Here is a 111,509-nt window from a genome sequence, read left to right on the forward strand (position 1 = left end):
GCCCCGAGCGAGCCCATCCCGCGGTAGCTCTTGAACTGCTTGCCGTTGACGAAGATCAGCTCCCCCGGGCTCTCCTCGCACCCCGCCAGCATCGACCCCATCATGACCGCCTCGGCGCCGGCCACCAGGGCCTTGGCGATGTCGCCGGAGTACTTCATGCCACCGTCCGCGACGACCGGGACCCCGGCCTCACGGCATACCTGGGCCGCCTCGTGCACCGCCGAGAGCTGCGGGACACCGACCCCTGTGACCACCCGGGTGGTGCAGATGGCGCCGGGACCCACCCCCACCTTGACCGCGTCCGCCCCGGCCTCGACGAAAGCCCGGGCCCCGCAGCGGTCGCGACGTTGCCGCCGACGACCTGCACGTGCCGGGTCGCGGGATCGCTCTTGAGCCGGGCGACCATGTCCAGGAGCATCCGCACGTGGCCGTGCGCGGTGTCGGCCACCAGCACGTCGGCGCCGGCCTCCACCAGCGTCGTCGCGCGCTCCCAGGCGTCGCCGAAGTAGCCGATCGCCGCGCCCACGAGCAGCCGCCCGTCCGCGTCCTTGGAGGCGTGCGGGTACTGCTCGCTCTTGACGAAGTCCTTGACGGTGATGAGACCGGACAGCCGTCCCTCCTCGTCGACCAGCGGCAGCCGCTCCCGCTTGTGCGCCCGGAGGATCGCGGTCGCCTCCTCGCGGGAGACGTCGGCCGGCGCGGTGACCAGCGGCATGGGCGTCATGACGTCACGCACCAGGGTGCTGTCCCACTCCGCGACCGGCGTGAAGCGCAGGTCGCGGTTGGTGCAGATGCCGAGCAGGTGTCCGCCCCCGTCGACGACGGGGAGCCCCGAGACGCGGTACTGGCCGCAGAGCTGGTCCAGCTCCCCCAGCGTGGCGTCCGGCCCGATGGTGACCGGGTTGGTGATGCGTCCGGTCTGGGTCCGCTTCACCAGGTCCACCTGGAGCGCCTGGTCCTCGATCGCGAGGTTGCGGTGCAGGATCCCGATCCCGCCCTGCCGCGCCATCGCGATGGCCATCCGCGCCTCGGTAACGGTGTCCATCGCCGCAGACACGAGCGGCACCCGCAGGGAGATCTCCCGGGTGAGCCTGCTCGTGGTGTCGATCTGGTCCGGGGCCATGTCCGTCTCCCCCGGCAGCAGGAGCACGTCGTCGTAGGTGAGGCCGAGCCGCGAGAAGGGGTCGGAGGAGCCGGGAAGGTCACCGGAGGTCATGGCCCCAAGTCTAGGGGCCGCCCCCGAGCAGGCCCGGTACCGGTCACCCGGCCCTATGCCCGCCGCGCCGCACCACGTAGAGTGACGTGACGACGAGGCACTCGTCGCGCTCGGAACCTCTGTGCTGACGGCCCCGATGGGGGCGGGCGCCAGGCAGGAGCCGGGTCAGCCCCCGAGAGGAGGATCCCGTGGTCGAGATCGCTCATCAGCCCGGTCCGGTAGCGGACCTGTGGGAGTGGCAGTTCGAGGGAGCCTGCCGCACGACCAGTCCTGAAGTCTTCTTCCACCCGGAGGGTGAGCGGGGTCCCGCGCGCCGTCGCCGGGACGAACGCGCCAAGCAGGTCTGCGCCAGCTGCCCCGTCCTGGAGCAGTGCCGCACCCACGCGCTCGCCGTCAGGGAGCCGTACGGCGTCTGGGGAGGGATGACCGAGGAGGAACGGGCCGAGCACTACGAGCGGGTCGAGGCGGCCCGCCCCCACCAGAAGACCCGCTGACGACGTCCTGCAGCACCGGCACCACCGACACGACGAGGCCCCGCCCGGATGATCCGGGCGGGGCCTCGTCTCGCGTGGCGGCGGTCAGCCGGGTCGTCCGACCGGCCGCACGGCATCAGTGGCCGTGGCCGTGCCCGCCCTCGTCCTCGTCGTCCTCGGGCTTGTCCACCACGAGGGTGTCCGTGGTGAGCACCATCGAGGCGATGGAGGCCGCGTTGCGCAGCGCCGAGCGGGTGACCTTCACCGGGTCGATGACCCCGGCGGAGAACAGGTCGCCGTACTCGCCGGTGGCGGCGTTGAGGCCCTGCCCGGCGGTCATCTCGCCGACCTTCGTCGTGGCGACGTAGCCCTGCAGGCCCGCGTTCTCCGCGATCCAGCGCAGCGGCTCGGCGGCGGACTTGCGGACGATGGCCGCACCGACCGCCTCGTCGGCGGACAGGTCGAGCTCGTCCGCGGCCGGGGCGGCGTGCACCAGGGCCGAGCCGCCACCGGCGACGATGCCCTCCTCGATGGCCGCGCGGGTCGCCGAGACGGCGTCCTCGATGCGGTGCTTCTTCTCCTTCAGCTCCACCTCGGTGTGCGCGCCGACCTTGATGACGCAGACGCCACCTGCCAGCTTGGCGATCCGCTCCTGGAGCTTCTCGCGGTCCCAGTCGGAGTCGGTCGACGCCGCCTCCGCCTGGAGCTGGGCGACGCGGTCGCTGACCGCCTGGGCCTCGCCGCTGCCCTCGACGATGGTGGTGGTGTCCTTGGTGGCCACGACGCGGCGGGCGGTGCCGAGCACCTCCAGGCCGACCGAGTCCAGCGACAGCCCGACCTCCTCGGCGACGACCTGGCCTCCGGTGAGGATGGCCATGTCCTGCAGCATCGCCTTGCGGCGGTCGCCGAAGCCCGGTGCCTTGACGGCGACCGCGTTGAAGGTGCCGCGCACCTTGTTGACGACGAGCGTCGACAGCGCCTCGGCCTCGACGTCTTCGGCGATGATCATCAGCGGCTTGCTCTCGCCGACGACCTTCTCCAGCAGCGGCAGCAGGTCGGAGACCTTGGAGATCTTGCCCTGCACCAGCAGCACGTAGGCGTCCTCGAGGACTGCCTCCATGCGCTCGCTGTCGGTGACGAAGTAGGGCGAGAGGTAGCCCTTGTCGAACTGCATGCCCTCGGTGAACTCCAGCTCCATCGCGGTGGTGGAGGACTCCTCCACCGTGATGACGCCGTCCTTGCCCACCTTGTCGAAGGCGTCGGCGATGAGCTCGCCGATCTGCGGGTCCTGGGCGGACAGCCCGCCACCTGGGCGATCTCGTCACGGCCCTCGAGCTCGCGCGCGGTCTCCAGCAGGCGGTCGTTGATCGCGGTCACCGCAGCGTCGATGCCGCGCTTGAGCGCGGACGGCGCGGCGCCGGCGGCGACGTTGCGCAGGCCCTCCTTGACCATGGCCTGAGCGAGCACGGTCGCGGTGGTCGTGCCGTCACCGGCGATGTCGTTGGTCTTGGTCGCGACCTCCTTGGCGAGCTGGGCCCCGAGGTTCTCGTAGGGGTCCTCCAGCTCGACCTCGCGGGCGATGGTCACGCCGTCGTTGGTGATGGTCGGCGCGCCCCACTTCTTGTCGAGGACGACGTTGCGGCCCTTGGGGCCGAGCGTCACCTTGACGGCGTTGGCGAGGGCGTCGACGCCCCGCTCCAGCGCCTTGCGGGCGTCGTCGTTGAACTGTAGCTGCTTCGCCATGGGCGAGCGCTCCTTTCAGGTATGCGGTCTGCGGCCGGGTGCGCGCCGCCCCGGCTACCCCGAGGGGGCGGCCGGGGCGGCGCGTGGGTGGATCGAGGGATCGATCAACCCACGATCGCGAGGACGTCGCGCGCCGAGAGGATCAGGAACTCCTCGCCGGAGTACTTCACCTCGGTGCCGCCGTACTTGCTGTAGATGACCCGGTCGCCGACGTTGACGTCCATGGGGACGCGGTTGCCGTTGTCGTCGACGCGGCCCGGGCCGACCGCCAGGACCTCGCCCTCCTGGGGCTTCTCCTTGGCGGTGTCCGGGATGACGAGGCCGGAGGCCGTGGTCTGCTCGGCCTCGACGGCCTTGACGACGATGCGGTCCTCGAGCGGCTTGATGGAAACCGACACGGTTACCTTCCTTCTCCTTCGGTGTCCGGCGCTGCGCGCCGGCCAGGTGGTCGCTGCTGGGTGGTGCTCACTCCACCGCGACCGCCCACCGCCGTCGCGGGGGTCGGTCGGCGCTCGCGGCTGGCACTGACGTGCCGAGAGTGCTAGGACGAATCTAGGCACGCTGTTAGCACTCGGTCAAGCCGAGTGCCAACACGCCGAGGCATCCCGCTCGGGGGCCGGCGCCCCCGGGTGGCGGGTCGGGGTCAGATGAGGACCTGCAGCGGCTGCAGCACCCGCTCGACCACGCGGGTCCCCAGGCCACGCCCACCCCACTCCGCCAGCGTCAGCTCGTCGCAGTGCTCCAGGTCGGCCCGGAAGATGTCCTCCATGTGGGCGGCCTGGTCGGCGTCCACGATCTCGAGGTTGATCTCGTAGTTGCCCTGGAGGGAGAGGCGGTCGATGTTGGCGGTGCCGATGGTCGCCCAGCGACCGTCCACCGTCATGGTCTTGGCGTGGACCATGACGTCACGGTAGAGGAACAGCCGCACCCCGCCCTCGAGGAGGGTCTCGTAGTAGGACTGCGCGATGACGTCCGCCAGGACGTGGTTGGACTTCTGCGGCATGACCACCCGCACGTCGACCCCGCGGGAGGCGGCGTTGAGCAGCCCGTGGAGGATCTCCCGGTCCGGGATGAAGTAGCCCTGGGTGATCCAGATGCGGTGGACCGCCCGGTCGATCGCCTCGAGGTACAGCGCCCGCACCGGGTAGATCACCCGGCTGGGCTCGTTGCGCGCGGCCCGGATGCTCGTGTTCCACTCCACCGTCCCGCTGTCGAGGAGCTGCGGGCGGCGCCTCCCCTTGTGCCGGTTCCAGAAGTCGACGAAGGAGTTCTGCAGCTCCCAGACGCTCTTGCCCTCCACCCGCACGTGGGTGTCCCGCCAGCTCGTGGCGTAGAGGGAACCGATGTTGTAGCCGCCGACGAAACCGACACGACCGTCCACGACGAGGATCTTGCGGTGGTCGCGGCCGGAGGCCCGGATGTCGACGAGGGGCAGCGCCGTGCGCATCACCGGGAAGCGCAGCATGTGCACGCCGTCGGGGAAGCGCAGGAAGTCCCTGGGCACCACGAGGTTGGCGAACCCGTCGAACACGAGGCAGACGAGGACCCCGCGGTCGGCGGCCCGGACGACGGCGTCCTTGAAGGCGCGGCCCGTGTCGTCGGCCTTCCAGATGTAGGACGCCAGGTAGACGAAGTCCTCGGCCGCGTCGATGGCCGCGATCATGTCGTCGTAGAGGTACTGGCCGTAGGTGTACGTCGTCAGCCGCGACTCCTCCACCGTGGTGCTGACCGGCTCATGGACCGGGGCGTCCCGGTCGACGTGGTCGCGCCGCTTGCGGACCGCGTCCACCGCGACCACCCCGGCGGCGAGCGTCAGCTGGCCGGCCACGGCGGCACCGGCGGTGGCGAGCGCCACCCGGCGGCCACGGCGCAGCAGACGGCTCACCTTGCGGCTGAAGACACGGGGCATGGCCACAATCTACGTGCAGGCCACAATGGGCGCATGAGCGCCGATCCAGCCGTCGAGCTCATGACGCGGCTGGCCGGCGGCCCCGGGGCCGAGCTGCTGGCCTCCCTCCCTCCCTACGACGAGTCCGACGCGCTGACGCTCATGAGCAGGTTGCGCGCGCAGGGGCACGACGCGGAGCTGGTGTCGGCCGCGCTCACCCAGGCCCGGCTGCGGGCGAGCGGGCGGGCCCGGCTGGGGAGCGGGGTCGACGACCTGCTGCTGACCCAGGACGGCCTGGAGCAGGCCACCCGCCCCCAGGTGGCGGCCCGGCGGGCCGAGCTCATGGTGCGCGCCGGGGTACGCCACGTGCTGGACCTCGGGTGCGGGCTCGGGCTCGACGCCATGGCCTTCGCCCGGGCCGGGCTCGCGGTGACGGCGGTGGAGAGGGACGCCGTCGTGGCGGCCGCCGCCCGGGCCAACCTCGCCCCGTGGCCGGACGCGCGGGTGGTCACCGGTGACGCGCTCGCGCTGCCTGTCGGGCCGGACGACGGCGCGTTCCTCGACCCGGCCCGACGCACCCCCGGGGTCGCCGACGTCCACGGCCGGACCCGCCGGGTGCGGGGGCTCGACCAGCTGTCCCCCTCCTTCGAGCAGGTCCGGGATGTCGCCGCGCGCGCCCGGGCGACCGTCGCCAAGCTCGGCCCGTCCTTCGACCCCGGCGACGTCCCGTCCGGCGCGGGCGCAGAGTGGGTGTCGCTGGACGGGGACCTGCTCGAGTGCGCCCTGTGGTGGGGCGCCGGGCCACGCGGCCGCCACGCGGTCGTGGGCCGCAGCGCGGGTGGGCCGGACGGGAGCGTCACCTGGCACGAGGTCACCGACCTCGGCCCCACCGCGCCCCTCCCCCGGGTGGAGGACCTGGGGTGCCACCTGGCCGCGGTCGACGACGCGGTTGCCGCGGCCGGCCTCACCGGCTCCCTCGCGAGCGTGGTCGACGGTCGCGAGACGGCGCCCGGGACCGGCTACCTCACCGCCAGGGAGCCCGTCCCCCACCCCGCGCTGCGGTGGTATGCCGTGCGCGAGGTCCTCCCGCTGCGCGCCGAGACGGTGCGGTCCTGGCTGCGGCAGCACCGCCAGCCGGCCGGCCCGGTCACCCTGAAGAAGCGGGGGGTGCGGGTCGACCCCGACGCGTTCCGCCGGGAGCTGCGGCTCCCGCGCCGGGCCCACGGCTCCGAGGAGGTCGTCCTCGTGCTGACGACGGTGGCGGACTCCCCACGGGCCCTCGTCGTGGACCGGCTGCAGGTCTGACCCGGCGTCAGCGCTCGGACACCGACCGTCGGTGCGGGGTCCGCGGCAGGGCGATGAAGCGCTCCACGTCGCTGATGCGACCCGAGACGACCAGCTCGTCACCCTCTCGACCACGGTCTCGGGCACGGCATACGTGAACTCCTCGCCCTGCCGTTTGCGCCCGACGACGGTGATCGTGTGACGGGTGCGGACCCCGGAGTCCGCGAGGGTCCGTCCCCACGTCTCCGCCGGGGCGGTGCAGCGGGCGATGGCGAACTGGTCGTCGAACTCGAGGTAGTCCGCCACCCCGTCGGTCACCATGTGGGCCACCCGCTGTCCCATGACGTACTCGGGGTAGATGACGTGGTGCGCACCGATGCTGGCCAGGATCGTGCCGTGCTTGCGGGTGATCGCCTTGGCGTAGATGCGCTCCACCCCCGCCTCGTGCAGGGTGATGACCGACAGCACGCTGGCCTCGATGTCCGACCCGATCGCGACGACCGCGCGGCTGACCGAGCCGATGCCGAGCTGGCGCATGGCCTCCCCGTCGGTGGCGTCGGCGACCACCGTGTGCGTGAGGTCGTCGGCGTACTTCTGCACGCGCCGCTCGTCGGTGTCGATCGCCATGACCTCGACGCCCTGCCGGACCAGCGACTCGCAGACCGCCGTCCCGAACCGGCCGAGGCCGACGACGAGCACCGTGTAGGCGCCGCTGTCCGCGGGCCGCCTTCTCCTAGCCAACAATGGGTCTCTCCTCCGGGAGTCGGTAGTGGCGGTGGCGGGTGTTGAGCGCCAGGGCGGCGGCCACCGTGATCGGCCCGAGCCGGCCGAGGAACATCAGGACCATGAGGACGAGCTGGGCCGAGGGGGGCAGGCTGGCGGTGATGCCGGTGGACAGCCCCACCGTCGCGAAGGCCGAGACGACCTCGAAGCCGAGGTCGAGCGGGGGGAGGTCGGTGAGGATCATCAGGGTGATGGTGCTGGTGATGACGAGGCCCACCGCGAGCAGGGCGACCGACAGCGCCTGCCGCACGACCGGCATCCCGACCCGGCGGCGCCCGATGACGACCTCGGGCTCGCCGCGCACCTCGGACCAGATGACCGCGGCCAGCAGCAGGAAGGTGGTGACCTTGATGCCGCCCGCCGTCCCCGCGCTCCCGCCACCGACGAACATCAGCGCCATGGTGATCGCCTCGGTCTCGTCCGTGATCATCCCGTAGTCGACCGAGTTGAAGCCGGCGGTCCGCGGGAACAGCCCTCCCCCGAGCGCCCCCACCAGCTGCCCGCCCGGCGAGAGGTCCGCGATCGTGCCCCCGGGCTGGGCCTCGAACACCCAGAACGTGGCCACCCCCAGGACCATCAGCGTGAGCGAGCCCCACACGGTGAGCCGCGTGTGGATGGTCCAGGTCCCCGGCCTGCGGCCGCGGAGCAGCTCGCGCAGCACGGGGAAGCCCAGGCCGCCGAGCACCAGCGCCAGGCACACGGGGCCGATGATCCACAGGTCGCCCACGAAACCCATGAGGCTGTCCTGGTACAGCGCGAAGCCGGCGTTGTTGAAGGAGGAGACGGCGTGGAAGAGCCCGTGCCACAGCGCGGTGGGCCAGTCGTAGCCGTACCCCAGGTGGAAGCGCAGCGTGAGCATCAGCCAGGTCACCGCCTCGATGGCCAGCATGAGCTGCAGCATGCGGCGCAGGATCCCGCGGACGTCCCCGAGGGAGCGGCTGCGGGTGTCCACCTGGGCCGCCAGGGACGTGCTCAGCCGCAGCTTGCCACGGACGACCAGGGCGATGAGGGTGGCCAGCGTCATCACCCCGAAGCCGCCGATCTGGATGAGCAGCAGCAGGACGGTCTGGCCGAAGGGCGACCAGTAGCTGGCCGTGTCGACGGTGATGAGGCCGGTCACGCAGGTGGCCGACACGGTGGTGAAGGCGGCGACCACGAGATCGGCCTCGGCTCCCGGTGCACGCGAGACGGGGAGCATGAGCAGCGTCGTCCCGGCGAGCACGACGATGACGAAACCGAGGGTCACCGAGCGGGCCGGGTGCGCCCAGAAAACTCGCACGAGGGTCCATGGTGCGCCTCGCCACCACGAGGAGCAAGTCGCCCGCGCCGGGCCGGGCCGGAGGAGACCCCGGCTCGATCAGGACCGGACCTGCTCGACCGGCTGGGAAGAGTCGGCGGGCAGGTCCAGACCGGACGGCGGACGGCCTCTCATGACCATCTGCGCGCCCAGCGCGGCGACCATGGCCCCGTTGTCGGTGCACAGCCCGGGCCGGGGCACCCGGAGGCGCACCCCCGCAGCGTCGCACCGCTCCTGCGCGAGGGCCCGCAGGCGGCTGTTCGCCGCCACCCCTCCGCCGATGAGCAGGTCCTCGACGCCGTGCTCGGCGCAGGCGAGGACCGCCTTGCGGGTCAGGACGTCGACGACCGCCTCCTGGAAGCTCGCCGCGACGTCCGCGACGGGGACCGGCTCACCGGCGTCCGCGCAGGCCTGGACCCAGCGGGCGACCGCGGTCTTGAGACCCGAGAAGGAGTAGTCGAAACGGTGCCGCTGCATGTCCCGCCCGGACGTCAGACCGCGGGGGAAGTCGATCGCCACCTTGTCGCCCTCGCGGGCGACCCGGTCGATGTGCGGTCCACCGGGGAAGGGCAGGCCGAGCACGCGGGCGACCTTGTCGAAGGCCTCCCCGGCCGCGTCGTCGATGGTCGCCCCCAGCGACCTGATGTCGTGGGTGACGTCCGGCACGAGCAGCAGGTTCGAGTGCCCCCCGCTGACGAGCAGACCCATGGTGGGCTCTGGCAGCGGGCCGTGCTCCACCACGTCGACGGCGACGTGGGCCGCCAGGTGGTTGACGCCGTAGAGCGGCACGCCGAGACCGAGCGCCAGCGCCTTCGCCGCGGCCACCCCGACGAGCAGGGCACCCGCGAGCCCCGGACCGGCGGTCACCGACACGGCATCCACGTCGTCCAGGCTCACCCCGGCCTCGCGGCAGGCACGCTCGACCGTCGGCACCATGGCCTCCAGGTGCGCCCGGCTCGCGACCTCGGGGACGACGCCGCCGAACCTGGCGTGCTGGTCCACGCTGCTGGCGATCGCGTCGAAGAGCAGCGTGCGACCGCGCACGAGGCCCACACCCGTCTCGTCACAGCTGGTCTCGATGCCCAGCACGAGCGGCTCAGACATCGCTCGACAGCTCCTTCCGCAGCACGAGCGCGTCCTCGCCCGAGCGGTAGTACCCGGCCCGGGACCGGACCTCGTCATAACCGCGCGCGGCGTAGAGCCCGCGCGCGGCCTCGTTGCCGCTGCGGACCTCGAGCATCATGCTCCCGGCCCCCGCCGACCGGGCCCGGTCGTGCAGGGACTCCAGCAAGATGCCACCGATCCCCCGTCCCTGCGACCCCGGGGCGACGGCGAGCGTCATGACGTCCGCCACGTCGCCGGCGAGGTCCAGGCCGGCATACCCGAGCAGCCGGCCCGAGCCCTGCTCGCACGCCACGAGATAACACCGTCGCGGGCGACCGGCCAGCTCGGCCCACAGCGCTGCCTCGGACCACGGCTCCTCGGGGAAGAGCTGCCGCTCCAGGTCGACCAGGGCCGGGATGTCGCGCCAGGTGGCCGGGCGCAGCTCAGCCTGGCCGCTCATCGGGCCGACTCGACGGCGTCGGGTCGTCGCAGGTAGAGCGGCTCGGGAGGAAGAAGTCCGCTCCCGGCGTCCGGGTGGTCGCCGGCCCGCAGCCGCACCGCGAGCTCGGCCAGGGCAGCGGGGCGGGCATCGGTGGCCCCCGCGAGCACGCGGCCGGTCAGTGCCTCCGGGTAGAGCGAGGCACCCCGCCCCGCGACCGGCAGCTCGCGCAGCCGACCGGGAAGATCGGCCGCCGCCGCGACGCCGGGGCCCGCGAGGCGCCGGGCGCCGCCGGACCCGATCAGGTAGTGCGCCCAGTAGACCTCTCTGCGCCGCGCATCGGTGGCGACGAGGATCTCACCCTCGTGGGCACCCACGACCTGGTGCGCCACCGCGTCGAGCGAGCAGACGCCCTGCGGCTCCGGGAGACCGAGGCTGTGCGCGAGGGTCAGCGCCGTGACGACACCGACGCGCAGTCCGGTGAACGGCCCCGGGCCGACCCCGCACACCACGGCGGTCACGTCCCTGACAGGTACCCCCGCCTGGTCGAGCGCACCCTCGATCGCCGGGGCGAGCAGCTCACCGTGCCGCCGGGAGTCCTCGTGCACGACCTCCCCCCGCACCTGGCTCCCGTCGTGCAGGGCGGCGCCCACGGTCCCAGTGGCGGTGTCGATCGCGAGCAGCACGCGCTCAGGCTAACGTGAGGGGTGTTGGAGCCCCTCCCGACCACTGCAAAGGATGACTGATGTTCACCAGGTTCTTCGCCCCCACGATCGAGGTCAGCGCGCACTGCGACCTGCCGTGCGGCGTCTACGACCCCGCCCAGGCCCGGATCGAGGCCGAGTCGGTCAAGAAGATCTGCGAGAAGGTCGCGGACAACGACGACGCCGACTTCCGCATGCGCGCCATGATCATCAAGGAGCAGCGCTCGGAGCTGGTCAAGCACCACCTGTGGGTGCTGTGGACCGACTACTTCAAGCCGCCGCACTTCGAGCAGTTCCCGGAGCTGCACGTGCTGGTCAACGAGGCCACCAAGCTGGCCGGGGCCTCCGGCACCAAGGGCAGCTTCGACGTCGCCACGGCCGACGAGCTGCTCGGCAAGATCGACCGCATCGCGGAGATCTACGCCGAGACCAAGAAGGGCTGAGTCCCGCGCACCACGACACGAACCGCCCGCGACGCCACGGCGTCGCGGGCGGTTCGTGCTCTCAGTCCTGGAGCGAGGCCGCCTGCGCCGTCGACAGCACGCCCCGCCGGTCCAGCTGGCGGATGAGCGCGGCGACGACACCCGGGTCGTACTCGTGGGGGGTGGCGCGCAGGATGCGCTCCAACGCCTGCACCGGCCCTGCGCCACCCGCGAGGCGGGTGGCCCTCCCCGTGAGGTCGTCGTAGGCCGAGGCCACCCGCACGATGCTGGACGTCAGGGAGACGTCGCCGCGCTCGACCGCCCGGTGGTGCGGCAGCCCGACATCGGCGACGAGCGTCGCCAACCGGGACAGCTCGGCGGTGCGGGCCAGGATCGAGGAGCCGGTCGCGGCGATGAGCCGCTGGTCCCGCCCCGACACCTCCACGGTCGCGCCGTCGGGGACCGGGCGCGCCAGGCCGACCTGACCGATGTCGTGCAGCAGCGCCGCGGCCTCGACGTCCGGCAGGTCGGCGGGCTCGACGCCGAGGTCCCGGGCGATCGGCACCGCGAGAGCAGCGACCCGGGCTCCGTGGCCCGCCGCCGCGAAGCCCGCCTCCTCGGGGAGCCGGGCGAGGGCGAAGATCGTCTGGCGCTGCGCCTGGCGGATGTGCCGCTGGCGTGCCACGGCCGGCTGCAGCACGAGCAGCGGGACGAGGAAGAGCACCAGGCTGGCCGGACCGAGCTCGGTGAGGGCCAGCGACATGACCACGGCGGTGGAGGCTGCGGCGAGCGAGACCGGTCCCTGCCGCCCCAGCTCGGAGACCAGGGGCTGCCAGTGGGAGACACGACCACGGACCGCGGTCCGGACAGCCCGGACCACGACCGGGGTGCCCACGGCCACCACCGCCGCGACGAGGAGGGTGAGGGCGAAGAGCACCGTGTCGCCCTCCGGGTGCGCGATGCGTTCGAGGAGGGTCGACCCCGTCGGTAGCGGAAGACGCACCAGCACCCCGGCGACCGCCACGGCGGTGCCCAGGTGGAGCAGGTCCTGCGGGAACAGCGCGACCCGGCGGCGCCACAGGGCCACGACGAGGACAGCAGCAGCCGCCAGCAGCAGGGGTCCGAGCAGACCGACGAGCCCTCCGAGACCACCGGTGAGGGGCCAGGCCGTGGACAGGGCCAGGGCCATGGCGCAGGCCTGGGTGAGTGGTCCCTCTCGGACGGGCGTCGGCGACGCCTGTCGCCAGGCCTCGGTCAACACCATCGCGAGGAAGCCGACGAGGGCCAGCGACCACGTGAGCGTCACCAGCGTTCCTCCACCTCGTGCGGGCTCACGGAGCCTGCGCCTTCCGGCTGCCAATCGGCGAAGAGATCGCTGACCAGCGGGTCATCGTGATCGGGAAGGCGTCCCTGACCCCTGGCGAGGTTGGAGCGGCGGTCGCGGCCCAGGCTCGCACCCCCCTGCCGGCCCAGCGCAGCGACCAAGGCCTCCACCACGCGCGGGTCCAGGTGGCTGCCGGCGCGACGCCGCAGCTGCTCGGCGACGACCATCGGTTCGGCTGACCCGTCGTCCGTGGCCGCCAGCCGGGCATCGAAGGCGTCCGCGACGGCGATGATCCGCGCGGCCAGCGGGATCTCCTCCCCCTGCAGGCCCGCAGGGTAACCCTTGCCGTCCCAGCGCTCGTGGTGGTGCGCAATCGCGGGCAGCGAGTCGTCGAGGAAGTCCAGCCCGGCCAGCACGTTGAGCCCGGCGAGCGGGTGCGCGCTGAGCGCGGTGAGGTAGGCGATCTCGTCATCGGGGTCGTGCGGCAGCTCGGCGCGGACCACCATCATCCCGATGTCGTGGAGCAGCGCGGCATAACGCAGCTCCTCGGCGGCCTCCCCGGAGAGCCCGAGCTGGGCCCCGAGTGCATCGGCGACATCTGCCACCCGCGCACTGTGACCGACCGACGCGGGATCGGCCTGCTCGAGCGCCGCGACGAAGGTGGTGACCGTCTGCTGATGCTCGCGCCGCGCGAGGGCGTCACGGCCGATCGTCCAGTGCGCCACCAGCAGCGGCCCGAGGACGAAGAGCGCGGAGGCGGCGCCGAGACCGACCGGACCCCACAGCACGACGAAGAGGAACGCCGTGACGGCATGAGCGAGATACCCCCAGCCCAGACTTCGAAGGACTGCTCGCGCAACGGTCAGGACGCGAGTGCCCCGCACGGCGAACGACATCGCTCCGATGCACAGCGAGTTGACCACGGCCATGGCCGCGTAGGCCATCGCCAGCGGTCCGCCGACCCGGACCAGGAGGCCAAGCGGTCCGAAGTCGACATTCCCGACGAATACGCCCCCTAGCAGGCCGTAGAAGGCACCGCCGATAGCGCCCATGGCGGCGGTCATACTCACGTTGAACAACCGTGTTCGCAGCGTGCGAGCCCCCGGATCGGCCAGATAGGCCAGAGCACCGACAACTGCCGCCCCGAAGGCACCAGCGAGCGGGATGGTCGCCGCGAGTACCACCGTCGCCACGGAGACACCCCAGTGAGGTCCGAGCCCGCGCTCTCGGATGACGACGCCCACCATGGCCAACCCGATGAGGATGATCAGGCTGCCGGTCCCCACCGCACTGTCCGAGCCAGGTTGTCGTTGCGCCAGACCCCCGAGTACCACAGCTGTGAGGGCCAGACCGACGATGAGGAGCCAGACGCGCACGCCAGAGGGGCGCGGATCTTCTCGATCCACGCCCCTCGTCGTCGACTTGCGAGTCGTCAGTCCTCCCAGGACACGACGTCGATGAAGCCGAAGAACGCGTCGAGGGCGCCGGAGCTGAAGACGTCGGCGATGAGGTGCAGCACGATGGTGTCCTTCCGTTGGGTGCTCCTGACAGGGCTGGAGCAGGTAACCGGTTGACCTACCGGTCTAGTGACAAGAGTGCCACAAACGACTGGGAGAGCGCGCTCCTCAACGCCAAGATCTGTCAAACCTTGAACAAGTCTTTACCCAGAGCGTGACCATGGTCACAACACAGGGTGCCGCTGCACGCTGTGGGAGGATGGTGACGACCCACCGACGTCAGGAGGACCCATGAGCAAGCGCGCCAGGAAGCGTCGCGACCGCAAGAAGAAGGCGGCCAACCACGGCCGCAAGCCCAACGCCTGAGCGCCGGGCACGAGAAGGGCCGACCAGGACGTCCTGGTCGGCCCTTCTTTGCGTCCGGTGCGGACGCTGGTCGACGCCCTAGCCCTCGGACCGGCGCACCACGGTCACGCTGGTGCTGGTGATCCTGGTGAGGATCTGCGCCCGCAGCGCCTCCGGGGCCGACTGGCGCACGCAGGCACGCCGGACCAGCGCCTTCAGCAGCAGCTCCCGGTCGTACTCCGCCAGGCAGGAGCCGCACTCGTCCAGGTGCTCGCGGATGCGCTCGCGGTCGACGGGGCCGGTCTCGTTGTCCACGAACTCGAACAGCCGCAGGAGCACGCCGGCGCAGTCGGTCGCCGTCGGGAAGTCCTCGTGCCGCTCCGCCATCACGATCCCTCCTCGGTCCGGACGATGCCGCGCTCGACGGCGTAGTCGGTCAGCAGGTCCCGCAGCTGCTTGCGTCCGCGATGCAACCGGGACATGACCGTGCCGATGGGCGTGTCCATGATCTCCGCGATCTCCTTGTAGGCGAAGCCTCGACGTCCGCGAGGTAGACCGCCATCCGGAAGTCCTCGCCGATGCTCGCCAGTGCGCGCGTCACGTCGCTGTCCGGCAGGTGGTCCAGCGCCTCGGCCTCGGCGGACCGGAGGCCGGTCGAGCTGTGCGAGGCGGCCCGCGCCAGCTGGTAGTCCTCCACGTCCGCGGCGTCCGACTCCAGCGGCTGCCGCTGCTTCTTGCGGTAGCTGTTGATGTAGGAGTTGGTGAGGATGCGGTACATCCAGGCCCGCAGGTTCGTGCCGGGGCGGTACTGGTGGAAGGCCGCGAAAGCCTTCGCGTAGGTCTCCTGCACCAGGTCCTCGGCGTCCGTCGGGTTGCGGGTGGTCCGCAGCGCGGCGCTGTACATCTGGTCGAGCAGCGGCATCGCCTCCCGCTCGAAACGTGCGGCCCGCTCGGCCGGGGTCTCGGTGGCGACATCGACGGTGGCGTCCGCCTCCGCCTGCTCCTCGGCGTCGACCTGGTCGAGCGCCGGCTGATCGGTAGTCATCACCGTCCAGCCTAGCCCGTGGGCGCGGTCGACGGCGAAGGCCCCGGCCACCTCCCCGGGTGCGGCGACTGACGTGAGCACGGTATGCCCTCCTTCGACGTTGCTGGTCGGTGCGGTCAACACGCGGGGCGACGGTCGGCATTCCCACCCCGTGGTCCGGATGGGAGCATGAGGCGGTGACCTCGACCTCGCGCGCGCACCGGCTCCGTCCGCTGACCCAGCCGGCCAAGCTCCAGAACGTCCTCTACGAGATCCGGGGACCGGTGGCCGCCCGGGCCGCCGCGCTGGAGGCCGAGGGCCACCGCATCCTCAAGCTCAACATCGGCAACCCGGCACCCTTCGGCTTCGAGGCGCCCGACATCATCCTGCAGGACATGATCGCGGCGCTGCCCACGGCGCAGGGGTACTCAGAGTCCAAGGGCATCCTGTCAGCCCGTCGCGCCGTCGTCTCGCGCTACCAGGACGAGCCCGGCTTCCCCGACCTGGACGTGGACCGGGTCTACCTCGGCAACGGGGTGTCCGAGCTCATCATGATGACTCTCAACGCCTTGCTCGACACCGGAGACGAGGTGCTGGTCCCGGCGCCCGACTACCCCCTGTGGACCGCCGCGACCAGCCTGGCGGGGGGCATACCCCGGCACTACCTGTGCGACGAGGACGACGGATGGAACCCGCAGGTGGAGGACATCCGGGCCAAGATCACGCCACGGACCAAGGCCATCGTGGTCATCAACCCCAACAACCCCACCGGGGCCGTCTACTCGCGCGAGGTGCTGGAGCAGATCGTCGAGCTGGCGCGGGAGCACTCGCTGCTGCTCCTCGCGGACGAGATCTACGACCGCATCGTCTACGACGACGCGCAGCACGTGTCCGTGGCCTCGCTCGCCCCCGACCTGCTCTGCCTGACCTTCAACGGGCTGTCCAAGACCTACCGGGTGGCCGGCTACCGGGCGGGCTGGGTGGCCATCACCGGCCCGACCTCCCACGCCCGGGGCTTCCTCGAGGGCATCGAGCTGCTCGCTTCGACGCGCCTGTGCCCCAACGTGCCGGCTCAGCACGCCATCCAGGTGGCGGTCTCCGGGCACCAGAGCATCGAGGACCTGATCCGCCCGGGGGGCCGGCTCGCCGAGCAGCGGGACATCGCGGTCTCGATGCTCCGCGCGATGGACGGCGTGAGCTGCGTCGAGCCCCGCGGGGCCCTCTACGTCTTCCCACGGTTGGACCCCGAGATGCACGAGATCCACGACGACGTGCAGCTCTGCCTCGACCTGCTCGAGCGCGAGAAGATCCTCGTCGTCCACGGGACCGGCTTCAACTGGCCCACCCCGGACCACCTGCGCGTGGTCACGCTGCCCTGGGGCGCCGACCTGCGGTCCGCGCTGGAGCGGATGGGCAACTTCCTCGCGGGCTACCGGCAGTGAGCGGGTCCGCCTGATGTGCGGCCGGTATGCCGCAAGCGCGCACCCGGGCGAGCTCATCGAGGCCTACGACGTCGAGCTCGACGCCACGGCGGAGCGGAGTGCCAGTGTGCTGAAGAGCGCGCAGCAACCACCGCCCGGAGAGCCCGACTACAACATGGCGCCGAGCAAGCAGGCCCCCGTCGTGCTGACCCGCAGGCCGCGGGGCGGCTCCGGTGAGGACGAGCAGGTCGAGAACTCCGGCCAGGGAGCGGCGACGGCTCCCGTCCGGCAGCTGCGACTGCTCACCTGGGGGCTGGTCCCCTCCTGGGCCAAGGACCCCTCGATCGGCTCGCGCATGATCACGCCCGGCAGGAGACGCTGCTGGACAAGCCCGCCTTCTCCCGGTCGGCACTGCGGCGTCGATGCCTCGTGCCGATCAGCGGGTGGTACGAGTGGCAGGTCAGCCCGGTCGCCACCGACGCCAGGGGCAAGCCGCGCAAGCAACCCTTCTACGTCACCCGGGCCGACGACGTGCCGCTGGCCCTCGCCGGTGTCTACGAGTTCTGGCGGGACCCCACCACGAGCGAGGACGACCCGCTCGGGTGGGTCGTGTCGTATGCCGTCGTGACCACCAGCGCGGAGCCCGGCCTGGACCGCATCCACGACCGACAGCCGCTCGCGCTGGAGCCGGCGCAGTGGGAGGACTGGTTGGACCCCGGACTGACCGAGGCGGGCGAGGTGAGATCCATCATCGACGCGGCGCACGTGCCCGGCCGGTTCCAGGCGTGGCCCGTGGACCGGGCCGTCGGCAGCGCCGCCGCCAACGGCCCGGGCCTGGTCGAGCCGGTGCCGGCCGAGGCGCTCGTGGGGGTCGTCGACCCCGTCACCGGCGAGGTGCTCGGCGGGTGAGCCCGCGGTGAAGGTCGTGGTGGCTGCCATCGGCAGCCGGGGTGACGTGCTGCCCTTCACCCACCTCGCGGGGCGCTTCGCCGACGCCGGTCACGAGGTCACCCTCGTCACGCACGCGACGCTGGTCGGCGCCGGGCACCCCGGGCTGAGGGTGGCGGACGTGTCGAGCGACCCCGAGGAGCTGCTCGCCGGGCCGGCCGCCCGAGCCGTACGTCGTGGGAGCCCGCGCAGCTCAGCCGCACCCGGCAGCTGTTCGCCGACTTCATCGACTCCGCCCGCCAGCCCTCGCTCGAGGCCCTGGACCGGGCGGACGTCCTGGTGGCGTCCACCTTCGCCATCGCCGCGGTCCACGAGGCCCTGGACCGGTCCGTGCCGGTGGTGCGGGCCCACATGTGGCCGGAGCACGCGGACCTGCGGGGGGTCATGCCCCTGCTGCCGTACTCGTGGTGGTTGCCGGCACCGGTCCGGGTCCTCGCCCGACGTGCCCTGCGTAGGGTGGAGCCCTACCTGGGCGGTGTCGACGGGGGGTGGCGGCGCGGGCGGCTGCACCTCGTCGCGCGACACCCGGTGAGCCTGACGACCTCCACGCTCGGCTCGCTCTACGCCTACAGCCCCGAGCTCGTCGCCGACGAGCCGACGGACGGCACGGTGACCGGGTGGTGGACGGGGAGCGGGCCCGACCGTCCGCTGACCCCGCGGGTGGCTCAGGCGCTGGACCACGGCGGGGACTGGATCTACGTCGGCTTTGGGTCGATGCACCAGCGCGACCCGGGCGCTGCTGCGCCGGGTGGACGCGGTGTGCGCCCGGCTCGGCGTGCGGGCGGTCGTGCAGGTGCCGGGTGCCCCGGCGGTGGACCTGCCGCACCTTCTGGCCGTCACGGACGAGCCGCACGACGAGCTGTTCCGCCGGGTGCACGCGGTCGTGCACCACGGCGGGGCGGGGACGACCGGGGCGGCGGTCCGGGCGGGTGCCCCGTCGTCGTCGTCCCACACTTCGCCGACCAGTTCTACTGGGGCAGCCGTCTGCACCTGCTGGGGGTGGCACCCCGCCCGGTCCCCCGGGCCCTGGCGACGACCGGGGCGCTGGCGCGGGCGGTCGAGGCCGCCCTGGACGCACCCGTCCGCCGGCAGGCCCGCGAGCTGGCGGCGCGTGTACGCGGCCAGGACGGGTGCGGGGTCGCCGTCCGGCAGGTCGAGGAGTGGCTGGCCCACGCGGAGAGCAGGTGAGGCCCGCCCTCCCCGCGGCCTCCGACCCCGGCCCGCTGCGGGTCGCCGCGCCCCCGATGGCCCTCGTCGCGCTGGTGCTGCTCCTCGTTGCCCCGCGCTACGGGCCGCACTGGGACGAGCTCTACTTCGGCATGCTGCCTCCCCGGTGGTGGTACGTCGACCAGCCGCCGCTGACGGTGTGGCTCACCTGGCTGCTGGGCCGGGTGAGCGACGACCTGTGGGTGCAGCGCCTGCCGGGGGTCGTGGCGGCCGTCGCCGGCGCTTTCGTGGCGACCCTGTTCCCGCGAGCCCTCGGTGCCCCGACGTCGGTGCAGCGGCTGGCCGGGTGGGCGCACGCGTTCACCGTCTACCCGCTCATCATGGGCCACCTGTTCACCACCGCGACGCTGGACCTGCTGGCCTGGCAGGTGGTGGTCCTCCTCGTCCTCCGGGCCTGCCTGGGTCACCCGCACGCTCTCCTGTGGGCCGGCACGGTCGCGGGTCTGGCTTGCTGGAACAAGCTGCTGGTCGTCGTCCTCGCGGCGGCCCTGCTCGTCGGCCTGCTGCTGACCCGGCCTTCCCTGCTGCGGACCCGGGACGCCCTGCTGGGCTCGTCGGTCTTCGTCCTCCTCGGCGCGCCCCAGGTGCTCCTGCAACTCGTCCACGGGCTGCCGATGGCCGAGGTCTCCGGCGGCCTCGTGGACGAGCAGGGCGACCTCGTGCGGCTCGTGCTGCTGCCGGCGCTGGCGCTGTTCGCCGGGCCACCGCTGCTACGCGTCTGGCTGAGCGGGTTCCTCACGCCCTGGAGACGCCCCGACCACCCCGCCCGCTTCCTGCTGCCGACCTTCGTGCTCGTCCTCCTGTGGACCTTCGCCAACCCCTCGCAGCCGTACTACCCGGTGGGCGTCTTGCTGCCGGCCCTCGCGGTGGGGTGGGCCACCCCGGCGGTGGCGGACCGGTGGAGCCGCGCGAGGAGCCGGACGGTCGTCACCGCGAACGGCGTGGTGGCGTGCCTGCTCTGCCTGCCGGTCCTGCCGCCCACCGAGACGTGGGTGTCCGCCGTGTCCCGGCTCAACCCGACCATCCGCGACCAGGTCGGCTGGCCCGGCTACGCTCAGCAGATCAGCGACCTGCGCCGACCCGACGAGGCCGTCGTCACCGACACCTACGCCCTGGCCGGCGCCGTGCACCGCTACGGGAGCTCGGCCGACCGGGCCGCGGTGCACTCGGGGCACAACGCGCTCTGGGACCTGGGGCCGCCCGAGGGGGACGAGGTCCTGCTGGTCGGCGAGGACGCCGTCGCCCGACGGGGGGACTTCGGCCGCTGCGGGGCGGCGACGGAGCTCGACACCGGCCCGGTGGTGCATCCCCGGCTCGAGCACGTGCCCGTCCTGCACTGCGTGGACCCGGTCGCCGACTGGGCGACGCTGTGGCCACGGTTCCGCCGCCTGGGCGGATGACCGGGTCCCCCCGCGTCAGGGGGACCGGACGGCCAGCACACGCACGGACTCGACCACCAGGGTCAGCACCAGGCTGCCCACGATGATGATCTGCCCGGTGCCCTCCTGGACCAGGGCGGGCGGCACCTGGTTCTCCGCGCAGAACACGAGCGCCACCACGGCCAGCGTGCCCCGGACCGCTCGACCGCTCTCGAGCCACCGTGTCTCCGGGCGCACCGCCGAGAGCAGGAGACCGGCTGCCGGGACCACGAAGGCCATGACGACCCCGGCCAGGTGGACGGCACCGGTGTCACCGGCGGGGAAGACAGCGGCGACCACGAGGCCCAGCCCCATGACCACGACGCTGCCCGCGAGCAGGCGGCCCCAGCGCGGGGTCAGCGCCAGCGCGGCGCCCGCGAGCAGCACCCCGGTCGACGCCAGGCCGACGTTGAAGGCGGCCGACCCCGGCGAGCAGATCCACCGTCCACCCCGAGGACGGCACGCACCGTCCCCCAGGTCGCTGAACATGTTCACCGTCCACACGAAGGTCGTCCCGGTGGTCCGCAGGGCGACGACCACGGTGACGACGAAGAGGACGATGGCGACCAGCACACCCGCCGCACCCAGGACGGGCCATCGGGGCGAGACCGGGGGGCGGGTCATGTCGGGAGGTCCTCCGGCCTCGGCGGCCAGCGTCTGCAACGGTCGTGGCGGCCGGTCGGGGACGGGCCGCGCCCCTCCGCTGCGACCAGGGGCAGCCGGGCCGCCACCGACCGGTCGAAGTGGGAACGGTAGCACCGCGGGCCGTCGGGACCGCGGGGAGGCGCTAGGTTGGGCCCGGACCGAGACCGAGACGAGGAGGCGACCGCGATGAGCGCTGTGCCGACCTGGGCCGCCCCCCACGTCCAGGGCGCCCTCGACGCCCGGGTCCGCGTGCCCGGCAGCAAGTCCCTCACCAACCGGTGGCTGGTGCTGGCGCTGCTGGCCGACGGCCCCAGCACGCTGCGGCACCCGTTGCACTCCGACGACAGCCGGCGGATGGTCGACGCCTTGCGCGCCCTCGGGGCGGGGGTGGACGACGACGACCCGGCCGCCTGGGTGGTCCGACCGCCGTGGGGCGGACCGCGCGGCGACGTGGACATCGACTGCGGTCAGGCCGGCACCGTGATGCGCTTCGTGCCACCGGTCGCCGCGCTGGCGGACGGGCCGGTGCGCTTCGACGGGCACCACTCGGCGCGTGCCCGCCCGGTGGGGCCGGTCCTCGACGGGTTGCGGGCGCTCGGTGCCGAGATCAAGGAGGAGGGCCACGGCACCCTGCCCTTCGTCGTCAGGGGCGGCCCGTCCGACGAGTCGGGGTCCTCCGAGGGCGGCGGTGCGGCCGCGCCCCCCGTCGTGCGCATCGACGCCTCGGCCAGCTCACAGTTCGTCTCGGCGCTGCTCCTGGCAGGGGCGGCGTACCCGCGTGGTCTGCGGCTGGAGCACACCGGGACGACGCTGCCCAGCCTCCCCCACGTCGAGATGACGCTCGACGCCCTGGCCACGGTCGGGGTCGAGGTGGAGCGCACCAGCCCGACCAGCTGGCTGGTCCACCCGGGGCAGGTCCGGGCGGTCGACATCACCGTGGAGCCCGACCTCTCCTCCGCGGCCCCTTTCCTCGCCCTCGCGGCCGTCACCGGTGGCCGGGTCGTCGTGGCCGACTGGCCGGAGCGCACCACCCAGCCCGGCGCCCGGATGAGGGACGTGCTGGCGGCCATGGGCGCCAGCACCGAGCTCACCCCGCAGGGACTGGCCGTCCGGGGCGCACCCGCGGGACGGCTCGAGGGGGTGGACCTCGACCTGTCCGAGGTCGGCGAGCTCACCCCCGTCGTCGCCGCCCTGTGCGCCCTGGCCCGGACCCCGAGCCGGCTGCGCGGGATCGCCCACCTGCGGGGGCACGAGACCGACCGAATCGCGGCGCTGGTCACCGAGCTGGCCCGGCTGGGCGCCGGCGCCGGGAGACGGCCGACGGCCTGGAGATCGAGCCCGCCCCCCTCACCGGGACGCGGCTGCGGACCTATCACGACCACCGCATGGCGATGTTCGCCGCCGTGCTCGGAGCGGTCGTCCCCGGGGTCGAGGTCGAGGACGTCGCCACCGCGGGCAAGACCTTCCCGGGCTTCGACCGGGTCTGGTCGGAGGCGGTCGCCACCGGTATACCGTCAGGGCCGCGGGCACCCGCGTCACCCGAGGACAGGGACGGCCGGGAGTCCCCGTGAGCGGGCGCTACGACCATCTCGACGAGTCCTCCGTCCGGGTGCGCCCCTCCCGCAAGGGTCGCGCCCGCGGACCAAGGACCGCCCGGCCCACGAGGACGCCGTCGTGGGGGTCGTCACCACCGTCGACCGGGGGCGCTACACCACCCGCGTCCAGGACCGCACCGTCGTCGCCATGCGCGCTCGCGAGCTCGGCCGCAGCCGCATCGTCGTCGGCGACCGGGTGGGCATGGTCGGGGACACCACCGGCCGACCGGACACGCTGGCCCGGATCGTGCGGGTCGAGGACCGGCGCACCGTGCTCCGCCGGAGCGCGGACGACACGGACGCGGTGGAGCGGGTCATCGTCGCCAACGCCGACCAGCTCGTCATCGTCACCGCCCTGGCCGATCCGGCGCCCCGCGAGCGCATGGTCGACCGCTGCCTGGTCGCGGCCTACGACGCCGGGCTCGAGCCGCTGCTGCTCCTCACCAAGGCCGACCTGGCGGACCCGGCCGACTTCCTGCGCCACTACACCGCGCTCGACGTGCCCTCGGTGGTGACCGGCAGCTCGGGCACGGGCGAGGTTCGTGCCCTCGAGCCGGATGCCGTGGGCCGCGTCCGGTCACTCCTCCAGGACCGCACGAGCGTCCTCGTGGGTCATTCGGGCGTGGGCAAGTCCACGCTCGTCAACGCGCTGGTGCCGGACGCCCTGCGCGCGACGGGCGAGGTCAACGCTGTCACCGGCCGCGGTCGGCATACCTCGACCTCGGCGATCGCCCTGGAGCTGCCGGGGGGCGGCTGGGTCGTGGACACCCCCGGGGTCCGGTCCTTCGGGCTGGGACACGTCGACCCCGGCACCTTCGTCGAGCACTTCGACGACCTCGCCGGAGGGACCGCCGGGTGCCCGCGCGGGTGCAGCCACGACGAACCGGACTGCGCTCTCGACGCGTGGGTGGACGAGGGCCACGCCGGCCCGGCGGGGGCCGCGCGCCTGGAGTCGCTGCGACGGCTGCTGCGCAGCCGCGGCGGCGATGAGCACGGCTGAGCGCTGACCAGCGGCTACGGTGAGCGGGTGCCTGGATACGACGACGACCTGAGACTCGCCCACGTCCTCGCCGACGCGGTGGAGCGCACCTCGCTCGACCTCTTCGGCTCGTGGGAGGACGAGGTCGAGGTCGGCCCGGACGGATCGCTGCGCACACCGGCCGCGGCTCGCCTGGAGGAGCTGCTGCGGCACCAGCTGCAGCGCACGCGGCCGCGGGACCGGGTGGAGGGCCGCATGCTCGAGGCGACCGGTCACGGTGCGCGCCGTTGGGTGATCGACCCGATCGACGGCGCCGCCAACTACGTCCGGGGCGTGCCGGTGTGGGCCACGCTCATCAGCCTGGTGGTGGAGGACCAGCCGGTGCTCGGCCTGGTGGCCGCACCGATGCTCTCCCGACGGTGGTGGGCCGGCGTCGGGTCCGGCGCCTGGACCGGCCGCACGCTGGCGCGGGCCCGGCGCATCGCCGTCTCCGACACCCGCGTGCTGGGTCACGCCTCGCTGTCCGCGGACGACGTCGCGGGCTGGTCCACGGGCCGCACGGACCTGGCTTCGCGGCCCTGACCGACCGAGTGTGGCGCACCCGCGCCTTCGGGGACTTCTGGAGCTACGCCCTGGTCGCCGAGGGCGCGGCGGACGTCGCGCTCGCGGCCTGGGCCGACCCGGTGCAGCTCGCGACGCTCGCCCCGCTGCTGCGCGAGGCCGGCGGGACGGTGACCGACCCGGAGGGCGCCCCCGCAGCCCTCCCGCTCGGGCCAGGCAGCACCGGTCACCCCGTCGTCGCCTCGAACGGGCACCTCCACGAGGAGGTCCTCACCACGCTGTCCGTCGGCGCAGAGCCGGCTCAGGGATGAGGGGGCGGGCCGCCGGCCACCTGGACGTCGGCGAGCCCTGAGCGGGCGACGCCCTCGAGGGCGACCGGGTCACCCACCACGACGACGGTCCAGCCCGGGCCGGTGCGCACCGCGTCCCAGGCGCCCGCCGCCCGCTCGACGGTGAGCGCCGCGAGGTCGGTCAGGGTCTGCGTCACGACAGCGGGCTCGAGGCCGTCGTGCAGCAACGGGACCAGCTCGTCGGCGACCGTGTCCGCGGTGAGGTAGCGGGAGGGCGCGGTCATCGCCAGGTAGTCGGCCGCCTCCCGCACCTCGCGCCCGGTCAGCTCGGCGCCCGGCACCGCCAGGATGCGCAGGGTCTCCTCCAGGGCCGGCAGCGTGGCATCGGCTCGCACCGACCCGCCCACCATGCACTGACCGCCCTGCCGACGGGGACGGAACCCCAGCCGCATGCCGTAGGTGTAGCCGCGCTCCTCCCGCAGCACCCGGTCCAGGCGGGCGTGCGGTGCCCCGCCGAAGAGCATCCCGAGGGCCTGGTAGGTGCCCCAGCCGTGCTCCGTGCGACGGTCCGGCCCGGGGCGGCCGAGCATCAGCTCGGTCTGCGCCGCGCCGGGGCGGGGCACCAGCACCAGCCGCTCGCGTCCGGGGCGCGACGTGACGCCCCGCCGATGGCGGCCGGCACGGCGGTGCTGCGCCAGGAGCCGAAGGTGCTCGAGAGCAGGCCGGCGGCGTCCGGGACGTCCGACAGGTCCCCGGCCAGCACGAGGGTGCCTCCCACCGGGGACAGACCCGCGTGGCGGTCTGCGAGCACGTCTGACGTCAGGGTGCCGACGGTGCTCGCCGAGCCACCCAGCGGCAGGTGCGCCCGGTCCTGAGGGTCGAAGTAGGCCGTGCGGAACTCGTGGCCGGCGCACCCGGTGGGGTCCGCCAGCTCGTGGGCGAGGTCGGTGAGTCGGTGCCGGACCAGTCGGGACACCTCGGGAGCGGGGAAGGTCGGCTCGGTCAGGCACTCCAGCAGCAGCTCGACCGCGGCGGGCAGGTGCCGGGCCGTGACCTCCAGCCCCAGGTGCACGCCCTGCTCCCCCGCGCCCGCTCCCAGGGCGATGCCGTGCCGCTCGGCGACCTCCGCGAGCTCGGTGGCGCTGTGCGTGGTCGTCCCCTCGTCCAGGCAGCGCGCCATGAGCAGCGTCGAGCCCTCGGTGCCCGGCGTCTCGTCGGCGACCGGGGCCGGCAGGGCGAGCCGCAGCGAGAGGACGTGCTGGCCGGGGAGGTCGACCAGCAGGATCCGCAGCCCGTTCGGGGCCACGGTGCTCTCCGCCTCGGGGAAGGCCCACGGGCGAGGTGGTCCCACCGGCGGACGTCGCCGGACGCGCGCGACCGTCATACCTCGGGCTCCCACCGGTAGACCAGGGTCGCGAGGGCCGACGGGACGAGATGGCGCGCGGCCGCGTCGCGGATCTCGTCGCCCCGACCGCCAGGACCTCGTCCAGATGACGGGTGACCTGGGCCGGGTCCGCGAAGAGCAGGGTGGCACGGCTGAGCAGGTCGGCGCGTTCGTCGTAGCCCGCGAGAGCCTCTGACCAGGACCGCTCGCTGTCCGCCCGCGACGCCTCCAGCTCCACCGGCCGAGGCCCGTCCGCGGCGAACTCCTCGAGGATCTGTGCGATCTCCTGCTCGACCTCGCGGGGATCCGTCTCCTCCGTCACGTCGGCGACGATCAGACCCACCGACGTGCCGTCGCGCAGGCCGAGCACGGACGCCGAGGCACCGCTGGCGCTCTCCGCGCCGCGCAGCAGCCGCTCGTGCACCCGCGAGATGCCGAGCGAGGCGATCGCGTCCAGCGCGAGCGCGCACGGGAGGAAGCCCGGGTCGGTCGCAGCGGGCAGTCGGGCGGCGATGTAGAGGCGCTCGGACGGTGCCTGCGGGTCGGTCACGACGCGGCGCACCGGCTGCTCCAGCGGGGGCAGCGCCGCGGTGGGCGCAGGACGGGCCGTCGTGCCGTCGGTCAGGTGGCCGAAGTAGCGCTCGACGAGCTCGAAGCCCTCCTCCGGCCCGATATCGCCGACCAGGGTGAGGACGCTGGTCCGCGGCCCGTAGTGCGAGCGGTAGAAGTCGTGGGCGTCCTGCAGGGTCGCGGCGGCGAGGTCGTCCATCGACCCGATCGTGGGATGGGCGTAGGGGTGGTCCGGCGGGAACAGCATGTCGCACAGGGTGGCCAGGGCGGTGCCGTAGGGCACGGTGTCATAGCGCTGACGCTTCTCCTCCACGACCACGTCCCGCTGGTTGTCGAGGTTCTCCTGGGTCAGCGCCGGCAGGAGGTGACCGTGCCGGTCCGCCTCGAGCCAGAGGGCCAGCTCCAGGCAGGAGCTCGGGACGGACTGCACGTAGGCGGTCCGGTCGAAGCTCGTGGAGGCGTTGGCCCGGCCGCCGTGCGCCATGAGCGTGGCCATGTGCTCCCCCTCGGCCACGAGCTCGCTCCCCTGGAACATCAGGTGCTCGAAGAGGTGCGCCAGGCCGGTGCGGCCCGGCTCCTCGTGCCGTGAGCCCACGTCGACCCACAGGCTCATGCTCACGCTCGGCACGGCGTGGTCCTCACTCACGACGACCTGCAGACCGTTGGGCAGGGTCCGGTGGGCCACGGGAAGGTCGAGGGGCATAGGAGCGACACCCTATGCGGTCGGGCACGGAGGGTCGGGGCCGACACGACGAAAGCCCGGACCGAGTGGTCCGGGCCTTCGCGCGCGTCCGACGCGATGCGTAGCGGGGGCAGGATTTGAACCTGCGACCTCCGGGTTATGAGCCCGGCGAGCTACCGAACTGCTCCACCCCGCGTCGTGGTGAGCCCCACTTTACGTGATGGTGAAGTGCACACCAAATCCGTGACAGGTCAGGGCTCCTCGGTCTGGGTGGCGGCGTCCTCGTCACCACCGTCGACGCTGACCGACCCACCGGAGGGGTCGGCCTCGACGGCCCGGTCGATCGCCTCGCGCAACCGCTCCTGGGCCTGGCCGTAGGCTCCCAGTCGCCGTCGGCGAGAGCGGCCTGACCGTCCTCGTAGGCCGACTCGATGTCGGCGAGCGCCTGGGCCAGGGCGTCCTGGTCGACCTCGCCCGAGCCCTGCCCGGAGCCGTCGTCCTCGCCGCCGGAGCCCTCGCCCGACCCTTCCTCGCCCGACCCGTCCTCGGTCGGTCCCGAGTCGTCGGCGTCGCCGGCGGTCGCTCCGGAGTCGCCGCCGAAGAGCTCGTCCAGGGCGCCGTCGAGGGTGTCCGACCAGGCGAGGTCGTTGCCGAAGGCCACCACGACGATGCGCTGCAGCGGGTAGGCGTTGTTGCCCTGCGCCTGCACGTAGACCGGCTCGACGTAGAGCAGACCACCGCCCACCGGCAGCGTGAGCAGGTTGCCCAGCCGCACCGTCGAGTCGCTGCTGCGGTTGAGGTTGAGGAACTGGGACAGCGTCTGGCTGAAGGCGTCGGAGTTGGCGTCCGAGGAGTTGATGTCGTTCTGGAACTGCCCCGGCCCGCGGACGGTGGTGTCACGGGGCAGGACCAGCATGCGCATCTGCCCGTAGCCCTCGCGCCGCTCCCCCGCCGTCGCCCCGGCGTCGGCGTCCACGGCCAGGTAGCCGGTGAGGTTCTGGCGCTGGTTGCCGCGCGGGATGTAGGTCGTCGTCAGGCTGAAGGTCGGCTCCTCCTGCCCGGGCATCGCCACCGACAGGTAGTGCGGCGGGATGTCCGGGGGGCTCTCGCCGCCCACGCTCGGGTCCTCGGAGACCGCCCAGAAGTCCTGCCCGGTGAAGAAGGACCCGGCGTCCTGGACGTGGTAGCGGGAGAGGATCTCGCGCTGCACCTTGAACATGTCCTCGGGGTAGCGCAGGTGGTCCATGAGCTGGCCGTCGATCTCGGACAGCGGCTGGACGGTGTTGTCGAAGGCGGCGGACCAGGCCAGGAGCAGCGGGTCCTCCTCGTCCCAGGCATACAGCTCGATCGAGCCGTCATAGGCGTCGACGGTCGCCTTGACCGAGTTGCGGATGTAGTTGACCTCGCCACCGCCGATGGAGGTGACGTTGCTCGCCCCGCTCTGCAGCGAGTCGAGGGTGACCTCGCCCAGCTCCTCCATCTGGCTGTAGGGGTAGCGGTCGCTCACGGTGTAACCGTCGACGATCCACTTCACCCGACCGTCGACCACGGCCGGGTAGGGGTTGCCGTCGAGCCGCAGCCATGGGGCGACCCGCTCGACCCGGTCCCGGGGCTCGCGGACCTCCAGCATCCGGGACTCGGAATTGACCGAGTCCGAGAGCATGATCTCGACCTGGCGGTACTTCACCGCGTAGGCCGCCCGACGCAGCACGTTGCCGATGGCGACGCCCCCGTCACCGTCGTAGGTGTTGCGGACCTCACCGGTGTCCTGGCCGCTGGCCGGGTAGTCGAGCTCCCGCGGAGCCTGGTCCTCGGGCGCCCCCACGATGGAGTACTCCGGGGAGGACTCGCCGAAGTAGATCCGCGGCTCGTAGTCCCCGAGCCCGCCCACCGGCGGGATGTTGCGCTCGTAGAAGATCGGCTCGCCCTCCGGCGAGCGCCGGTTGCCGTAGCCGGCGACGACGCCGAAGCCGTGGGTGTAGACCGTGTGGTCGTTGACCCAGTTGCGCTGGCCCTCGGAGATGCCCTCGAGGTTGAGCTCGCGCACGGCGATGACCGTGTCGACGGTCTCGCCGTCCACCTCGTAGCTGTCGACGTCGAGCGCCTCGGGGAACTGGTAGTAGTTGCGGACGCCCTGGAGCTGCCGGAAGGTCGGGGACACCACCGACGGGTCGACGATGCGGATCCCGGGGATCGTGTCGGCGTCGCTGCGCAGCTGCCCGGACTCGGCCTCGGTCTCGGCGTCGTAGTCGATCATCTCCGCGTCGTCCAGGTCGTAGGCGGTGAGCGTGGAGTCGATCGCCCGCTGGATGTAGGGGGCCTCCAGCTGCGCCTCCGAGGGCCGGACCCGGAACTGCTGGACCAGCGAGGGGTAGGCGCCGCCCAGGACCAGGGCCACGACGAGCAGCCCCACCAGGCTGATGATCGGCAGCCGCCACGACCGGCTCCAGATCGTGGCGATGAAGAAGGCCGCGCACAGCAGCGCCGCCACCGCGAGGATGCTGCGCGTGGGCAGCAGCGCGTTGACGTCGGTGTACGTCATACCAGTGATGCGTTCGTGCTGCGTCATCGACAGCGTGTAGCGCTCGACCCAGTAGCCGGCGGCCCGGACGACGAGCAGGAGACCCAGCAGGACCGCGAGGTGGATGCGGGCGGCCGTGGTCGTGCGCTGCCCCCGGGACCCGGTCTGCAGCTGGATGCCGCCGTAGATGTAGTGGGTCAGCAGGGCCCCGATGAGACTGAGGCCCAGCACCAGGGTCCCGAAGGAGATGAGCATCTGCCAGAACGGCAGGCTGAAGACGAAGAAGCCCACGTCCATGTTGTGATGCGGGTCGACCTCGCCGAAGGGTCGACGGTTCAGGAAGAGCAGGACCGTCTGCCACTGCGCGGCCGCCGCGGTCCCGGCGAAGAGCCCGAGCACCACGGGCCCGGCGATGAAGACCAGCCTGCGGATCGGGTCGAGCGCGCTGCGGTAACGGTCCAGCGCCGCCTGCTCCGGCGTGGAGGGTGCGTAGATCGGCCGGTGCCGCCAGGCAAGCCACAGGCCGGACCAGACGACAGCGGTCGTCAGGGCCGCGGCGAGCACGAACAACCCGACCTGGGTGAGCAGGCGGGTCACCAGGACACCGCGGAACCCGACCGACTCGTACCAGAGGAACTGCGTCCACAGCGTGGCGCCCCATCCCGCGAGCGCCAGCAGGGCCACGACGATGAGGACGGTCGGCAGCAGTCGGCCGCGGGGCAGCCGACCCCCGGGACCCCCACGCTGCGGGCGCGGACGCGGCCCCTGTCCGCCACCCCCGCCGGAACCACCGGACCCTCCGGGGCCTCCGGCGGTGCCACCGGCACCACCCGCGGGCGTGGGGCCCGTACCGGTTGCGGAGGACCCGCTCCCCTGGGTCTCGTCCGGCTCCGGGCCCTGCTCTGGCTCGCGCTCACTCACCGGGCAAGCCTAACTGCCGTCCCTGAGGACCTGGCCCCGGTCCCCGGCCCGGATGCGACGATGGAGGCGTGCCGACCACCGAGACCTCCTCCCCCGACCAGGCCCACCCCGGTCCGCTGCTGCGTGCGGCCGTCGACGTCGAGAAGCACGTGGCGCAGGCCGGGTGGGACCAGCCGCCCCGGCTCTTCGCCCTGGTGCGCACAGCCTGCTCAGGGACCGCGAACCCGCCCTCGCCACCCAGCTGCGCACCCCGGACGACGAGGGCTACACCGCCGTCGAGCAGGAACGGCTCCCCCCGACGCCGGACCTGGAGTCGCTGCTCGGGCGGATGGCCTGGCCCCCCGACGTCGAGGGGGTCGCCCTCGCCATCGAGCGGATCGTGGTGCCGCCCGAGGCAGAACGTGATCTGCCCGAGGACCGTCGGGAGGCGACCGACGCCTGATGGCGCATCCCGCCCGCAAGGACGTCCGGTTGCTCGCCGCGTGCCTGCGGGACGGTGAGCGCACCTGCCTGCTGCGCCAGCGCGACTTCGACGAGGACGACGCGGTCGCGGTCGGCCAGGACCTCGCGCCCGGACTGACGCACGCCCTGGCCGCCACCCTGGTCGAGGAGGACTAACCGGTCTGCTCGGCCTCGTCCTCGAGCTCCTGCTCGCACGTGGGCAGACCCAGCTCGCCGAGCTCCGAGGGCTCGGCGGCCGACACCTCGTCGAGGACCGACAGGGCGTCGTCGAAGGTGGTCACGGGGACGACGGTCAGCCCCCGGGGGTCGGCCTCGGCCACCTCGCCGCAGTTGTCGCTCGGCGCGAGGAAGACCTCGGCGCCCGCCTCGCGGGCGGCATACATCTTCTGGGTGATCCCGCCGATCCCCCCGACACCCCCCGCGCCGGTGATGGTGCCGGTCCCGGCGATCGACCGCCCGCCGGTCAACGGGCCCGGGGTGATCTCGTCGTAGACGGCCAGCGAGAACATCAGCCCGGCGCTCGGACCGCCGACGTTGCCCGCGTCGATCGTGACGTCGTAGGGGTTGTCGTAGACCGGCGCGAGGTAGACGCCCACGATGGTGCGGCCACTCTCCTCGTCCAGCCGGGTCGGCACCTGGAGCTCGAGCTCCTCGCCCGCGCGACGCACGGTCACCGGCACCTCCTCCCCGGGGTCAAAGGCCTGGATCTGGTCCCGCACCGCGGTGGTGTCACCCACCTGCGTACCGGCCACGTCGAGGATCTCGTCCTCCACCTCGAGGACCCCGTCGGCGGGCGCGTCGGCGATCACCTGGGCCACGACGACGCTCTCGGCGATCTCCACTCCCTGGGCCCGGAGGGCGACCACGGCGGCGTCGTCCTGGGAGTGCTGCATGAGCTCGGTGTTCTGCTCCCGCACCTGCTCCGCGGTGACGTCCTCGGGGAAGACCTCCTCGCGGGGGACCACGGACCTGGACGGGTCCAGCGCGCCCCGCAGCGCCTCCCACGCGGTGACGGTGTCCCCCGGGCCCCCTTGCAGCCGGATCGTGGTGAAGTAGAGGTGACCTGTGGCGTCGTCGTAGCTCTCGAGCTCCTGGTCGACGCTGACGACATCCGCGCCGTCGACCTCCCCCAGCGTGTCGTAGACCGGGCCGGGCACGTAGATGACCCGTTGGACCGGGACGAGGTTGAGGAGCGAGCCGATCACCACCCCCACGGCGACGACCACGAGGAGGAGTGCCGAGCGGCGACCGACCCGCGTGTGCGGCGGCTGCTCCAGGGGTGTCGTGCCGGCCTCCGGTCGGTCCGCGGCACCGCCGGTCACAGTCCCACCCACTCGTGCGCCTGGTCGCCGAACTGCTGCCGCTTCCAGACCGGTATGCCCTGCTTCAGCTCCTCGATCAACCGGCGGCCGGCCTCGAAGGCCCGGCCCCGGTGGTCGGCCGAGACCGCGCAGACGACCGCGAGATCACCCACCTCGAGCTGTCCCACGCGGTGCACGGCATACACCCCGCGCACCTCCGCCGGCGCGGCCACGGCGGACGCCAGGTCGCGCAGCCTCGCCTCGGCGTCGGGATGGGCCGAGTAGTCCAGCCGGGTCACCCCTTCGCGACCCCCGTCGTGCTCCCGGACCGTGCCCACGAAGAGCGTCACCGCCCCCGCGCGTGGATGGCGCACCGCGGCGAAGGCCTCGTCCAGCGACAGCGGCTCCCCGCTGACGCCCGCGACGATCGTCTGGTCCTCGGTCACCGCGTCATCATGCCCCATCCGCCACCGGCCCGCGTCGCCCGGCCCGCACCTGGCCGCGGAGGGAACTCTGAGCGGTCCGCAGGTGTTGTCCCGGTGCCGACCGTCACGGCGGTTCGCGACCACGCAGGCCACCCGGTCACGGGTAGTGGCAGGCTGGGCGTCGAGATCGGACGAGAGAAGGACGAGGACGTGGCAGACCAGGAGAACCCCGAACGGCGGGACGAGCCCGACCCCCTGGAGGCGTTGTTCGGCGGCCCGGTGCCGCCCGAGCTGCGCGAGACCCTGAACTCGATGGGCCTGTCCGACCTGGGCCCGGACCAGGTGGCGCAGATGCGCTCACAGATGGAGATGCTGATGGGGTCCGGCGGGGACGACGGGCCGGTCAACTCCGAGCTGGCGCACGACGTCGCACGGCAGGTCGTGGCCGAGCACGGCGACTCCACGATCGGCGGGGCCACCCGTCGTGACGTCGACCAGGTCGTGCAGGTGGCCACGCTGTGGCTGGACCAGGTGACGGACATGCCCCGACCGGAGGGGAGCGCCGTGGCGCTGAGCCGGGCCGAGTGGGTCGAGCGCACGCTCCCGGTGTGGGAGCGGCTGACCACACCGGTCGCCGAGGGGCTCCAGGCGGCCATGACCTCCGCGATGGAGCAGCAGCTCGGCCAGCTGGGTGAGGACGGTGCGCCGTCGATCCCCGGGCTCCCGCCGGGCATGAACCCCGCCGCGATGATGGGCCAGATGACGCCGATGGTGCGGCGCATGGCGTCCAGCATGTTCGGCGGGCAGGTCGGCCAGGCGGTCGGCACCCTGGCCGGGGACGTCCTGTCCGGGACCGAGGTCGGCCTTCCGGTGCTCGGTGACGAGGACGTCGCCATGCTGCCGGCCAACGTCGCCGCCTTCGCCGAGGGGCTCGAGGTCGACAGCGGCGAGGTGCACCTCTACCTCGCGCTGCGGGAGGCCGCCCGGGTGCGGCTCTTCGCCGGCGTCCCGTGGCTCGGTCCGCAGCTCCTGACGGCGGTCGAGGACTACGCCCGGGACATCAAGATCAACACCGAGGGCATCGAGGAGGCCGTGCGGCAGGTGGACCCGCAGGACCCCGAGGCCTTGCATGGCGCACTCGGGGACAGCCTCTTCTCCCCCGAGCCCAGCCCGGCGCAGCAGGCTGCCCTGACCCGCCTGGAGACGCTGCTCGCCCTCGTCGAGGGCTGGGTCGACGTCGTCGCGGACCAGGCCGCGGAGGGGCACCTCCCGCACGCCGAGGCGATGGCGGAGGCGGTCCGTCGCCGGCGGGCCACAGGCGGGCCGGCGGAGAAGACCTTCGCCTCGCTCGTGGGGCTGGAGCTCCGGCCCCGCCGGCTCCGCGACGCCGCCAACCTCTGGGCGGCCCTGGAGTCGAAGCACGGGCGGGACGCCCGAGACGAGGCGTGGGGTCACCCCGACGTCGCGCCGACCGGCGCCGACCTCGACGACCCGCTGGGCTTCGTCGACCGGCACGGTGCGCTCGCGTCCGACCTGACCGTCACCGACGAGGACATCGAGAAGCTCCTCGGTGGCGCGGCAGCGCCCGAGGAGGAGTCCGACGAGGGCCGCGGCGACGAGGGCCCACGACACCCCTGACCTGTGGACAGCGGACCAGGCCCCCGGCCTGGACGTGGCAAGGTCGGCCCATGGGCGAGGGAGGGACCACGCAGCACGGGGTCGCCTGGTGGCCGACCGGGACCGACGGCCGACTCCAGGTGGGTGTCGGTGCCGGCGCCTGGAGGGTGGACGGCTGGGTGCGTCCGGACCATCCGGAGGATCCCGGATGGCAGTTCCTGCGCCGCCTCGGCAGCGCCTCGGCCGCCCCTCCCCGCGACGACCGGGTGCCCGTCGTCCGGGGCGAGGGGCCGGTGGCGGACGCGCTCCGGCTCGCCCTGTGGGCCACCACGTCAGGGAGGGTGTCCGGGCCCGGCGCGGCGGGACGGCGCCGGACGGAGCCCTCGCCGCGGGTGGTGCTCGTCCACGACCACGCCGTGCCGGTGGGCACGGCTCGCGCCCCGGGGGTGGTCGGCCGAGCCGTGCTGCCCGTGGTCGCGCAGACCGCCCGGATCGTCATCGGTCCGTGGACCGGGCTCCCCGGGTCGCCCTGCCTGCACTGCCTGGACCTCCACCGCCGGGATCGCGACCCTGGGTGGCCCGGTGCCGCAGCAGCGCTCGACGACCCGCTCACCGCCCCGCTGCCGCCGGACCATCCGCCGGAGGTGCTCGACGCCGTGACCGCGCTGGTCGTGCTGCTGACGCGGTCAGCCATCCCGCCGGTCTCGCACCGCTCACGAGATCGGCGCCTCCCCGCCGCACCTGGTGGCGCGACGGTGGCCACCGCACCCCGCTGCCCCTGGCACGAGCCGGGGCAGCCGGGGTGGGTCGCCGGCAGGGGTGATGTCTAGGCCGCCACCTCGTCCTTGCGCGGGCGTCCGCGCGGGCGCTTGCGCGGCACCACCCGTCCCTGGAGCAGCAGCTGCCCGCCCCAGACACCCCAGGGCTCACGACGCTCCAGAGCGCCGGCGAGACACATCTCGCGCAGGGGGCACGGGCCGCACAGCTCCTTGGCGTGCTCGACCTCCGCCGGAAGCTCGGCGAACCACAGGTCCGCGGGGTGCTCCCGGCACGGCAGGTCGCCGTCCCCGCGGGCGACGAGGTGCGGGCCTGAGCCCCTGTCGGTCATCTGCTGCTGCCGGCGCGCTGGGCGGTACACGGCGGTTCCTTCCTGATGTCGGTGCTGGTGCTCGTGCGAGGTGCTGGTCGTCACTGCGATCTCGATTTCGTGGAGGTGGGGTCCGAGGAGACCGGTCGTGACGCCGATGCCGGCGGGCAACGAGAACGGCCGCGGATCCTCGGGGAGGACTCGCGGCCGGAGAGCGGAAGGAAGGATGCCTTCTACGGTGTCCGGGAGGAGCCCAGGCCCAGGGCGGGGTCGACAGCGTGCGGGGACGTCGTCTCGACGGCGGGGCCGAAGGACCCCGGGACGAACGCACCGGACACGCGGAGGGCGTCGCGGTGGCGACGGCTCCGGAGGGTGGGCGTGGCGTCGGTCGAGCAGACGGCGAGTCCGCCGGTGACGATCATGTTCTCCATCGTGGTCCACCCTCCTCTCGTCTGTGCGCGACCCCAGCACCGCACGGGCGTGGGCTTGACTCCGTCACTGTATTCCGGTGCCGCGCCCGACCGCAACGGTATTTACCGGCGGGTCGGTCCCGACCGGTGCAGCCCGGGCTACGGGACCTCGTGACTGGTGCCCTCGGCCAGGATGCTGAGCACCGCCTCGCCGTAGAGATCGAGCTTGCGCTCCCCCACGCCGGAGATCTGCGCCAGCGCCTGCTGGTCCCGCGGTGCACGCTCGGCGATCGCGATCAGGGTCGCGTCGGTGAAGACGACATAGGCCGGCACAGAGCCCTCCTGCGCGACCTGGCGCCGCCACTCACGCAGTGCCTCGAAGACCTGCTCGTCGTAGGTCGGCGGACAGTCCGAGCACCGGCCGATCTTTCGCTCGGCGGCGGCCGACAGGATCGCCGAGCAGGTCCGGCAGGTCCGCGGCGGGGCCGGCGTGCGGCGCCTCTCCCGACGGCGCGTCGGCCCGGTCGACGCCGGGACGCCCAGCACACCCGCAGCGGGGCCGAGGAAACGGGACAGCGACCGGGTGCTGCGTGCGCCAGGGGTGCGCGCGCCGGCCCAGCTGAGCTCGAGGCGCGCTCGCGCCCGGGTCAGCCCGACGTAGAGCAGCCGGCGTTCCTCCTCCACGCGCTCCGCGGTGTCGGCGAGCGTGATGGGCAGCAGGCCCTCGCTGCAGCCGACGAGGAAGACCGCATCCCACTCCAGACCCTTCGCCGCGTGCAGGGATGCCAGCGTGATGCCCTGCACCGTGGGCGCGTGCTGCTCGGCAGCCCGCCGGTCGAGCTCGACGACCAGGTCACCGAGCCGGGCCTGCGGGGACTGGCCGGCCAGCGAGTCGGCCAGGAGGGCGAGCGCCTGCAGGCTCTCCCAGCGCTCCCGGACAGATCCCGATCCCTGCGGAGGTCGGGGGGCCCAGCCGGCCCCGGCCAGCACGTGACGCACCAGATCGCCGAGCGCGCTGCTGCCGTCGTCCGACCGCACGGCCCCGCGCAGCAGCAGGATCGCGTTGCGCACCTCGGAGCGGGAGAAGAAGCGCTCGCCGCCGCGGACCAGGTAGGGGATGCCGCCCCGGGCCAGCGCGTTCTCGATCACCTCCGACTGACTGTTGGTGCGGAACAGCACGGCGATCTCGCTCGGCGGGACACCCTCCTCGAGCAGCCGCGACACGGCGTCGGCGGTGCCCTGCGCCTCCGCCTCGTCGTCCGCGTAGGAGATGAGCGTCGGCGCCGGACCGTCCGCGGACTGCGCGACCAGCGTCCCGGGGCGTTGTCCGCCGCCCGGGGCGGGTCGCGCGCCGAGCACGAGGTTGGCCAGGTGCACCACCTGCGGGGTGCTCCGGTAGTTGCGCACGAGCGCCACCCGGCGCGCCTCCGGGTACTGACGGGTGAAGCCCAGGAGATGGTCGGCGCTGGCCCCGGTGAAGGAGTAGATCGACTGGGCCGGGTCCCCGACCACGCAGACGTCCTGGCGCCGTCCGCGCCAGAGCTCGAGGAGCCGTTGCTGCAGCGGGTTCACGTCCTGGTACTCGTCGACGACGAAGTGGCGGTACTGCTGGTGGATCGCGGCGGCGATCTGGGGGTGCTCGTCCAGCATGCCCACGGTCAGCAGCAGGACGTCCTCGAAGTCGATGACGTGCCGCTCGGCGCAGACCTCGTGGTAGCTGTCCATCAGCCGGGCCATCGCCGTCGCGTCCAGGTCGGCGACCTGCCTGCCCTGCCGCTGCGCGCGGGCCGGGTAGGTCTGCGCGGTGAGCATCGACACCTTGGCCCACTCGATCTCGGCGGACGCGTCCCGCAGCGCCGCCCGGTCGAGGCGCAGGTGGAGCCGCCCGGCCGCCTCCGCGACGGCCGGCGCCTTGTGCGCGACGACCGTGGGCGGTGGTCCGCCGACCGCCTGCGGCCAGAAGTACTGCAGCTGGCGCAGCGCAGCGGCATGAAAGGTCCTGGCCTGGACCCCGGCGACACCCAGCCCCCGCAGCCGGGTCCGCATCTCCCCCGCGGCCCGGGCGGTGAACGTCACCGCGAGCACCCGGTCGGGCGGGTAGGCGCCGCTGGCCACGCCGTAGGCGATGCGATGGGTGATGGCGCGCGTCTTGCCCGTCCCTGCCCCGGCGAGGACGACCATCGGACCGAGGGGCGCGCTTGCCACCTCACGCTGCTCCGGGTCGAGGCCGTCCAGCAACCGGTCGGGGTCGGGCGGGGCCGACCCGCTCACCGGGGGACCGCCGGGCCGTCGCCCGGGAGCGCCGCGCCGTACCACTCCTGGATCAGCCGGTGCGCGATGGAGACCCGGGAGGGCAGCGTCAGCCGGCCCGACCGTATGCCCTCGTCCAGCTCGGCGCGGGAGTACCACCCCGCGGAGCGCAGCTCGCTCTCCTGGACGCGCAGGTCGGTGTCCAGCGCGCGGGCGCGGTAGCCCACCATCAGCGACGCCGGGAACGGCCACGGCTGGTTGCCGCGGTAGCGCAGGTCGGTCACGGTGACGCCGACCTCCTCGGCAACCTCGCGGGTCACGGCTGCCTCCAGCGACTCTCCCGCCTCGACGAAACCGGCGAGCACCGACACGCGCCCCTCCGGCCAGGGCAGCCCGGTCGCGAGGAGCAAGCGGTCGTCCTCGTCGGTGACCGCCATGATCACCGCGGGGTCGGTGCGTGGGTGGTGCTGGGAACCGTCGCGCGGGCACCGGCGCACCCAGCCGCCCTGCACGACCTCGGTGGCCGAGCCGCAGCGCGGGCAGTGACCGTGCCGCGCGTGCCAGCCCTGCAGCGCCGTGGCCGCCGTCAGCAACCCCGCATCGGCGTCGTCGAGGTCTGCACCCACCTCCCGCAGACCGGCCCAGGAGCCTCCTGCGGCACCCGAGCCCCGCTCGTCGCCGTCTGCCTCTCGGGCGGTTGTCACCGCGACGTAGTCGACCCCCGCGTGCCTCCCGAGGAACCAGGCTCCCGCCCGGGGTCCTCGGGCTCCGGCGCACGCAGCCGCAGCCGCGCAGGATCGCGCTCGACCGGGGCCGTCGCGCCGCGCAGCTCCAGCACTCTCGTCGCCGGACGTCCCAGCATCGCCGCCAGCTCGGGGTCGTCGGTGCGGACGCTCGCCCACCGATCGACCCGTGACCGGGAGAGGGCGAGGTCGAGATAGGTCTCGTCGGCTGCCGTCACCCGTCCACTGTAGGCGTCCCCACCGACGAGCTTGGGGGCGTGCCGGGGGGATTGCCGCGCGTCGGCGTCGGCACGGCATACCGTGGGAGCCGTGATGCGTACAGACCTGGCCCTGGCAGCCCTCGCGAGCGCCGCTGTCCCGGGGATGAAGCCGGTGGCCGTGGCGGGGATGGGTGTCGAGCCGGGCGAGGAGACCGAGCTCCAGCAAGCGGTCGTGGAGGACGCCACCGGTCGGCGCTGGCTGGTCCGGTCACCGTTGTCCGCCGTGACCGGCGCGAGGTTGCGCCGCAACGACGAGCTGGTGCGACAGCTCTCGCGCCACGTGCCTTCAAGGTGCCCGCACCCGTGGGCTACGCGGCCGTCGGTCAGGAGGGCCACGCCGCGGTCTATCCGCACGTCGAGGGGTCGACGCTGGACTTCGCCCAGCTCCCGCCGGGGACCGGGCTCGCCCACGCGGTGGGTCGTGCCCTCGCGGCCGTCCACAACATCCCCGTCGCTGTCTTCGAGCAGCAGGACGTGCCGTACTTCGACGCCTCCGGCTGCCGTCAGCGGCTCATCTCCGAGGTCGACCGGGCCGCCGAGTCCGGACGGGTGCCGACCCGGCTGCTGGCGCGGTGGGAGGAGGCCTTCGACGCGGCCCCGCTGTGGCAGTTCGCCAGCACCCCCGTCCACGGCGCGTTCCGCGGTGGGACGGTCGTGGTGGCCTTCGCCGACGACACGGCCGACAGCGGCAGGGTCGTCGCCGTCACCGACTGGGACGAGGCGATGGTCGGCGACCCGGCCGCGGACCTGGCCGACCTCTACAGCCGTGCCTCGCCCGAGGCCTGGGACGCCGTGCTGGACAGCTACGCACTGGCCCGCGCCCAGCGCCCGGACCCCTACCTGCACGCCCGGGCCCGCCTCCTCGCCGAGACCCGGAGGTTGCGCGGCCTCGCGCATCACGTCTCAGTGGGCGACGAGGATGCCGCCCGGCGGGTCGTCGAGGCGCTGCGCCGGATGGACCGGCTCACCGAGGACGAGGACTCCCTGGTGCCGGTGACGGCGCGCGGCGCGGGGACGGCCGCCGTGACGACGGGCGGGCACGCCTCGTCGGCGGCGTCCGATCCGGAGGACGCCGGCCCGAGCGCGGACGACCCTGGGATGGACGGGCCGAAGCCGCAGCACCTCGACGGCTCCGTGGGCGATGACAGTGTCGAGACCCAGACCGCAGCCGAGGTCGAGAGCGAGGTCGAGGCCGAGCCCGAGGTCGTCGAAAGCACGGGCGACGACGACGTCGACAGCACCGACGACGAGGACGACGCGCTCGACGACCCCGGTCTCGACGACACGGCGCAGCCCGATCCCTTCCTGGACGACGGCGACCCGCACCCGCACCCGGACGACCGGTCCTCCGAGCCCGACACGGACATCACCGCGGAGGTCCCGGTGCCGGAGCCGCAGCGGATCCAGCAGGAGCCCCAGGACGACTCGTCGCCGGGAGCCGAGGACGGGCCCAGGCCGGATGCCGACGAGGACGACTCCACGCCGGGAGCCGAGGATGGCTCCGCGCCGAAGGCCGACAGGCGCTCATCCGGCGCGGAGCTGCTCGACGACGACACCCGACTGCACGACCTCTACGGCATGCCGCCGGAGGAGGACCCCCGCAGCTGATGGGGGTCGTCGACCAGGAGCTCCTCGAGCACGTCCTCGGTCGGCAGCTCCGGACGGACCGTGGTCCCCGTCGCCGCGTAGAAGAAGGCTGCGCCGACCTCCTCGACCTCCCTCCCGGTCAGTCGTGCGAAGGCCAGCCGGTAGACGGCCAGCTGGAGCGCACGCACCCGCTGCTGGTCGGGGCTCCCTGGTGAGCCCGTCTTCCAGTCGACGAGGGTGACCCGACCGTCGCCGTCGTCGAAGACGGCGTCGATCCGACCGGCGACGGTGCGCCCGGCCACCGTGGTCTGGACCGGGACCTCCACCGCGACCGGGGTGCGGTCGGCCCACTCGCTCGCGAGGAAGTGTTGTCGCAGCCCGCGCAGGTCCGGCGCCTGCGTCGATCTCGCCCCGGCGTCCAGGTCGTCGAGGTCGACGAGGGTCGCCGAGGCGTAGTGCTGCTCGACCCAGGCGTGGAACTCCGTCCCCACCCGCGCGTGCGGCGCAGGTGGGGTCGGTAGCGGACGACGCAGCGCCTCGACGAAGGCCGCGCGGTCGGCGGCGAGCTCCACGACAGCAGAGGTGGACAGGTGGGCCGGGAGGGACACCTCGGACTCCGGTTGGTGCCTCCGGGCCCGTTCGGCCAGGAGCAGACGGACCGTCGACTCCCACGACTCCTCGTCGGGCTCGACGGTGCGCGTCGACTCTCGGGTGGCGTGCTCCGCCACCAGCGCTGCCGCCACGTCCTGGACCGCCGCCCGTCGCTCGTCGCGGACCATCGGCCGGGGCCAGTCTGCACTGAGCTGCTCGTCCAGACGCGGGTTGCGCATCTGCGCCGGCTCGTCCGGGTCGGGCAGGTCTGCCCACGGACCGACCCGGACGTCGGGCCGGGCACGCAGCTCCTCCAGGAAGCGGGAGGTCACCCGTGGGCGCAGCCCGGTCGACCAGACCGGTGCGGTGAGGAGCAGTCGGTGCCGCGCCCGGGTGAGGGCGACGTAGGCCAGGCGGCGTTCCTCCTCGACGGCGTAGCGCCCCTGGGCGAGGTAGAGCTCCTCCAGCCGGGATCGCAGGTCGCGGGTGTGCACCACCGAGGACCAGGCGATGTCGGGGCGGCCGGCCCGGTCACCGCGCAGCGGCGTGGGAAGCTTGCCGATCCCGACGAGCCAGCCCTTCTCCGCGCGTGGCTTGACCCGCCAGGTGCCCTCGCGGTGCTCCGGCGTGGTCCGACCCGCCGGAAAGGTGCCCTCGACCATGCCCGGCACCGCCACGACGTCCCACTCCAGACCCTTGGCCGCATGCACGGTCAGCACCTGCACCGCCGCCGTGTCGACGGACACCTCGGCCAGCTCGGGCACCTCGGCGTCCTCCAACCCGCGCTCGTGCTCGCGAGCCGCGTCCAACCAGTCCAGGAACCCGCCCAGGCTCACCCGCTGGGCGCTGTGCGCATAGCCGGCCGCGACCTCCGCGAGGGCGTCGATCGGCGCCCTCCCCCAGGTGGGGTGCAGGTCGGGATCTGCCGCCACCTCGATGTCCAGCCCCAACAGGCGCTCGCTCTCGACGACGAGGTCGGCCAGCGGCAGGCTCGTCAACGAGCGCACCCGCCGCACCACCTCCGCCAACCACGACACCCGGCGTGCGCCGGTCTCCGACATCCGCTCGCCGCCGGGCCCGGTCCAGCCCTCGCCGGGCGGTCGCTCCACCGCCTCGGCCAGCACGGGGGCATGGTCACGCTCCCCCGGCACCGCGCCACCGCTCCGGGCGAGCTCGCCGGCCCTCGCCCACAGGGCGTCCACGTCCGCGGCACCGAGCCGGCACACCGGCCCGGCCAGCAACCGGATCAGCTGGTCGCCGCGCGTCGGCTCCTGCGCCACCCACAGCAGGGCGACGAGGTCGAGCACCTCGGGGGTGTCGAGCAGTCCCCCGAGGCCCACCACCTCCACCGGGAGGCCGCGGCGGCGCAACGCATCGACGACCGGGGCGAACTGCGAGCGGGCCCGGCACAGCACCGCGGCGGTGACACGGGACGAGTTCTCCCACCGCTGCCGCACCCAGTCGGCCACGTGCTCGGCCTCGACGACGTGGTCGGTCAGGCGGGCGACCTCGAGGAGCCCGGGCCCGGCGCCGAGACGGGCGCGCAGGGTCTCGACCGGGACCGCGGCCTCCTCCCGCAGCGGCGCGGCGACGACGTTGGCCGCGTCGAGCACGGCGGCGTCGTTGCGCCAGGACGTGCTCAGCTGGAGCACCGGGGCAGGCACCCCCTCGAGGGCGAAGTCGCGCGGGAAGCGTGTGAGGGTCGTGGCGCTGGCCCCGCGCCAACCGTAGATGGACTGGTGCGGGTCGCCGACCGCGGTGATCGGCAGCTCCCGGCCCGCGAAGAGGGACGTGAGCAGCACCATCTGCGCCTCCGAGGTGTCCTGGAACTCGTCCAGCAGCACTGCCCCGTAGCGTGCGCCCTCCATCTCCGCGACCGCCGGCACGTCCCGCGCCAGTCGGGCCGCGAGCGCCATCTGGTCCCCGAAGTCGAGCGCTCCACGCGCCGTCTTGGCCTGCCGGTAGGCCTGGACCACGGGATAGAGCAGGGCCTGCCGGCGCAGGTCGGCCGCGAGGTCCCGCCCGGTCTTGAGCGGTCGTCCCTCGTGCGGGAGGTCCTCCACCCGGCGGACCAGGTCGTGCAGGAAGGCGTGGGCGTCGTCAGCCTCGACAAGGTGCTCGCCGAGCTCGGCGGACAGGGAGATGACCGCACGGACGACGGTGCTCGCTGCGCTGGTCATGCCGCTCATGTCGCCCGTGTAGCGGGTCACCACGTCGTGGGCGAGCTGCCAGCAGGCGGCCTCCGACAGGAGCACCGCGTCCGGCTCGACGCCGAGCCGGAGGCCGTGCTCGGTCACGAGCCGACCCGCGTAGGCGTGGTAGGTCGAGATGGTCGGGAGGTCGAAGCCGTCCGTGCCGGACGCCTCGGTGCCCCCGGGGGACCACACCCCCGCCTCCCGCAGCTGCCGCAGCCGGGACGTGAGCCGCGACGCCAGCTCCAGCGCGGCCTTGCGGGTGAAGGTCAGGCCCAGCACGTCCTGCGGACGGACCAGGTCGTTGGCCACGAGCCACAACACCCTGGAGGCCATCGTCTCCGTCTTGCCGGAGCCGGCCCCGGCGACCACCACGCCGGGACGCAACGGCGCGGTGATGACCGCCGACTGCTCGGGGGTCGGCTCCGGGGCTCCCAGCGCCGAGGCCAGGTCCTGCGGGGACCACCGCGGCTGCGCCGTCGTCATCGTGAGGCTCCTTCGGGCTGGAGCGGGCAGGCGAAGCGCGCCGGGCAGCGCCGACAGCGACGCTCCAGGTCGCGCGCGGTGAACCCGGCGCCGGCCATTCCTGCGGCAGCCTCCCTGATCGTGCGTCTCGCGTGGGCCGGGTCGTCCGCCTCGCCCAGGGGTGGCTGCGCCTGCTCCACCGCACCTGAGGCGCCGAGCTGCACCAACCGGGCACCGCCGCTGCGGGAGCCGAGCTCACCGAAGGCGCCCTCGGTCACCGCCACCTGATAGGCCGCGAGCTGGGCGTGCTGCTCCACGTCGCCTTCGGCACCGGGGTGCTCCCGGTCTTGAGGTCCGCGACGACCAGGGCGCCCTCGCTGGTGCGCTCCAACCGGTCGACGGCCCCGACGAGACGTGCGTCCCGGCCGCGCTCGCGATCCTGGTCGTCCGCAGCACCGAGCAGCACCGACAGGTCGAGCTCGCTGCCGACGAGCTCCCGGCCGGCGGCCCGCGCCCGGGCGACGTAGTCGGCATACCTCTCCAGCATCCGTCGGGCATCCTGCTGGGCGCGCTCCGAGACCCACCCCTCCACCAGCCCCAGGTCGTCCCAGCGCCGGTCCAGCTCGGCGGTGAGCTCAGGCACGGAGCGTCCGGGGTATGGGCCACGATGTCGTGGACGAGGGTGCCGAGCTCGGCGCGGAAGGCCTCACCGGTCTCCGCCCCGCGCGAGGTGAGGAACCATCGCAGCTCGCAGTCCCGGAAGGTCTGCAACCGCGAGGGTGACACCCGCACCGGCCCTTCCGGGCGCACCGGTGCCGTGCTCGAGGTCTCCCGCAGCGTCCACCACGCCGCCGGGTCCGCACCCGGCACGTCCTCGACGGCGAGCCGCCCCAGCAGGCCCACGGCGGCGTCCCGGGTGCTGCGTTCCCCCTCGCGGTGCGACCGCACAGCGGCCCGCCGCAGCTCGGCGACCAGCCCGCGCAGCGTCATCGGCGGCGGCACCTCCGCGGGCGGGCGCTCCCGGAAACCCGGCTCGACCAGGTCGAGCAGTCCCGAGGGCTGGTCGTCGGTGGAGGCGACAGCGGTGACCAGCAACCCCTCGGTCGGCCGGCTCACCGCGACGTGGAACTGTCGCAGCTCGTCCGCGCGCACCGCCGCCTGGGCGGCACGCCAGGCCTCCGGACCGGCGACAGGCCGCCCGTGGACCGCCGACACCAGCGCCTCGGCACCCAGCAACGTGTCGCGCAGCCGCAGGTCGGGCCAGATGCCGTCCTGCACCCCGACGACGGCCACCCGCCGCCACCGACGCCCTGCCGCGGCATGGGGGGTCAGCACCTCGACGGCCTCGGTGCGACGCGCCCCCTGGACCAGGGTGTCGGCAGCCAGCTCGGCGCTGCGCACGGAGTCCAGGAAGGACCGTGGCCGGGCGCCGGGCAGCCGCTCCGCGTAGGACTCGGCGGCCTCGAAGAGCACCAGCACGGCATCGAGATCGCGGTCGGCACGGGCTCCGAGCGCTCCCCCGCCCGCGGCCTGCCGGCTCCAGGACGCGGCCAACCCGCTCGCCGACCACAATGCCCACAAGATCTCGTCCGGTCCGGTGACGGCCTGACCCGAGCCCTCGCCGCGACCAGGCGTGGACCCGCCTCGCACGACCGCCTCCCGGCCGGCGTCGAGGAGCCGACCCACCCGCGCGACCGGCGCGAGCTCCGGGGGCAGGTCGGCCGGGGCGGCGCTGCGCAGATCAGGGTCGTTGACCCGCAGGGCGACCAGGTCGTCCGCGCGTCGCAGACCGCCTGCCGCGAGCTCGGCACCCCGCAGCGAACGACGCAGCCGACGCAGCCCGACCGGGTCCATGCCCCCGAGCGGGCTCTGCAGCAGCTCCAGCGCCTCCTCCGGGTCCACGCTCCAGCCCGGTCCGACGCCGGGGGCCTCCCGGGTGACGATGTCGAGCGCGAGCAGCAGCGGTCGCGCCGCCGGGTCCGACCCGATCGGCACCGAGGACCGGTCCACCCGCACGGGCACCCCGCCCGAGGCCAACGCACGACGCACGGCGTCCTGCTGCTGCACGCTCCGGGCGATCACCGACAGCTCCTGCCAGGGGACACCCTCCACGAGGTGGGCGTGCCGCAGCCACCGCGCCACCAGCGAGGCCTCCTGGGCGGCGCTGCGGGTGATCCGCACCGATCCCGTCCCCTGCTCGTCGCCGCTGATCGGTCCGCGGTGCCGGGCGTCCCCGACGAGGCCGATCCGCTGCGCGACCCGGTCGACCACCTCGCCCACCGCGCCGCTGGTCCCGTGCCGCACCCCGAGCGTCTCCCGTGCCGGGCCGGCCTCTCCCGCCCATCGCTCACCGAGCTCCAGGAAGGCGCCGGGGACCGCGCCGCGGAACCCGAGGACCGCCGCGTCCGGGTCGCCGACGAGCACGCTGTCGACACCTGCGGGTCGGACGACGTCCAGGAGACGTGCGGCCGAGGCCGTCAGCTCCTGCGCGTCGTCGACGCCCACGAAGCTCACCCTCTCGTGCACGACGGCGCGCAACGACTCGTCGCCCTCGAGGAGTCCCGCAGCCGCGGTGCAGATCCACGCAGGGTCATAGCTGCCGGGGTCGGCCAGTGCCGTGACCTGGTCGTACTCCTCCAGCACCTCCCCCGCGCAGGCCCACTCGGGCCGCCCGTGGACCCGGGACAGGTGCTCCAGGTCCGCCCGGCCGACCCCGTGCTCGACCGCGCGCATGAGCAGGTCCCGCAGCTGGTCCCGGAAGCCGGTGGTGCGACGGGCGAGCTCGAGGTCAGGGGGCCAGGACGGGCCGGTGCCGCTCTCCTCGTGCCCGGCGAGCAGCTCCCGCAGCACGGCATCCTGCTCCGCCCCGGAGATGAGCCGCGGTGCCGGCTCGTCCGCCCGCGCGGCGGCCAGCCGGAGCACGGCGAAGGCGAGGGATGCCGCCGTCCGGGCCAGCGGCTGGGTGTGGGTCGCCCCGAGGCCACGCGCGATCGCGGTGCGGACCCGGCTCGCCGACTGCCGGGTCGGCGCGATGACGAGGCAGTGGTCCGGGGCGAGGCCGGCGGAGATCCGCTGCTGGACGTGCCGGACCAGCACAGTCGTCTTGCCCGTGCCCGGTGCCCCCTGCGCGACGAGGACGCCGTCGCGGTGGGCCACCACGCGTTCCTGGGTGGGGTCGAGCGCTGCGCTCGGCCCTCGGTCGGTCACGGACATGACTCCATCTCATCACCCGGCGGAGACAGACCGTCCCCGCCGGGTCCTGGGACGTAGACTGATGTCTCGAAGAAGGAGAGGGACCCGTGACCAGCCCCCCGCCCCGTGACCGCAGGCTGCGCCTGCCCCGCGACGAACGCCGTGCCCAGCTCCTCGGTGCTGCCCAGGAGGCCTTCGCCGAGTCCGGCTACCACGCGACCGCGATGGACGACATCGCCGTCCGTGCCGGCGTGAGCAAGCCCGTGCTCTACCAGCACTTCAGCAGCAAGCTCGACCTCTACCTCGCCGTCGCGGAGTCGGTGTCGGACGAGGTCGTCCGCACCATCGACAGCGCCCTCGACACGGGTCAGACCAACCACGCCCGCATCTCGGGGTGCCTCAGCCGGTTCTTCGAGTTCGTCGAGTCGCCCTCGTCGGGTTACTCGGTCCTCTTCCAGTCGGACATGGCGTCCGAGCCCGCGGTGTCGGCCATCGTCGAGCGGACCCGCCGGGCGTGCGGCGAGTCCCTGGGACGGGTCCTGGCCGAGGAGACGGACCTGTCGTGGGACGAGTGCGTCCTGCTGGGCACCGCCATGGCCGGTATGGCCCAGGCGGCGGCGCTGAGCTGGTACAGCCGCCGCGACACGATGGCCCGCGAGCGCGTGCTCGAGCTGCTCTCGACCATCGCGTGGCGCGGCTGGGGCGCGGTCCCCCCACGGACGACGTCCGTCGCCCAGGGCTAGGCTGGCGGGGCACGGCCCAACCGGGTCGTCGCCACCCGAGCATGTCGTGGAGGTTTGTCGTGGAGGTCCGCATCGGTGTCCGTGACGTCGGGCGCGAGGTGACGTTCGAGTCCGCCCAGACCCCGGAGGCGGTCCGCCAGGCCGTGACCGAGGCTCTCACCACCCAGGCTCCGGTCGTGGAGCTGCAGGACGACAAGGGACGGACCGTCATCGTCCCCACCACGACCCTCGCCTACGTCGAGATCGGCGCGCAGGACAAGGGTCGGGTCGGCTTCGGGAGCCACTGACCGGCGGCCCGCCGCCGGACGGGCCGCGTCACGGTTCGGTCACGAGTGCGCAGACACGCGGCGCCCGGAGTGGCGCCTGTGGTGTCTGCGCACTACCGTGAGCGCGGCTCATCGACGCGTGCCCGCACGACCGATGGGCCACCCGGGACGGAAAGCCCCGCCCGGGAGGCTTTTGCGAAAGGGGCATTCCCCATGATCACGACCATCATCGTCGCACTCATCGTCGGCTGCATCGTCGGCCCGCTCGCCCGGCTCATCCTGCCGGGCAAGCAGAACATCTCCGTCCCCATGACCATCCTGCTGGGCGCCGTCGGCTCGTTGCTCGGCTCCTTCGTGGGATCGCGGTTCCTCGGCACCAGCGGCGCGCAGTTCAGCTTCTGGGGTCTCATCCTCGGCACGATCTTCGCCATCGTCGCCGTGCTGGTCTACGGCGCCATCACCGGCCGCAAGGCGGTCAGCTGACCGACCCTGCCCGCCCCCGGAGGCGAGCACAGGCCGCGGCGGCGCGTCACCCACCGGGGGACGCGCCGTCGCCGTGCGTCCGGGCCGGCCCGACCAGCGGGTAGACTCACCTGTCGTACACCGGTGCCCGGTCGGCCGTCCTGCCACGAGGAAGCAGGCGGCGTCGTGGGTCGGGCGTGGCGCCCGACCTCTCCATGGATCGTCTCCGATCGGCCCGGACCGTCCCCGCCGCACGGCGCTCGGACGGCCACCTGATCGAGAGGATCACCCATGCAGGAAGACCGCGCGTTCGCCGACTTCGACCTCCACCCCGACATCGTCCGTGCCTTGGCCGACGGAGGGATCACCCACCCCTTCCCGATCCAGGCCATGACCCTGCCCGTCGCCCTGTCCCGCCACGACATCATCGGCCAGGCCAAGACCGGCACCGGCAAGACCCTCGGCTTCGGCCTCCCCCTGCTCCACCACGTCGTCGCGCCGGACGACCCCGAGTTCTCCGCCCAGGAGCGCCCCGGCGCCCCGCAGGCCCTCGTCGTGGCCCCCACCCGCGAGCTCGCGGTGCAGGTGGCGGGCGACCTCACCAAGGCCAGTGCGCACCGGGGGATTCGCGTGCTGACGGTCTACGGCGGTCGCGCCTACGAGCCGCAGATCGAAGCCCTGCAGCGCGGGGTCGAGGTCGTCGTGGGCACCCCGGGGCGGCTGCTCGACCTCGCCTCGAAGGGTCATCTCAGCCTGGCGCACGCCCGCACCGTGGTGCTGGACGAGGCCGACGAGATGCTCGACCTGGGCTTCTTGCCGGACGTCGAGCGGCTGCTGGCGCTCACCCCCGCCGGTCGGCACACCATGCTCTTCTCCGCCACCATGCCCGGCGCCGTGGTCTCCCTGGCCCGTGGCTACATGACGCAGCCGACGCACATCCGTGCGGTCAGCGAGGACGGCGAGGGCCACACCGTCGCCGCCGTCGAGCAGTTCGCCTACCGGGCGCACGCCATGGACAAGGTGGAGATGCTCGCGCGCATCCTGCAGGCGGAGGGACGTGGGCTGACCATCGTCTTCGCGCGCACCAAGCGGACCGCTGCCAAGGTCGCGGACGAGCTGTCGGACCGTGGCTTCGCGGCGGCCGCGATCCACGGCGACCTGGGCCAGGGCGCGCGCGAGCAGGCGCTGCGGGCCTTCCGCACCGGCAAGGTGGACATCTTGGTCGCCACCGACGTCGCGGCCCGCGGCATCGACGTGGAGGCCGTCACCCACGTCATCAACTACCAGTGCCCCGAGGACGAGAAGACCTACCTGCACCGGATCGGCCGCACCGGCCGGGCCGGCGCCACCGGTGTCGCGATCACCTTCGTGGACTGGGACGACATGCCCCGCTGGGGGCTGATCAACAAGGCCCTCGACCTCGGTTACCCGGAGCCGGAGGAGACCTACTCCTCCAGCCCCCACCTGTTCGAGCAGCTCGGCATCCCGGAGGGCACCCGGGGCACCCTGCCCCGCTCGGCCCGGACCCGCGAGGGGCTCGGCGCCGAGAAGGTCGAGGACATCGAGGCGCCGGGCAGCGACCACCGGCGCGGTCGCGGGGGCCGCTCGGGAGGGCGCCGCGACCGCGGTGGTCAGGGCGGCCGCGGCCGCACCGGGCAGCGCGGCGGCGAGCGCTCGGACCGTCAAGGCAGCAGGACCAGCACGACCACCGAGTCCAGCGGCTCGGGACGTCGGCGTCGCCGCCGTCGGACGACGTCCGGTCAGGGGGACGCCCCGAGGAGCTGACCCGCGGTCTGCTCCAGGAGCGCACGCAGCACCTCCACCGAGGTGGTGTGCTCCCCGAGCCGGTTGGGCTTGCCGCTGCCGTGGTAGTCGCTGGACCCGGTCGGCAGGAGGTCGAGCTGCCGGGCGAGGCGAGCCGCCCGGTCGCGGTCCTGCGGCGTGTGGTCGCGGTGCTCCACCTCGATCCCGGCAAGCCCCTCGGCAGCCAGCTCCTCGAGCAGCGTCTGAGGCAGGGTATGCCCGCGCGCGGCGGCGAAGGGGTGCGCCAGCACCGGGGCGCCACCCGCGGCCCGCACCAGCTCGATGGCCGCCGTCGGGGACGGTGCGTAGTGCGCCACGTGGAAGCTGCTGCGCGAGTGCAGCACGTCCGCGAAGGCGGCGTCCCGGTCCGGGAAGCTGCCCTGGCGCACGAGGACGTCGGCGATGTGCGGCCGGCCCAGCGAGCGCACGTCGCCCGCCTGCGCCAGCACCTCCTCCCAGGTCACCGGGTAACCGGCGGACTCCAGCCGCCGCACCATGCGACGAAGCCGACCCGTGCGGCTCTCCCGGGTCCGCGCCAGCTCGGCGGACAACGCCTCGTCGCCCGGGTCGGGCAGGTAGGCCAGGAGGTGCACCGACCGTCCTTGCCAGCTGCAGGAGATCTCCACCCCCGGCACCACCACCACGCCGTGCTCCCGGCCGGCGCGGTCAGCCTCCTCCCAGCCGGACACGGCATCGTGGTCGGTCAGTCCCAGGACGTCCAGCCCCGTCGCCGCCGCTTCCCGCACCAGGTCGCCGGGCGTCTGCGTGCCGTCGCTGTGGGTCGAGTGCGTGTGCAGGTCGACCCGGGCGGTCGGCGAGAGGCGCGGCATGGAGGACACGGTAGGCGGTGACGCCGACCGGTCATACTGGGACACGACCGACGACGACGGACCGGGCCCATCCCGGCACGTGACGCGCCACGCGCGCCCGAAGGAGAAGCATGACCACGACCCGAGCCTCCCTGCGCACCGCCGGAGCCGCGAGCCTGCTGGCGGTGCTGTCGCTCGCCGCGTGCGCCGACGAGGAGCCGGTGAACGAGCCCCCGGCGACGAGCAGCGCGACCGAGGAGTCGGCCGCCAGCGAGGAGCCCAGCGGCGACGACGCCGAGCAGACCACCGCGGCGGACGAGTCGTCCCAGACCGAGGAGGCCGCCGCCACCAGCGAGCCGGAGGAGCCCGAGGAGCTGGAGCTCGGCGCCACCGACGACACCTTCACGGTCACGCTCCCCGGGACGTGGGAGGACGCCACGGCCACCGCCCAGGACCAGACCGAGGCCACGGTGCTCGCCGGCCGCGACGCCGAGCGGGTCGACGACTTCTACACCAACGTGGTCATCACGCAGGAGGAGTACGTCGGCAACCTCACCTCCGCCGTCGAGCAGGCCGCGGAGGACCTCGCCGGGGAGGACGGCGAGTACGAGCTGCTCGAGCCCGCCGAGGTCGACGGCAACCGGGCTCCCGGCTACACCCTGGTGCGCGAGGTGCAGGACGCGACGGTCCACCAGACCCAGCGGTGGGTGTCGCACGAGGGCACGCTCTACGTCGTGACCTTCTCGGCGGTCGAGAGCCAGGCCGAGGACGCCGCGCCGGTGCTGGACGACATGCTCGCCAGCTGGACCTGGACCGACTGACACCGTCTGCGGCCGGACGGCTCAGGCTCCGGCGACGTAGGTCCCGCGGGAGCGGCGGCGTGCCCGCAGGGCCGCCGGGTCGAGGCCGAACTTGCGCCGCGCGGCGAAGCTGCCGATGGCCAGGCCCGCGGCCAGACCGAGGCCGGTGGCCACCGCGCTGACGAAGTTGAGCACCGCCATGGGGACGCTCTCGGGGTCGTTCTCCATGATGAGGTAGAGCGCGCGGTAGACCGCGAGCCCGGGCAGCAGCGAGACGATCCCCGCCGTGGCGATGGCGTCCTCGGGCACCCGGAGGACCTTGAACGACGCGAAGGCGAGCGCCCCTACGACCGCCGCGCCACGCCGACCCCGGCCGGCGTGGCCAGGCCCAGGTAGAGGGCTCCTTCCAGCACCAGCCAGGCACCCGAGGCGATGACGATGCTCAGCCCGATGACCCGCACGCCGGAGTAGGTGCTGAGGCAGAAGCCGAGAGCGATGAGCGCGGCACCGAGGGTCGAGATGAGCGGGGTGCCACCGAGGGCCACGAAGGGCGCGGCCTCCATCGAGACCCCGAACCAGCGGGCGATGCCGAGCACGAGGGCCACCCCGATCGCGATGCCGAGCGTCATCATCATCACCTCCAGCCCGCGCGCACCGGCCGTGACGTAGTAGCCGTCGATGGCGTCCTGCGCCGCGCCGAGCACGCTCAGCCCGGCGAGCAGCACGACAATCCCCGAGATCACCACGACCGAAGGGCTCTCCCGGCCGATGCTGTACATCACCAGGGCGATGCCGGCCGGGATCGCCGCGCTCAGCACCTGGGTGAAGAAGGCCGCGATCCCCCAGATGTAGAGCAACCGCTGGACCCGGTCGACCAGCGCCGCGGAAAGGGCGGCGACCGCCCACATGACCGGTCCCGCGCCGTAGAGCATGACGACCCCGACGGACATGATGGCCGCCCCGAGGGTGACCACCCAGCGACGGTAGGGGTGCGGCGAAGAGAGCAGGTCCACGAGCCTGGTCCGGGCCGCATCCACCTCCATCGTCGGCACCCCGGACTCCTGCGCGGAGCGCTCGATGTCGTCGATGTGCCGCTGGACGGCCTGCAGCCGGGTGTAGTCCGGCGAACGGTCGGGGATGACCCGCATCACGGTGAGCGAGTCCTCGTCGACGCCGCGGTGCACCGAGACCGCGATCGAGGTGTAGGTGATGTCGATGTGCATCGAGCTGATGCCGTAGGCCTGCCCGAGCCGCAGGACCGCCGCGACGCAGTCCGCCGCCGAGGCGCCGGTGGACAGCAGTGCCTCCCCCACCCGCAGGGCCAGGTCGCAGACCGCCCGAGCATGCCGCTGGGTCGCCTCGTCCGCCGCGATCGACGTGCCGATGGCGGTGGTGGGCGGCGAGCTGGAGCGCACCACGCGCACCGCCTGGTACTTCAGCTGCCGACCGAGGCGGGCCGCCGGGATCAGCTGCGGACGCCCGATCCGCTGCGGTCCGGTGACGATGCCGGGCATGCTCGTGTAGGGGGACTGGTCGCTCATCGGGGGCAAGCCTAGGGCCGGCGGCTGACCGTTCGCTCGGTGTTCGCTGGGCACCGCCTACGATGGCCACCGTGAGTGAGAAGCAGCACCAGGCAGAGCACCGCAACCGTCCCACCGGCGAGGCCTTCATGGCCTTCATGCGCGAGGGCTGGGCCCCCCGGTCGACCGAGCTGCCGGAGCTCACCGAGGCGGCGCGGTATGCCGCCGCCCGCCGCGAGACGCTCTCGGCCGCCTTCCCCGGGGAACGGCTGGTCGTGCCGGCCGGAGGCTGAAGATCCGCAGCAACGACACCGACTACGTCTTCCGCCCGCACAGCGCCTTCGCTCACCTCACCGGCCTGGGTGCCGACCGCGAACCGGACGCGGTGCTCGTCCTCGAGCCCGCCGCCGACGGCGAGGGCCATGAGGCGCACCTCTACTTCGTGCCGCTCGCCGACAGGGACAGCGAGGAATTCTTCGCCGACTCCCGGTCCGGGGAGTTCTGGGTCGGGTCCCGCCCGACGCTCGCCTCGGCCGCCGCGGAGCTGGGTATGCCCACGCGTCACCTGTCCGAGCTCCCGGACGCGCTGGCCAAGGACGTCGGCCCCTCGGGGCTGGCGGTGCGGGTCGTGCGGGACGCGGACCGGGAGGTCGCGCAGCAGGTCGACGAGGTGCGCGCGCAGGCCGGGCTGGGCGAGCAGGCGCAGGTCGAGGCGAGTACCGAGGCGGACCTGGAGCTGGCGCGCACGCTGTCGACGATGCGGATGGTCAAGGACGACTGGGAGGTGGCGCAGATGCAGGAGGCGGTCGACGCCACCGCCACCGCCTTCGACGCCGTCGTGGAGCACCTGCCCGAGGCGGTCCGGCGAGGCCGCGGCGAGCGCTGGGTCGAGGGCGTCTTCGGGCTGCACGCCCGGCACGCCGGCAACGGGGTCGGGTACGACTCCATCTGCGCCGCCGGCGACCACGCCACGACGCTGCACTGGATCCGCAACACCGGTGACGTGCAGGAGGGCCAGCTGCTGCTGCTCGACGCAGGGGTCGAGACCGACGCGCTCTACACGGCCGACGTCACCCGCACGGTCCCGGTCTCGGGCACCTTCACCGAGCCGCAGCGCCGGGTCTACGAGGCCGTGCTGGAGGCGCAGCAGGCGGGCCTGGCCGCGGTGCGTCCGGGGAACCGGTTCAAGGACGTCCACGCCGCCGCCATCGAGGTCATCGCGCGGCACCTGCTCGACTGGGGCCTGCTGCCGCAGGACGTGACCCTGGAGCAGACGCTGGACGCGCAGGAGGGGCAGTTCCACCGCCGCTGGATGGTGCACGGCACGAGCCACCACCTCGGCATCGACGTGCACGACTGCGCGCAGGCGCTGCGTGAGGACTACGTCGAGGGCGAGCTGCGCGAGGGCATGGTCCTCACCGTCGAGCCCGGGCTCTACTTCAAGGCCGACGACCTGCTCGTGCCCGAGGAGCTGCGCGGGATCGGGGTGCGGATCGAGGACGACGTGGTCGTGACCGCCGACGGGTCGCGCAACCTGTCCGCGATGCTGCCGCGGACAGCGGACGAGGTGGAGGCCTGGGTCCGCTCAGGCGGCCGCCGCGGCTGAGCGCGACGAGGCAGGCCGGCGGGGCGTCCGCCGTCGAACCCGCTCAGGTGAGCCTGGACCCCAGCAGGTCCTTGGCCTGCTCGACGAGCTTGTGCTCGGTGAGGACCTCGTAGCGGGTCGCGACGACCTGGGTGACCGAGGTGAAGTCGCGCCGCCCGCGGGTGAAGGCATACCCGATCAGACCCCAGACCAGGCCGAAGACGGCACCGAAGAGCGCCGTCCAGCCGATCGTGAGCAGCGTGTCGCCCGGACCGGCGAAGAGGGCGAAGACGAGGCCGACGAAGAGCCCGAGCCACACCCCGGACAGCGCGCCGCCCAGCGCGACCCGGCCGGTCGTCAGGCGTCCGGTCACCCGCTCGACCTGCTTGAGGTCGGTGCCGACGATGACCACCTGCTGGACCGGGAACTCCTGGTCGGAGAGGTAGTCCACGGCCTCCTGTGCCTGCTCGTAGCGGTCGTAGACGGCGATGCTCTTCGGGTAGTCGAGGTCGAGCGTGGGGCGCGCCATGGGGCGCGGGGAACCTGTGGGAGTGCTCACCTCGCCATTGTGCCAAGCCGCCCCGACCACCGCGACCGGCCTCGCCGCGCGGCCTCCCCACCGTCGTATTCTTCATCGCGTGAGCACCCACCGCGTCTTCGTCGCCCGCCTGGCCGGCCTGAGCGTCTTCGACCCGCTGGGTGACGAGGTCGGACGGGTGCGCGACGTGGTGGTCACCCTCACCGGTCGGGCCGCCTCCCACGGCCCGCGCGCCATCGGCCTGGCGGTCGAGGTCCCGGGCCGCCGCCGCGTCTTCGTGCCGATCACCCGGGTCACCTCCATCGACGCCGGGCAGGTCATCACCACCGGCCTGGTCAACATGCGCCGCTTCGAGCAGCGGGCCGGGGAGACCCTCGTCGTGGGCGAGCTCTTCGACCGGCAGGTCACCGTCAGCGACGGGGACGACCGGCTGCCGGCCGTGGTCGAGGACGTCGCCATGGACCAGCAGCGCGGGGGCGACTGGCGGCTGACCAAGGTCTTCGTCCGCAAGGGCCGCGCCGAGGCCCCCCGCCGGGGGCTGCTGCGGCGGCGGCGCGGGGAGACGCTGCTGGTGGACGTCGAGGCGGTCGACGGGCTGCAGGAGCAGGGTCCGCCGCAGGCCGCGACCGCGCTGCTGGAGGCCTACGAGGACCTCAAGCCGCCGGACCTCGCCGAGGCGATCCACGACCTGTCGGCGAAGCGTCGGGCCGAGGTGGCCGACGCCTTGGACGACGAGACCCTGGCCGACGTCCTGGAGGAGCTGCCGGACGACGACCGGATAGAGATCCTCACCCACCTCGCGACCGAGCGTGCCGCCGACATCCTCGAGGCGATGCAGCCCGACGACGCGACGGACCTGCTCTCCGACCTGCCCGAGGAGGTGCAGGAGGAGCTGCTGGCGCTCATGGAGCCGGACGAGGCCGCCGACATCCGGCGGCTGCTGACCTACGACGAGAACACCGCGGGCGGCCTCATGACCACCGAGCCGGTGATCCTCGGCCCGGAGGCCAGCATCGCCGAGGCGCTGGCGCTGGTGCGCCGCGAGGAGATGCACCCCGCGACCGCGTCGCTGGTCTACGTCACCCGGCCCCCGCACGAGACCCCCACCGGTCGGCTGCTGGGCAGCATCCACATCCAGCGCCTGCTGCGCGAGGCCCCGCACCAGCCCGTGGGCTCCATCCTCGACACCGACATCGACCCGGTGGCGCCGGGCGCGAGCCTGGGCGTGGTCACCCGGGCCCTGGCGACCTACAACCTCGTGGCGCTTCCGGTGGCCGACCCCGAGGGGCGGCTGCTCGGCGCGGTCACCGTCGACGACGTGCTGGACCACATCCTTCCCGACGACTGGCGCGAGTCGGACCTGACGGAGGCCGGGGATGTCTGAGCCGACCCGACACACGGCGCGCTCCCGCGGTGGCTCGCGGCGGGGCGAGGAGACCAAGGGCGCGCGGCTGGACCAGCCCCTGGCGAAGCAGTCGCGCTGGATGCCGCAGGCCCGCATGGACCCGGAGAGCTTCGGGGCCTTCGCGGAGCGTTTCGCCCGCTTCATGGGCACCGCGCGGTTCCTCGTGTGGATGACCCTCTTCGTGCTGCTCTGGATCGCGTGGAACACGGTCCTGCCGGCCGGGGCCCGCTTCGACCCCTACGCCTTCATCTTCCTCACCCTCATGCTCAGCCTGCAGGCCTCCTACGCCGCGCCGCTGATCCTGCTCGCGCAGAACCGGCAGGACGACCGCGACAAGGTGCAGATGGAGCAGGACCGCTCCCGCGACGAGCGCACCCAGGCGGACACCGAGTTCCTCACCCGGGAGGTGGCCGCCCTCCGGCTGGCGATGCGCGACGTGGCGACCCGTGACTTCGTGCGCTCCGAGCTGCGGGACGTGCTGGAGGAGCTGCGGGAGCAGGACGCGGTCGCCGAGGACGCCGCCGACCCGTCCGCGTCGGGGCCTGACCGGCGACCTCCTCGCGACTGACCGGCGCCTCACCGTACGCCCACGGCCGGCGCGCGACCGCCGTCGGGGTGACGCGACGGGACACCTACCATGGAAGGTATGCCCGCCCCCAGCACCGACGCCCTGCACGCTGCCCTCGCCCGGGTCAACGACCCGGAGATCAAGAAGCCGATCACCGAGCTCGGCATGCTCGAGGCGGTCGACGTCACCGACGAGGGCCACGTCCAGGTGACCGTGCTGCTCACCGTCCCGGGGTGCCCGCTCAAGGACACCATCACGCGGGACGTCACCGCCGCCGTGACCGAGGTCGAGCACGTCACCGGTGTCGACGTCCGGCTCGGGGTCATGAGCGACGAGCAGCGCGGGGCGCTGCGTGACCAGCTGCGCGGCGGGCAGGCGGAGCGGGAGATCCCCTTCGCGCAGCCCGACTCGCTGACGACGGTGTATGCCGTCGCCTCCGGCAAGGGCGGCGTCGGGAAGTCCTCGGTCACCGTCAACCTGGCGGTGGCGATGGCCGCCGAAGGGCTCCGGGTCGGGGTCGTGGACGCCGACATCTACGGCTTCTCGGTCCCCCGGATGATGGGCGTCACCCAGCCGCCGACCCAGGTCGACGACATGATCCTGCCCCCCGTGGCCGAGCCGAGCGGGGTCAAGGTCATCTCGATCGGGATGTTCGTCCCCGGCAACCAGCCGGTGGTGTGGCGCGGGCCGATGCTGCACCGGGCGATGCAGCAGTTCCTCGCCGACGTCTACTGGGGCGATCTGGACGTGCTCCTTCTCGACCTCCCGCCCGGCACCGGCGACATCGCCATCAGCGTCGCCCAGCTGCTCCCGAGCAGCGAGCTGCTCGTCGTCACCACCCCGCAGCAGGCCGCCGCCGAGGTGGCCGAGCGGGCCGGTGCCATCGCGCTGCAGACCCACCAGCGCCTCGCCGGGGTGATCGAGAACATGTCCTGGCTGGAGCTGCCGGACGGCACCCGCACCGAGCTCTTCGGCAGCGGCGGCGGCCAGGCGGTGGCCGACTCGCTGTCCCGCTCGATCGGCGCGCAGGTGCCGCTGCTGGGGCAGGTACCCCTGGACGTCGCGCTGCGCGAGGGCGGCGACCTGGGGTCGCCGGTGGTGGCCGCCGAGGGTCAGCAGGACTCCCCCGCAGCGACCGCGCTGCGCGGCGTGGCGCGGCAGCTGGCCCGCCGTGGTCGCGGTCTGGCGGGCCGCAAGCTCGGCATCACGCCCACCGCGCGCGTCTAGGTCGCGTCGAGGTCGAAGGGGGTCGGCAGGCTCGGGTCGTGGACCGGCAGCGCCGGCGTCATCCGCGCCGAGACCGGCTTCTCGTCGGGTCCGCCCCCCCGCGCGCCTCGGCCGCCCGACGAGGGCTCGGTGAGTGCCTCGCGCACGATGCGGCGCGGGTCGTACTGCCGGGGGTCGAGCTGGCGCCAGTCGATGTCGTCGAAGCCCGGCCCGAGCTCGTCGCGCAGCTGCCCCTTGGCGCCCTCGGCCAGGTCCCGCAGGTAGCGCACGCCCTGCCCGAGCTTCGCGGCGTAGCCGGGCAGCCGGGTCGGTCCGAGGACGAGCAGCGCGGCCAGCACGAGGAGCAGGATCTCTCCCCCGGCGAGGTTCCCGATCACGCCTCTCCTCCGGTCGCAGGGCCGCCGCAGCGGCGGGCGGCGGCCTGCACAGCCTACCTACCCGCCCGAGCCGGCGAGGGTGACCTCGACGGTGCGGCTGCCGTCGTCCCCGTCCCGGATCTCCAGCTCGACGGTGTCTCCGACCGCGTAGGACCGGAGCACCACGATGAGCTGCTGCGAGTCACGGATCGTCATCCCGTCGACGGCGAGGATGACGTCTCCCGGCCGGATCCCGGCCAGGTCGGCCGGCCCCCCGGGCACGACTGGCGGGTCCTCGCCGGCGGCCTCCTCGAGCACCCGGGCGCCGTCGCCGGTATACGTGAGGTCGACCAGGACGCCCATGACCGGGTGCTCGCTGGTCCCGGTCTCGATGAGCTGGGTCGCGGTCCGGTCGGCCTGCTCGGCGGGGACCGCGAAGCCGAGCCCGATGCTGCCGGAAGGCCCGCCGAAACCGGCCGCCTGCGGCACCTGGGCGATCGCCGAGTTGACGCCGACCACCTGCCCGGAGAGGTCCAGCAGGGGGCCGCCGGAGTTGCCCGGGTTGATGGCGGCGTCGGTCTGGATGGCGCTGATGTAGCTCGTGCTCTCCTGCGTCTCCCCGGCCACCACCGGCCGGTCCTTGGCCGAGACGATGCCGCTGGTGACGGTGCTGTCGAGCCCCAGCGGGGCGCGACGGCGACGACGGTCTGGCCGACCCGGAGGGTGTCGGAGTCGGCGAAGGCGAGCGGGGCCAGGTCGGTGCGGTCCACGCGGAGCACGGCGATGTCGTAGGCCTGCTCGGAGCCCACCAGCTCGGCGTCCATCGGCTCCTCGCCGGGCAGCTCGACGACGATGGGGGCGTCCTCGCCGGCGACCTCAATCACGTGGTGGTTGGTGAGCAGGTATCCGTCCTCCCGGACGACGAAGCCCGAGCCCAGCCCCAGCTCGCCGTCCTCGCCGATGGAGATGAGCGCGACGCTGGGCAGCACGGCCTGCGAGAGCCCGCTGATCGTGCCGTCGGCCGCCACCGGTGGCGGTGGGGCTGCCGCCTCGTCGTCGACCGAGGCAGACTCTGCCGCCGGCACCTGCTCCTCCGGCACGCTCGTGGTGTCCAGCCGGTCGGCCAGGACCGCACCACCCATCCCCCCGAGCAGACCGCCCAGCACGGCGACGACCACCACGGGGGCGAGGCTGCGACGACCGCTCATGGCAGTCGATTGTGCCAGCGCACCCCTCAGCCCAGCGCGGCGGCCGGGCGCCCGAGGGCCGCGCCGCCCTGGCTGTGGCCGCGGCTGGGGCGGCGGTGGGCCAGCGACTGGCGCAGCAGTGCGCGCCCGCGGTGGATCCGCGACCGGACGGTGCCCATCTTGACCCCCAGCGTCTGCGCGACCTCCTCGTAGGAGTAGCCCTCGATGTCCGCGAGCACCACCGCGGCCCGGAACTGCGGCGGCAGGGCGTTCAGCGCCTCCTGGATGTCGCCGTCAAGGTGCGTCATGGCGTAGACCTGCTCCGGGTCGGTGCCCGAGGCGCGCAGCGGCAGGCGGGCGGACAGCTCGTCGGTGAGCGCGTCGAACCGGATCCGCTGCCGACGGCGCACCTTGTCGAGGAAGAGGTTGGTCGTGATCCGGTGCAACCACCCCTCGAAGGTGCCGGGGCGGAAGGAGTCCAACGAGCGGAAGACGCGCACGAAGACGTCCTGGGTGAGATCCTCCGCCTCGTGCGGGTCGCCGGTCAGCCGGTAGGCGAGCCGGTAGACGCGGGGCGAGTGCTCGCGGACGATCTCCTCCCAGCTCGGGGGGACCCAGTCTGACGCCGACATGACCCCACGGTGGCAGGTCCGGCTGGGAGCCGGCTGGGCGGCGGGCTGGCGCTAGGCTGTCGGCCATGGCAGCACCCAAGGCCTCCTCGATCGCCTACGCCGAGGACTTCATCGCACCCCACCCGGTCATCGAGTCCGCGCAGCGACGCGGCGAGGAGCTCGGGGCCACCCCGCTCGGCAACGGCGCGGGGGCGACCTTGCGGCTGCTCGCGGCGGCCGTGCGCGCCGCGCACGTGGTGGAGGTGGGGACCGGCGCGGGAAGCTCCGGTCTGTGGCTGCTGCAGGGTATGCCCCGCGACGGCATCCTCACCACGATCGACAGCGACCCGGAGAACCAGCGGGCGGCTCGCGAGGCCTACTCCGCCGCCGGTATACCGCCGCAGCGGACCCGGGTGATCAGCGGGGACGCCGCCGCCGTGCTGGGCCGGCTGACCGACGGGGCCTACGACCTCGTGCTCGTCGACGCCGACAAGGACGGCTACCCGGTCTACGTCGAGGCGGCGCTGCGCCTGCTGCGCCCCGGGGGCCTGCTGGTGCTGGACAACATGCTCTGGCACGACAAGGTGGCCGACCCGGCGGCGCGGGACGAGATCACGACCGTCCTGCGGGACCTCGGCAAGTCGCTGCGCGAGGAGGAGGGGCTGGTCCCGGCGCTGCTGCCGGTGGGTGACGGGCTGTTCGTCGCGGTCAAGCGCTGAGCGCACGACGACGGCCCCCGGACGCGATGTCCGGGGGCCGTCGTCGTGCGGGCGGTCGGTCAGCCCACGCAGTCCTGGATGGCCTGGCCGAGGGCCCCTGCCTCCTCGGCGTTCATCTCGACGACCAGGCGCCCGCCACCCTCCAGAGGCATCCGCAGGACGATGCCGCGGCCCTCCTTGGTGACTTCCAGCGGACCATCTCCGGTGCGAGGCTTCATTGCTGCCATGGTTGCCCTTCCTCGTGCGCGGCCGCGTGCCGCTCGCCCGCCGCGGTGTCGACGGAGCCGTACCTGCCTGCGATTATCCCCCCTCCCGGCCCGCCCGCATAATCGGGATACCCGCCGGACGGGACCGCTGGCTGCCCGTCGTGCGGCACACTGTCAGCGTGCAAGCCCGCTCCGCCGTCGTCGACCTCTTCGGCGACCACCTGCGACGACGTGGCTGGTGGGCGCCCGTCTCGGCCATCCTCACGCTCACCGGGACGGTCGAGGTGGCGGCCCCCGCCACGCGCACCGCGATCTCCCGGCTGGCGGCGCAGGGCTGGCTCGAGCCGCGCACCGAGACCGGATCCCGGGGGTATGCCGCGAGCGCCCGCGCGCAGGACCGCTGGCACCGCGCGCACGAGCGCATCTACGCCAGCTCGGCCCCGCCGTGGGACGGCCGCTGGCACGTCGTGCACGTGGACAGCGGGGGAGACCGGAGGCGTCGTGAGCAGGTGGCGGCGACCCTGGCCTACCTCGCTACGGCCGGCTGGGCGGGGGCGGCTGGGTCAGCCCGCGGCCGAGCCCCGAGCTCGCGGCCTCGCTCGCCCCGCTCGAGATCGGCTGGGTCGCCGTGCACGGCGCGCTGGACCCGGTGCAGGACGGCTCCCTGCTCGCCGCGCGCGTCTGGGACCTCGAGGGGATCGCCGCGCAGCACCGCCGCTTCGAGGCGGGCCTGCCCGCCGTGGCGGAGGTCGCGGGCGCCGGACCGGAGCAGTCCTACCGCGACCGCACGCTCCTGGTGCACGAGTGGCGGCGGTTCCTCTTCCGCGACCCGGAGCTGCCGCGGCAGGTCCTGCCGGCGGACTGGCCCGGGCACCGGTCGCGGGAGCGTTTCCTGGAGCTGGCCCGGGCGCTGGCCCCGGCGGCCGACCGTTACGTGGACGAGGTGCTGGGTCCTCCCACCGGTTAGGTTGGCCCGATGAGCACCGAGACCTCCCCCGTCCGCGTCGAGCACGACCCCGCGACGGGCGTCGCCACCCTCACCCTGGGCCGCCCGGAGGCGATGAACTCGCTCGATGTCGCCACCAAGGAGGTGCTCCTCGCGGCGCTGCAGCAGGTGGCGGCCGACCCCGAGGTGCGGTGCGTGGTGCTGACGGGGTCCGGTCGGGCCTTCTGCGTCGGCCAGGACCTCAAGGAGCACGTCGGGCTGCTGGGCCAGGACGCCGAGGCGCTGTGGCGCACGGTCTCCGAGCACTACAACCCGGTCGTCGAGCTGCTCGCGACGATGGACAAACCGGTGGTAGCGGCGGTCAACGGGGTCGCCGCCGGGGCGGGGGCAGCCTTCGCCTTCGCCTGCGACCTGCGCTACGTCGCCGCGTCGGCGGGCTTCAACCTCGCCTTCACCGGGATCGCCCTGTCCTGCGACTCCGGGACGTCCTGGTCGCTCCCCCGCCTCGTCGGCACCGCCCGGGCCAAGGAGCTGCTCCTCTTCCCGCGCACCGTGCCCGCGCAGGAGGCGCTGGAGCTCGGGCTGGCCACGGAGGTGGTCCCCGACGCCGAGCTCGGCGACCGGGTCGCCCAGGTGGCCCAGGAGCTGGCCGCGGGCCCGACGCTCGCCTACGGCGCGGTGCGCCGGGCGGTCGCCTTCTCCGCCGGCCACGGCCTGGCCGAGTCGCTGGCGGTCGAGGACCAGCTCATGACCCGGACCGGCACCAGCGAGGACCACCGCACCGCCGTCGACGCCTTCCTCGCCAAGGAGAAGCCCGTCTACCGCGGCCGGTGATCGTCCCGGCCTCCGGGGGTCACGGCGGGTAGTCGCTGGGCGGCTCGAAGCGGAAGAGGTACCAGCCCCACCACACCTGCGCCGCGACCAACAGCACGACCAGCGCGGCGGTCCGCGCCGGGAGCAGCCAGCGCGGGCGCTGCGGCCCCTGGCCCGGTGCCCACCCGGCACCCGCGAGCACCACGAAGAGCGGGAAGAGCAGCATGAGGTAGCGGTAGAGGCTCGTCCACGGGTCCAGGGCCGCGAAGAGGTAGAGCGCGTAGCCCAGGCACCAGGTGCGCAGCGCCAGCCCCAGACCGGCCGCCCACGGCCCCACGACCGCGAGCACCAGCAGCCCGATCCCGGCCGCCAGCACCAGCAGCCCGACGAGGTCACCCCACAACCACTGGGCGCGCTCGATGCTGGGCAGGAAGGGCAGCACCGCCTCACCGCCACGCCAGGCGGACATCGTCGCGGTGTAGGCGTCCGCCCGGCCCGTGCCCCACCAGGCGACCGCCGGCCACACGAGCCCGGCGAGGCCGCACCCGAGCAGCGCCGCGGCCATCCCGGCATACTCCCCCGCCGCGACCGGGCGGGTGCCCCGCTCGCGCCACCGCGCCACGACCACGACCAGGGCCACCAGACCCAGCGGGAGCGCCACCGGGCGCGCCAGCCCGGTGAGCAGCGCGACGACGCCGGCCGCCCACCACCGCTCGCGCACCAGCAGCCAGAGCGCGCCGGCCAGGACGAGCAGCGCCAACGACTCGGTGTAGGCGACCTGGAAGGTCGGGGAGCTCGGGTAGGCGCCGAGCAGGGCCACCCCCGCCAGCGCACCGACGGTGCCGACCCGCTCGCGGAGCAGACCGGCGACGACCAGCGCCGCGGCATACCCCAGGACGGTGGCGACCACGGGACCGGCGACGGCGAACGGCCACCCCGTGAGACCCATGAGCCCCCGGGCGAGCAGCGGGAAGACCGGGTAGAACGCCCACGGGTTCTGCTGGACCAGTCCGTCCGCGCCGACCGGGAGCTCGACGGGGTAGCCCTCCGTCGCGATCCGCTCGTACCACTGCCCGTCCCACAGCGTGGCGAACTGGAAGTACAACCCCACCCCGGCGTCGTCGTAGACCGAGGGGTCCTGGTGGTGGTGCGCCAGCCGCCACAGGATCAGCCCGCTCACCGCACGGAGCGCAGACCACAGCAGCAGGACGGTCCCGACGAAGCGCAGGTCGAGCGCGCGGCGACCGGTGCGGCGCCGCTCGCGGGACGCCGCCGTCATGAGGTGCGGCGCATCTCCGTCAGCCGCGACCCGGACCGTGAGGAGCCGGCCCGGAAGCAGCCGACCAGATGGTCGTCGACCAGCCCGCAGGCCTGCATGGCGGCGTAGAGGGTGGTCGGACCGACCTGCTCGAAGCCCGCCTTGCGCAGCCGCTTGGCGAGCAGCTCGGACTCGGAGGTCTGCGTCGGCACGTCGGCGAAGCTGCGGGGGCGGGGTGTGGGCTCGGGCGCATGGGTCCAGAGCAGCTCCTCGAGGCCGCCGTGCTCACGTAGCTCGATCGTGGCCCGGGCGTTGGCGATGGTCGCCTCGATCTTGCGGCGGTTGCGCACGATCCCCTCGTCCTGCAGCAGCCGCTGCACGTCGGCCTCGGTGAAGCGGGCCACGACGTCCGCGTCGAAGCCCGCGAAGGCCTCACGGAAGCCGGGGCGCTTGCGCAGGATCACCAACCACGAGAGCCCGCTCTGGAAACCCTCGAGGCACAGACGTTCGAGCAGGGCGCTCTCGCCGTGGACCGGCTTGCCCCACTCACGGTCGTGGTAGTCCCGGTAGTCGGCGTGGTTGATGCCGGGCCACCCGCACCGGGCGACGCCGTCCTGCCCCACGAAGAGATCACTGTCGTCGGTGCGCTGCATCGCTCCCCCTGTCGTCGTCGATGGTCGGTGGCCCCTCCTCGCCGCGCAGCCGCGCGATCTCCGCGTCCCGCTCGGCCAGCTCGAGAGCCAGCCGCTCCAGCGTCCCGTCGACCTGCCCCATGCGGTAGCCGCGCAGGGCCTGGTCGAAGCGCAGCGACCGGACCTCGCCCGGCCCCACCGGACCGGCCGGGAGCCCCTGTGCCGACTGCGTGCCCACCGCCTCCGGCGTCCCGGGCAGGTCACGACGGGCGACCGCCCACGCCAGCACCGCGCCGAGGGCGACCACCCCAGCGACGACCCCGACGATGATCACGGCACCGATCATGGCACGTCGGTGGGCCGGTGCAAGAACCCGCCCCGGGCCTGCTCAGACGTCCCGCTCCCCGGGCGCCTCGCGGCCCTGCCGATGGCGGGTGACCCACCGCACGACCTCCTCCACGTCGTCGGTCACGCGCATCAGGTCGAGGTCGCCCGGCGAGATCATGCCCTCGGCCAGCAGGGTCCGCTCGAGCCAGTCCAGCAGGGGCGCCCAGTAGGACCGGCCGACGAGCACGATCGGGAAGTTGGTCACCTTGCCGGTCTGGATGAGGGTGACCGCCTCGAAGAGCTCGTCCAACGTGCCCACCCCACCGGGCAGCACGACGAAGCCCTCGGAGTACTTCACGAACATCGTCTTGCGCACGAAGAAGTAGCGGAAGTCGATCCCGAGGTCGACGTACTCGTTGAGCCCGGTCTCGAAGGGCAGCTCGATGCCGAGCCCCACCGAGGTGCCGCCGGCTCCCGACGCGCCCTTGTTGGCCGCCTCCATGGCGCCGGGACCGCCCCCGGTGATGACGGCATACCCGGCCTGGGCCAACGCCCGCCCCACCTGGACCCCGAGCGCGTAGTAGGGGTGGTCGGCCGGGGTCCGGGCCGAGCCGAAGACCGCCACCGCCGGGCCGATCTCGGCGAGTGCGCCGAAACCCTCCACGAACTCGGCCTGGATGCGCATGACCCGCCACGGGTCGGAGTGGACCCAGTCGGTGGGCCCGGCGTCGTCGAGCAGCCGCTGGTCGGTGGTGGTACGCGGCACCTGCGTCCCCCGCAGCGTCACCGGCCCCTGGTGGTAGTCGCTGCGTGTCACGGCACCGACCCTACGCCAGCCGCAGGGCCGTGGCGGATGCTCCCTAGACTGGTACCGATGACCCGCTCCCGCGCCTCCCGTCTGATGGTGCCCGTCCTCGTCGTCGGCCTCACCGCAACCGGGGCGGTGCTCGGCACGCGGTGGGCCGCCGCCGAGCTGTCCCCCTCCCGCTGCGTCTTCACCGCCGCCGGAGAGGAGGTCCGGCTCACGCCGGAGCAGGCGGCCAACGCCGGCACGATCGCCGCGGTGTCGGTGCAGCGGGGGCTGCCGCCGCGGGCCGCGACCATCGCCCTGGCGACCGCGATCCAGGAGAGCAAGCTGCGCAACCTGCGCTACGGCGACGCCGACAGCCAGGGCCTGTTCCAGCAGCGCCCCAGCCAGGGGTGGGGCTCGGTGGAGCAGATCACCGACCCGGTCTACGCCAGCAACGCCTTCTACGACGCGCTGGTCCAGGTGGAGGGCTGGGACCAGGGGGTGGTCACCGAGGTGGCGCAGGAGGTGCAGCGCAGCGCCTTCCCCGAGGCGTATGCCGACCACGAGCAGGAGGGCCGGGTCCTCGCCTCGATCCTCACCGGGCAGGAGGGCACGGGCACCGACCTCACCTGCCGCGTCGCCGACGAGACCCAGGCCGGGTCGGCGCAGGCGCTCGCCGACAAGGCGCTCGCCCAGCTCGGGATGCCGGCCCAGGTGGACGGCCAGACGGTGGTCCTGGACCCTGGGGACGCGCGGCGGGCCTGGGCGGCGGCCACGTGGGCCGTGACGCACGCCCAGGCGGAGGACGTCGGCTCGGTGCGGGTCCAGGGCCGCGCCTGGGACCGTCGCTCCGGCGAGTGGTCGGACGTGGACGCCGAGGGGGCACCCACCACCGTCGTCGTCGAGGTCGGCTGAGCCCTCCGGTCAGCCGCGCTGGTCGACAGGGACGTAGGAGCGCTCGCCCTCGCCGACGTAGACCTGACGGGGTCGGCCGATCTTGGTGGCGGGGTCGGCGATCATCTCGCGGTACTGCGCGATCCAGCCGGGCAGCCGGCCGATCGCGAAGAGCACGGTGAACATGTCGGTGGGGAAGCCCATCGACTCGTAGATCAGACCGGTGTAGAAGTCGACGTTGGGGTAGAGCTTGCGCTCCACGAAGTAGTCGTCCTCCAGCGCCTTCTGCTCCAGCTCGGCGGCCAGCTCCAGCAACGGGTTGTCGCCGGCCTTGGCGAGCATCTCGTGCGCGGTGTCCTTGACGATCGCGGCGCGCGGGTCGTAGTTCTTGTAGACCCGGTGGCCGAAGCCCATGAGCTTGACCCCGTCCTCCTTGTCCTTGACCTTGCGCACGAACTCGCCGACGTCGCCACCGTCGGCCTTGATCTGCTCCAGCATCGCGAGGACCGCGCTGTTGGCCCCGCCGTGCAGCGGACCGGAGAGGGCGTGGATGCCGGCCGAGATGGAGTTGAAGAGGTTGGCCTCGGAGGACCCGACGAGCCGGACCGTGGAGGTCGAGCAGTTCTGCTCGTGGTCGGCGTGCAGGATGAAGAGCTGGTCCAGGGCACGGGCCACGACCGGGTCGAGCTCGTACTTCTCGGTGGGCTGCCCGAAGGTCATCCACAGGAAGTTCTCGACGAGGTTGTAGTCGTTGTCCGGGTAGAGGATCGACTGCCCCCGGCTCTTGCGGAAGGCGTAGGCCGCGATCGTGGGCAGCTTGGCCATGAGCCGGATCGTGGAGATCTCGACGGCCTCCGGGTCGTGCGGGTCCAGGCTGTCCTGGTAGAAGGTCCCCATCGCGGACACGCCGGAGGAGAGCACCGACATCGGGTGAGCGTCGCGGGGGAAACCGTCGAAGAAGTTCTTCATGTCCTCGACCAGCAGGGTGTGCCGGCGCAGCCGCCCGTCGAAGTCCTCCAGCTCGGAGGCGCTCGGCAGGTGGCCGTAGATGAGCAGGTAGCTCGTCTCCAGGAAGGTCGACTGCTCGGCGAGCTGGTCGATCGGGTAGCCGCGGTAGCGCAGGATGCCCTCGCCACCGTCGATGTAGGTGATCTCGGACTGGCAGGAGGCGGTGTTGACGAAGCCGACGTCCAGGGTCACGTCGCCGGTGGTCTTCAGCAGGGCGCTGATGTCCAGGCCGTTGTTGCCCTCGGCCGCGGGCACGACGGGCAGGGACAACTCGTGCTCGCCGTGCGTGAGGCTGGCCGCGTTCGTGCTGCTGGTGGTGTCGGTCATCAGGTCCTCCTGAAGGTGGTGGGCCGTGCGAGGGTGTGCGGGTCGAGGGTCAGGTCACTCGTCGTGGCTCTGCGGCGGCAGCTCTGCCACGACCGGGTGGTCCTTGGCGATGACGCCCATCTTGGCCGCTCCACCGGGGCTGCCCAGGTCGTCGAAGAACTCGACGTTGGCCTTGTAGTAGTCGGCCCACTCCTCGGGGACGTCGTCCTCGTAGTAGATCGCCTCCACCGGGCAGACCGGCTCGCAGGCACCGCAGTCGACGCACTCGTCGGGGTGGATGTAGAGCGAGCGCTCACCCTCGTAGATGCAGTCGACCGGGCACTCCTCGATGCAGGCCTTGTCCTTCAGGTCCACGCAGGGCTGGGCGATCACGTACGTCATGGGCACAGACTACGGCGTCGCCGGAGCCCGTGACGCCACGGGGTGGAGCGGTCCGACCGCGTCGCCCGACCGCTCAGGACCCGGCCTGCGGGTTGGTGCACACGATCTCGTCGGCGGCGTCGTAGGTCGTGGTGAAGTCGTCCCGGCCGACCTCCTCGCCCCCGCTGCGCAGGATCCTGGTGTTGCGGATGGTGAAGCCGTCGGCCGGGGCCTGCGGCACGCAGTCCGCGCGGTCGTCCACGCGCCGCTCGCCCGTCGTGACGTCCCGGCGGGCGCCGTCGACGGTCTCCACGGTGTACTGCCGGTCACCCAGCAGCACCATGACGATGTCGTCGCCGCTGATCCAGGTCTGCACCACGACGGGGGTGTCGGTGTCGTTGGTCCAGACGTTGTCGATGGACGGGATGGCCAGGGTCGCCTCCCGACCCGCCGGGTAGCGGGAGATGTAGAACGAGTGCGGCGTATGGGCGTCCAGCTGCACCCCGGCGAACCAGCTCGCGTTGAAGACGACGGTGGAGATCTGGGAGAGCCCCCCGCCCATGCCCATGACGAGCCGCCCGTCGACGATGACGGGGGCCTCGACATACCCGTTGGCCGCCGTGATGTCGCCGAGAGCGGCACCCAGGCTGAACTGCTCGCCCGGCATCACGACGGTGCCGTTGACGTTGGCGACCCCCGCGCGCAGGTTGGCGGTGCGGGCCTCGTTGCTCGCCCCGGTCGGGAAGGTCGAGGAGAAGGAGGCCATCTCGCTGAAGCTCCAGTCCTCCGACACCGAGGTGGGGATCTCGGGCTCGATCGTCTCGACGTCCGCGTTGATCGTGCGGGCATCACCCTGGGCCGGGAGCGCCTCGCGCACGGCATCGACGAGCCCGTCCTCGGCGAGGGCGTAGCCGACCCGGGAGCCGACGACCTCCACGTCGGAGCCCGCGAGCCGCACCGTGGCGTCCCGCGGTCCGCGCTCCAGGCGACCCAGGTCCTGGCGGATGCGGGCGAGCGTGGCCTCCTCGTCGATGCCGAGGGTGAGATCCCCTCCGTCCTGCTGGACCCGCAGCAGCTGCAGCAGGTCGCGACGGGCCAGCTCGGCCCGTGCCGTCTCCTCGTCGTCACCCTCTCCCCTGCTGGCGCGCACCACGACCGGGGCGTCCAGGGCCGGGTCGAGGTCCTCCTCGGTGAACCGGTCGATCTCCTGCGCCGTGAGCTCGGGGCGCTGGCCGGTGGCGACCGCGGCGACCTCGCGCTCGTCCCCGCTCTCGTCGTCCCAGACCTGCTGCTCCCAGGCCTGCCCCACCTCCTCCGCCGTGCCCTCGACGTCCAGGGTGCGGCCGTCGCGGGCGTCCGTGACCTGCAGGCCGTCGGCGGACAGGCTGATCTCGCCCTCGACCGGAGTGCTGTCGTAGTCCTCCGCGAACCGGCCCAGCTCGGCCTCGAGGGCCTCGCGGTCCACGGCGCCGTAGAGCGGCAGGTCCCGGTCGGCACCGGCCACGTGGTCCCAGATGCGGACCGGGTTGAAGGACAGGCCCGTGACCCCGCGCAGGGTCCGGTCCAGGTCCAGCGTCAGGCCCGCCTCCTGCGGCACCAGGTCGAGCTCCACGGGCTGCCCCGGCTCACCCTCGGCACCGTCGGCCTCCACCTCCAGCAGCAGCGGCTCGGTGGCGCGGTCCCCCAGCTCCCGCTCGAGCTCCGCCCGAGCCTCCGCCTCGGTGAGGGAGCCGATGTCCACCCCGGCCACGCTGACCCCCGATGCCGGTCGGTCCTTGAAGTAGAACGCCGCGCCGACGTAGATCACCGCGAGCACCAGCAGCGCCGCCGCCAGGCGGCCTACGACGGCCCACCAGCCGCGGCCCTCGCTCTCCTCCCGCAGACCGGGTCGGTCGGTGGCGTCAGCCATCAGCTCTCCGTCTCCTCGTGATGCCGCCCGGACACGGTGCCGGGTCGCGGTGCGGGCGCGCCGACCCGGCGCGGCACCGGCTACCGCAGCTCTCCCAGCCGTCCACGGTAATGCACCAGCGCCCCGGTGTCGGTGGGGCGCGCCTCGAGCCCGAGCACCTCGCCCAGCACCAGGTGGTGGTCCCCCGCCTCCCGCACGTCGACGGTCCGGCACTCGAAGGTCGCCAGCGCGTCGTCCACGAGCGCCGTGCCGGTCGCCGCCCCGTGGTGGTGAGGCACCCGACCGAGCTGGTCGTGCAGCGGACGCCCGACCTCCCCCAGCCACTGCGCCACCCACCGCTGGCGCGAGGAGAGGACGCTGACCCCGAGCGGCGAGCCGTCCTCGACCGCCTCGAGCACCCGCGCCTCGGGGTGCAGGCTCACCAGGAGGAGCACCGGGTCCAGCGACACGCTCGTCAGGGAGTCCACGGTGAGCGCCACGTCGTGACCGCGCAGCCGGGCGGTGACCACCGCCACCCCGCTGGCGAAGCGACCCATCGCCAGGCGGTAGACCGCCGGGTCGACCGGATCCGGCTGGGCCGCGGTCACGACGGCACCCCCTGCACCTCGGCGAGCCGGTCGCGGGCCTGCGGCCAGCGGGCGTAGGACTCGCGCCCGGGGAGCGGGCCGCGACGTCGTTGGACAGGGTGTACCACCCCTCGTGCAGCGTCACCTGGGTCGGGTGCTCCCGCAGGGCCTCCCGCTGTCGGCTCAGCGCACCGGCGTCCACGACGGCGTGCGTGACCGCCGCGTCCTCGACGACGGACGGGGGGTAGGGCTCGTCCGGCCCGGGGACCGTGGCGAGGCCCCCGGCCGGGCTGCGTGCCCCCTCGGGGACGTGCTCGGCCAGCCACCGGCGGTCCTGGGCCGCCCAGCTCGCGGGCGTGAGGACGACGAACAGCCGGGGCGCCGGCTCGGACGCGCCCAGCAGCTCGACCGCACGGACGGTGACACGGTGGGCCTGGACGTGGTCCGGGTGACCGTAACCGCCCCAGGGGTCGTAGGTGAGCACCACGTCCGGCCGCAGCGGGCCGAGCTGCGCCGCGAGGGACCGGGCCGCGACCTCCACGTCGGCACCGGCGAAGGCCCGCGGGTGCTCCGCGGCGGCCGAGCCCGCCATGCCGCTGTCGCGCCAGCGCGGCCGCTCGCCGCCGAGGAACTGGTGCCGCACGCCGAGGGCCCGCATGGCGCGGTCCAGCTCACCCCTGCGGTGCTCGCCCAGACCCTCGCCGCCCTCCAGGTGGGCGAGCGCAGGGGTGATGACCTCACCCTCTTCCCCGAGGGTGCAGGTGATGACGTGGACGTCGTCGCCGGCCTCCACGTGGTGCGCCAGCGTGAGCCCGGTGGTCAGGGTCTCGTCGTCCGGGTGGGCATGCACGGCGACCAGGCGCAGCGGCCGGTCCGTCGGCATCCCCGCACGCAGGTCCGGGCGCCGTCCACGGCTCAGCCCCGCGACCGGGCGGCCTTCGCCCGCTGGTTGGCGTCGAGGATGACCTTGCGCACCCGCACGGCCTCCGGCGTCACCTCCACGCACTCGTCCTCGCGGCAGAACTCCAGCGACTGCTCCAGCGAGAGCACGCGCGGCGGGACGAGCCGCTCCAGGACGTCGGCCCCGGCGGACCGCACGTTGGTCAGCTTGCGCTCCTTGGTGATGTTGACGTCCATGTCGTCGGCGCGCGAGTTCTCCCCGACGATCATGCCCTCGTAGACCTCGGTGGTCGGCTCCAGGAACATCGTCCCGCGCTCCTGCAGGTTGAACATCGCGTAGGACGTCGCCACACCGGACCGGTCGGAGACCAGGGACCCGGACTGGCGGGTGCGGATGTCGCCGAACCAGGGGGCATACCCGTCGAAGACGTGGTGGGCGATGCCCGTCCCCCGCGTCTCGGTGAGGAACTCGGTGCGGAAGCCGATGAGTCCGCGGGAGGGCACGACGTACTCCATCCGGATCCACCCGGTCCCGTGGTTGGTCATCTGCTCCATCCGACCCTTGCGGGCCGCCATGAGCTGGGTAATCGTCCCCAGGTGCTCCTCCGGGGTGTCGATCGTCAGCCGCTCCACCGGCTCCTGCAGCTTCCCGTCGACCTCGCGGGTCACGACCTGCGGCTTGCCGACGGTGAGCTCGTAGCCCTCGCGGCGCATCTGCTCGACGAGGATCGCCAGCGCCAGCTCCCCGCGGCCCTGGACCTCCCACGCGTCGGGGCGCTCGGTGGGCAGCACCCGCAGCGAGACGTTGCCGACGAGCTCCTTGTCGAGCCGGTCCTTGACGAGGCGCGCGGTGACCTTGCCGCCCTTGACCCGGCCCGCGAGCGGGCTGGTGTTGGTGCCGATCGTCATCGAGATGGCCGGCTCGTCCACCGTGATGAGCGGCAGCGGCACCGGGTCGGTCGGGTCGGCGAGGGTCTCGCCGATGGTGATGTCCGGTATGCCGGCGATGGCGATGATGTCACCCGGCCCCGCCTGCTCGGCCGGCTTGCGCTCCAGCGCCTCGGTGAGCAGCAGCTCGGTGATCTTCACCGGCGTCACCGAGCCGTCGCGGCGGCACCAGGCGACCTGCTGACCCTTGCGGATCTCGCCCTCGTGGACGCGGCACAGCGCCAGCCGGCCGAGGAAAGGGCTGGAGTCGAGGTTGGTCACGTGCGCCTGCAGCGGCGCGCCCGGCGTGTAGGTCGGTGCCGGGACCGTCTCCAGGATGGTCGCGAAGAGCGGCTCGAGGTCGGGGCTGTCGGGCAGCTCGCCGTCGACGGGCGCCTCGAGGCTCGCCCGCCCGGCCTTGGCCGAGGCGTAGACGACCGGGAAGTCCAGGGCGGCCTCGACCTGGGCCGGGTCGTGCTCGTCGAGCAGGTCCATGAAGAGGGCGTAGACCTCGTCCACGACGTCGCTGATGCGACTGTCCGGGCGGTCCACCTTGTTGATGCACAGCACCACGGGCAGGTGCGCGGCGAGCGCCTTGCGCAGCACGAAGCGGGTCTGGGGCAGGGGGCCCTCCGAGGCGTCCACCAGCAGCACGACGCCGTCGACCATCGACAGCCCGCGCTCGACCTCGCCGCCGAAGTCGGCGTGCCCGGGGGTGTCGATGATGTTGATCGTCATCCCGCCCTCGGGGGCCGAGGCGCCGGCGTAGCGGATGGCCGTGTTCTTGGCCAGGATCGTGATGCCCTTCTCGCGCTCGAGGTCGCCGGAGTCCATGACCCGCTCCACGTCGGAGGCGTCCCCCCGGTGGTCGGCGAAGGCCCCGCCCTGGGTCAGCATGGCGTCGACCAGCGTCGTCTTGCCGTGGTCGACGTGCGCCACGATGGCGACGTTGCGGATGTCTGCGCGCAGCGCGGAGGGCAGGCCGGAGGAGGGGTCACCGTGGGGCATGGCGCCAGTGTCTCACCCGGCCGGGGGCCCAGAGAACCACACGCGCGCCCCTCAGCGGTGCAGCAGCGGCTCGAGGTGACGGACGACCGGCAGGTCGTGCTCGAGCCAGGGGACCTGCCACAGCTCGTGCGCGCGCAGCCAGCGCAGCTCGTCGTGGTCCTCGAGCGGGAGCGGGGCTGCCCCGCCGGGCTCGGCGACCGCCCACCAGAGCCACATCTGCCAGGGGTCGGACAGCGGCCACGCCCCACCGACCCGCTCCCCGAGCCGCACCCGCACGCCCAGCTCCTCGTGGGCCTCCCGCACCGCGGCGTCCGCCGGGTCCTCGCCCGCCTCCACCTTGCCGCCCGGGAACTCCCACCCGCCGGCCAGCCGCGGCGGGGCGCTGCGGCGACCGGCGAGCACCTCCGTCGGCCGGTCCAGGTCGTCGCAGAGGGCGATCGCGGCGATGACGGGCATACCCCCATCCTGGCAGGCTGCAGTTGCCGTAGGGGCAGGTCACGGTCCCGTCACGAAGCGCCCGGCACCCTTGGCAACCGGCCCCCGGTGTGGTCTCCTCACCGGTTAGACCGGGTCAACCCATGCCCGGGCATCACCTGACGTAGGAGGCACGATGAAGAACCGCAGGGTCGCGATCGCCGCGACCAGTGCAGCTCTGGCCCTCGTCCTGAGCTCGTGCGCGGAGTCCGAGCGCGACTCGGGCTCGGACGCGGGCGGAGACGAGCAGGGCTCCGGATCGTCGGAGGAGGCCGGCGGCGCCGAGACCTCCGACGCGACGTTCGTCTTCGGCGCGGCGGGCGCCCCGGCCACCTTCGACCCGTTCTACGCCAGCGACGGCGAGACCTTCCGGGTCACCCGCCAGATCTACCAGAACCTCATCGGCATCGAGCCCGGCGGCACCGAGGGCGTGCCCGAGCTGGCCACCAGCTGGGAGAGCGAGGACGGCCTCACCTGGACCTTCGAGCTGCAGGAGGGCGTGACCTTCCACGACGGCACGGACTTCAACGCCGAGGCCGTCTGCGCCAACTTCGAGCGCTGGGCCGACCAGAACGAGACCGGCCAGCTCCCGGCCGCGGCCTACTACTACGGCAACGACTTCGGCTTCGGGGACGACAGCCTCTACGAGTCGTGCGAGGCCACCGACGAGCTCACCGCCACGGTGGTCGTCAGCCGCGTGACCGGCAAGTTCCCGATGGTGCTCTCGCAGTCCTCCTACGCCATCCAGTCGCCCACCGCGATGGAGGAGTACGACGCCAACGGCATCACCGCCGAGGGCGACGCGCTCGTCTTCCCGGAGTACGCCCAGGAGCACCCGACCGGGACCGGGCCCTTCACCTTCGAGTCCTACGACAACGCCGGCGGCACCGTGACGCTCGCCCGCAACGAGGACTTCTGGGGCGAGACCGCCGGGGTCGCCACCCTCGTCTTCAACATCATCCCGGACGAGAACGCCCGCCGGCAGGAGCTCGAGGCCGGCACCATCAACGGTTACGACCTGCCCAACCCGGTCGACTGGCAGGCGCTCGAGGAGGCCGGTCAGCAGGTCCTCATCCGTGACCCGTTCAACGTGCTCTACCTGGCGCTGAACCCGGTCGCCGACGAGCAGCTCAAGGACCCGCTGGTGCGGCAGGCGCTCTACCACGCCATCAATCGCGAGCAGCTGGTCGCCAGCCAGCTCCCGGAGGGCGCCTCGGTGGCCACCCAGTTCATGCCGGACACGGTGAGCGGCTGGAACGGCGACATCGCCCCCTACGAGTACGACGTGGAGCGCGCGCAGGAGCTGCTCGAGGAGGCCGGCGCGTCCGACCTCACGATCGAGCTGTGGTACCCCTCGGAGGTGACCCGGCCCTACATGCCGGACCCGCAGCGCGTCTTCGACGCGGTCCGCACCGACTGGGAGGCCGCGGGCATCACCGTCGAGCCGGTCACCAAGCCGTGGAACGGTGGCTACATCGACGACACGACGAGCTCGCGGGCGCCCGCCTACTTCCTGGGCTGGACCGGTGACCTCAACTCGGCGGACAACTTCCTGTGCGCCTTCTTCTGCGGTGACGACAACCAGTTCGGGACCAGCGCCTACGACTGGAACTCCGACCTGCAGGAGCAGCTCAAGGCCGCCGACGCCGAGGCCGACGAGGCGACGCGCGAGCAGCTCTACACCGAGCTCAACGCCAACATCATGAGCGAGGACTGGCTGCCCGGCCTGCCGCTGTCGCACAGCCCGCCCGCGATCGTGGTCGGCCCGAACGTCGAGGGCCTGGTCCCCAGCCCGCTCACGGCTGAGGACTTCTCGACCATCACGCTGAGCGAGTGACGCAGGCGCTGCAGCGATGACACGCGTGGCGGGTCGGACCCTTGGGGTACGGCCCGCCACGCGTCTAGTCTCGTCGCCGGACGACACCGACACCTGTCCCTGAGACCCCTGCCGCCGACCGGACGGCACGCACAGAAGCGGAGCAGCCACCGTGCTCAGATTCATCGTCCGCCGGATGCTGCAGGCGGTGCTCGCGCTCTTCGTGCTCAGCGTGCTGCTCTTCGCCTGGCTGCGCTCGCTCCCGGGCGGCGTCGTCAGCGCGCTGCTCGGCGAGCGCGGGACGCCGGAGTCGGCCGCGGCCCTGCGTGCCGCGCTCGGACTGGACCAACCCCTCCCCGTGCAGTACTGGCGCTTCCTGGAGCGCGCGGTGCAGGGAGACTTCGGCATCTCGAACGGCGTCTACCGAGGTCAGCCGGCCCTGGACGTCTTCACCCAGCGATTCCCCGCCACCATCGAGCTCAGCATCTTCGCGATGGTGCTCGCGCTGACCTTCGCGATCCCGCTGGGCTACCTCGCGGCGCGACGCCGCGGGGGTGTCTTCGACACCGGCAGCATCATCTTCTCCCTGGTCGGCGTGGCCGTCCCCGTCTTCTTCCTGGCCTACGTGCTGAAGTACATCTTCGCCGTCCAGCTGGGCTGGCTGCCTCCCTCGGGCCGGCAGGACGTCACGATCAACGCCACGCACATCACGAACTTCTACGTCCTCGACGGTCTGCTGACCCGGGAGTGGGACGCCGCGTGGGACGCCTTCAAGCACCTCATCCTGCCCGGCATCGCGCTGAGCTCGATCCCCTTCGCGATCATCTTCCGCATCACCCGGGCAGCCGTCATCGACGTCATGGACGAGGACTACGTCCGCACCGCCCGCGCCAAGGGGCTCCGGCGGCAGACCATCCGGGCCCGGCACATCATGCGCAACGCCCTGATCCCGGTCGTCACGATCATCGGCCTGCAGATCGGCGCGCTGCTGGCGGGCGCGGTCCTCACCGAGAAGGTCTTCGCCTTCACCGGCATCGGTCAGGCCCTCGCCCTGGGCTTCGAGCTGCGGGACTACCCCGTGCTGCAGGTGCTCATCATGATGGCCGCCCTGATCTACATCATCGTCAACCTCATCGTCGACGTGACCTACGCCATCATCGACCCGCGCGTGCGGACCTGACGAGGAGCATCCTGTGACCGACACGCACGACACCTCCCCCACCGCGGCACGCGACGACGACACCGCGCAGCGCCCCTCGCACCGGTCCGCGCTCGGTGCGCTCGGCGACCGGAAGAAGGAGCGCATCGACGCGCTGGCCGAGGCCGGCACCCTCTCCGCGGGCGAGGGTGTCAGCCTGTGGCAGAGCGCGTGGCGCCGGCTGCGGCGCGACCCGGTCTTCCTCGTCGGGCTCGCCATCGTCACCGTCTTCGTCATCATCGCGGCGATCGCCCCCTGCTCGCGCCGCACGACCCGCGGCCCGGCTGCTCATCTCCCAGGTCACGCCGGCGACGCCCATCCCCCCGGCCCAGGAGGGCTTCCCGCTGGGGGCCGACAACGCCGGGCGCGACACCCTCTCCCGGCTCCTCGTCGGCGCCCGGCAGACCCTCATCGTCGGCGTCATGGCCACCCTCGGCGGGCTGCTCGGCGGCATGACCCTCGGCACGATCGCCGGTGGCATCGGCGGGTGGGCGGACAGCGTGGTGATGCGCATCGTCGACGTGATGCTGTCGATCCCCTCGCTGCTCATGGCCTTCTCGATCGCGGCGCTCTTCGCCCGGCCGAGCCAGTGGACGGTCATCGCCGCCATCGCGATCATCCAGGTGCCGATCTTCGCGCGGTTGCTGCGCGGGTCGATGATCTCGCAGCGGCACAGCGACCACGTGCTGGCGGCGCGGGCGCTCGGGGTGCGGCCCGCGGCCATCGTCTTCCGGCACATGCTGCCCAACTCGCTCGGGCCGGTCATCGTCCAGGGCACCCTCGTCCTCGCGGTCTCGATCATCGACGCGGCGGCGCTGTCCTTCCTCGGCCTCGGCAGCCAGGACGACTCGGTGCCCGAGTGGGGACAGATGCTGGGCAGGGCACAGGTCTTCTTCAACTCCTACCCGCACGTCGCGGTCTACCCGGCGGTGTGCATCATCGTCGTCGCGCTCGGCTTCACCCTCATGGGCGAGTCGTTGCGGGAGGCCCTCGACCCGAAGTCCCGGCGCTGAGGAGGCCGACGATGACGCATACCGCGACCACCACGACCACGAACGGCCCCGGCTCCGGGGAGCCGCTGCTCAGCGTCGACGAGCTGTCGGTGACCTTCGGCAGGGGTCGACGGGCCTTCACCGCCGTCGACCACGTGAGCTTCGACGTCCGGCCCGGCCAGACCGTCGGGCTCGTCGGCGAGTCCGGCTGCGGCAAGTCGGTGACCTCGCTGGCGATCATGGGGCTGCTGCCCGCACGCGGCAACACCGTCACCGGAGAGGTCCGATTCGACGGACAGGACCTGCTGACGCTGAGCCAGGAGCAGCTACGCGAGCGGCGGGGCAGCGAGCTGGCGATGATCTTCCAGGACCCGCTGTCCTCGCTCAACCCGGTCGTGCCGCTCGGGACGCAGGTGGCCGAGGTGCTCCAGGCGCACCAGGGCATGAAGCCCGGGCCTGCCGGCCGCCGGGCCACCGAGCTGCTGGACAAGGTCGGCATCCCCGACCCGACCCGGCGGCTCAAGGAGTACCCGCACCAGCTCTCGGGCGGGATGCGGCAGCGTGCCCTCATCGCCATGGCGCTGGCCTGCGAGCCGCGTCTGCTCATCGCGGACGAGCCCACCACCGCTCTGGACGTGACCATCCAGGCCCAGATCCTGGCGCTGCTGCGCGAGCTCGTGACCGAGTCCGGCACCGCGCTCATCATGATCACCCACGACCTCGGGGTGGTGGCCGGCCTGTGCGACCAGGTCAACGTCCTCTACGGCGGCAAGGTCGTCGAGCGGGCCGAGCGGCACGACCTCTTCGCCCGGCCCCGGCACCCCTACACCGGTGGCCTCCTGGCCTCCATCCCCCGGCTCACCGAGGAGCGCGGCCGCCGGCTCAACCCGGTGCCCGGGTCGGTCGCCGACAACATCCCGTGGGAGGGCGGGTGCGCCTTCGCACCCCGCTGCTCCTCCGAGGTCGAGGCCTGCCGGAGCACCACGCCGGACCTGGTGCCGGACCGGGACGGGCTCGGGCCGGACCGGCTGCTGCGCTGCCACCACCCGTTGGAGGAGAACCCGTTGGACGACATCCCCACCCACGGCCGGGAGGACGCCCATCCCGACCACCCGCAGGAGGGCACGGCATGAGCACCGCCACCCGGGAGGAGACCGGCGGCAGGTCGGAGTCCGCGCCGGACCTGCTCGTCGACGTCCGCGGGCTCAAGGTGCACTTCCCGATCAAGAAGGGCGTCATCATCGACCGCACGGTCGGCCACGTCTACGCGGTGGACGGCATGGACGTCCAGATCCGGCGCGGCGAGACCTACGGCCTGGTCGGCGAGTCCGGCTGCGGCAAGTCGACGTTCGGCCGGGCGGTGCTGCAGCTCGAGCCCATCACCGAGGGCGAGGTCCACTTCGACGGGGTCGACCTGTCCACCCTCAAGGGCGAGAAGCTGCGCGGTCAGCGGCGGCACATGCAGATGGTCTTCCAGGACCCGCTCGGCAGCCTGGACCCGCGACAGACCGTGGAGCAGCTGCTCCTGGAGGGGATGCGCGCCCACGGCATGGCCAAGGACGGCAAGGCCGCCCGGCAGCGACTGTCCGAGCTGCTGACCGCTGTCGGCCTGCCCGCAGCCGCCCTCTCGAAGTACCCGCACGAGTTCTCCGGGGGCCAGCGCCAGCGGGTCGGCATCGCCCGGGCGCTGTCGGTCGACCCGCAGCTCATCGTCGCCGACGAGCCGGTGAGCGCCCTGGACGTCTCGGTGCAGGCCCAGGTCATCAACCTGCTCGGTGACCTGCAGGAGGAGTTCGGGCTGACCTACCTGGTCATCGCGCACGACCTGGCGGTGGTCCGCCACATCAGCGACCGGATCGGGGTGATGTACCTCGGGTCCTTGGTCGAGGAGGCGGACGCGCAGGACCTCTACGACAGCCCCTTGCACCCCTATACCCGCGCGCTGCTCTCGGCCGTGCCCGTCCCCGACCCCACGGTCGAGGACACCCGTGAGCAGATCCTGCTCGTGGGCGACCTGCCCTCCCCCGCCAACCCGCCGGCCGGCTGCCGGTTCCACACCCGTTGCCCCTGGCGCCAGGAGACCCGCTGCGACGACGAGCGTCCGCAGCTGCGCGAGGTGCAGATCGAGGGAGTCCCCGGCACCCACCGGGTGGCCTGCCACTACGCCGAGCAGATCGCCTCCGGAGAGCTCCCCCGGCATACCGTCGACGCCGCCCAGGATGGCGAGGACCAGCCCCACTGGGCCGGGCCGGAGGAGGACGAGGACGTCAGCAGCGCCGGCTTCGCGGCCCGCGACATGCCGGACACCGGCGGCTGATCCGCTACCGCCGGGGCTAGCCTGAGGCCCATGAGACCAGCGAGCGCACGGGTGCTCGTCGTCCAGCACGAGGACAAGGCGCCCCCCGGCCTGCTCCTGCCCTGGCTGGAGCGTGCGGGGTTGACCTGCGAGGTGCTCCCCGCGCACGAGGGGTATGCCCTCCCCGCGACCCTGACCGAGCACGTCGCGCTCGTCGTCCTCGGCGGCTCCATGTCCGCGACCGACGACCGCGAGCACCGCTGGCTGCTGCCGACCCGGGCCCTGATCACCTCTGTCGTCGCCGGCGGTATGCCCTTCCTCGGCATCTGCCTGGGGCACCAGCTCGCGACGGTGGCGCTCGGCGGGGAGGTGGCGGCCCACCCGCAGGGGCGCACGCGGGGCCTGCTGCCCTGGTCGCCCACCCCGGCCGGGCGGACCGACCCGCTCACCCACGTGCTCGACGAGCGGGACGAGCTGCTGCACTGGAACGGCGACGTCGCGACGGTGCTGCCCAGGTCAGCCGAGGTCCTCGCCCGGGCTCCCGACGGCACGGTCCAGGCGGTGCGCCTCGGTGCCCGCGCCTGGGGGGTGCAGTTCCATCCCGAGGTCGACGCCGACATCGTCCTCGGATGGACGGAGGGACAGCAGCACGAGGCGGAGGTCGCCGCCCTGCACGAGCTGCGCTCCCGGCAGGACGAGCTCCACCCGGCGTGGGAGCGGCTGCTGCGTCGCTTCGGCGAGCTCGCGAGCGCCCCCGCGGCGCTGCCGGCCTGACGTCGGCGTCACGGGTGGTGAGGACCACCCCGTGCCCGGCGTGGGAAGATGACGTCACGAGACGAGGGGCCCGCGCCGTCAGGAGACCGCCATGAGCGACGCAGCGATCTTCATCGCCGCCACCTTCGTCGCCGGGCTGCTCGCGACGACCATGCGGCTGCCGGCGCTCCTCGGCTTCCTGCTCGCCGCTTCGCCCTCAACTGGCTGGGTGTCGACGAGCTGCCCTACCTCGACTTCATCGCCGACCTCGGCGTCACGCTCCTGCTCTTCGGCATCGGGCTCAAGCTCAACGTCCGCAGCCTGCTGTCCCGGGAGGTGTGGGTCACCACGGTCGGCCACATGGCGCTGTCGGTCGCCGTGGGGACGACCTTCCTGTGGTTGGTCGGCCTCCTCGGCTACCCCCTCCTGCGCGGCCTCGACCTCCAGACCCTGGCGCTGGTGGCCTTCGCGCTCTCCTTCTCCTCGACCGTCTTCGTGGTCAAGGTGCTGGAGGAGCACGCCGAGCTGCAGTCGTTCTACGGCCGGGTCGCGATCGGCATCCTGGTCATGCAGGACCTGGCCGCGGTGATCTTCATGACCATCTCGGGTGGCCGGATCCCCAGCATCTGGGCGATCCCGGTCGTCCTCGCCCTGGTGCCGGTGACCTGGCTCGGTCGCTGGTTGTGGGACCGCATCCCGCACGGCGAGATGCAGGCGCTCTTCGGGCTGGCGATGGCGCTGGGCCCCGGTTACGCCGCGTTCGATGCGGTCGGCCTCAAGGGCGACCTCGGCGCGCTCGTCGTGGGCATGCTGCTCGCCGGGCACAAGGCGGCCAGCGACCTGTCGCACTCGCTCTTCCTGCTCAAGGACCTGCTCCTCATCGGCTTCTTCGTCTCGATCGGCTTCATCGGGATGCCCACGACCTCCTCGGCGGTCCTGGGGATGCTGCTGCTGCTCCTGCTGCCGGCCCAGATCGGGCTCTACGTCTTCCTCCTCGACCGGCAGAAGCTGCGACGCCGCACCTCGGTGAAGGCCGGTCTCCTGCTCGGCAACTACTCCGAGTTCGGACTGATCGTCACCTCGGTGGCGGTGTCCGGCGCGATGCTGGACGAGGAGTGGCTGGTCGTGATGTCGGTCGCGGTCGCGACCAGCTTCGTCGCGGCCACCCTCATCAACGAGAAGTCGGACACGATCCTGCGCTGGGCCCGTTCGGTCATGCCCATGCACCCCTCGAACGACGTGCACCCGCACGAGCTGCCGATCTCCTTCGGCGACGCGCGGGCGGTCATCATGGGCATGGGACGCATCGGTCGCAGCGCCTACACCGAGCTGTCCGAGGTCTACGGCCTGGACGTCCTCGGGGTCGAGAACCTCCCCAGCCGGGTGGGGAAGCTGCGCGAGCAGGGTATGCGCATCGTCGAGGCCGACGCCGCCGACGGCGACTTCTGGGGCCGGTTGGAGTCGACCCGGCAGGTTGAGATCGTCGTCCTCGCCATGCCCTTCCACGGCGCCAACAAGGTCGCGCTGCAGCAGCTCACCGAGAGCGACTACGACGGGGTCATCGCTGCCGTGGCGCAGTACGACGACGAGGTGGGTGACCTGGAGGCCCGGGGCGCCGACGTGGTCGTCAACCTCTACGAGGGCGCGGGCGCCACGATCGCCGAGCGGGCCGCGGAGGCGACGACCGGCGGGCTGTGAGCCCGGAGCGTCACGGCGCGCGGGACACGATGACCGGGCAGGGGGCGCTGCGCATGAGCCGCTGGCTGACCGACCCCAGCAGGCGTCCACGGATGCTGCCGCGGCCACGGCTGCCGAGGACCAGGGCGTCCCACCCCTGCGCGGCCCCCAGTAGTGTCGGCACGACCGGGCCGCGACGGACCTCCCACTCGACCGGCACGTCGGGGTAGGCCTCGACCGCCGGCTGCAGCACCCGCACGACGGTCTCCGCGTGGCGCCGCTCCACGGCCTGCCACTCCGGGCTGCCCGGCTCGGTGACGACATACCCGTCGACCACCTCGAGGAACCAGGTGGTGAGGGCGGTGACCGACGATCCCGTGAGCTCGGCCAGCGCGAGCGCGGCGCGGGCCGCCCGGGCGCTGTCGTCGCTCCCGTCCACCCCCAGCCCGACGACCCCGTGGTCGAGCCGGTCGACGTCGACGCCGGCGTTGACGACGGCCACCGGGCGACGGGCGTGGGCCGCCACGCCGAGCGAGGTGCTGCCGAGGAGGAACTCCTCGACCGCGCTGCGGGCCCCGGTGCCGACGACGAGGAGCGCGGCGTCGTCCTGGTGCGCGAGCAGGGCCGCGGCCGGTGAGCCGCGGGAGACGTCCGTGCGGGCGACGATGCCGAGCCGCTCGGCGAGCCCGGCGACGTGCTGCTCCAGCTCGGCGACCAACTCCTCCTCGGCCTCCAGCACCGAGGTCACCGCCACCGCCTCCCCACCGGCCATCCGGGCCGCGAGCGCCTCCGGCTCGCTCGCGTGGACCACGACCAGCCCCGCCCCGGTGCGCCGCGCGGTGCGCGCGGCCCACTCCAGCGCGGCGTCGTCCATCCCGGTCCCGGCCACACCCACGACGACCGGGTGCTCGAGTCGTGCTGCCACCGCGCTCACCTCCACGGGTCCTGCGACGAGTGGCTCCAGCCTACCGCCACCGCGCCCGTAGACTCAGGCCCTGAACGTCCCGACCGCACCTGACCAGGGAGAGGCATGTCCACGATCATCTACACCCGCACCGACGAGGCCCCGCTGTTGGCGACGTACTCGCTCAAGCCGATCATCGAGGCCTTCGCCGGGGCGGCGGGGATCGAGGTGGAGACGCGTGACATCTCGCTCGCCGGTCGCATCCTGGCGCAGTTCGCCGACCGGTTGCCGGCGGACCAGCAGGTGGGCGACGCCCTCGCCGAGCTGGGCGAGCTGGCCACCACCCCGGACGCCAACATCATCAAGCTGCCCAACATCTCCGCCTCGGTGCCGCAGCTCAAGGCGGCCGTCGCCGAGCTCCAGGCCCAGGGTTACGACCTGCCCGACTACGCCGAGTCGCCCAGCACCGACGAGGAGCGCGACGCCCGCGCACGTTACGACAGGGTCAAGGGCTCGGCCGTCAACCCGGTGCTGCGCGAGGGCAACTCCGACCGCCGCGCCCCCGAGGCGGTCAAGATGTATGCCCGCGCCTACCCGCACTCCATGGGGGCCTGGAGCAGCGACTCGCGCACCCGCGTCGCCACGATGGAGGCCGGCGACTTCCGCCACAACGAGGACTCGGTGGTCCTCGACGCCGAGGACACCCTGAGCATCCGGCACGTGGCCGGCGACGGCACGACGACGGTCCTCAAGGAGTCGGTGCCGGTGCTCGCCGGCGAGGTCGTCGACGCCACCTTCATGTCGGCCAGCGCGCTCGAGGAGTTTCTCGCCGCGACCGTCGAGGAGGCTGCCGCCGACGACGTGCTGTGGTCGCTGCACCTCAAGGCCACGATGATGAAGGTCTCGGACCCGATCGTCTTCGGGCACGCGGTCCGCGTCTTCTTCGCCGACGTCTTCGACCGCCACGGCGAGGCGCTCGCCGCGGCGGGGCTGTCGCCGAACGACGGGCTGGGCGGCATCCTGTCGGGCCTGGACGCCCTGGGCGAGCAGGCCGCCGAGGTGCGCGAGGAGATCGAGGCCCGGCTGGCCGAGCTGCCCCGCCTGTCGATGGTCAACTCCCGCAAGGGCATCACCAACCTGCACGTCCCCAGCGACGTCATCATCGACGCCTCCATGCCGGCGATGATTCGCAACGGGGGCCAGCTGTGGGGGCCCTCCGACGAGACGGCCGACACCCTCGCCGTCATCCCCGACTCCTCCTACGCCGGCGTCTACCAGGCGGTCATCGAGGACTGCAAGGAGCACGGGGCCTACGACCCGACGACCATGGGCTCGGTGCCCAACGTCGGCCTCATGGCCAAGAAGGCGCAGGAGTACGGCTCGCACGACAAGACCTTCGAGATCCCGTCCGACGGTGCCGTCGAGGTGGTCGACGGCAGCGGCGAGGTGCTGCTGCGGCACGAGGTGAGCGCCGGTGACATCTGGCGCGCCTGCCAGACCAAGGACGAGCCGATCCGCGACTGGGTCCGGCTCGCGGTGAGCCGGGCCCGTGCGACCGGGGACCCGGCGGTCTTCTGGCTGGACGAGGAGCGGGCGCACGACCGCAACCTCATCGCCAAGGTGCAGGCATACCTGGCCGAGGAGGACACCGACGGCCTGGACCTGCGCATCCTCTCCCCCGTGGACGCGACCACCCTGTCGGTGCAGCGCATCCGCGAGGGCAAGAACACCATCTCGGTCACCGGCAACGTGCTGCGCGACTACCTCACCGACCTCTTCCCCATCCTCGAGGTCGGCACGAGCGCCAAGATGCTGTCCGTCGTGCCGCTGATGAACGGCGGCGGGCTCTTCGAGACCGGTGCCGGCGGCTCGTCCCCCAAGCACGTCCAGCAGCTGCAGGAGGAGAACTACCTGCGCTGGGACAGCCTGGGCGAGTTCCTGGCGCTGGCCGAGTCGCTGCGGCACCTGGCCGAGCGGGACGCAACGCCAAGGCCCGGGTGCTGGGCGACGCGCTGGACGCGGCCACGGGGCGGGTGCTGACCGAGGAGAAGTCGCCGGCCCGCAAGCTGGGCCAGATCGACAACCGCGGGAGCCACTTCTACCTCGCGCTCTACTGGGCGCAGGCGCTCGCCGAGCAGACCGAGGACGCCGAGCTGGCCGAGCGCTTCGCGCCGGTCGCGGCCCAGCTGGGCGAGCAGGAGACCGAGATCGCCGACGAGCTCGTCGCGGTGCAGGGCAGCCCGGTCGACCTCGGCGGCTACTACCAGCCGGACGACGCCAAGGCCTTCGCCGCGATGCGGCCCTCGGCGACCTTCAACGCTGTGATCGACGCCTTGCGTGACTGACGGACCGGGGGTCCGCCGCGACGGGTCCGGCGGACCCCTGCCTCACCTGGGGCTGCTCGCGCTGGTCGCGGTCGGTCTCGTCGCGGTCAACCTTCGGCCCGGCGCCACGTCGGTCGGCCCCGTGCTGGCCGAGCTCGAGGCCGGGATCGGCCTCAGCCCGGCGGCCGCCGGGGTGCTGAGCGCGCTGCCCGGACTCTGCTTCGGGGCGCTCGGCGCACTGGCGGTGCCGCTCTCGCGCCGCCTGGGCCTCACCGGGACCATCCTGCTCGGGCTGGTCGTCGTCGCCGCCGGGCTGCTGCTGCGCGTCCTCACCGGTGGGGCGGTGACCTTCGTGCTGCTCTCCGCGCTCGCGCTGGGTGGGATGGCCGTGGGCAACGTGCTGGTCCCTGCGTGGATCAAGCGGCAACCCGCGGACCGGGTGCGGCTCATGACGGTCTACGGCACCGGGCTGACCGTCGGCGGAGCCTCCGGCGCGGCCCTGGCTGCCCCCGTCGCCGCCGCGGCCGGGAGCGACGGGTGGCGCCCGTCGCTGGGGCTCTGGGGGCTGGCCGCCGTGTCGGCACTGCTGGTCTGGCTCGTGGTCGCCCGCCGCGAGCGCGGCGCCGTGGTGCCGGAGGACGGCGGGGGTGCTGCCGGCCGACTGGTCCGCTCCCCCACGGCGGTCGCGCTGACCGCGATGTTCGGCGTGCAGTCGATGAACGCCTACGTGCAGTTCGGCTGGCTGCCGGAGATCTACCGCGACGCGGGGCTGTCCGCCACCGTCGCCGGGCTGCTCACCGCCATGCTCACGGGCCTGGGCATCGTCGGGGGCCTGGTCATGCCGGCCGTCATCGACCGGTCGCGCACGCTCGCGCCGTGGATGGTCGCCTTCGGGGGCCTCGCCGTGCTGGGGTATGCCGGGCTGTTCCTCGCCCCGGCCACCCTGCCCTGGCTCTGGGCCGGGTTGCTGGGGCTCTCCGGCTGGGCCTTCCCCACCGTCATCGCGCTCATCAACGCCCGCAGCCGCCACCCGCGGGTGACGGCGCGGCTCTCCGGCTTCGTGCAGCCGGTGGGCTACCTCATCGGCGCCTCCGGACCGTTCCTCGTCGGGCTCATCCACGCCTGGACCGGCGACTGGCGCCTGGTGCTGGCCCTGCTCGCGCTCAGCGGCGTGGCGCTCACGCTCACCGGCCTGCGGGTGTCCCGGCCGGTCTTCGTCGACGACGAGATGGCCCCGGCAGACCCCGGAGCGCCCCGGCCTGAGCCCCTGTCCCGCGCTGCGGGAGGCCGTCAGGCTCGCTGCGCCAGCCCCTTGACGTACTCGGCCTGCCCCAGGTGCTTGATCGCGTCCTCGAGCACCGAGAACACCCGCACCCCCACGGTCACCGGCGGGTCGAGGGAGTCGTCGAGCACCCGCTCCATCTCCTGCGCGTCCAGCCCGGCGACGAGGCGGTGCGTGAGCTCGTGGACGGCACGGGCATACCCCACGAGCAGGTCCGGGTCGCTCAGCTCGAACCGGCCGACCTCCGCGGGGTCCTGCCCGTAGCCCATCGCGTCCGGCGGGTAGGGCAGGTCGAGACGCTCGTTCCACCCCTGGTCCCACGCCTGCTCCTTCCCCGAGAACTGGGCGAGCTGGGCGTCCTGCTGCCGGAGCAGGTGCCAGAGCAGCCAGCCCACGGGGTTCGCCTCGTCGTCCGGCCGCCACCGAAGCTGCTCGGGCGACAGCCCGTCGAGCACGGCACCCACCCCCTCCTCCACGCGGGAGAAGCCGTCGGCGAGCAGGTCCTGGAAGGTGTCCATCGGCAGCACGGTAGCCCTGCCCCCTGACAGCAGCCATGCGATCCGCGATGCTGGGGGCATGCAGACCACCACGTTGAACGTCCGGACGGGAGGCGAGGAGGTCGTCCTCGACCTCACCCGTGAGTGCGAGGGCTTCGTGTCGGGACGGGGCGACGGGCTGCTCCACGTCTTCGTCCCGCACGCCACCGCGGGGCTGGCGATCATCGAGACCGGCGCGGGCTCCGACGACGACCTGCTCGCGGCCCTGGGCGACCTGCTGCCGGCCGACGACCGGTGGCGGCACGCGCACGGCGCGCGCGGCCACGGCCGGTCGCACGTCATGCCCGCGGTCGTCCCGCCCTACGCCACCGTCCCCGTCGAGGGCGGGAGGCTGGCGCTCGGCACCTGGCAGAGCATCTGTCTCGTCGACCTCAACGTCGACAACGCCGAGCGGAAGGTCCGGCTGGACTTCCTCGAGGGCTGACCAGGGACGCGCTCGGCGCACCGCGCGGTCACTCGTCCTCGGGGAGGGACAGGTGGACGTCGCTTCGCGAAGACCACCGTGCCGACGTGACGTATCGTTCCGGCACGATCTCACCCCATGGTCTCGATGAGGAGAACGGCACATGCCACCGAGACGACTGCCCTTCATCGTCACGCTCCTGACAGCTGCCGCCCTCGTGACGGGCTGTTCGGACGGGGAGGACTCTGGCACCGAGTCCTCGGCACCGACCGCCGAGGCCGACGCGGCGGTGGACCAGCGTGTGACGGAGGCCGAGCAACGGGCCTCGGAAGCAGAGGCACGCGTCTCCGAGCTCGAGTCCGAGCTCGACACCGCTCGGCAACAGGCGGAGGAGGCCGAAACCCGGGCCGACGACGCGGAGAGCCGGGCCGAGGAGGCGGAGGCTGCCGCGCTCGCCGCGGGTGAGGAGGCCGCTGCCGAGGCCGAGCCGGACACGGGCGACGATGAGACCGACCAGGGTTCGGACGCCTCCGCCCCGGAGGCGAGCAGTCTGACCACCTCCCAGGAGAGTGCTGTCCGATCGGCGCAGGACTACCTTCAGTTCACGGCGTTCTCACGCACCGGCCTCATCGGGCAGCTGGAGTTCGAGGGCTTCTCCACCGAGGACGCCACCTTCGCCGTCGACAGCCTCGACATCGACTACAACGAGCAGGCGGCCGCGGCGGCCGAGTCCTATCTCGACTTCAGTGGCTTCTCGCGGCAGGGACTCATCGACCAGCTGGTCCTCGAGGGCTACACCCAGGAGCAGGCGACCTACGGGGTGGACCAGACCGGCCTCTGACGGCCACCCACCCCACCGGATACCGCGACGACGGGAGGGCGACCCATCGACGACCTGGAACCCTTGCCCGCCGGACCTGCTCCCACCCGCGACGAGCTGCTGATGCTCGAGGGCACGGGATGGGACGGTTCCCTCGACGACCTGCGCCGGGACCCCGTCACCGCGGTGTGACGTCCGCCCGGGCCCGACCCTGACGCCAGCCTGGGGCCTCTGTGGTCGGCCCCCGCTAGGCTGACGCGCCATGCAGCGCCGCCTCCCACGCCCCGCGGTGCTGGGGTATGCCGCCGGCAGCGTAGGCACGGGTGGGTTCAGCACGCTGCCGGGGCTGGTGCTCGCCTACTACCTCACCGACACCCTCGCCGTCCCCGCGCTGCTGGCCACCGTGGTGGTCGTCGTGCCGAAGGTCTGGGACGTGCTCATCGACCCGCTGGTGGGCGCGAGCAGCGATCGCGACGCCGCGACCAGGGCAGGCCGCACGCGCCTCATGCTCCTGGGCGCGCTGACCCTCCCGCTGGGTTTCGTCGGGATGTTCGCCGTCCCGACCGGGCTCGGGCCGGTCGCCGCGGGCGCCTGGGTGCTGGGCTGCTTCGTGCTGGCGACGACGTCCTTCTCCTGCTTCCAGGTGCCCTACATCGCGCTCCCCGCAGACCTCACCGGCGACTACGCCGAGCGGACCCGGGTCATGGCCTGGCGCATCGCCCTCCTCGCCCTGGCGATCCTGCTCGTCGGCGCCGGCGGTCCGGCGCTGCGCGACGCGGCGGGCGGCGGCCACCGCGGCTACCTCGTCATGGCGCTCGGCATCGCCGTGCTGCTGCTCGCCGGCATGCTCGCGACCGTCGCCGGTACCCGGCGGCATCTCTCCTCGACCCGGGCAGCCGGCTCGTCCACCTCAGCGCTCGCGGGCTACCGCGCCGGACTCGCCGCGTGGCGGGAGGTGCGGGCATACCGCACGCTGCTGTCCGTCTTCGTGCTCCAGGCGCTCGCGAGCGGCGTCATGCTCGCCGCGGCGCAGTACGTCGCGGCCTACACCCTCGGCGACCAGACCGCGCTGACCTTCCTCTTCGCCGCCCTCGTCGCCCCCGCGCTGCTGGTCATGCCGCTGTGGACGCGGTATGCCGCCCGCCGCGGCAAGGCGGGCGCGCTGCGGGTCGCCTCGCTCGCCTTCGCCGCGGCGACGCTGGCCCTGGTGGGGATGCTGTGGGCGCCGGCTGGTGGGTCTACCTCGCGGTCGGCGTCGCGGGCGTGGCCTACGCCGGCATGCAGCTCTTCCCGCTCGCGATGCTGCCCGACGTCATCAGCGCAGCCGGCCGCGAGCGCGGCGGCGCCATGAGCGGGCTATGGACCGCCGGGGAGACCACCGGCCTGGCCCTGGGGCCCGTGGTCGTGCTCGTGCTGCTCGGCCTCACCGGCTTCCGCTCCAGCGCGGCTGGGGAGGTCCTGGCCCAGCCTACGGCGGCGACCACAGCCATCGTGCTCGCCTTCTCGATCGTCCCGGCGGCTCTGGTCGCGTCGAGCCTCCTCCTGCTGCGGCGCTACGACGAGCCGGCCCTCACCACCGCCCCTTCGACGAGAGGTCTGCCGTGACACACCGTTTCACCGACCGCGACGAGGCGGGACGTGACCTCGGCGCCGACGTGCTCGCCCGGCTCGACGCCTACCGGAGCGCCGACGCCCCCACCCACGGTGGTCGGGTGCTCAGCTACGTCTACGACAGCGGCCTGGCCGAGCTGGACGCGCTCGCCGGCGCGGCTGCCGCCCGTGTCCAGGCGGTCAACGCGCTCGACCCCACGACCTTCCCGTCGGTGGCGCTGCTGCAGGCCGACGTCCTCCGGTTCGCGCGCGAGGTGCTCGGGGGCGGCCCGGACACTGCGGGAGCGGTGACCTCGGGCGGCACCGAGAGTATCCTGCTCGCCGTGCTCGCGGCCCGGGAACGCTGGCGCGAGCGCCACCCGGGCAGCAGCGCCACCCCCCGCGTCGTCGCGCCGAGCACGGCCCACGCCGCCTTCCACAAGGCCGCCCACTACCTCGGGCTCGACGTGGTCACCGTCCCGGTCGACCCGGGCACGGGCACCCTGCCCGCCGAGCGGCTCGTCGCGCGCCTCGACGACGCGACCGCATTGGTGGTCGTGAGCGCACCGGCGTACCCGCACGGCGTGGTCGACCCGGTCGGGGCGGTCGCCACAGCGGCAGCCGAGCGCGGCATCCCGTGCCACGTCGACGCCTGCGTCGGCGGCTTCGTCCTGCCGTGGTGGCCAGGCGCTGGGGCGTGGGACCTGTCCGTCCCCGGGGTCACGAGCATCTCCGCCGACCTGCACAAGTTCGGCTACGCCCCCAAGGGTGCGTCGGTGCTCCTCTTCGCCGACCCCGCACTGGACCGGGCGCGCTACTACGCGCTCACCGGCTGGCCCGGCTACCCGGTGGTCAACCCCACGGCGTTGGGGTCGCGCTCGGCGATGTCGTTGGCGGCGGCGTGGGCGGTCCTCACCCGCCTCGGGCCGCAGGGGTATGCCGATCTCACGGCGCGCGTGGTCCAGGTGACGACCGCGGTGCGCGGGGTGGTGGACGGGATCGTCGGGCTGCGGGTGCTCGGCGACCCGGTCGGCCCGTTGCTCGCGGCGGCGGCGGACACCGAGGTCACCGAGGCGGACCGGGTGGACCCGCACGCGTGGGCAGCGGCGGTGGCGCGGCGCGGCTTCGTGCTGCAGGGGCAGCCCGGGATGACGCAGACCGACGGCTCGAGGATCCCGCGGTCGACGCACCTGACGATCACGCCTGTCACCTCGGGGGTGCTGGAGGAGCTGGGCGCCGCGCTCGTCGCCGGGGCGGAGGAGGTCCGCGGTCGGGCCGGCGCGGGCCTACCTGCGCAGGAGGTGGCGGCCCCACCGGATCCCGCGCTGCTCGCGCGAACGGCCTGGGAGAGCGGCGAGCTGGACCTGGCGTCGGTGCTAGGGCTCATCGAGGCGCTGCCCCGCGAGCGCAGCGCCGCCCTGCTCGTGGACTTCCTGGCGGAGTTCGGCGAGGGGCCGACGCAGGCCTGAGGGCACCGCGGCGAGGACCGACCGCTGCCCGCGCGTTCCTCGCTCAGTCGCCGCGCCTGCGGCGCCGCCAGCCGTCCCAGAGGGCCGCGGCGAGGGCGAGCAGCAGGATCACCAGGGCCGCCCCGATCGCCGCACGCAGGCCCCCGCCGGGGTCCGACGTCTCGCCCGCACCCAGCTGGTAGGCCGTGATGAGCACGGCGGCGCCGATGGCCGAGCCGACGCGCTGCCCGGTCTGCAGCGCCCCGCCGGCCGCGCCACCCATGCGCGGCGGCACGTCGGCGAGGGTGAGGGTGAAGTTGGGCGAGACGACGGCGCCGCCGCCCAGCCCGGCGAGGAGCAGCGGCAACGCGAGCGCGGCCCACAGCCACGGCCGGTCCTGGGCCCAGCCGGCCAGCAGCGCCATGAGCACCAGGCCGGTCATCATGACGGCCAGGGCGTAGATGACGAGCGGGCGCCGACCCGGGAGACCGCCCGCCCGGCCCACGGCGAGGAGACCGCGGAGCCGACGGCGAAGGGTGTGAGGAGCAGACCGGTCGCCAGGGTGGAGTAGCCCAGGCCGTCCTGGAGGTAGACCGAAAGCACGAGGAAGACCCCGGTGAAGCCGGTGAAGTAGAGCGAGCCGACGACGATGCCGTTGCCGTAGCCCGGCGTGCGGCGCAGCAGCGCGATGTCGAGGAGCGGAGCACCACCGGTCCGGCTGAGGCGGCGCTCCCAGGCGACGAAAGCCCAGCCCAGGGCCGGCACCCCGGCCAGCAGCACCAGCAGCCGCGTCTCCCCGGACTCCAGCGCCACCACCGGCAGCAGCAGGCAGAGCACGGCGAGGCCGAGCAGGACCGCACCGACCAGGTCCAGGCGGGCGTCCGCGGACTCCCCCTCGACCCGAGTGTCGGGCACCATCCGGGCGATCGCCACCAGCAGGACCGCGCCGATCGGCACGTTGACGAGGAAGATCCAGCGCCAGCCGCCGTCCTCCCCGGCCAGCGCGATGATGACCCCGCCGAGCACGGGCCCGACCGCGGAGGCCACCGAGACTACGAGGCCGAAGAGCCCGAACGCCCTCCCCCGCTCAGGCCCGGTGAAGAGCTCCTGGATGAGCCCGGTGTTCTGCGGCGACAGCAGCCCCGCCGAGACGCCCTGGAGGAGCCGCGCGGCGACGAGGACGCCCCGCGGTCGGCGCCAGACCGCACGCCGCGCTGGCCAGGACGAAGCCGGCCAGCCCGATGAGCATGAGCCGCCGCCGGCCCCAGGCGTCGCCGAGCCGGCCGCCGGTGACGAGCACGAGGCCGAAGCTGAGGGCATACCCGGAGACGACCCACTGGATCGTGGCGGCCGAGGTGTCCAGGCCGCTGCGCATCGACGGGATCGCGACGTTGACGATCGTGACGTCCAGCAGCGACATGAAGCCGACCGCCAGCGTCACGGCGAGGATCCGCCAACGGGCCGGGTCGGGAGCGGGATCGGCGGTCCTCGTGCCGGAGGTGTCCTCAGCCGTCACGGCGCGCCTTCATCACCCACCCATGCTAGGCGGGCGCACCGACAGACCGCCCCTCGGGCTGGCTCTCCCGGCGGCCCGTCTGGGAGCCGTCTCGTCAACTCCCCGCCGGTATGTCACTCGACAGCCCCCTCGAGGAGGCTCGTGAGTGACATACCGGCTCACCATTGTCCGGGCGGGCGGCAGCCGGCCCCGATCCCCGGTTAACCTGGGAGGACCCCCACTCGTGAAGGAGCACCATGCAGAACTCGTCCATGCCGCGCACCACCCTGGTCCTGGGCGTCCTGCTCATCGCCGTGGGCGTCATCGGCTGGCTCGCCGCCGGCACGTCGAGCTGGACCGCCCTCATCCCGGCGATCCTGGGCGTGGTGCTGGCGGTCTGCGGCGTGCTGGGGCGCAGCAACCCCAAGGTGTGGATCCACGCCGCCCTGGTCGTCGCGCTCATCGGCGCACTGGGCACGCTGCGCAACGTCCTCGGGCTGGGCGACCTGCTCGCCGGCGAGGCCGAGCGCCCGCTGGCCGTGATCTCCGGAACCATCAGCTTCGTGCTGCTGGTGGGGTATGTCGTGCTCGGCATCCGCTCCTTCGTGGCCGTGCGTCGCGAGCGCCGCTCCGCCGTGAGCTGACACCTAGCCTCAGCCAGGGTCGCGAGGGTCCTCGTCGCTCACAGCCCGGACTCCACGGAAGGCAACTGGTTCGGGACCACCAGGTCCCGATCGGTGGCGAGCAGAGTCGATGAGAGCCAACATCTCCTCATCTGTCACTACCGTGCCGCTGCGAGCGACTCACCGGCCCCGATCACCGCGCACCACCTGAGCTGACTGGTCGACCTGGAGCGTCAGCGGGACGGCCTGACGACGGTCGATACGCCGATCAGTCACGACACTGACAGAATCGGTCGGATCGCCTCGATCTGCTCCCCCACGGCGTCTTCGGCACGATCCAGCTCGTAGTGACTCTGCAGGTTGATCCAGAACTCAGCCGAGGTGCCGAAGTACTTCGCCAGGCGCAGCGCCGTGTCCGCCGTGATCCCTCGCTTGCCGTGCACGATCTCGTTGCTGCGCCTCGGCGGCACCCCGATCGACACCGCAAGCTTGTTCTGCGTGATGCCGAAACCCTCGATGAAGTCCTTCATGAGAACCTCACCAGGATGGATCGGGGCCATCTTGTCAGTGGTAGTCAACGATCTCACCTCCTCTGGTGCGGCGTCAGTCCACACGAAGCAGACCCGGCACTGGTCGTTGATCCTGATGCTGTGCTGGCCGGCCCGGTCGCCCTTCAGCAGCTCGAGCCGGGTCCCAGGGGGGACGCGGAGGTCGTCGAACGACTCCGCGGATCCCACCTGCCGAAGCTTGCGCAATGCCACACGATGGATCCTCGGATCGATCGAGCGCACGCGCTCACGACGCCACAGCCGTTCGCTCTCTTTGCTGCCGAACGATCTGATCACGCGACTGGGTATATAACGCGATCCGTTATACCCCTACACGTTACCGGACCCTCGCGGACGTCGAGTTCGCGACCGCCGGCTGGGTCGACTGGTACAACAACCGACACCTCTCCCTCGGGATGCTCACCCCGATAGAGTTCGAGACGCTGCACAACGAGGCCCGCACCCGAGAGCCCGCACCCACAAAGTAGCGGCCGAGAACCCGGGAGGATTCAAACTGACAACGCGGAAGGAGTCGACTTTTGACGACTCACAAGAGTGAACCCATCGGGACGACGCAAAGCCCGACGAGGGAGGTAGTGGTCGGGGTGGTGGCCGATCCGGTCGCCACCACCCTGACAGTCGCGAAGCATCTCGAACGGGAACTGCCTGGCCTACTCGCCGAGCAGCTCTCTGACGGTCACTGGAGAGTGGAGGTGCACCGAGAGAGGCTGCCCCCCAGTGACGAGAAGCGCTTTGAGATGATGGACCTGGCAGCCGAGCGTAAGCGGGAACATGGCTGGGACTTCGCGGTATGCGTGACCGACCTGCCACTGATGATCGACCGGCGCCCCGTCGTCGCTGACGCCAACCACAGTCGGAACGTGGCGGTGGTTTCACTGCCGGCCTTCGGGGCCATGGGCCTACGACGGCGAGTTTCAGAGGTGGTGACACAGCTCATTGGGGACATGCGCGGCGGGACCATTCCGAAGGACGGGTCCCAGGCGCATCGGCGGTCACGGGTCCCGGCTCTGGGCGGCGCCTTCGAGCGGACGACCCCAGACCAAGACGGGGTCGACTTCCGTATCTTCGCGAACCGCGGGCGTCTGCGGCTGCTCGTGGGAATGGTCCGGGATAATCGTCCGTGGCGGCTGGTCTCCGGTCTCCGAGGGGCGTTGGTGGGAGCGTTCGCGTTCAGCGCGTTCTATCTGTTGAACGCCACGCTGTGGGAACTCGCACTCACCATGGCAGCGTGGCAGCTGGTCGCCGTGGTCGTTGCCTCCATCACGGCGATGATCACTTGGCTCATCGTCTATCACCGCCTCTGGGAACGAGCCAAAGATCTGCCGCCGCAGGAACGTGAGCGAACGGTGCTGTTCAACGCGTCGACTGTCTTGACCCTCGCTATTGGGCTGATGTGCGGCTTTGCGGGGCTGTTCGTCCTGAACCTGACTGCCGCGTTGATCGTTTTCACTCCGGAGGTGTTCAGCCAGTACGCCGGAGACGAATACGGACTGGGCGAGTATCTCCTGGTGACCCTGTTCGCGACCGCCGCTGCGACGATCGCGGGTGCGATTGGGTCTGGCTTCGAAAGTGAAGAGTCGGTGCACGAGGCCGCCTATAGCTACCGGGAGCGCGCACGGCGCGAGGCGCGGCGCCGCTCACGCAGCGCAGAGAACGCTGACAGCGCGGTCCACGACGCGGCGCAGAACGACGACACATCTCGTGCAGAGGACTCCGGTGCAGGCCCGGACCACTGAGGAGGCAATAGGTCGGCGGTGGATGGTGGGGCTGAAGTTCTTGGCGTACGTAAGCCCCGCCCGAATGAATGCCCGCTGAGGGATCCCTCAACGAGTTACTACTTTCGTTTTTAGTACGACATAGAAGCGATCACCATAGCCATAGGGACTGACGCACGTGTAGGTGTCACATGATCTGTGGCGCTAGAGAGCGTTGCAGGGAAGGATGTGCACCGTGCCTGCTCCCTATCCCCAGGAGTTCCGGGACGACGTCGTCCGCGTCGCGAGGAACCGTGAACCTGGCCAGAAGCTCGCCGTGATCGCGAAGGACTTCGGGATCTCTGAGTCGGGCCTGACGAACTGGATGCGTCAGGCTGATGTCGAAGACGGTGCCCGGCCCGGAAAGCGGGTGCTGCCGGGGACAACGCCGCGATGGAGTCCTTCTTCGCTCTGCTGCAGAAGAACGTCCTGGACCGCAAGAGGTGGCGGACTCGAGAAGAGCTGCGGATCGCGATCATCACCTGGATCGAGCGGACCTACTACCACCGACGCCGCCGAAAAGCCCGACTGGGACGATCGACCCCCATCGAGTACGAGACCATCATGAACCCGACCGTCAGCCTGGCGGCCTCACCCCAGCTGACACCTGATCGCGCATCAGTCCCCTATTCCGGCAAGCGTGCCTGCGAGAAGAGGTAGGCAGTCGCGCGGCACTAGACCTCGCTCTCCTGCTCCAGCTGGCGGTTCCGGCGGTGGAGATCCCATATCCCGGAGGATTCCTCACGAGTAGCTCCGGAACGGTGGTCGCCGTCGATGTCGGCCTGACGGAACGACTTGTGGATCGTCGTCGCGTGGATGCCGGAGTCCTTCATGATCAGAGCGAGGGAAACGCCGTCTTCACGGGGCCGAACCACGCGCACAACGCACTCGCGGAACTCACTCGGGTAGGGAGCAGCCGTGGCGCGAATCCTTCCTGGCCGCCCAACGGGCAAGCCAGATTGGATGTTACCCATTTGGGCGGCAGTCCCGATGCCTTCACACAGGAATGTTGTTGGCTGGTCGCTTCAGTTTGTCGGTACAACAGGCCCGTTCACGACCTGTCACGGACGCTAGACATTATACGGCGAAACGAAATTCAACGACGTCCCCGTCGGCCATGACGTAGTCCTTTCCCTCCATGCGCACCTTGCCGGCCTCCTTGGCCTTCGCCATCGAGCCCAGCTCGTCGAGCGCCTCGAAGCTGACGATCTCGGCCTTGATGAAGCCGCGCTCGAAGTCGGTGTGGATGACGCCGGCGGCCTGCGGAGCGGTCGAACCCTTGCGGATCGTCCACGCGCGGGACTCCTTGGGGCCTGCGGTGAGGTAGGTCTGCAGCCCGAGGGTGTCGAAGCCGACCCGGGCGAGCTGGTCCAGCCCCGGCTCCTCGACGCCCACCGACTCCAGCAGCTCGGCCGCCTCTTCGTCGTCCAATTCGGCCAGGTCGGCCTCGAGCTTGGCGTTGAGGTAGATCGCCTCGGCCGGCGCGACCAGCTCGGCCAGCTCGGCGTGCAGCGTGTCGTCGGTGAGGCCGTCCTCGTCGAGGTTGAAGACGTAGAGGAACGGCTTGGTGGTCAGCAGACCGAGCTGCCGCGCGATGGCGACATCGACCCCCGCGGCCTCGCCACGGGCATACAGCGTGTCGCCCGCCTCCAGCACCCGCTGCGCGGCGAGCGCGGTGTCGAGGACCTCCTTGTCGGTCCGCTTGCCCTTGACCTCCTTCTCCAGCCGCGGGATCGCGTTCTCCAGCGTCTGCAGGTCGGCGAGGATGAGCTCGGTGTTGATCGTCTCGATGTCGTCCCGCGGGCTGACCTTGCCGTCGACGTGCACGACGTCGTCGTCGCGGAAGGCGCGCACGACCTGGCAGATCGCGTCCGCCTCGCGGATGTTGGCGAGGAACTTGTTGCCCAGGCCCTCCCCCTCGCTGGCTCCGCGGACGATGCCCGCGATGTCGACGAAGCTGACCGTCGCGGGCAGCACCTTGGCGCTGGAGTGGATCTCCGCGAGCCGGTCCAGCCGCCCGTCCTTGAGCGGCACCACGCCGATGTTGGGCTCGATCGTCGCGAACGGGTAGTTCGCCGCGAGCACGGTGTTCTTGGTCAGCGCGTTGAAGAGCGTGGACTTGCCCACGTTGGGCAGGCCGACGATTCCGATGGTGAGTGCCACGGGGTCAGCAGTCTAGTGGTCGCCGGGGATGCGAAGATCGAGGTATGCGCTTCCTCTCGATCCAGAGCCACGTCGCCTACGGGCACGTCGGCAACTCGGCCGCCGTCTTCCCGCTGCAGCGCATCGGGCACGAGGTCTGGCCGGTGCTGACGGTGAACTTCTCCAACCACACCGGCTACGGCGAGTGGGGTGGCCCGCTCATCCCCGCCGACGACGTCCGCGCGGTCGTCTCCGGCATCGAGGACCGCGGCGTCCTGCCCACGGTCGACGGGGTGCTGTCGGGCTACCTCGGCGGCGAGGAGATCGTCGACGTCGTCGTCGACGCGGTCGGACGGGTCAAGGCCGCCAACGCCGAGGCGACCTACACCTGCGACCCGGTCATGGGCAACGCCACCTCCGGCTGTTTCGTCGCCGAGTCCATCCCGCCGCTCATCCGGGAGAAGGTCCTGCCGCACGCCGACATCATCACGCCCAACCAGTTCGAGCTGGGCTACATGACGCACACCGAGCCGGACACCCTGGAGTCGACGCTGGCCTCCGCCGACGCCGCCCGCGACCTCGGCCCGCGCACCGTGCTCGTCACCAGCGTGCTGCGGCCGGACCGGCAGGCCCAGCCGGACGGCGGCGAGACCATCGAGATGCTCGTGGTCGACGACGCCGGGGCCTGGATCGTCGCCACCCCGCGGCTGCCGATCAAGGCCAACGGCTCCGGCGACGTCACCAGCGCCCTGTTCACCGCGCACTACCGCGAGACCGGCTCGGCCGCGACCGCCCTGGAGCGCACCGCCTCCAGCGTCTTCGACCTGCTGCAGGCCACCCTCGACTCCGGCGAGCGCGAGCTGCGGCTGGTCCAGGCGCAGGACGCCTTCGCGCAGCCGCGGATGCAGTTCAGCGCACGTCAGGTGCGCTGAGGGGTATACCGCCAGGGGTGCGGCGCACGAGCCCGACGACGCTCAGGCTCGTGGCGCGTGGACCCGCAGGCCCATCGTCTCCACAGCGCCCGCGAGGTGGCGGTCGTACGTGACCACCGCGTCCACGTCGAGCCGGATGGAGGCTGCCAGATGGAGTGCGTCCAGCGACCGCAGGTCAACGCCCGGCATCAGTCCGGCCTCGCGGAAGAGACTCGGTGGGAGGTCGTAGAGATCGACCCGCCCCAGGATGGCTGACACGTCCGCCTGCGGGAGATCGTGCCGGTTCGCGAATCGGCGCAGCTCGGTCTCGAGCAGGTGCGTCGACACCAGGGTGACGTCATCGCCGTCCGCCCAGGACGCCATGGAGGCACTCTCCGGCTCCTCCACCATGAGCTTCACCGCGGCCGAGGTGTCCAGGTAGTAGCGCGTCAACGCTCTCCCCGCAGGTCGTCGAGCGTGGCGGCGGAAGGGGAGTTGATGCTGTGCCGCCTCAGCCCCGAGAAACCACCCCGAGCCACCGCCGGGCGAGAGAGCGGCAGGTCGGGGGTGGCCTGCGTCATCGGCACCAGCTGCGCAACTGGCTTGCCTCGGCTGGTCACCGTGTATGTCTCGCCGGCAGCGACGGCGTGCAGCACCTCCCCGCTGTGGTTGCGGAGGTCGCGGTGGCTCACTGTCGTGCCCATGCCCAGAACCGTAGCACGCGTAGCACACGGGTCCCGCGATCAGGATCAGGGGGCCGCACCACCCATTCCGCGATCCGCAGCGCGACGCCGGAGTCCGACATGACCTTGCCGAAGAGGGCGCCGAGCAGGAACAGCGGGAAGAAGCTCACGACGACGTTGCCCATGGCCGGCATGAAGACCTGGGTATAGGTCGCCAGGATCGGCGCGCCCGCGAAGATCACCGCGATGCTCGCCATGATCGGGGCCAGGACGATGACGTTGAGGCCGCGGTAGGCCAGGACGGTGAGCAGGGCCAGGGACAGCGGGATCCCGATCAGTCCGACCACGCGATCTCCTCCTCCAGGAGCGGCAGCAGCTGCCGCACGCCGCTCCCGCCGAGCACGACCGTGTAGTGGTTGACCCCCTCGACCGGGACCATGCGCAGCCGGGGCAGCCGGGAGGTCCAGTGCTCCCGGGCGGCGTCAGGGTAGAGCGGGGGCACCTCGTCCAGCAGGCCCCTGGGGGCGACCACCCAGGTCGCGGCGTGAGCCAGGCCGTCGAGCGCCTGCTCCACCGAGGCGCCGTCGACGAGCTCGCGGATGTCCTCGGCGAGCGCCTCCGGGCGCGTGGCGGGCGTGAGCGCGGGCTCCTCCCCCACGAGGTCGTAATCGACGTAGGCGGTGGTGAACTCGTCCCACCCCGGGCCCAGGGCAGGGTGCTCGCGCCAGAACTCGTGGTATGCCTCACGGCTGGAGAAGGTCATCTGCAGCCGGTCCGCGGCCGGGCCGAGCACCGCGGCCGCCATGTCCTCCGGCGCGACGCCCGGGGGCGGGAGCAGGGGCATACCCCCGTCGACGAGGAGGAGGGAGCGGACGAGGTCGGGGTGCCGGTCGGCGAGCACGAGCGAGACGAAGGCGCCCATCGAGTGACCGACCGCCACCGCCTCGCGCACCCCGAGGTGGGCCAGCGCGGCGGCGACGTCGTCGGCGTGGCGCGGCATGCCGTAGGGCGCCGGCAGGTCGCGGGAGCGGCCACGGCCGCGCAGGTCGGGAGCGACCAGCCGGACGCCGGGCAACGCCTGCGCCAGCGCGGCGAAGGAGACGTGCGAGGCGGTGATGCCGTGGACGAGCACGAGGGTCGGGGCGTCGGCGTCCTCCCCCGCCTCGGGCTCCCAGACCCCGACGTGCAGGTCGCCTCCGTCGACCGGGACCTCGACGCTGCGGTAGCGCTCCCCTAGGACGGTCTCGACCGAGGACGGCAAGGGCGGTGCCGTGGTGCTCACTGGGCAGTCCACCCGCCGTCCATCGCGTAGGACGTGCCGGTCACCATGCCGGCGTCGTCGGAGGCGAGGAAGGACACCAGCGCGGCCACCTCGTCCGGCTCGATGAGCCGCTTCACCGCGGCGCGGGTGAGCATGATCTTCTCGACCACCTCGTCCTCCCCGATCCCGTGGGTCCTGGCCTGGTCGGCGATCTGCTTCTCCACCAGCGGGGTGCGGACGTAGCCGGGGTTGACGCAATTGCTCGTCACGCCGTGGTCGGCGCCCTCGAGCGCGACGACCTTGGAGAACCCCTCCAGCCCGTGCTTGGCCGAGACGTAGGCCGACTTGAAGGCCGAAGCCCGCAGCCCGTGCGCCGAGGAGACGTTGACGATCCGGCCCCAACCCCGGGCATACATGTGCGGCAGCGCGGCGCGCGCCAGCAGGAACGGCGCCTCGAGCATGAGCCGGTGGATCAACCGGAAGTCGTCCGGCACGAACTCGTGCACCGGCGCCACCCGCTGCACCCCCGCGTTGTTGACCAGGACGTCGCAGTCGACGGTGGCGTCCTCCAGCGCCGCGGTGTCCGAGAGGTCGACGGTCCACGCCTCGCCCCCGAGGTCGCCGGCCAGCGCCTGCGCGGCGTCGGCGTCGCGGTCGGCGACGACCACGCTCATCCCGTCGGCGGCGAGCCGGCGCGCGACGGCGGCGCCGATGCCGCTGGCCCCTCCGGTGACGATCGCCCTGCGTGTCATGTGCCCTCTCCTTCGTCCGTCGTGGTGGGTGCCAGCGCACCCTCGATGAGCAGCATGAGCTGCTCGAAGACCGGCTCGGGGATCTGCCCGCCCTGCTCCCAGAGCACCCAACGCATCCCGATGAGCTCGCCGGCGCCCATGAGCGCCCAGGCGGCGACGACGGGGTCGACGGCGCGGATCTGACCGCGTCCGATCGCGTCCTCCAGGCCCGCGGCATACCCCGAGCAGATGTCGTCGTAGTGCGTGCGCATGACCTCGGGCGAGACGAACTCGGCCTGCCGGATGATGCGGTAGAGCGCGGGGTGCTCGGCGGTGAAGGCGAAGAACGCGCGGAAGCCGTCGCGCTCGGCGGTGAGCCGGTCCGGCGCCGCCGAGGACGCCTCGCTCATCGCCTGCCGCACCCGGCGCGACAGGTCGAGCACGACCTCGTCGAAGATCTCCTTCTTGCCGGTGAAGTGCACGTAGAAGGTGCCGAGCGCGACCCCGGCGAGCTCGGTGATCCGCACGATCGAGGCGTCCGGGTAGCCGACGGTGGCGAAGACGTCCTCCGCCGCCTGCAGGAGCCGCGCCCGGGTGCGCGCACCGCGGGCGGTGCGCGGCGCGGGCCGGGCGACCGGGCCCTCCACGCTCATCGCTGCCCCTGCCGCTCGAGCAGCTGCAGCGCCAGGGCGCGCACGGCGGGCTGGTCGGTCTTGCCGATCCCGACCTGGGGTATGCCGGGGAAGGCCAGGACCCGCTCGGGCACCTTGAAGCCGGCGAGCATCCCCCGGCAGTGCTCCAGGATGTCGTGCTCGTCGGTGGCCACCCCGGGCCGGAGCACCACGAGCGCGACCCCGACCTCGCCCCAACGCTCGTGCGGCACGCCGGCCACCGCGGCCTGCGCGACAGCCGGGTGCCGCCGCAGCACCGCCTCGACCTCGGCGGGCGCGACGTTCTCGCCACCGCTGATGTAGATGTTGCGCAGCCGGTCCACGATCCGCAGGTAGCCGTCCTCGTCACGGTCCGCGACGTCGCCGGTCCAGAGCCAGCCGTCGTGCAGCACCTGCGCCGTGGCCTCCTCATCGTGCAGGTAGCCGGTGAACAGCCCCGGGCCGCGGACCAACAGCTCGCCGGTCCCCGCTCCCTCGACGCGCTCCCCGGTGGCCGGGTCGGCCAGCGCCACCTCGACGTGCGGATAGGGCACGCCGGCCCAGCCCGCCCGGTCGGCGGCCTCGTGCGGGGGCAGGCAGAGCACGTTGGGCCCGGCCTCGGTGAGCCCGTAGCCCTGGGTCAGCGCCACCCCGCGGGCGTGGAAGGTCCGCAGCAGCGGCGGCGGCATCGGCGCCCCGCCGACCACGGCGCTGCGCAGGCTCGTCAGGTCGGCCGTCGCGAAGCCGGGGTGCTCGGCGAGCAGGAGGTACTGCGTCGGCACGCCCATCATCGTGCTCACCCGGCGCTCGCCCACCAGGCTCAGCACCCGGGCCGGGTCGAAGGTGCGCTCCAGCACCACGGTGGCCCCCGTCCACCACGCGAGCAGCGGCTGGATGTTCCACCCGCCGGCGTGGAACTGCGGCAGCACCGAGAGCACGACGTCGCGCTCGGTGAGCTCGAGCGTGCGCGAGAGCGACAGGTTGGTCCACCAGCAGGTGCGGTGCGAGAGCACCGCGGCCTTCGGGGCGCTGACGCTGCCGGAGGTGAAGACGACGAGCAGCGCGTCCTCGTCGTCGACCGGCTCGGGCCCGACGGCAGGACGGCCGGTCGCCGCGGCCAGGGCTCCCGGCCGCTCGATCTCCGTGAGGTATGCCGTGGGCACCAGACAGGTGAGGCGCGCGGCCACCTCCCGGGCCAGGGCGCCGGTCTCCTCCTCGGTGACGAGCAGGGCCGGGTCCAGCAGCTGCACCTGGCGGACCAGCTCCGGCGGCGTGAGCCGCCACGAGAGCGGGCACAGGGCCGCGCCGACCCGGGCGCAGGCGAAGAAGAGGACCACCTGGTCGGCGCTGTTGCCGACCAGGGTGGCCACGCGCATACCCCTGCCGACGCCGGCACCGAGGAGCGCCTGGGCCGACCGGTCGACCCGGGCCTCCAGCTCGCCGTAGCGCAACGCGACCCCGCGGTCGACCACTGCCGGGTGGTCCGGGGCGATGCGGGCACGGTCGACCGGCCAGCGACCGAGCGTGTGCAGCCCGTCGGTCTGTGGGCCACCGGTCCCGGTGCTCATGGGCGGGCCGCCCCCGCACCCTCGTGCTGCGGCTCGCGCGCGTCGTCGTCCATCTGCTCCACCCTGTCAGCACCCGGCTCCGCGCCGCCACGCGACGGGCGGCGGCCCCGCAGCCGGGTCACGGTGCCCGCGATGCCGCCGGGCAGGAACATGACGACCAGCACGAAGAGCGTGCCGAGGATGAACATCGGCTCCGACAGCGGGATCCGCAGCACCGCGGGCAGGTCGTGCACCCACTCGGCCTGCGCCAGGACGGTGAGCCGCTGGTTGAGCAGGACGTAGAGCACGGCTCCGGTGACCGCGCCCCAGCGCGAGCCGACGCCGCCGATGACGACCATGAGCAGCAGCGAGATGGTGAACTCGGCGCTGACGATGGTGGGCACGGCGCCGGAGTTGAGCAGCAGGTGGACCATGCCCATCCCGATGGCGATGACCGAGGCCGCGACGAAGATGGCGAGCTTGACGACGAAGGGGCGCATCCCGAGGACGCGGACACGCAGCTCGTTCTCCCTTACCGCCTCGGCGACGTGACCGGCCCGGCTGCGCTGCACCCACGTGGTGAGCAGGAAGGCCAGCACGAGGGCCGCGAGCGCCAGCCAGTAGAGGTTGCGGGTGTTGGCGACCCCGATGAGCGCGTCCGGCACGTGCTCGGTCGCAGCCGCAGCCCCTCCTCACCACCGGTGACCCGGCCCGGGTCGCGGCGGACCAGCACCGAGCCGGCCTGGGCGAAGGCGAGGGTGACCATCGCGAAGGGTATGCCGGTGACCCGCAGGCTGATCGCCCCGAGCAGGGTGGCGAAGACCACCCCGGCGAGCAGCACGACGAGCACCGAGGGCACCAGCCCCAGGCCCAGCTCGGCCATGACGATGCCGAGCACGTAGCACCGAAGCCGAAGTAGAGCGCGTGCCCGAAGGACAGCAGGCCGGCGACCCCGAGGAGCAGGTGGTAGGACAGCGCGAGCGCGGCCATCACCATGGCCAGCGCCATGAGGTGCAGCGAGCCGGGGGTGTACGTCGGCCCGGGCAGCACCCCCGGCAGGCTCAGGTTCAGCAGCGGCAGGCAGGCCAGCAGCACGACCAGCGCCAGCGGCACGAGCCTGCCGAGCCACGAGCGGCGGGACGGCTGCGTCGTCGGGGTCGTCATGCGCGCCTCCCCATCAGGCCGGAGGGCCGGGTCAGCAGGACCACGGCGAGGAGCACGACGACGGCGAGGTCGCCGGTGCCCCAGAGGTAGTAGTTGGCGAACTGCTGCAGCAGCGCCACGAGCACGGAGGCGATCGCCGCCCCGGTGAGCGAGCCGAGCCCTCCGATGACCGTGACGATGAAGGCGAAGATGAGCAGCGTCTGACCGAGCAGCGGCGAGACGTAGCCGAAGTAGTGGCTGGCCAGCACGCCGCCGAGCCCGGCCGCGATCCCCCCGATGGTGAAGACGAGGGTGAAGGCGGTGCGCACGTCGATGCCGAGCGCGGTGACCATGGCGCGGTTCTCCACCCCGGCGCGGATGATCATGCCGTAGCGGGTGCGCTGCAGGAAGAGCACCATGCCCAGCAGCACCAGGGCGGCGACCCCGATGGCGACGAAGCGGTCGTTGGGCACGTTGGCGCCGAGGATGTGGGTGGTCCGGCCCAGCCAGGCCGGTCCGGAGATGAACCGGGGGTCGGTGCCCCAGATCCCGTCGAAGAGCGCGACGGCGGCCAGGCCGAGACCGACGGTCACGAGCACCTGCTCGATGTGCCGCTCGTAGAGCCGTTGCACCAGCACCCGTTCGGTCAGCGCCGCGAAGACCGCCCCGGCGAGGGCACCGACGAGCAGCGAGACCGCGAAGCCGGTCCAGGTCGTGGCGCCCAGTCGGGTGGCCACCTCGAGCCCGAGGAAGGCGCCCAGCGACAGGAAGACGCCGTGCGCGAAGTTGAGGACGTGCATGAGGCCGTAGATGAGGGACAGACCCGAGGCGACCAGGAAGTAGATCGCCCCCAGCCCGACCCCGGTGAACAGCAGCAGGACGACGGTGCTCACTGGCTGCGCTCCTCTCGGGTATGCCCGGTCTCGCGGTCCGGCTCGGGCTCGCCCCGGTGCTCCGCCTCGCCGTGCACGCCCAGCAGCCGCTGGGTGAGGGCGTCGTCGGCGAGGAACTCCTGCGCCGGGCCGTGGTGGACGCTGCGACCGTCGGTGAGGACCACGGCGTGCCGGGCCAGCTCGCGGACGACCTGCAGGTTCTGCTCGACGAGCAGGATCGGTGCGACCTCCGCGGCGCGCGCGAGCACTTGGCTCACCTCCTGCACCAGCCGGGGCGCGAGGCCCTTGGTCGGCTCGTCCACGAGCAGCACCTGGTTGTCGTTGAGCAGGGCCCGCGCGAGCGAGACCATCTGCTGCTGACCACCGGAGAGCGTGCCCGCGGCCTGCGCACCACGCTGCTTGAGCTCCGGGAAGAGGTCGTAGACCAGGTCGTAGCGGTGCTCGCCGCCGCGGCGCTCGGCCAGCCGCAGGTTGTCGGTCACGGTCAGGCCGGCGAAGACCTCGCGGTCCTCGGGCACGTAGCCGATGCCGAGCCGGACGATCTGGTGGGTGGGCAGCGCGACGAGGTCGGTGCCGTCGAGCTCAATCAGGCCGGAGCGGCCGATGAGGCCGAGGACGGCCTTGATCGTCGAGGTCTTGCCGACGCCGTTGCGGCCCAGGAGGGCGGTGACCCCCACCGGGGCGACATCGAGGTCGACCTGCTCCACGACCTGCTGGCCGGCGACGTGGGCCGAGAGCCCGCGCACCCGCAGGACGGCGTCGCCGCCCGGCGCCGTGGCCCCCGCGAGGTCGCCGTGGGTCTGTGGGGACGTCATACCGGCTCCCCCAGGTAGGCGCTCTGCACGGTCGGGTCGGCCATGACGGCCTCCGGGGTGTCGATCGCGAGGAGGTGCCCGAAGTGGAGCACGGCGACCCGCTCGACGAGACCGAGCAGGACCTCCATGTGGTGCTCGACCATGAGCACGGTGCACCCGTGGTCGCGGTGCAGGCCGCGGATGACCTCGGTGAGACCCGGGACGTCGCCGGAGGCGACGCCCGCCATGGGCTCGTCCAGGAGGACCACCTCCGGGTCGGTCGCAAGGAGCATGGCGATCTCGAGCTTGCGCTTGTCGCCGTGCGGCAGGTCCCCGGCGCGGTGCTCCGCGCGGTGGGCCAGCCCGACCTCCTCGAGCAGCTCGCTCGCGCGGCGCGAGGCGGCGTCGCCGCGCCGCGGGAAGGAGAAGAGCGAGATGGCGCGGCCCTCGGTGACCTGGGCGGCCAGCCGGGCGTTCTCGTGCACGGTGAGCCCGGGGAAGAGCGAGGACGTCTGGAAGGTGCGTCCGAGCCCGGCGTTGGCCCGCTGCGTGATGCTGGAGCGGGTGAGGTCCCGTCCGCCGAGCAGCACCTGGCCCGAGGTGGGCGCGTGCACCCCGGAGACGAGGTTGAACAGCGTGGTCTTGCCAGCACCGTTCGGGCCGATGACGCCGACGATCTGGCCCCGCGGCACGGTGATGCTGATGTCCTCCAGGATCTGTGCCCCGCCGATGCGCAGCGAGAGATCCCGGACCTCCAGGGCGGGCGCGGGGGCGGAGCTCGCCGCCCCCGCGGCCCGGCCCTGGACCGGGCTGTCCTGCTCGGTCACTCGCCCGAGGCCTCCGGCGGCGCGACCTCGTCGGCGGCGACCGTGTCGATGACCTCGGGGACCCAGGCGTCGCCCTCCTGCACCAGGCTGGCGGTGAACATGTCCTGCACGAGGGCGTGGTCGCCCTCACGGACGGTCGTCGTGCCCTTCGGGCCCTCGAACTCCCAGCCCTCGAGCGCGTCGATCATGGCGGTGACGTCGTCCCCGCCCTCGGCGACGGCCTGCACGATCATCTGGCCGGCCACGAAGCCGTCGACGGTGAACAGGTCCGGCGTCCCTCCGGCCTCGGTGACCGAGTCCACGAGGGCCTGGTTGACCTCGTTGTCGGTCGCCCCGGGGAAGTAGTGCGAGAGGAAGGAGATCTGCTCGCCGGCGTCGCCGTAGGCGGCGAAGGTCGCCGAGTCGGCGAGCCCGGTGACGACCGGGGCGGCGTCGAAGACGTCCTGCTGGGTGAGGGACTGCCACATGTTGCCGGCGGTGGCACCCGCCCAGGCGACGAAGATCAGGTCCGGCTCCTCGTCGACCACCTGGCGGGCGAAGCCGGTGAACTCGGTGGCGTCCTCGGGCACCAGCACGCTGGCGACCTCGGCTCCCTCGGCGCCCAGCACCGCCTCGACGGCGGCGAGGTTGCCCTGGCCGAAGGCGTTGTCCTGGGCCAGGACGACCACCTTGCCGGAGTTGTCCTCGAGCATCGCGCCGGCGGTCGCGACGTCCTGGAAAGACTGCGGCCGGAGCGGAAGGTGAACTCGTTGACGCCGGTGATCGCGTCGGTCGCGGCCGGACCGGAGATGTAGAGGATCTCGTTCTGCGCGGCCTGCTCGGCCATGGCGGTCGCGATGCCGGAGACGACCGTGCCGCCGAGGATCTGGTAGTCCTGCCCGATGAGGTCCTTGGCCGCGGCGACGGCGGTGTCGGGGTTGCCAGCGTCGTCGCGGTACTCCACCTCGATCGTGGTGCCGTCGATCTCGCCGGTGCCCTCGGTGGCGTAGTCGATGCCGGCCTCCAGTCCCTGGCGGTACTGCTCGCCGTAGGCCGCCAAGGGGCCGGTCTCGGAGTAGATGATGCCGACCTGGGCGGTGCCGCCGCCCTCGGAGCCCTCGCCGCTCGCCCCGCTGTCGTCGCCACCCCCGTCCGTGCTCGACGGCGCGCAGGCCGAGAGGGTCAGCGCCGTGGTGGCGGTCAGGACGGTGAGCAGGCGGACGGGCCGTGCGGTCACGGGGACACTCCTTCGTGCGGTCAAACATGAAAGGTGATTCATGTTTCGCATCCGAAGGTAGATCAGGCCGTGCAGGGTGTCAACGTCGCCGCGACTCGCGTCCCCCGGTCGTGACCGGATCGTGACCGCGCACCACCTCCACCCCTTCCCTCCACCGCCCGACCGGACACCCCTTCTGTCCGCCCCCCCATACCCGACCGGACACCCCTCATGTCGGCCTCTGGCACGACCGGACACCCGTCGTGACCGGCGGCATCCCAGGGTATGTCGGTGCCCGGTGCGAGGGTGACGCCCATGAGCGAGGAACTCACGACCGGCGCGGTGCTGCCGCTGCTGCTGGCCCTGGCCGTCGGACTGGTGCTGGGCTGGCTGCTGGCCCGCAGCGGCGCGGCAGCGCGCTCGGCGAGGGCGCAGACCGAGGTGGCGCTGGCCCGCGCCTCTCGGGACCAGGCGCACGCGGAGGCCGCCGAGCTGCGGCTGGAGCTGGACGGCGTGTCCTCCCGCGAGGACCAGGACTCCCGCACCGCGGCCGAGCTCGCACCGCTGCGGGCGGCCCTCGACCGGGTCGAGCAGCAGGTGCGGACGCTGGAGCGCGACCGGGTGGAGCACTTCGGCCAGGTCGGCGAGCACCTGGACCAGGTCGCCACCCAGACGAGGGCACTGCGGGAGCAGACCGCCGCCCTCTCGGGCGCTTGTCCGCGTCCGGGACCCGGGGCACCTGGGGCGAGGTGCAGCTGCGCCGGGTGATGGAGCATGCCGGCATGCTCGCGCGCTGCGACTTCGACGAGCAGGTGAGCGCGATCAGCCGGCACGATGCCCGGGTCCGGCCCGACGCCGTGGTCCGGCTGCCCGGAGACAAGGTCATCGTGGTGGACAGCAAGGCCCCGTTGTCCGCCTTCCTGCGCGCACAGGCCCCGGAGCGGTCCGGTGACGAGGTCGACGCGCTGCTGGGCGAGCACGCGGCGGCGCTGCGCACGCACGTCGACGGGCTGGCCGCGAAGGACTACTGGTCGGCCTTC

98 protein-coding genes, 1 tRNA gene and 24 pseudogenes (2 of these 123 only partly in view) are annotated in these 111,509 nt (G+C 72.8%); 52 read left to right on the forward strand and 71 right to left on the reverse strand.

What is annotated here, in order from left to right; all coding sequences use genetic code 11:
- Positions 1 to 1,216: pseudogene (gene guaB / locus BJF80_RS08130) on the reverse strand (IMP dehydrogenase) (it extends 298 nt beyond the left edge of the window).
- 188 nt (positions 1,217 to 1,404) lie between these two features.
- Between guaB and BJF80_RS08135 the strand changes: the two are divergent.
- Positions 1,405 to 1,710 (forward strand): WhiB family transcriptional regulator, encoded by a 306-nt coding sequence (locus BJF80_RS08135; protein WP_075812762.1) that lies wholly within the window; start codon positions 1,405 to 1,407, stop codon positions 1,708 to 1,710.
- Between the two features lie 115 nt (positions 1,711 to 1,825).
- Here BJF80_RS08135 and groL read toward each other — a convergent pair.
- The 3 genes and pseudogenes from groL to BJF80_RS08150 form a co-directional block, all read right to left on the reverse strand.
- Positions 1,826 to 3,432 (reverse strand): annotated as a pseudogene (gene groL, locus BJF80_RS08140) (chaperonin GroEL).
- 104 nt (positions 3,433 to 3,536) lie between these two features.
- Complete coding sequence (gene groES / locus BJF80_RS08145; RefSeq protein WP_022925012.1) at positions 3,537 to 3,830, reverse strand: co-chaperone GroES; 294 nt, start codon at positions 3,828 to 3,830, stop codon at positions 3,537 to 3,539.
- Between the two features lie 245 nt (positions 3,831 to 4,075).
- On the reverse strand, positions 4,076 to 5,341 hold the full coding sequence (locus BJF80_RS08150; RefSeq protein ID WP_022925013.1) for a phospholipase D-like domain-containing protein: 1,266 nt from the start codon (positions 5,339 to 5,341) through the stop codon (positions 4,076 to 4,078).
- A 33-nt stretch (positions 5,342 to 5,374) separates the two neighbouring features.
- On the opposite strand from BJF80_RS08150, the gene BJF80_RS08155 reads away from it, so the two are divergent.
- On the forward strand, positions 5,375 to 6,625 hold the full coding sequence (locus BJF80_RS08155; protein WP_075812764.1) for a THUMP-like domain-containing protein: 1,251 nt from the start codon (positions 5,375 to 5,377) through the stop codon (positions 6,623 to 6,625).
- Between the two features lie 390 nt (positions 6,626 to 7,015).
- Here BJF80_RS08155 and BJF80_RS21120 read toward each other — a convergent pair.
- The 5 genes and pseudogenes from BJF80_RS21120 to tsaB all read right to left on the reverse strand — a co-directional run.
- Positions 7,016 to 7,303 (reverse strand): annotated as a pseudogene (locus tag BJF80_RS21120) (potassium channel family protein); the annotation flags it as partial.
- 34 nt (positions 7,304 to 7,337) lie between these two features.
- On the reverse strand, positions 7,338 to 8,666 hold the full coding sequence (locus BJF80_RS08165) for a TrkH family potassium uptake protein (RefSeq protein WP_033418827.1): 1,329 nt from the start codon (positions 8,664 to 8,666) through the stop codon (positions 7,338 to 7,340).
- Between the two features lie 78 nt (positions 8,667 to 8,744).
- Positions 8,745 to 9,788 (reverse strand): tRNA (adenosine(37)-N6)-threonylcarbamoyltransferase complex transferase subunit TsaD, encoded by a 1,044-nt coding sequence (gene tsaD / locus BJF80_RS08170; protein ID WP_075812766.1) that lies wholly within the window; start codon positions 9,786 to 9,788, stop codon positions 8,745 to 8,747.
- Entirely contained in the window at positions 9,781 to 10,248 is a 468-nt protein-coding gene (gene rimI, locus BJF80_RS08175) for a ribosomal protein S18-alanine N-acetyltransferase (RefSeq protein WP_075812768.1), read from the reverse strand. The genes tsaD and rimI overlap by 8 nt, the downstream gene beginning before the upstream one ends.
- Positions 10,245 to 10,913 (reverse strand): tRNA (adenosine(37)-N6)-threonylcarbamoyltransferase complex dimerization subunit type 1 TsaB, encoded by a 669-nt coding sequence (gene tsaB, locus BJF80_RS08180; protein WP_022925019.1) that lies wholly within the window; start codon positions 10,911 to 10,913, stop codon positions 10,245 to 10,247. The genes rimI and tsaB overlap by 4 nt, the downstream gene beginning before the upstream one ends.
- Before the next feature lie 59 nt (positions 10,914 to 10,972).
- On the opposite strand from tsaB, the gene sodN reads away from it, so the two are divergent.
- Complete coding sequence (sodN, locus tag BJF80_RS08185; protein WP_022925020.1) at positions 10,973 to 11,374, forward strand: superoxide dismutase, Ni; 402 nt, start codon at positions 10,973 to 10,975, stop codon at positions 11,372 to 11,374.
- A 61-nt stretch (positions 11,375 to 11,435) separates the two neighbouring features.
- Here the strand turns inward: sodN and BJF80_RS08190 are convergent, their stop codons facing one another.
- Positions 11,436 to 12,659, reverse strand: a complete 1,224-nt coding sequence (locus BJF80_RS08190; RefSeq protein ID WP_075812770.1) for an HD-GYP domain-containing protein — start codon at positions 12,657 to 12,659, stop codon at positions 11,436 to 11,438.
- Positions 12,656 to 13,729: an HD-GYP domain-containing protein gene (locus tag BJF80_RS08195; RefSeq protein ID WP_158068501.1), complete on the reverse strand. Its 1,074-nt coding sequence runs from the start codon at positions 13,727 to 13,729 to the stop codon at positions 12,656 to 12,658. Before BJF80_RS08195 ends, BJF80_RS08190 begins: the two co-directional genes overlap by 4 nt.
- 696 nt (positions 13,730 to 14,425) lie before the next feature.
- Here BJF80_RS08195 and BJF80_RS21550 point away from each other — a divergent pair.
- Complete coding sequence (locus BJF80_RS21550) at positions 14,426 to 14,500, forward strand: 50S ribosomal protein bL37 (protein ID WP_373288732.1); 75 nt, start codon at positions 14,426 to 14,428, stop codon at positions 14,498 to 14,500.
- A 78-nt stretch (positions 14,501 to 14,578) separates the two neighbouring features.
- Here the strand turns inward: BJF80_RS21550 and rsrA are convergent, their stop codons facing one another.
- Both rsrA and BJF80_RS08205 read right to left on the reverse strand, forming a co-directional pair.
- A complete protein-coding gene (gene rsrA / locus BJF80_RS08200) occupies positions 14,579 to 14,866 on the reverse strand; it encodes a mycothiol system anti-sigma-R factor (protein ID WP_022925023.1) in 288 nt (95 codons plus the stop codon).
- Positions 14,866 to 15,524 (reverse strand): annotated as a pseudogene (locus BJF80_RS08205) (sigma-70 family RNA polymerase sigma factor). Before BJF80_RS08205 ends, rsrA begins: the two are co-directional and overlap by 1 nt.
- A gap of 176 nt (positions 15,525 to 15,700) precedes the next feature.
- Between BJF80_RS08205 and BJF80_RS08210 the strand changes: the two are divergent.
- The 4 genes and pseudogenes from BJF80_RS08210 to BJF80_RS08225 all read left to right on the forward strand — a co-directional run bounded on the left by BJF80_RS08210 (position 15,701) and on the right by BJF80_RS08225 (position 20,499).
- On the forward strand, positions 15,701 to 16,945 hold the full coding sequence (locus BJF80_RS08210; RefSeq protein ID WP_075812774.1) for a pyridoxal phosphate-dependent aminotransferase: 1,245 nt from the start codon (positions 15,701 to 15,703) through the stop codon (positions 16,943 to 16,945).
- 13 nt (positions 16,946 to 16,958) lie between these two features.
- Positions 16,959 to 17,833, forward strand: a pseudogene (locus tag BJF80_RS08215) (SOS response-associated peptidase).
- A 318-nt stretch (positions 17,834 to 18,151) separates the two neighbouring features.
- Entirely contained in the window at positions 18,152 to 19,060 is a 909-nt protein-coding gene (locus tag BJF80_RS08220; protein ID WP_075812776.1) for a hypothetical protein, read from the forward strand.
- Positions 19,057 to 20,499 (forward strand): glycosyltransferase family 39 protein, encoded by a 1,443-nt coding sequence (locus BJF80_RS08225; RefSeq protein ID WP_075812778.1) that lies wholly within the window; start codon positions 19,057 to 19,059, stop codon positions 20,497 to 20,499. Before BJF80_RS08220 ends, BJF80_RS08225 begins: the two co-directional genes overlap by 4 nt.
- Before the next feature lie 15 nt (positions 20,500 to 20,514).
- Here BJF80_RS08225 and BJF80_RS08230 read toward each other — a convergent pair whose 3' ends face one another.
- Complete coding sequence (locus BJF80_RS08230) at positions 20,515 to 21,141, reverse strand: DUF998 domain-containing protein (RefSeq protein WP_022925029.1); 627 nt, start codon at positions 21,139 to 21,141, stop codon at positions 20,515 to 20,517.
- A 306-nt stretch (positions 21,142 to 21,447) separates the two neighbouring features.
- Between BJF80_RS08230 and aroA the strand changes: the two are divergent.
- From aroA to BJF80_RS21130, 4 genes and pseudogenes are all read left to right on the forward strand, one after another.
- Positions 21,448 to 22,733 (forward strand): annotated as a pseudogene (gene aroA / locus BJF80_RS08235) (3-phosphoshikimate 1-carboxyvinyltransferase).
- A pseudogene (gene rsgA / locus BJF80_RS08245) lies at positions 22,730 to 23,757 on the forward strand (ribosome small subunit-dependent GTPase A). Before aroA ends, rsgA begins: the two co-directional pseudogenes overlap by 4 nt.
- A 27-nt stretch (positions 23,758 to 23,784) precedes the next feature.
- The gene (locus BJF80_RS21125) at positions 23,785 to 24,318 is read left to right on the forward strand and encodes an inositol monophosphatase family protein (RefSeq protein WP_321166363.1); all 534 of its coding nucleotides are present in this window, start codon (positions 23,785 to 23,787) and stop codon (positions 24,316 to 24,318) included.
- An 8-nt stretch (positions 24,319 to 24,326) separates the two neighbouring features.
- The gene (locus BJF80_RS21130; RefSeq protein ID WP_321166364.1) at positions 24,327 to 24,608 is read left to right on the forward strand and encodes an inositol monophosphatase family protein; all 282 of its coding nucleotides are present in this window, start codon (positions 24,327 to 24,329) and stop codon (positions 24,606 to 24,608) included.
- Here BJF80_RS21130 and BJF80_RS19975 read toward each other — a convergent pair.
- The 5 genes and pseudogenes from BJF80_RS19975 to BJF80_RS08275 form a co-directional block, all read right to left on the reverse strand.
- Entirely contained in the window at positions 24,599 to 25,210 is a 612-nt protein-coding gene (locus BJF80_RS19975; protein ID WP_237767502.1) for an insulinase family protein, read from the reverse strand. The two genes, BJF80_RS21130 and BJF80_RS19975, sit on opposite strands and share 10 nt — an antisense overlap.
- Positions 25,177 to 25,938: a M16 family metallopeptidase gene (locus tag BJF80_RS19980; protein ID WP_237767503.1), complete on the reverse strand. Its 762-nt coding sequence runs from the start codon at positions 25,936 to 25,938 to the stop codon at positions 25,177 to 25,179. The genes BJF80_RS19975 and BJF80_RS19980 overlap by 34 nt, the downstream gene beginning before the upstream one ends.
- Before the next feature lie 310 nt (positions 25,939 to 26,248).
- Positions 26,249 to 27,244 (reverse strand): annotated as a pseudogene (locus BJF80_RS19985) (M16 family metallopeptidase); the annotation flags it as partial.
- A gap of 101 nt (positions 27,245 to 27,345) precedes the next feature.
- Positions 27,346 to 27,419: transfer RNA gene (locus BJF80_RS08270), tRNA-Met, on the reverse strand.
- Positions 27,420 to 28,109: 690 nt separating this feature from the next.
- Positions 28,110 to 30,665 (reverse strand): annotated as a pseudogene (locus tag BJF80_RS08275) (UPF0182 family membrane protein); the annotation flags it as partial.
- 149 nt (positions 30,666 to 30,814) lie between these two features.
- Between BJF80_RS08275 and BJF80_RS21770 the strand changes: the two are divergent.
- Positions 30,815 to 31,283, forward strand: a pseudogene (locus tag BJF80_RS21770) (PPA1309 family protein).
- Here the strand turns inward: BJF80_RS21770 and BJF80_RS08285 are convergent.
- A complete protein-coding gene (locus BJF80_RS08285; protein ID WP_083673542.1) occupies positions 31,280 to 32,449 on the reverse strand; it encodes a YlbL family protein in 1,170 nt (389 codons plus the stop codon). The pseudogene BJF80_RS21770 and the gene BJF80_RS08285 overlap by 4 nt on opposite strands.
- Positions 32,446 to 32,874 carry a molybdenum cofactor biosynthesis protein MoaE gene (locus BJF80_RS08290; RefSeq protein WP_321166367.1) on the reverse strand — a complete coding sequence of 143 codons (429 nt, stop codon included), beginning with the start codon at positions 32,872 to 32,874 and terminating at the stop codon, positions 32,446 to 32,448. The genes BJF80_RS08285 and BJF80_RS08290 overlap by 4 nt, the downstream gene beginning before the upstream one ends.
- Before the next feature lie 189 nt (positions 32,875 to 33,063).
- Between BJF80_RS08290 and BJF80_RS08295 the strand changes: the two genes are divergently transcribed.
- Positions 33,064 to 34,491, forward strand: a complete 1,428-nt coding sequence (locus BJF80_RS08295) for a zinc-dependent metalloprotease (RefSeq protein ID WP_075812931.1) — start codon at positions 33,064 to 33,066, stop codon at positions 34,489 to 34,491.
- Positions 34,492 to 34,541: 50 nt separating this feature from the next.
- Positions 34,542 to 35,300 (forward strand): hypothetical protein, encoded by a 759-nt coding sequence (locus tag BJF80_RS08300; RefSeq protein ID WP_075812788.1) that lies wholly within the window; start codon positions 34,542 to 34,544, stop codon positions 35,298 to 35,300.
- Here BJF80_RS08300 and BJF80_RS08305 read toward each other — a convergent pair.
- The 5 genes from BJF80_RS08305 to BJF80_RS19990 form a co-directional block, all read right to left on the reverse strand.
- Positions 35,297 to 35,578, reverse strand: a complete 282-nt coding sequence (locus tag BJF80_RS08305; protein WP_075812933.1) for a WhiB family transcriptional regulator — start codon at positions 35,576 to 35,578, stop codon at positions 35,297 to 35,299. The genes BJF80_RS08300 and BJF80_RS08305 overlap by 4 nt on opposite strands.
- 212 nt (positions 35,579 to 35,790) lie before the next feature.
- Positions 35,791 to 35,988 (reverse strand): hypothetical protein, encoded by a 198-nt coding sequence (locus BJF80_RS08310; RefSeq protein ID WP_022925042.1) that lies wholly within the window; start codon positions 35,986 to 35,988, stop codon positions 35,791 to 35,793.
- A 138-nt stretch (positions 35,989 to 36,126) separates the two neighbouring features.
- A complete protein-coding gene (locus BJF80_RS08315; RefSeq protein WP_075812790.1) occupies positions 36,127 to 38,238 on the reverse strand; it encodes an ATP-dependent DNA helicase UvrD2 in 2,112 nt (703 codons plus the stop codon).
- Entirely contained in the window at positions 38,235 to 38,921 is a 687-nt protein-coding gene (gene nudC / locus BJF80_RS08320; RefSeq protein WP_237767492.1) for an NAD(+) diphosphatase, read from the reverse strand. The genes BJF80_RS08315 and nudC overlap by 4 nt, the downstream gene beginning before the upstream one ends.
- Entirely contained in the window at positions 38,918 to 39,406 is a 489-nt protein-coding gene (locus BJF80_RS19990; protein WP_237767493.1) for a hypothetical protein, read from the reverse strand. The genes nudC and BJF80_RS19990 overlap by 4 nt, the downstream gene beginning before the upstream one ends.
- Before the next feature lie 9 nt (positions 39,407 to 39,415).
- Here BJF80_RS19990 and BJF80_RS08325 point away from each other — a divergent pair, with 9 nt between their 5' ends.
- The gene (locus BJF80_RS08325; protein WP_269087386.1) at positions 39,416 to 40,828 is read left to right on the forward strand and encodes a phosphotransferase; all 1,413 of its coding nucleotides are present in this window, start codon (positions 39,416 to 39,418) and stop codon (positions 40,826 to 40,828) included.
- On the opposite strand, the gene BJF80_RS08330 is transcribed toward BJF80_RS08325, so the two are convergent.
- From BJF80_RS08330 to BJF80_RS08340, 3 genes and pseudogenes are all read right to left on the reverse strand, one after another.
- A complete protein-coding gene (locus tag BJF80_RS08330; RefSeq protein ID WP_075812794.1) occupies positions 40,792 to 44,076 on the reverse strand; it encodes an ATP-dependent helicase in 3,285 nt (1,094 codons plus the stop codon). The two genes, BJF80_RS08325 and BJF80_RS08330, sit on opposite strands and share 37 nt — an antisense overlap.
- Positions 44,073 to 44,698: pseudogene (locus BJF80_RS20730) on the reverse strand (RecB family exonuclease). Before BJF80_RS20730 ends, BJF80_RS08330 begins: the two are co-directional and overlap by 4 nt.
- A gap of 20 nt (positions 44,699 to 44,718) precedes the next feature.
- Positions 44,719 to 47,268 (reverse strand): annotated as a pseudogene (locus BJF80_RS08340) (UvrD-helicase domain-containing protein); the annotation flags it as partial.
- Positions 47,269 to 47,354: 86 nt separating this feature from the next.
- On the opposite strand from BJF80_RS08340, the gene BJF80_RS08345 reads away from it, so the two are divergent.
- The 4 genes from BJF80_RS08345 to BJF80_RS08360 all read left to right on the forward strand — a co-directional run bounded on the left by BJF80_RS08345 (position 47,355) and on the right by BJF80_RS08360 (position 50,503).
- Positions 47,355 to 47,990, forward strand: coding sequence for a TetR/AcrR family transcriptional regulator (locus tag BJF80_RS08345; protein ID WP_075812800.1), 636 nt, complete (start codon positions 47,355 to 47,357; stop codon positions 47,988 to 47,990).
- Positions 47,991 to 48,049: 59 nt separating this feature from the next.
- Entirely contained in the window at positions 48,050 to 48,277 is a 228-nt protein-coding gene (locus tag BJF80_RS08350; RefSeq protein ID WP_022925049.1) for a DUF3107 domain-containing protein, read from the forward strand.
- A 192-nt stretch (positions 48,278 to 48,469) separates the two neighbouring features.
- On the forward strand, positions 48,470 to 48,739 hold the full coding sequence (locus BJF80_RS08355) for a GlsB/YeaQ/YmgE family stress response membrane protein (protein WP_187344350.1): 270 nt from the start codon (positions 48,470 to 48,472) through the stop codon (positions 48,737 to 48,739).
- A gap of 270 nt (positions 48,740 to 49,009) precedes the next feature.
- Positions 49,010 to 50,503 carry a DEAD/DEAH box helicase gene (locus BJF80_RS08360; RefSeq protein WP_075812802.1) on the forward strand — a complete coding sequence of 498 codons (1,494 nt, stop codon included), beginning with the start codon at positions 49,010 to 49,012 and terminating at the stop codon, positions 50,501 to 50,503.
- On the opposite strand, the gene BJF80_RS08365 is transcribed toward BJF80_RS08360, so the two are convergent.
- Entirely contained in the window at positions 50,479 to 51,351 is an 873-nt protein-coding gene (locus BJF80_RS08365; RefSeq protein ID WP_075812804.1) for a PHP domain-containing protein, read from the reverse strand. The genes BJF80_RS08360 and BJF80_RS08365 overlap by 25 nt on opposite strands.
- Before the next feature lie 110 nt (positions 51,352 to 51,461).
- Here BJF80_RS08365 and BJF80_RS08370 point away from each other — a divergent pair, with 110 nt between their 5' ends.
- Positions 51,462 to 52,151: a DcrB-related protein gene (locus BJF80_RS08370; RefSeq protein ID WP_075812806.1), complete on the forward strand. Its 690-nt coding sequence runs from the start codon at positions 51,462 to 51,464 to the stop codon at positions 52,149 to 52,151.
- Positions 52,152 to 52,172: 21 nt separating this feature from the next.
- Here the strand turns inward: BJF80_RS08370 and BJF80_RS19035 are convergent, their stop codons facing one another.
- Together BJF80_RS19035 and BJF80_RS08380 are read right to left on the reverse strand one after the other, a co-directional pair.
- Entirely contained in the window at positions 52,173 to 52,439 is a 267-nt protein-coding gene (locus BJF80_RS19035) for a threonine/serine exporter family protein (protein WP_187344355.1), read from the reverse strand.
- A 35-nt stretch (positions 52,440 to 52,474) separates the two neighbouring features.
- On the reverse strand, positions 52,475 to 53,671 hold the full coding sequence (locus BJF80_RS08380; protein ID WP_075812808.1) for a threonine/serine exporter family protein: 1,197 nt from the start codon (positions 53,669 to 53,671) through the stop codon (positions 52,475 to 52,477).
- Between the two features lie 62 nt (positions 53,672 to 53,733).
- Between BJF80_RS08380 and BJF80_RS08385 the strand changes: the two are divergent.
- Positions 53,734 to 55,256, forward strand: a pseudogene (locus BJF80_RS08385) (aminopeptidase P family protein).
- 43 nt (positions 55,257 to 55,299) lie between these two features.
- Here BJF80_RS08385 and BJF80_RS08390 read toward each other — a convergent pair.
- The gene (locus tag BJF80_RS08390; RefSeq protein ID WP_075812937.1) at positions 55,300 to 55,794 is read right to left on the reverse strand and encodes a YflT domain-containing protein; all 495 of its coding nucleotides are present in this window, start codon (positions 55,792 to 55,794) and stop codon (positions 55,300 to 55,302) included.
- Positions 55,795 to 55,873: 79 nt separating this feature from the next.
- On the opposite strand from BJF80_RS08390, the gene BJF80_RS08395 reads away from it, so the two are divergent.
- The 3 genes from BJF80_RS08395 to BJF80_RS08405 all read left to right on the forward strand — a co-directional run bounded on the left by BJF80_RS08395 (position 55,874) and on the right by BJF80_RS08405 (position 58,973).
- Entirely contained in the window at positions 55,874 to 57,157 is a 1,284-nt protein-coding gene (locus BJF80_RS08395; protein ID WP_022925057.1) for a magnesium transporter MgtE N-terminal domain-containing protein, read from the forward strand.
- Positions 57,150 to 57,746, forward strand: a complete 597-nt coding sequence (locus tag BJF80_RS08400) for a DUF1003 domain-containing protein (RefSeq protein ID WP_022925058.1) — start codon at positions 57,150 to 57,152, stop codon at positions 57,744 to 57,746. Before BJF80_RS08395 ends, BJF80_RS08400 begins: the two co-directional genes overlap by 8 nt.
- A gap of 78 nt (positions 57,747 to 57,824) precedes the next feature.
- Positions 57,825 to 58,973: an Mrp/NBP35 family ATP-binding protein gene (locus BJF80_RS08405; protein WP_075812810.1), complete on the forward strand. Its 1,149-nt coding sequence runs from the start codon at positions 57,825 to 57,827 to the stop codon at positions 58,971 to 58,973.
- Here BJF80_RS08405 and BJF80_RS08410 read toward each other — a convergent pair.
- The 4 genes and pseudogenes from BJF80_RS08410 to sigE all read right to left on the reverse strand — a co-directional run bounded on the left by BJF80_RS08410 (position 58,970) and on the right by sigE (position 61,148).
- A complete protein-coding gene (locus BJF80_RS08410; protein WP_083673545.1) occupies positions 58,970 to 59,350 on the reverse strand; it encodes a twin-arginine translocase TatA/TatE family subunit in 381 nt (126 codons plus the stop codon). The two genes, BJF80_RS08405 and BJF80_RS08410, sit on opposite strands and share 4 nt — an antisense overlap.
- A gap of 57 nt (positions 59,351 to 59,407) precedes the next feature.
- Positions 59,408 to 59,692, reverse strand: a complete 285-nt coding sequence (locus BJF80_RS21555) for a PDZ domain-containing protein (RefSeq protein ID WP_414899289.1) — start codon at positions 59,690 to 59,692, stop codon at positions 59,408 to 59,410.
- Positions 59,693 to 59,872: 180 nt separating this feature from the next.
- A pseudogene (locus tag BJF80_RS21560) lies at positions 59,873 to 60,537 on the reverse strand (S1C family serine protease); the annotation flags it as partial.
- A gap of 26 nt (positions 60,538 to 60,563) precedes the next feature.
- Positions 60,564 to 61,148, reverse strand: a complete 585-nt coding sequence (sigE, locus tag BJF80_RS08420) for an RNA polymerase sigma factor SigE (protein WP_075812812.1) — start codon at positions 61,146 to 61,148, stop codon at positions 60,564 to 60,566.
- A 65-nt stretch (positions 61,149 to 61,213) separates the two neighbouring features.
- Between sigE and BJF80_RS08425 the strand changes: the two genes are divergently transcribed.
- Positions 61,214 to 61,846, forward strand: a complete 633-nt coding sequence (locus BJF80_RS08425; protein WP_075812814.1) for an O-methyltransferase — start codon at positions 61,214 to 61,216, stop codon at positions 61,844 to 61,846.
- A 59-nt stretch (positions 61,847 to 61,905) separates the two neighbouring features.
- Here the strand turns inward: BJF80_RS08425 and BJF80_RS08430 are convergent, their stop codons facing one another.
- A complete protein-coding gene (locus BJF80_RS08430; protein WP_022925064.1) occupies positions 61,906 to 62,073 on the reverse strand; it encodes a DUF3117 domain-containing protein in 168 nt (55 codons plus the stop codon).
- A gap of 158 nt (positions 62,074 to 62,231) precedes the next feature.
- On the opposite strand from BJF80_RS08430, the pseudogene BJF80_RS21565 reads away from it, so the two are divergent.
- From BJF80_RS21565 to BJF80_RS08440, 3 genes and pseudogenes are all read left to right on the forward strand, one after another.
- A pseudogene (locus tag BJF80_RS21565) lies at positions 62,232 to 62,426 on the forward strand (hypothetical protein); the annotation flags it as partial.
- Between the two features lie 254 nt (positions 62,427 to 62,680).
- A complete protein-coding gene (locus tag BJF80_RS18810) occupies positions 62,681 to 63,019 on the forward strand; it encodes a PaaX family transcriptional regulator C-terminal domain-containing protein (protein ID WP_158068503.1) in 339 nt (112 codons plus the stop codon).
- A 9-nt stretch (positions 63,020 to 63,028) separates the two neighbouring features.
- Positions 63,029 to 63,832, forward strand: coding sequence for an enoyl-CoA hydratase/isomerase family protein (locus BJF80_RS08440; protein WP_075812816.1), 804 nt, complete (start codon positions 63,029 to 63,031; stop codon positions 63,830 to 63,832).
- 19 nt (positions 63,833 to 63,851) lie between these two features.
- Here BJF80_RS08440 and BJF80_RS08445 read toward each other — a convergent pair whose 3' ends face one another.
- The 4 genes from BJF80_RS08445 to BJF80_RS08460 are packed head-to-tail and all read right to left on the reverse strand — an operon-like array spanning position 63,852 to position 66,845.
- Complete coding sequence (locus BJF80_RS08445) at positions 63,852 to 65,090, reverse strand: hypothetical protein (protein ID WP_075812818.1); 1,239 nt, start codon at positions 65,088 to 65,090, stop codon at positions 63,852 to 63,854.
- Positions 65,087 to 65,722 carry a DNA-3-methyladenine glycosylase I gene (locus tag BJF80_RS08450; protein ID WP_075812820.1) on the reverse strand — a complete coding sequence of 212 codons (636 nt, stop codon included), beginning with the start codon at positions 65,720 to 65,722 and terminating at the stop codon, positions 65,087 to 65,089. The genes BJF80_RS08445 and BJF80_RS08450 overlap by 4 nt, the downstream gene beginning before the upstream one ends.
- Positions 65,700 to 66,047 (reverse strand): DivIVA domain-containing protein, encoded by a 348-nt coding sequence (locus tag BJF80_RS20735; protein ID WP_075812822.1) that lies wholly within the window; start codon positions 66,045 to 66,047, stop codon positions 65,700 to 65,702. The genes BJF80_RS08450 and BJF80_RS20735 overlap by 23 nt, the downstream gene beginning before the upstream one ends.
- Positions 66,048 to 66,089: 42 nt before the next feature.
- Positions 66,090 to 66,845 carry an LOG family protein gene (locus BJF80_RS08460; protein WP_075812824.1) on the reverse strand — a complete coding sequence of 252 codons (756 nt, stop codon included), beginning with the start codon at positions 66,843 to 66,845 and terminating at the stop codon, positions 66,090 to 66,092.
- 57 nt (positions 66,846 to 66,902) lie between these two features.
- Here BJF80_RS08460 and BJF80_RS19040 point away from each other — a divergent pair, with 57 nt between their 5' ends.
- A complete protein-coding gene (locus BJF80_RS19040; protein ID WP_187344351.1) occupies positions 66,903 to 67,733 on the forward strand; it encodes a hypothetical protein in 831 nt (276 codons plus the stop codon).
- 9 nt (positions 67,734 to 67,742) lie between these two features.
- Here BJF80_RS19040 and BJF80_RS08470 read toward each other — a convergent pair whose 3' ends face one another.
- The 7 genes and pseudogenes from BJF80_RS08470 to BJF80_RS08510 all read right to left on the reverse strand — a co-directional run bounded on the left by BJF80_RS08470 (position 67,743) and on the right by BJF80_RS08510 (position 75,173).
- Positions 67,743 to 69,047, reverse strand: a complete 1,305-nt coding sequence (locus BJF80_RS08470; protein WP_075812828.1) for a citrate synthase — start codon at positions 69,045 to 69,047, stop codon at positions 67,743 to 67,745.
- A gap of 54 nt (positions 69,048 to 69,101) precedes the next feature.
- Entirely contained in the window at positions 69,102 to 69,428 is a 327-nt protein-coding gene (gene fdxA, locus BJF80_RS08475) for a ferredoxin (protein WP_075812830.1), read from the reverse strand.
- Between the two features lie 73 nt (positions 69,429 to 69,501).
- Positions 69,502 to 71,316 carry a VanW family protein gene (locus tag BJF80_RS17735; protein WP_083673548.1) on the reverse strand — a complete coding sequence of 605 codons (1,815 nt, stop codon included), beginning with the start codon at positions 71,314 to 71,316 and terminating at the stop codon, positions 69,502 to 69,504.
- Positions 71,317 to 71,396: 80 nt separating this feature from the next.
- Positions 71,397 to 71,903 (reverse strand): flavin reductase family protein, encoded by a 507-nt coding sequence (locus tag BJF80_RS08495; RefSeq protein ID WP_237767506.1) that lies wholly within the window; start codon positions 71,901 to 71,903, stop codon positions 71,397 to 71,399.
- Positions 71,904 to 72,039: 136 nt separating this feature from the next.
- Positions 72,040 to 72,765 (reverse strand): annotated as a pseudogene (locus tag BJF80_RS08500) (PIG-L family deacetylase); the annotation flags it as partial.
- Positions 72,766 to 72,797: 32 nt separating this feature from the next.
- Positions 72,798 to 74,717 carry a translational GTPase TypA gene (gene typA / locus BJF80_RS08505; RefSeq protein WP_022925077.1) on the reverse strand — a complete coding sequence of 640 codons (1,920 nt, stop codon included), beginning with the start codon at positions 74,715 to 74,717 and terminating at the stop codon, positions 72,798 to 72,800.
- Between the two features lie 51 nt (positions 74,718 to 74,768).
- Positions 74,769 to 75,173: an NUDIX domain-containing protein gene (locus tag BJF80_RS08510; RefSeq protein WP_022925078.1), complete on the reverse strand. Its 405-nt coding sequence runs from the start codon at positions 75,171 to 75,173 to the stop codon at positions 74,769 to 74,771.
- Positions 75,174 to 75,327: 154 nt separating this feature from the next.
- Between BJF80_RS08510 and BJF80_RS08515 the strand changes: the two genes are divergently transcribed.
- From BJF80_RS08515 to BJF80_RS08545, 8 genes and pseudogenes are all read left to right on the forward strand, one after another.
- A complete protein-coding gene (locus tag BJF80_RS08515; protein WP_075812832.1) occupies positions 75,328 to 77,028 on the forward strand; it encodes an ABC transporter substrate-binding protein in 1,701 nt (566 codons plus the stop codon).
- Between the two features lie 151 nt (positions 77,029 to 77,179).
- Positions 77,180 to 78,187 carry an ABC transporter permease gene (locus tag BJF80_RS08520; RefSeq protein WP_075812834.1) on the forward strand — a complete coding sequence of 336 codons (1,008 nt, stop codon included), beginning with the start codon at positions 77,180 to 77,182 and terminating at the stop codon, positions 78,185 to 78,187.
- A gap of 13 nt (positions 78,188 to 78,200) precedes the next feature.
- Positions 78,201 to 78,413 (forward strand): annotated as a pseudogene (locus BJF80_RS21775) (hypothetical protein); the annotation flags it as partial.
- Positions 78,414 to 78,711: 298 nt separating this feature from the next.
- Positions 78,712 to 79,218 carry an ABC transporter permease gene (locus tag BJF80_RS21780; protein ID WP_237767507.1) on the forward strand — a complete coding sequence of 169 codons (507 nt, stop codon included), beginning with the start codon at positions 78,712 to 78,714 and terminating at the stop codon, positions 79,216 to 79,218.
- A gap of 53 nt (positions 79,219 to 79,271) precedes the next feature.
- Positions 79,272 to 80,330 (forward strand): annotated as a pseudogene (locus BJF80_RS08530) (ABC transporter ATP-binding protein); the annotation flags it as partial.
- Positions 80,327 to 81,514, forward strand: coding sequence for an ABC transporter ATP-binding protein (locus BJF80_RS08535; protein ID WP_075812838.1), 1,188 nt, complete (start codon positions 80,327 to 80,329; stop codon positions 81,512 to 81,514). The pseudogene BJF80_RS08530 and the gene BJF80_RS08535, both read left to right, overlap by 4 nt.
- Before the next feature lie 30 nt (positions 81,515 to 81,544).
- Positions 81,545 to 82,267 carry a type 1 glutamine amidotransferase gene (locus BJF80_RS08540; RefSeq protein ID WP_083653121.1) on the forward strand — a complete coding sequence of 241 codons (723 nt, stop codon included), beginning with the start codon at positions 81,545 to 81,547 and terminating at the stop codon, positions 82,265 to 82,267.
- A 48-nt stretch (positions 82,268 to 82,315) separates the two neighbouring features.
- Complete coding sequence (locus BJF80_RS08545) at positions 82,316 to 83,944, forward strand: cation:proton antiporter domain-containing protein (protein WP_237767494.1); 1,629 nt, start codon at positions 82,316 to 82,318, stop codon at positions 83,942 to 83,944.
- Positions 83,945 to 83,954: 10 nt separating this feature from the next.
- On the opposite strand, the gene BJF80_RS08550 is transcribed toward BJF80_RS08545, so the two are convergent.
- Entirely contained in the window at positions 83,955 to 84,848 is an 894-nt protein-coding gene (locus BJF80_RS08550; protein ID WP_143554042.1) for a universal stress protein, read from the reverse strand.
- A 105-nt stretch (positions 84,849 to 84,953) separates the two neighbouring features.
- On the opposite strand from BJF80_RS08550, the pseudogene BJF80_RS08555 reads away from it, so the two are divergent.
- Both BJF80_RS08555 and BJF80_RS08560 read left to right on the forward strand, forming a co-directional pair.
- Positions 84,954 to 87,172: pseudogene (locus BJF80_RS08555) on the forward strand (NADP-dependent isocitrate dehydrogenase).
- A pseudogene (locus BJF80_RS08560) lies at positions 87,165 to 88,238 on the forward strand (MFS transporter); the annotation flags it as partial. The pseudogenes BJF80_RS08555 and BJF80_RS08560, both read left to right, overlap by 8 nt.
- Positions 88,239 to 88,441: 203 nt before the next feature.
- Here BJF80_RS08560 and BJF80_RS08565 read toward each other — a convergent pair.
- On the reverse strand, positions 88,442 to 89,011 hold the full coding sequence (locus BJF80_RS08565) for a mycothiol transferase (RefSeq protein ID WP_237767495.1): 570 nt from the start codon (positions 89,009 to 89,011) through the stop codon (positions 88,442 to 88,444).
- On the opposite strand from BJF80_RS08565, the gene BJF80_RS08570 reads away from it, so the two are divergent.
- The 5 genes from BJF80_RS08570 to BJF80_RS08585 all read left to right on the forward strand — a co-directional run bounded on the left by BJF80_RS08570 (position 89,010) and on the right by BJF80_RS08585 (position 93,272).
- The gene (locus BJF80_RS08570) at positions 89,010 to 89,414 is read left to right on the forward strand and encodes a secondary thiamine-phosphate synthase enzyme YjbQ (RefSeq protein WP_022925090.1); all 405 of its coding nucleotides are present in this window, start codon (positions 89,010 to 89,012) and stop codon (positions 89,412 to 89,414) included. The genes BJF80_RS08565 and BJF80_RS08570 overlap by 2 nt on opposite strands.
- Positions 89,415 to 89,556: 142 nt before the next feature.
- A complete protein-coding gene (locus tag BJF80_RS08575) occupies positions 89,557 to 90,234 on the forward strand; it encodes an Ltp family lipoprotein (RefSeq protein WP_075812844.1) in 678 nt (225 codons plus the stop codon).
- A gap of 241 nt (positions 90,235 to 90,475) precedes the next feature.
- Positions 90,476 to 91,564 (forward strand): MFS transporter, encoded by a 1,089-nt coding sequence (locus BJF80_RS08580; RefSeq protein ID WP_269087380.1) that lies wholly within the window; start codon positions 90,476 to 90,478, stop codon positions 91,562 to 91,564.
- On the forward strand, positions 91,492 to 91,818 hold the full coding sequence (locus BJF80_RS20740; RefSeq protein ID WP_269087381.1) for an MFS transporter: 327 nt from the start codon (positions 91,492 to 91,494) through the stop codon (positions 91,816 to 91,818). Before BJF80_RS08580 ends, BJF80_RS20740 begins: the two co-directional genes overlap by 73 nt.
- Entirely contained in the window at positions 91,815 to 93,272 is a 1,458-nt protein-coding gene (locus tag BJF80_RS08585) for a pyridoxal phosphate-dependent decarboxylase family protein (RefSeq protein WP_075812846.1), read from the forward strand. Before BJF80_RS20740 ends, BJF80_RS08585 begins: the two co-directional genes overlap by 4 nt.
- A 43-nt stretch (positions 93,273 to 93,315) precedes the next feature.
- Here the strand turns inward: BJF80_RS08585 and BJF80_RS19265 are convergent, their stop codons facing one another.
- The 3 genes from BJF80_RS19265 to BJF80_RS20745 are packed head-to-tail and all read right to left on the reverse strand — an operon-like array spanning position 93,316 to position 94,767.
- Positions 93,316 to 93,696, reverse strand: coding sequence for a hypothetical protein (locus BJF80_RS19265; protein WP_202817169.1), 381 nt, complete (start codon positions 93,694 to 93,696; stop codon positions 93,316 to 93,318).
- Entirely contained in the window at positions 93,693 to 94,391 is a 699-nt protein-coding gene (locus BJF80_RS19270) for an MFS transporter (RefSeq protein ID WP_269087387.1), read from the reverse strand. The genes BJF80_RS19265 and BJF80_RS19270 overlap by 4 nt, the downstream gene beginning before the upstream one ends.
- The gene (locus tag BJF80_RS20745; RefSeq protein WP_269087382.1) at positions 94,339 to 94,767 is read right to left on the reverse strand and encodes an MFS transporter; all 429 of its coding nucleotides are present in this window, start codon (positions 94,765 to 94,767) and stop codon (positions 94,339 to 94,341) included. The genes BJF80_RS19270 and BJF80_RS20745 overlap by 53 nt, the downstream gene beginning before the upstream one ends.
- A 236-nt stretch (positions 94,768 to 95,003) precedes the next feature.
- Between BJF80_RS20745 and BJF80_RS08595 the strand changes: the two genes are divergently transcribed.
- A complete protein-coding gene (locus BJF80_RS08595) occupies positions 95,004 to 95,390 on the forward strand; it encodes a hypothetical protein (protein WP_083673549.1) in 387 nt (128 codons plus the stop codon).
- A 251-nt stretch (positions 95,391 to 95,641) separates the two neighbouring features.
- On the opposite strand, the gene BJF80_RS19275 is transcribed toward BJF80_RS08595, so the two are convergent.
- A complete protein-coding gene (locus BJF80_RS19275) occupies positions 95,642 to 95,947 on the reverse strand; it encodes a HigA family addiction module antitoxin (protein ID WP_202817171.1) in 306 nt (101 codons plus the stop codon).
- Positions 95,934 to 96,214 (reverse strand): annotated as a pseudogene (locus BJF80_RS19280) (type II toxin-antitoxin system RelE/ParE family toxin). Before BJF80_RS19280 ends, BJF80_RS19275 begins: the two are co-directional and overlap by 14 nt.
- A 41-nt stretch (positions 96,215 to 96,255) precedes the next feature.
- On the opposite strand from BJF80_RS19280, the pseudogene BJF80_RS18390 reads away from it, so the two are divergent.
- The 3 genes and pseudogenes from BJF80_RS18390 to BJF80_RS08620 all read left to right on the forward strand — a co-directional run.
- Positions 96,256 to 96,405, forward strand: a pseudogene (locus BJF80_RS18390) (IS3-like element ISPfr13 family transposase); the annotation flags it as partial.
- Between the two features lie 120 nt (positions 96,406 to 96,525).
- A complete protein-coding gene (locus BJF80_RS08610; RefSeq protein WP_237767496.1) occupies positions 96,526 to 97,674 on the forward strand; it encodes a hypothetical protein in 1,149 nt (382 codons plus the stop codon).
- A gap of 381 nt (positions 97,675 to 98,055) precedes the next feature.
- A pseudogene (locus BJF80_RS08620) lies at positions 98,056 to 98,280 on the forward strand (integrase core domain-containing protein); the annotation flags it as partial.
- 86 nt (positions 98,281 to 98,366) lie between these two features.
- On the opposite strand, the gene BJF80_RS19050 reads toward BJF80_RS08620, so the two are convergent.
- Together BJF80_RS19050 and ychF are read right to left on the reverse strand one after the other, a co-directional pair.
- Entirely contained in the window at positions 98,367 to 98,525 is a 159-nt protein-coding gene (locus tag BJF80_RS19050; protein ID WP_187344352.1) for a hypothetical protein, read from the reverse strand.
- A gap of 244 nt (positions 98,526 to 98,769) precedes the next feature.
- Positions 98,770 to 99,855, reverse strand: coding sequence for a redox-regulated ATPase YchF (ychF, locus tag BJF80_RS08630; RefSeq protein WP_075812852.1), 1,086 nt, complete (start codon positions 99,853 to 99,855; stop codon positions 98,770 to 98,772).
- A 44-nt stretch (positions 99,856 to 99,899) separates the two neighbouring features.
- On the opposite strand from ychF, the gene pdxY reads away from it, so the two are divergent.
- Entirely contained in the window at positions 99,900 to 100,766 is an 867-nt protein-coding gene (pdxY, locus tag BJF80_RS08635; RefSeq protein ID WP_075812854.1) for a pyridoxal kinase PdxY, read from the forward strand.
- A 42-nt stretch (positions 100,767 to 100,808) separates the two neighbouring features.
- Here pdxY and BJF80_RS08640 read toward each other — a convergent pair whose 3' ends face one another.
- The 13 genes and pseudogenes from BJF80_RS08640 to BJF80_RS08695 form a co-directional block, all read right to left on the reverse strand.
- Positions 100,809 to 101,198, reverse strand: a complete 390-nt coding sequence (locus BJF80_RS08640; RefSeq protein ID WP_022926221.1) for a type II toxin-antitoxin system VapC family toxin — start codon at positions 101,196 to 101,198, stop codon at positions 100,809 to 100,811.
- Positions 101,195 to 101,449, reverse strand: coding sequence for a type II toxin-antitoxin system Phd/YefM family antitoxin (locus tag BJF80_RS08645; protein WP_022926222.1), 255 nt, complete (start codon positions 101,447 to 101,449; stop codon positions 101,195 to 101,197). The genes BJF80_RS08640 and BJF80_RS08645 overlap by 4 nt, the downstream gene beginning before the upstream one ends.
- The gene (locus tag BJF80_RS08650; protein ID WP_143554043.1) at positions 101,434 to 101,775 is read right to left on the reverse strand and encodes a GntT/GntP/DsdX family permease; all 342 of its coding nucleotides are present in this window, start codon (positions 101,773 to 101,775) and stop codon (positions 101,434 to 101,436) included. Before BJF80_RS08650 ends, BJF80_RS08645 begins: the two co-directional genes overlap by 16 nt.
- Complete coding sequence (locus BJF80_RS08655) at positions 101,763 to 102,710, reverse strand: alpha/beta fold hydrolase (protein ID WP_237767497.1); 948 nt, start codon at positions 102,708 to 102,710, stop codon at positions 101,763 to 101,765. The genes BJF80_RS08650 and BJF80_RS08655 overlap by 13 nt, the downstream gene beginning before the upstream one ends.
- Complete coding sequence (locus tag BJF80_RS08660) at positions 102,707 to 103,441, reverse strand: 3-hydroxybutyrate dehydrogenase (protein WP_022926225.1); 735 nt, start codon at positions 103,439 to 103,441, stop codon at positions 102,707 to 102,709. The genes BJF80_RS08655 and BJF80_RS08660 overlap by 4 nt, the downstream gene beginning before the upstream one ends.
- Positions 103,438 to 104,073 carry a TetR/AcrR family transcriptional regulator gene (locus BJF80_RS08665; RefSeq protein ID WP_075812856.1) on the reverse strand — a complete coding sequence of 212 codons (636 nt, stop codon included), beginning with the start codon at positions 104,071 to 104,073 and terminating at the stop codon, positions 103,438 to 103,440. Before BJF80_RS08665 ends, BJF80_RS08660 begins: the two co-directional genes overlap by 4 nt.
- On the reverse strand, positions 104,070 to 105,638 hold the full coding sequence (locus tag BJF80_RS08670; RefSeq protein WP_075812858.1) for a class I adenylate-forming enzyme family protein: 1,569 nt from the start codon (positions 105,636 to 105,638) through the stop codon (positions 104,070 to 104,072). The genes BJF80_RS08665 and BJF80_RS08670 overlap by 4 nt, the downstream gene beginning before the upstream one ends.
- Positions 105,635 to 106,216, reverse strand: a complete 582-nt coding sequence (locus BJF80_RS21145) for a branched-chain amino acid ABC transporter permease (protein ID WP_321166372.1) — start codon at positions 106,214 to 106,216, stop codon at positions 105,635 to 105,637. The genes BJF80_RS08670 and BJF80_RS21145 overlap by 4 nt, the downstream gene beginning before the upstream one ends.
- Positions 106,150 to 106,515, reverse strand: a complete 366-nt coding sequence (locus BJF80_RS21150) for a hypothetical protein (RefSeq protein WP_321166368.1) — start codon at positions 106,513 to 106,515, stop codon at positions 106,150 to 106,152. Before BJF80_RS21150 ends, BJF80_RS21145 begins: the two co-directional genes overlap by 67 nt.
- Before the next feature lie 262 nt (positions 106,516 to 106,777).
- Entirely contained in the window at positions 106,778 to 107,653 is an 876-nt protein-coding gene (locus BJF80_RS08680; protein ID WP_022926229.1) for a branched-chain amino acid ABC transporter permease, read from the reverse strand.
- A complete protein-coding gene (locus tag BJF80_RS08685; RefSeq protein ID WP_083673550.1) occupies positions 107,650 to 108,468 on the reverse strand; it encodes an ABC transporter ATP-binding protein in 819 nt (272 codons plus the stop codon). Before BJF80_RS08685 ends, BJF80_RS08680 begins: the two co-directional genes overlap by 4 nt.
- Positions 108,465 to 109,274 carry an ABC transporter ATP-binding protein gene (locus BJF80_RS08690; RefSeq protein ID WP_083673551.1) on the reverse strand — a complete coding sequence of 270 codons (810 nt, stop codon included), beginning with the start codon at positions 109,272 to 109,274 and terminating at the stop codon, positions 108,465 to 108,467. The genes BJF80_RS08685 and BJF80_RS08690 overlap by 4 nt, the downstream gene beginning before the upstream one ends.
- Positions 109,271 to 110,490 (reverse strand): annotated as a pseudogene (locus BJF80_RS08695) (substrate-binding domain-containing protein). Before BJF80_RS08695 ends, BJF80_RS08690 begins: the two are co-directional and overlap by 4 nt.
- 294 nt (positions 110,491 to 110,784) lie before the next feature.
- On the opposite strand from BJF80_RS08695, the gene BJF80_RS20015 reads away from it, so the two are divergent.
- Together BJF80_RS20015 and BJF80_RS08700 are read left to right on the forward strand one after the other, a co-directional pair.
- Complete coding sequence (locus BJF80_RS20015; protein WP_237767498.1) at positions 110,785 to 111,237, forward strand: hypothetical protein; 453 nt, start codon at positions 110,785 to 110,787, stop codon at positions 111,235 to 111,237.
- A protein-coding gene (locus BJF80_RS08700) for a DNA recombination protein RmuC (protein ID WP_237767499.1) crosses the window boundary here: on the forward strand, positions 111,183 to 111,509 show its beginning. It continues 525 nt past the right edge of the window; 327 of the gene's 852 nt are visible here — the first part of the coding sequence; the start codon lies at positions 111,183 to 111,185; its stop codon lies off the right edge, out of view. The genes BJF80_RS20015 and BJF80_RS08700 overlap by 55 nt, the downstream gene beginning before the upstream one ends.

The sequence above is a fragment of the Serinicoccus sp. CUA-874 genome (genome assembly GCF_001942225.1).
Taxonomy (GTDB): domain Bacteria; phylum Actinomycetota; class Actinomycetes; order Actinomycetales; family Dermatophilaceae; genus Ornithinicoccus; species Ornithinicoccus marinus.

What these genes read in the sequence shown, in the direction of transcription:
- BJF80_RS08195 (WP_158068501.1), bottom strand. Translation starts at nt 13,729, where the DNA reads ATGGGCGCTATCGGCGGTGCCTTCTACGGCCTGCTAGGGGGCGTATTC.
- BJF80_RS19265 (WP_202817169.1), bottom strand. Translation starts at nt 93,696, where the DNA reads ATGATGACCGGCCTGGTGCTCATGGCGCTGCTGGCCGGCTGGGCCCAG.
- BJF80_RS08155 (WP_075812764.1), top strand. Translation starts at nt 5,375, where the DNA reads ATGAGCGCCGATCCAGCCGTCGAGCTCATGACGCGGCTGGCCGGCGGC.
- BJF80_RS08515 (WP_075812832.1), top strand. Translation starts at nt 75,328, where the DNA reads ATGAAGAACCGCAGGGTCGCGATCGCCGCGACCAGTGCAGCTCTGGCC.
- BJF80_RS08305 (WP_075812933.1), bottom strand. Translation starts at nt 35,578, where the DNA reads ATGACCGACAGGGGCTCAGGCCCGCACCTCGTCGCCCGCGGGGACGGC.
- BJF80_RS20015 (WP_237767498.1), top strand. Translation starts at nt 110,785, where the DNA reads ATGAGCGAGGAACTCACGACCGGCGCGGTGCTGCCGCTGCTGCTGGCC.
- BJF80_RS08665 (WP_075812856.1), bottom strand. Translation starts at nt 104,073, where the DNA reads ATGAGCGTGGAGGGCCCGGTCGCCCGGCCCGCGCCGCGCACCGCCCGC.
- BJF80_RS19040 (WP_187344351.1), top strand. Translation starts at nt 66,903, where the DNA reads ATGACCCGCTCCCGCGCCTCCCGTCTGATGGTGCCCGTCCTCGTCGTC.
- BJF80_RS08565 (WP_237767495.1), bottom strand. Translation starts at nt 89,011, where the DNA reads ATGCCCCCAGCATCGCGGATCGCATGGCTGCTGTCAGGGGGCAGGGCT.
- rsrA (WP_022925023.1), bottom strand. Translation starts at nt 14,866, where the DNA reads ATGGCGGAGCGGCACGAGGACTTCCCGACGGCGACCGACTGCGCCGGC.
- BJF80_RS08355 (WP_187344350.1), top strand. Translation starts at nt 48,470, where the DNA reads ATGATCACGACCATCATCGTCGCACTCATCGTCGGCTGCATCGTCGGC.
- BJF80_RS08330 (WP_075812794.1), bottom strand. Translation starts at nt 44,076, where the DNA reads ATGACGACGGCGCAGCCGCGGTGGTCCCCGCAGGACCTGGCCTCGGCG.
- BJF80_RS21555 (WP_414899289.1), bottom strand. Translation starts at nt 59,692, where the DNA reads ATGGGCGTCCTGGTCGACCTCACGTATACCGGCGACGGCGCCCGGGTG.
- BJF80_RS08545 (WP_237767494.1), top strand. Translation starts at nt 82,316, where the DNA reads ATGACGTCACGAGACGAGGGGCCCGCGCCGTCAGGAGACCGCCATGAG.
- BJF80_RS08670 (WP_075812858.1), bottom strand. Translation starts at nt 105,638, where the DNA reads ATGAGCACCGGGACCGGTGGCCCACAGACCGACGGGCTGCACACGCTC.
- BJF80_RS08425 (WP_075812814.1), top strand. Translation starts at nt 61,214, where the DNA reads ATGGCAGCACCCAAGGCCTCCTCGATCGCCTACGCCGAGGACTTCATC.
- BJF80_RS08230 (WP_022925029.1), bottom strand. Translation starts at nt 21,141, where the DNA reads ATGACCCGCCCCCCGGTCTCGCCCCGATGGCCCGTCCTGGGTGCGGCG.
- BJF80_RS08540 (WP_083653121.1), top strand. Translation starts at nt 81,545, where the DNA reads ATGAGACCAGCGAGCGCACGGGTGCTCGTCGTCCAGCACGAGGACAAG.
- BJF80_RS17735 (WP_083673548.1), bottom strand. Translation starts at nt 71,316, where the DNA reads ATGGCTGACGCCACCGACCGACCCGGTCTGCGGGAGGAGAGCGAGGGC.
- BJF80_RS08360 (WP_075812802.1), top strand. Translation starts at nt 49,010, where the DNA reads ATGCAGGAAGACCGCGCGTTCGCCGACTTCGACCTCCACCCCGACATC.
- BJF80_RS08440 (WP_075812816.1), top strand. Translation starts at nt 63,029, where the DNA reads ATGAGCACCGAGACCTCCCCCGTCCGCGTCGAGCACGACCCCGCGACG.
- BJF80_RS08570 (WP_022925090.1), top strand. Translation starts at nt 89,010, where the DNA reads ATGCAGACCACCACGTTGAACGTCCGGACGGGAGGCGAGGAGGTCGTC.
- BJF80_RS08450 (WP_075812820.1), bottom strand. Translation starts at nt 65,722, where the DNA reads ATGCAGCGCACCGACGACAGTGATCTCTTCGTGGGGCAGGACGGCGTC.
- BJF80_RS08310 (WP_022925042.1), bottom strand. Translation starts at nt 35,988, where the DNA reads ATGGAGAACATGATCGTCACCGGCGGACTCGCCGTCTGCTCGACCGAC.
- BJF80_RS08510 (WP_022925078.1), bottom strand. Translation starts at nt 75,173, where the DNA reads ATGCCCGTCATCGCCGCGATCGCCCTCTGCGACGACCTGGACCGGCCG.
- BJF80_RS08370 (WP_075812806.1), top strand. Translation starts at nt 51,462, where the DNA reads ATGACCACGACCCGAGCCTCCCTGCGCACCGCCGGAGCCGCGAGCCTG.
- tsaD (WP_075812766.1), bottom strand. Translation starts at nt 9,788, where the DNA reads ATGTCTGAGCCGCTCGTGCTGGGCATCGAGACCAGCTGTGACGAGACG.
- BJF80_RS08470 (WP_075812828.1), bottom strand. Translation starts at nt 69,047, where the DNA reads ATGACCGACACCACCAGCAGCACGAACGCGGCCAGCCTCACGCACGGC.
- BJF80_RS08660 (WP_022926225.1), bottom strand. Translation starts at nt 103,441, where the DNA reads ATGACACGCAGGGCGATCGTCACCGGAGGGGCCAGCGGCATCGGCGCC.
- BJF80_RS08400 (WP_022925058.1), top strand. Translation starts at nt 57,150, where the DNA reads ATGTCTGAGCCGACCCGACACACGGCGCGCTCCCGCGGTGGCTCGCGG.
- fdxA (WP_075812830.1), bottom strand. Translation starts at nt 69,428, where the DNA reads ATGACGTACGTGATCGCCCAGCCCTGCGTGGACCTGAAGGACAAGGCC.
- BJF80_RS19050 (WP_187344352.1), bottom strand. Translation starts at nt 98,525, where the DNA reads ATGAAGGACTCCGGCATCCACGCGACGACGATCCACAAGTCGTTCCGT.
- BJF80_RS08430 (WP_022925064.1), bottom strand. Translation starts at nt 62,073, where the DNA reads ATGGCAGCAATGAAGCCTCGCACCGGAGATGGTCCGCTGGAAGTCACC.
- typA (WP_022925077.1), bottom strand. Translation starts at nt 74,717, where the DNA reads ATGCCCCACGGTGACCCCTCCTCCGGCCTGCCCTCCGCGCTGCGCGCA.
- pdxY (WP_075812854.1), top strand. Translation starts at nt 99,900, where the DNA reads ATGCGCTTCCTCTCGATCCAGAGCCACGTCGCCTACGGGCACGTCGGC.
- BJF80_RS08365 (WP_075812804.1), bottom strand. Translation starts at nt 51,351, where the DNA reads ATGCCGCGCCTCTCGCCGACCGCCCGGGTCGACCTGCACACGCACTCG.
- rimI (WP_075812768.1), bottom strand. Translation starts at nt 10,248, where the DNA reads ATGAGCGGCCAGGCTGAGCTGCGCCCGGCCACCTGGCGCGACATCCCG.
- BJF80_RS08535 (WP_075812838.1), top strand. Translation starts at nt 80,327, where the DNA reads ATGAGCACCGCCACCCGGGAGGAGACCGGCGGCAGGTCGGAGTCCGCG.
- BJF80_RS08685 (WP_083673550.1), bottom strand. Translation starts at nt 108,468, where the DNA reads ATGACGTCCCCACAGACCCACGGCGACCTCGCGGGGGCCACGGCGCCG.
- BJF80_RS20735 (WP_075812822.1), bottom strand. Translation starts at nt 66,047, where the DNA reads ATGATCGGTGCCGTGATCATCGTCGGGGTCGTCGCTGGGGTGGTCGCC.
- sodN (WP_022925020.1), top strand. Translation starts at nt 10,973, where the DNA reads ATGTTCACCAGGTTCTTCGCCCCCACGATCGAGGTCAGCGCGCACTGC.
- BJF80_RS21780 (WP_237767507.1), top strand. Translation starts at nt 78,712, where the DNA reads ATGCGCATCGTCGACGTGATGCTGTCGATCCCCTCGCTGCTCATGGCC.
- BJF80_RS08580 (WP_269087380.1), top strand. Translation starts at nt 90,476, where the DNA reads ATGCAGCGCCGCCTCCCACGCCCCGCGGTGCTGGGGTATGCCGCCGGC.
- BJF80_RS08405 (WP_075812810.1), top strand. Translation starts at nt 57,825, where the DNA reads ATGCCCGCCCCCAGCACCGACGCCCTGCACGCTGCCCTCGCCCGGGTC.
- BJF80_RS08380 (WP_075812808.1), bottom strand. Translation starts at nt 53,671, where the DNA reads ATGAGCGACCAGTCCCCCTACACGAGCATGCCCGGCATCGTCACCGGA.
- BJF80_RS08595 (WP_083673549.1), top strand. Translation starts at nt 95,004, where the DNA reads ATGCAGAACTCGTCCATGCCGCGCACCACCCTGGTCCTGGGCGTCCTG.
- BJF80_RS08300 (WP_075812788.1), top strand. Translation starts at nt 34,542, where the DNA reads ATGGGCGAGGGAGGGACCACGCAGCACGGGGTCGCCTGGTGGCCGACC.
- sigE (WP_075812812.1), bottom strand. Translation starts at nt 61,148, where the DNA reads ATGTCGGCGTCAGACTGGGTCCCCCCGAGCTGGGAGGAGATCGTCCGC.
- BJF80_RS08575 (WP_075812844.1), top strand. Translation starts at nt 89,557, where the DNA reads ATGCCACCGAGACGACTGCCCTTCATCGTCACGCTCCTGACAGCTGCC.
- BJF80_RS20740 (WP_269087381.1), top strand. Translation starts at nt 91,492, where the DNA reads ATGCAGCTCTTCCCGCTCGCGATGCTGCCCGACGTCATCAGCGCAGCC.
- BJF80_RS08445 (WP_075812818.1), bottom strand. Translation starts at nt 65,090, where the DNA reads ATGACGGCGGCGTCCCGCGAGCGGCGCCGCACCGGTCGCCGCGCGCTC.
- BJF80_RS08645 (WP_022926222.1), bottom strand. Translation starts at nt 101,449, where the DNA reads ATGGGCACGACAGTGAGCCACCGCGACCTCCGCAACCACAGCGGGGAG.
- BJF80_RS08150 (WP_022925013.1), bottom strand. Translation starts at nt 5,341, where the DNA reads ATGCCCCGTGTCTTCAGCCGCAAGGTGAGCCGTCTGCTGCGCCGTGGC.